105 protein-coding genes, 3 tRNA genes and 2 pseudogenes (2 of these 110 cut by a window edge) are annotated in these 113540 nt (G+C 69.0%); 67 read left to right on the top strand and 43 right to left on the bottom strand.

Annotation, left to right across the window (positions count from 1 at the left end; genetic code table 11):
• The 4 genes in view from Q0863_RS13265 to Q0863_RS13250 are tightly spaced (at most 56 nt apart) and all read right to left on the bottom strand, a layout consistent with a single transcriptional unit that may run on beyond the window.
• Window positions 1-1902, bottom strand: the 5' portion of a protein-coding gene (locus tag Q0863_RS13265; protein WP_233737581.1) for a CusA/CzcA family heavy metal efflux RND transporter. 1275 nt of this gene lie to the left of the window's left edge; the window shows 1902 of its 3177 coding nt (coding positions 1-1902); its start codon is at window positions 1900-1902; the stop codon falls past the left edge of the window.
• Window positions 1903-1924: 22 nt separating this feature from the next.
• Window positions 1925-2896 (bottom strand): efflux RND transporter periplasmic adaptor subunit, encoded by a 972-nt coding sequence (locus Q0863_RS13260; RefSeq protein ID WP_298578912.1) that lies wholly within the window; start codon window positions 2894-2896, stop codon window positions 1925-1927.
• Window positions 2893-4173 (bottom strand): TolC family protein, encoded by a 1281-nt coding sequence (locus Q0863_RS13255; RefSeq protein WP_189495809.1) that lies wholly within the window; start codon window positions 4171-4173, stop codon window positions 2893-2895. Before Q0863_RS13255 ends, Q0863_RS13260 begins: the two co-directional genes overlap by 4 nt.
• A 56-nt stretch (window positions 4174-4229) precedes the next feature.
• Window positions 4230-4622 (bottom strand): hypothetical protein, encoded by a 393-nt coding sequence (locus Q0863_RS13250; RefSeq protein WP_298578908.1) that lies wholly within the window; start codon window positions 4620-4622, stop codon window positions 4230-4232.
• A gap of 774 nt (window positions 4623-5396) precedes the next feature.
• On the opposite strand from Q0863_RS13250, the gene Q0863_RS13245 reads away from it, so the two are divergent.
• The 27 genes from Q0863_RS13245 (at window position 5397) to Q0863_RS13115 (ending at window position 37778) form a co-directional block, all read left to right on the top strand.
• Window positions 5397-6317 (top strand): cation diffusion facilitator family transporter, encoded by a 921-nt coding sequence (locus Q0863_RS13245; RefSeq protein WP_298578906.1) that lies wholly within the window; start codon window positions 5397-5399, stop codon window positions 6315-6317.
• A gap of 635 nt (window positions 6318-6952) precedes the next feature.
• Window positions 6953-8839 carry a copper resistance system multicopper oxidase gene (locus tag Q0863_RS13240; protein ID WP_298579066.1) on the top strand — a complete coding sequence of 629 codons (1887 nt, stop codon included), beginning with the start codon at window positions 6953-6955 and terminating at the stop codon, window positions 8837-8839.
• 5 nt (window positions 8840-8844) lie between these two features.
• Window positions 8845-9990 (top strand): copper resistance protein B, encoded by a 1146-nt coding sequence (locus tag Q0863_RS13235; protein ID WP_298578904.1) that lies wholly within the window; start codon window positions 8845-8847, stop codon window positions 9988-9990.
• Window positions 9991-10090: 100 nt separating this feature from the next.
• Complete coding sequence (locus tag Q0863_RS13230; RefSeq protein ID WP_146384955.1) at window positions 10091-10609, top strand: nuclear transport factor 2 family protein; 519 nt, start codon at window positions 10091-10093, stop codon at window positions 10607-10609.
• 172 nt (window positions 10610-10781) lie between these two features.
• Window positions 10782-11147, top strand: a complete 366-nt coding sequence (locus tag Q0863_RS13225; protein ID WP_146385358.1) for a DUF411 domain-containing protein — start codon at window positions 10782-10784, stop codon at window positions 11145-11147.
• A gap of 106 nt (window positions 11148-11253) precedes the next feature.
• Window positions 11254-11568: a four-helix bundle copper-binding protein gene (locus tag Q0863_RS13220; RefSeq protein ID WP_192906668.1), complete on the top strand. Its 315-nt coding sequence runs from the start codon at window positions 11254-11256 to the stop codon at window positions 11566-11568.
• Between the two features lie 172 nt (window positions 11569-11740).
• The gene (copC, locus tag Q0863_RS13215) at window positions 11741-12124 is read left to right on the top strand and encodes a copper homeostasis periplasmic binding protein CopC (protein ID WP_146384950.1); all 384 of its coding nucleotides are present in this window, start codon (window positions 11741-11743) and stop codon (window positions 12122-12124) included.
• 10 nt (window positions 12125-12134) lie between these two features.
• A complete protein-coding gene (gene copD, locus Q0863_RS13210) occupies window positions 12135-13064 on the top strand; it encodes a copper homeostasis membrane protein CopD (RefSeq protein WP_162375426.1) in 930 nt (309 codons plus the stop codon).
• Window positions 13065-13240: 176 nt separating this feature from the next.
• Complete coding sequence (locus Q0863_RS13205; protein ID WP_298578894.1) at window positions 13241-13732, top strand: DUF305 domain-containing protein; 492 nt, start codon at window positions 13241-13243, stop codon at window positions 13730-13732.
• A 374-nt stretch (window positions 13733-14106) separates the two neighbouring features.
• Window positions 14107-16680: a heavy metal translocating P-type ATPase gene (locus Q0863_RS13200; protein WP_232142281.1), complete on the top strand. Its 2574-nt coding sequence runs from the start codon at window positions 14107-14109 to the stop codon at window positions 16678-16680.
• A gap of 108 nt (window positions 16681-16788) precedes the next feature.
• A complete protein-coding gene (gene cueR, locus Q0863_RS13195; protein WP_133321319.1) occupies window positions 16789-17268 on the top strand; it encodes a Cu(I)-responsive transcriptional regulator in 480 nt (159 codons plus the stop codon).
• Between the two features lie 154 nt (window positions 17269-17422).
• Window positions 17423-17623: a heavy-metal-associated domain-containing protein gene (locus Q0863_RS13190; RefSeq protein WP_100322961.1), complete on the top strand. Its 201-nt coding sequence runs from the start codon at window positions 17423-17425 to the stop codon at window positions 17621-17623.
• A 242-nt stretch (window positions 17624-17865) separates the two neighbouring features.
• On the top strand, window positions 17866-18288 hold the full coding sequence (locus Q0863_RS13185) for a hypothetical protein (RefSeq protein ID WP_133321320.1): 423 nt from the start codon (window positions 17866-17868) through the stop codon (window positions 18286-18288).
• 129 nt (window positions 18289-18417) lie between these two features.
• Complete coding sequence (locus Q0863_RS13180; RefSeq protein ID WP_298578856.1) at window positions 18418-19740, top strand: TolC family protein; 1323 nt, start codon at window positions 18418-18420, stop codon at window positions 19738-19740.
• Window positions 19737-21230, top strand: a complete 1494-nt coding sequence (locus Q0863_RS13175) for an efflux RND transporter periplasmic adaptor subunit (protein ID WP_298578854.1) — start codon at window positions 19737-19739, stop codon at window positions 21228-21230. The genes Q0863_RS13180 and Q0863_RS13175 overlap by 4 nt, the downstream gene beginning before the upstream one ends.
• Window position 21231: 1 nt before the next feature.
• On the top strand, window positions 21232-24384 hold the full coding sequence (locus Q0863_RS13170) for a CusA/CzcA family heavy metal efflux RND transporter (protein ID WP_298578852.1): 3153 nt from the start codon (window positions 21232-21234) through the stop codon (window positions 24382-24384).
• 172 nt (window positions 24385-24556) lie between these two features.
• Window positions 24557-25069, top strand: coding sequence for a MerR family transcriptional regulator (locus Q0863_RS13165; protein WP_200911324.1), 513 nt, complete (start codon window positions 24557-24559; stop codon window positions 25067-25069).
• The gene (locus tag Q0863_RS13160) at window positions 25066-25395 is read left to right on the top strand and encodes a DUF2933 domain-containing protein (RefSeq protein ID WP_081759952.1); all 330 of its coding nucleotides are present in this window, start codon (window positions 25066-25068) and stop codon (window positions 25393-25395) included. Before Q0863_RS13165 ends, Q0863_RS13160 begins: the two co-directional genes overlap by 4 nt.
• Window positions 25382-26047, top strand: coding sequence for an isoprenylcysteine carboxylmethyltransferase family protein (locus Q0863_RS13155; protein WP_024889943.1), 666 nt, complete (start codon window positions 25382-25384; stop codon window positions 26045-26047). The genes Q0863_RS13160 and Q0863_RS13155 overlap by 14 nt, the downstream gene beginning before the upstream one ends.
• Before the next feature lie 80 nt (window positions 26048-26127).
• Window positions 26128-26547, top strand: a complete 420-nt coding sequence (locus Q0863_RS13150; protein ID WP_024867875.1) for a hypothetical protein — start codon at window positions 26128-26130, stop codon at window positions 26545-26547.
• A gap of 81 nt (window positions 26548-26628) precedes the next feature.
• The gene (locus tag Q0863_RS13145) at window positions 26629-28014 is read left to right on the top strand and encodes an MBL fold metallo-hydrolase (protein ID WP_298578842.1); all 1386 of its coding nucleotides are present in this window, start codon (window positions 26629-26631) and stop codon (window positions 28012-28014) included.
• Window positions 28011-29528 carry a thymidine phosphorylase family protein gene (locus Q0863_RS13140; protein WP_298578840.1) on the top strand — a complete coding sequence of 506 codons (1518 nt, stop codon included), beginning with the start codon at window positions 28011-28013 and terminating at the stop codon, window positions 29526-29528. Before Q0863_RS13145 ends, Q0863_RS13140 begins: the two co-directional genes overlap by 4 nt.
• Entirely contained in the window at window positions 29525-30439 is a 915-nt protein-coding gene (locus Q0863_RS13135; RefSeq protein WP_096209550.1) for a ribose-phosphate diphosphokinase, read from the top strand. Before Q0863_RS13140 ends, Q0863_RS13135 begins: the two co-directional genes overlap by 4 nt.
• The gene (locus Q0863_RS13130; RefSeq protein WP_229823122.1) at window positions 30436-32898 is read left to right on the top strand and encodes a xylulose 5-phosphate 3-epimerase; all 2463 of its coding nucleotides are present in this window, start codon (window positions 30436-30438) and stop codon (window positions 32896-32898) included. The genes Q0863_RS13135 and Q0863_RS13130 overlap by 4 nt, the downstream gene beginning before the upstream one ends.
• 25 nt (window positions 32899-32923) lie before the next feature.
• Window positions 32924-34516, top strand: coding sequence for an AarF/UbiB family protein (locus Q0863_RS13125; RefSeq protein ID WP_298578820.1), 1593 nt, complete (start codon window positions 32924-32926; stop codon window positions 34514-34516).
• A 63-nt stretch (window positions 34517-34579) separates the two neighbouring features.
• On the top strand, window positions 34580-36655 hold the full coding sequence (locus Q0863_RS13120; RefSeq protein WP_246069695.1) for a heavy metal translocating P-type ATPase: 2076 nt from the start codon (window positions 34580-34582) through the stop codon (window positions 36653-36655).
• A gap of 19 nt (window positions 36656-36674) precedes the next feature.
• The gene (locus Q0863_RS13115) at window positions 36675-37778 is read left to right on the top strand and encodes a hypothetical protein (RefSeq protein ID WP_298578814.1); all 1104 of its coding nucleotides are present in this window, start codon (window positions 36675-36677) and stop codon (window positions 37776-37778) included.
• Between the two features lie 36 nt (window positions 37779-37814).
• On the opposite strand, the gene Q0863_RS13110 is transcribed toward Q0863_RS13115, so the two are convergent.
• From Q0863_RS13110 to Q0863_RS13095, 4 genes are all read right to left on the bottom strand, one after another.
• Window positions 37815-39014, bottom strand: a complete 1200-nt coding sequence (locus Q0863_RS13110) for a hypothetical protein (RefSeq protein WP_298578812.1) — start codon at window positions 39012-39014, stop codon at window positions 37815-37817.
• 94 nt (window positions 39015-39108) lie between these two features.
• Entirely contained in the window at window positions 39109-39321 is a 213-nt protein-coding gene (locus Q0863_RS13105) for a GDCCVxC domain-containing (seleno)protein (RefSeq protein ID WP_080354540.1), read from the bottom strand.
• Complete coding sequence (locus Q0863_RS13100) at window positions 39314-39601, bottom strand: heavy-metal-associated domain-containing protein (RefSeq protein WP_017355169.1); 288 nt, start codon at window positions 39599-39601, stop codon at window positions 39314-39316. Before Q0863_RS13100 ends, Q0863_RS13105 begins: the two co-directional genes overlap by 8 nt.
• Window positions 39602-39609: 8 nt before the next feature.
• Window positions 39610-39966 (bottom strand): mercuric transporter MerT family protein, encoded by a 357-nt coding sequence (locus Q0863_RS13095; protein WP_017355168.1) that lies wholly within the window; start codon window positions 39964-39966, stop codon window positions 39610-39612.
• Between the two features lie 41 nt (window positions 39967-40007).
• On the opposite strand from Q0863_RS13095, the gene Q0863_RS13090 reads away from it, so the two are divergent.
• Window positions 40008-40433, top strand: coding sequence for a MerR family transcriptional regulator (locus Q0863_RS13090; protein WP_043766636.1), 426 nt, complete (start codon window positions 40008-40010; stop codon window positions 40431-40433).
• Between the two features lie 18 nt (window positions 40434-40451).
• Here Q0863_RS13090 and Q0863_RS13085 read toward each other — a convergent pair whose 3' ends face one another.
• Window positions 40452-40583: a hypothetical protein gene (locus Q0863_RS13085; RefSeq protein ID WP_298578774.1), complete on the bottom strand. Its 132-nt coding sequence runs from the start codon at window positions 40581-40583 to the stop codon at window positions 40452-40454.
• Between the two features lie 221 nt (window positions 40584-40804).
• On the opposite strand from Q0863_RS13085, the gene Q0863_RS13080 reads away from it, so the two are divergent.
• Window positions 40805-41302, top strand: a complete 498-nt coding sequence (locus Q0863_RS13080; protein ID WP_298578766.1) for a hypothetical protein — start codon at window positions 40805-40807, stop codon at window positions 41300-41302.
• Between the two features lie 20 nt (window positions 41303-41322).
• On the opposite strand, the gene cydB is transcribed toward Q0863_RS13080, so the two are convergent.
• Genes cydB through Q0863_RS13060 form a run of 4 tightly spaced genes read right to left on the bottom strand, consistent with a single transcriptional unit; the run spans window position 41323 to window position 45519 of the window.
• Entirely contained in the window at window positions 41323-42336 is a 1014-nt protein-coding gene (cydB, locus tag Q0863_RS13075; RefSeq protein WP_298578765.1) for a cytochrome d ubiquinol oxidase subunit II, read from the bottom strand.
• Window positions 42336-43739 (bottom strand): cytochrome ubiquinol oxidase subunit I, encoded by a 1404-nt coding sequence (locus Q0863_RS13070; protein WP_298578762.1) that lies wholly within the window; start codon window positions 43737-43739, stop codon window positions 42336-42338. Before Q0863_RS13070 ends, cydB begins: the two co-directional genes overlap by 1 nt.
• A 47-nt stretch (window positions 43740-43786) precedes the next feature.
• Window positions 43787-44263, bottom strand: coding sequence for a DUF2269 domain-containing protein (locus Q0863_RS13065; protein ID WP_298578760.1), 477 nt, complete (start codon window positions 44261-44263; stop codon window positions 43787-43789).
• Entirely contained in the window at window positions 44254-45519 is a 1266-nt protein-coding gene (locus tag Q0863_RS13060; protein WP_298578751.1) for an SDR family oxidoreductase, read from the bottom strand. The genes Q0863_RS13065 and Q0863_RS13060 overlap by 10 nt, the downstream gene beginning before the upstream one ends.
• On the opposite strand from Q0863_RS13060, the gene Q0863_RS13055 reads away from it, so the two are divergent.
• On the top strand, window positions 45454-46071 hold the full coding sequence (locus Q0863_RS13055; protein WP_298578742.1) for a hypothetical protein: 618 nt from the start codon (window positions 45454-45456) through the stop codon (window positions 46069-46071). The two genes, Q0863_RS13060 and Q0863_RS13055, sit on opposite strands and share 66 nt — an antisense overlap.
• Here the strand turns inward: Q0863_RS13055 and Q0863_RS13050 are convergent.
• The 3 genes and pseudogenes from Q0863_RS13050 to Q0863_RS13040 all read right to left on the bottom strand — a co-directional run bounded on the left by Q0863_RS13050 (window position 46001) and on the right by Q0863_RS13040 (window position 49632).
• The gene (locus Q0863_RS13050) at window positions 46001-47545 is read right to left on the bottom strand and encodes an FAD-dependent oxidoreductase (RefSeq protein WP_298578733.1); all 1545 of its coding nucleotides are present in this window, start codon (window positions 47543-47545) and stop codon (window positions 46001-46003) included. The genes Q0863_RS13055 and Q0863_RS13050 overlap by 71 nt on opposite strands.
• A gap of 209 nt (window positions 47546-47754) precedes the next feature.
• Complete coding sequence (locus tag Q0863_RS13045; protein ID WP_298578726.1) at window positions 47755-48780, bottom strand: BON domain-containing protein; 1026 nt, start codon at window positions 48778-48780, stop codon at window positions 47755-47757.
• A 58-nt stretch (window positions 48781-48838) separates the two neighbouring features.
• Window positions 48839-49632 (bottom strand): annotated as a pseudogene (locus Q0863_RS13040) (glucose 1-dehydrogenase).
• 223 nt (window positions 49633-49855) lie between these two features.
• Between Q0863_RS13040 and Q0863_RS13035 the strand changes: the two are divergent.
• A complete protein-coding gene (locus Q0863_RS13035) occupies window positions 49856-50146 on the top strand; it encodes a hypothetical protein (RefSeq protein WP_298578718.1) in 291 nt (96 codons plus the stop codon).
• On the top strand, window positions 50147-50797 hold the full coding sequence (locus Q0863_RS13030; RefSeq protein WP_298578709.1) for a UdgX family uracil-DNA binding protein: 651 nt from the start codon (window positions 50147-50149) through the stop codon (window positions 50795-50797).
• A 76-nt stretch (window positions 50798-50873) separates the two neighbouring features.
• On the opposite strand, the gene Q0863_RS13025 is transcribed toward Q0863_RS13030, so the two are convergent.
• Window positions 50874-51176 carry a DUF3247 family protein gene (locus Q0863_RS13025; protein WP_298578699.1) on the bottom strand — a complete coding sequence of 101 codons (303 nt, stop codon included), beginning with the start codon at window positions 51174-51176 and terminating at the stop codon, window positions 50874-50876.
• Window positions 51177-51401: 225 nt separating this feature from the next.
• Between Q0863_RS13025 and Q0863_RS13020 the strand changes: the two genes are divergently transcribed.
• From Q0863_RS13020 to Q0863_RS13010, 3 genes are all read left to right on the top strand, one after another.
• On the top strand, window positions 51402-51575 hold the full coding sequence (locus Q0863_RS13020; protein ID WP_298578689.1) for a hypothetical protein: 174 nt from the start codon (window positions 51402-51404) through the stop codon (window positions 51573-51575).
• Between the two features lie 2 nt (window positions 51576-51577).
• Window positions 51578-52141 carry an isochorismatase family cysteine hydrolase gene (locus tag Q0863_RS13015; RefSeq protein WP_298578681.1) on the top strand — a complete coding sequence of 188 codons (564 nt, stop codon included), beginning with the start codon at window positions 51578-51580 and terminating at the stop codon, window positions 52139-52141.
• Between the two features lie 174 nt (window positions 52142-52315).
• Window positions 52316-52486 (top strand): hypothetical protein, encoded by a 171-nt coding sequence (locus tag Q0863_RS13010; RefSeq protein ID WP_298578673.1) that lies wholly within the window; start codon window positions 52316-52318, stop codon window positions 52484-52486.
• A gap of 16 nt (window positions 52487-52502) precedes the next feature.
• Here Q0863_RS13010 and Q0863_RS13005 read toward each other — a convergent pair whose 3' ends face one another.
• The 5 genes from Q0863_RS13005 to Q0863_RS12985 all read right to left on the bottom strand — a co-directional run bounded on the left by Q0863_RS13005 (window position 52503) and on the right by Q0863_RS12985 (window position 62480).
• Window positions 52503-53234: a M15 family metallopeptidase gene (locus Q0863_RS13005; protein WP_298578664.1), complete on the bottom strand. Its 732-nt coding sequence runs from the start codon at window positions 53232-53234 to the stop codon at window positions 52503-52505.
• Window positions 53224-54741, bottom strand: a complete 1518-nt coding sequence (locus Q0863_RS13000; protein WP_298578657.1) for a serine hydrolase — start codon at window positions 54739-54741, stop codon at window positions 53224-53226. The genes Q0863_RS13005 and Q0863_RS13000 overlap by 11 nt, the downstream gene beginning before the upstream one ends.
• A gap of 122 nt (window positions 54742-54863) precedes the next feature.
• Window positions 54864-57761 carry a TonB-dependent receptor gene (locus Q0863_RS12995; protein WP_298578650.1) on the bottom strand — a complete coding sequence of 966 codons (2898 nt, stop codon included), beginning with the start codon at window positions 57759-57761 and terminating at the stop codon, window positions 54864-54866.
• A gap of 256 nt (window positions 57762-58017) precedes the next feature.
• Complete coding sequence (locus tag Q0863_RS12990; protein WP_298578645.1) at window positions 58018-61023, bottom strand: TonB-dependent receptor; 3006 nt, start codon at window positions 61021-61023, stop codon at window positions 58018-58020.
• Between the two features lie 38 nt (window positions 61024-61061).
• Window positions 61062-62480: a transglutaminase-like domain-containing protein gene (locus tag Q0863_RS12985; RefSeq protein WP_298579037.1), complete on the bottom strand. Its 1419-nt coding sequence runs from the start codon at window positions 62478-62480 to the stop codon at window positions 61062-61064.
• Between the two features lie 257 nt (window positions 62481-62737).
• Here Q0863_RS12985 and Q0863_RS12980 point away from each other — a divergent pair, with 257 nt between their 5' ends.
• The 5 genes from Q0863_RS12980 (at window position 62738) to Q0863_RS12960 (ending at window position 68665) form a co-directional block, all read left to right on the top strand.
• Window positions 62738-64141 (top strand): SH3 domain-containing protein, encoded by a 1404-nt coding sequence (locus Q0863_RS12980; RefSeq protein ID WP_298578636.1) that lies wholly within the window; start codon window positions 62738-62740, stop codon window positions 64139-64141.
• A gap of 43 nt (window positions 64142-64184) precedes the next feature.
• Window positions 64185-65279, top strand: coding sequence for a dipeptide epimerase (locus tag Q0863_RS12975; RefSeq protein ID WP_298578630.1), 1095 nt, complete (start codon window positions 64185-64187; stop codon window positions 65277-65279).
• Between the two features lies 1 nt (window position 65280).
• Complete coding sequence (locus tag Q0863_RS12970; protein WP_298578624.1) at window positions 65281-66123, top strand: MurR/RpiR family transcriptional regulator; 843 nt, start codon at window positions 65281-65283, stop codon at window positions 66121-66123.
• A gap of 204 nt (window positions 66124-66327) precedes the next feature.
• Window positions 66328-67614: a cation:dicarboxylase symporter family transporter gene (locus Q0863_RS12965; RefSeq protein WP_298578615.1), complete on the top strand. Its 1287-nt coding sequence runs from the start codon at window positions 66328-66330 to the stop codon at window positions 67612-67614.
• 118 nt (window positions 67615-67732) lie between these two features.
• A complete protein-coding gene (locus Q0863_RS12960; protein ID WP_298578608.1) occupies window positions 67733-68665 on the top strand; it encodes an amidohydrolase family protein in 933 nt (310 codons plus the stop codon).
• Between the two features lie 33 nt (window positions 68666-68698).
• Here Q0863_RS12960 and Q0863_RS12955 read toward each other — a convergent pair whose 3' ends face one another.
• The 13 genes and pseudogenes from Q0863_RS12955 to Q0863_RS12895 all read right to left on the bottom strand — a co-directional run bounded on the left by Q0863_RS12955 (window position 68699) and on the right by Q0863_RS12895 (window position 82784).
• Window positions 68699-70327, bottom strand: coding sequence for an FMN-binding glutamate synthase family protein (locus Q0863_RS12955; RefSeq protein WP_298578599.1), 1629 nt, complete (start codon window positions 70325-70327; stop codon window positions 68699-68701).
• Window positions 70328-70785: 458 nt separating this feature from the next.
• A tRNA-Cys gene (locus tag Q0863_RS12950) sits at window positions 70786-70859 on the bottom strand.
• An 81-nt stretch (window positions 70860-70940) separates the two neighbouring features.
• A tRNA-Gly gene (locus tag Q0863_RS12945) sits at window positions 70941-71016 on the bottom strand.
• The gene (gene pgsA / locus Q0863_RS12940) at window positions 71007-71657 is read right to left on the bottom strand and encodes a CDP-diacylglycerol--glycerol-3-phosphate 3-phosphatidyltransferase (RefSeq protein ID WP_298578593.1); all 651 of its coding nucleotides are present in this window, start codon (window positions 71655-71657) and stop codon (window positions 71007-71009) included. The genes Q0863_RS12945 and pgsA overlap by 10 nt, the downstream gene beginning before the upstream one ends.
• A complete protein-coding gene (gene uvrC, locus Q0863_RS12935; RefSeq protein ID WP_298578585.1) occupies window positions 71654-73669 on the bottom strand; it encodes an excinuclease ABC subunit UvrC in 2016 nt (671 codons plus the stop codon). The genes pgsA and uvrC overlap by 4 nt, the downstream gene beginning before the upstream one ends.
• The gene (locus Q0863_RS12930; protein ID WP_298578578.1) at window positions 73666-75090 is read right to left on the bottom strand and encodes a thioredoxin-like domain-containing protein; all 1425 of its coding nucleotides are present in this window, start codon (window positions 75088-75090) and stop codon (window positions 73666-73668) included. Before Q0863_RS12930 ends, uvrC begins: the two co-directional genes overlap by 4 nt.
• Before the next feature lie 9 nt (window positions 75091-75099).
• Complete coding sequence (locus tag Q0863_RS12925; RefSeq protein ID WP_298579029.1) at window positions 75100-75582, bottom strand: low molecular weight protein-tyrosine-phosphatase; 483 nt, start codon at window positions 75580-75582, stop codon at window positions 75100-75102.
• 4 nt (window positions 75583-75586) lie between these two features.
• Window positions 75587-76357, bottom strand: coding sequence for a 3-deoxy-manno-octulosonate cytidylyltransferase (kdsB, locus tag Q0863_RS12920; protein WP_298578571.1), 771 nt, complete (start codon window positions 76355-76357; stop codon window positions 75587-75589).
• On the bottom strand, window positions 76354-77379 hold the full coding sequence (lpxK, locus tag Q0863_RS12915; RefSeq protein ID WP_298578565.1) for a tetraacyldisaccharide 4'-kinase: 1026 nt from the start codon (window positions 77377-77379) through the stop codon (window positions 76354-76356). Before lpxK ends, kdsB begins: the two co-directional genes overlap by 4 nt.
• Window positions 77376-79145 carry a lipid A export permease/ATP-binding protein MsbA gene (msbA, locus tag Q0863_RS12910; RefSeq protein ID WP_298578558.1) on the bottom strand — a complete coding sequence of 590 codons (1770 nt, stop codon included), beginning with the start codon at window positions 79143-79145 and terminating at the stop codon, window positions 77376-77378. The genes lpxK and msbA overlap by 4 nt, the downstream gene beginning before the upstream one ends.
• 7 nt (window positions 79146-79152) lie before the next feature.
• Window positions 79153-79581 carry a biopolymer transporter ExbD gene (locus Q0863_RS12905; protein WP_298578548.1) on the bottom strand — a complete coding sequence of 143 codons (429 nt, stop codon included), beginning with the start codon at window positions 79579-79581 and terminating at the stop codon, window positions 79153-79155.
• Between the two features lie 9 nt (window positions 79582-79590).
• A complete protein-coding gene (locus Q0863_RS12900; protein ID WP_298578539.1) occupies window positions 79591-80268 on the bottom strand; it encodes a MotA/TolQ/ExbB proton channel family protein in 678 nt (225 codons plus the stop codon).
• Window positions 80261-82784 (bottom strand): annotated as a pseudogene (locus Q0863_RS12895) (DNA internalization-related competence protein ComEC/Rec2). Before Q0863_RS12895 ends, Q0863_RS12900 begins: the two are co-directional and overlap by 8 nt.
• A gap of 638 nt (window positions 82785-83422) precedes the next feature.
• On the opposite strand from Q0863_RS12895, the gene Q0863_RS12890 reads away from it, so the two are divergent.
• Window positions 83423-84523, top strand: coding sequence for an NAD(P)/FAD-dependent oxidoreductase (locus Q0863_RS12890; protein ID WP_298578534.1), 1101 nt, complete (start codon window positions 83423-83425; stop codon window positions 84521-84523).
• On the top strand, window positions 84520-85134 hold the full coding sequence (locus tag Q0863_RS12885) for a hypothetical protein (protein ID WP_298578526.1): 615 nt from the start codon (window positions 84520-84522) through the stop codon (window positions 85132-85134). Before Q0863_RS12890 ends, Q0863_RS12885 begins: the two co-directional genes overlap by 4 nt.
• Before the next feature lie 12 nt (window positions 85135-85146).
• Here the strand turns inward: Q0863_RS12885 and Q0863_RS12880 are convergent, their stop codons facing one another.
• Together Q0863_RS12880 and Q0863_RS12875 are read right to left on the bottom strand one after the other, a co-directional pair.
• Window positions 85147-85944: an amidohydrolase gene (locus Q0863_RS12880; protein WP_298579020.1), complete on the bottom strand. Its 798-nt coding sequence runs from the start codon at window positions 85942-85944 to the stop codon at window positions 85147-85149.
• Between the two features lie 171 nt (window positions 85945-86115).
• Window positions 86116-87261, bottom strand: coding sequence for a pyridoxal phosphate-dependent aminotransferase (locus Q0863_RS12875; protein WP_298578518.1), 1146 nt, complete (start codon window positions 87259-87261; stop codon window positions 86116-86118).
• 74 nt (window positions 87262-87335) lie between these two features.
• Between Q0863_RS12875 and Q0863_RS12870 the strand changes: the two genes are divergently transcribed.
• From Q0863_RS12870 to Q0863_RS12795, 16 genes are all read left to right on the top strand, one after another.
• Window positions 87336-87824, top strand: coding sequence for a DUF3293 domain-containing protein (locus Q0863_RS12870; protein WP_298578511.1), 489 nt, complete (start codon window positions 87336-87338; stop codon window positions 87822-87824).
• A 34-nt stretch (window positions 87825-87858) separates the two neighbouring features.
• Window positions 87859-88509 carry a heme ABC exporter ATP-binding protein CcmA gene (gene ccmA / locus Q0863_RS12865; protein ID WP_298578503.1) on the top strand — a complete coding sequence of 217 codons (651 nt, stop codon included), beginning with the start codon at window positions 87859-87861 and terminating at the stop codon, window positions 88507-88509.
• Window positions 88506-89201 (top strand): heme exporter protein CcmB, encoded by a 696-nt coding sequence (gene ccmB / locus Q0863_RS12860; protein WP_298578501.1) that lies wholly within the window; start codon window positions 88506-88508, stop codon window positions 89199-89201. The genes ccmA and ccmB overlap by 4 nt, the downstream gene beginning before the upstream one ends.
• Before the next feature lie 203 nt (window positions 89202-89404).
• Entirely contained in the window at window positions 89405-90154 is a 750-nt protein-coding gene (ccmC, locus tag Q0863_RS12855; RefSeq protein ID WP_298579014.1) for a heme ABC transporter permease CcmC, read from the top strand.
• Window positions 90151-90321 carry a heme exporter protein CcmD gene (ccmD, locus tag Q0863_RS12850; RefSeq protein WP_298578499.1) on the top strand — a complete coding sequence of 57 codons (171 nt, stop codon included), beginning with the start codon at window positions 90151-90153 and terminating at the stop codon, window positions 90319-90321. The genes ccmC and ccmD overlap by 4 nt, the downstream gene beginning before the upstream one ends.
• Window positions 90318-90800, top strand: a complete 483-nt coding sequence (gene ccmE, locus Q0863_RS12845) for a cytochrome c maturation protein CcmE (RefSeq protein WP_298578497.1) — start codon at window positions 90318-90320, stop codon at window positions 90798-90800. The genes ccmD and ccmE overlap by 4 nt, the downstream gene beginning before the upstream one ends.
• Before the next feature lie 73 nt (window positions 90801-90873).
• Window positions 90874-92883 carry a heme lyase CcmF/NrfE family subunit gene (locus Q0863_RS12840; protein WP_298578495.1) on the top strand — a complete coding sequence of 670 codons (2010 nt, stop codon included), beginning with the start codon at window positions 90874-90876 and terminating at the stop codon, window positions 92881-92883.
• On the top strand, window positions 92883-93437 hold the full coding sequence (locus tag Q0863_RS12835) for a DsbE family thiol:disulfide interchange protein (RefSeq protein ID WP_298578493.1): 555 nt from the start codon (window positions 92883-92885) through the stop codon (window positions 93435-93437). The genes Q0863_RS12840 and Q0863_RS12835 overlap by 1 nt, the downstream gene beginning before the upstream one ends.
• Entirely contained in the window at window positions 93434-93898 is a 465-nt protein-coding gene (locus Q0863_RS12830; RefSeq protein ID WP_298578491.1) for a cytochrome c-type biogenesis protein, read from the top strand. Before Q0863_RS12835 ends, Q0863_RS12830 begins: the two co-directional genes overlap by 4 nt.
• On the top strand, window positions 93895-94962 hold the full coding sequence (locus Q0863_RS12825; RefSeq protein WP_298578489.1) for a tetratricopeptide repeat protein: 1068 nt from the start codon (window positions 93895-93897) through the stop codon (window positions 94960-94962). Before Q0863_RS12830 ends, Q0863_RS12825 begins: the two co-directional genes overlap by 4 nt.
• A 256-nt stretch (window positions 94963-95218) precedes the next feature.
• Window positions 95219-96331: a homoserine O-acetyltransferase gene (locus tag Q0863_RS12820; RefSeq protein ID WP_298578487.1), complete on the top strand. Its 1113-nt coding sequence runs from the start codon at window positions 95219-95221 to the stop codon at window positions 96329-96331.
• Between the two features lie 69 nt (window positions 96332-96400).
• Window positions 96401-96994, top strand: coding sequence for a cysteine dioxygenase family protein (locus Q0863_RS12815; protein WP_298578485.1), 594 nt, complete (start codon window positions 96401-96403; stop codon window positions 96992-96994).
• A 49-nt stretch (window positions 96995-97043) separates the two neighbouring features.
• A complete protein-coding gene (locus tag Q0863_RS12810) occupies window positions 97044-97502 on the top strand; it encodes a DUF2214 family protein (protein WP_298578483.1) in 459 nt (152 codons plus the stop codon).
• 40 nt (window positions 97503-97542) lie between these two features.
• Window positions 97543-97629: transfer RNA gene (locus Q0863_RS12805), tRNA-Leu, on the top strand.
• A gap of 379 nt (window positions 97630-98008) precedes the next feature.
• Complete coding sequence (locus Q0863_RS12800; protein ID WP_298578481.1) at window positions 98009-98410, top strand: hypothetical protein; 402 nt, start codon at window positions 98009-98011, stop codon at window positions 98408-98410.
• Between the two features lie 535 nt (window positions 98411-98945).
• Window positions 98946-99302 carry a hypothetical protein gene (locus Q0863_RS12795; RefSeq protein WP_298578479.1) on the top strand — a complete coding sequence of 119 codons (357 nt, stop codon included), beginning with the start codon at window positions 98946-98948 and terminating at the stop codon, window positions 99300-99302.
• Window positions 99303-99333: 31 nt separating this feature from the next.
• Here the strand turns inward: Q0863_RS12795 and Q0863_RS12790 are convergent, their stop codons facing one another.
• Window positions 99334-99864, bottom strand: a complete 531-nt coding sequence (locus Q0863_RS12790) for a hypothetical protein (protein ID WP_298578477.1) — start codon at window positions 99862-99864, stop codon at window positions 99334-99336.
• A gap of 138 nt (window positions 99865-100002) precedes the next feature.
• Between Q0863_RS12790 and Q0863_RS12785 the strand changes: the two genes are divergently transcribed.
• From Q0863_RS12785 to Q0863_RS12760, 6 genes are all read left to right on the top strand, one after another.
• On the top strand, window positions 100003-100935 hold the full coding sequence (locus tag Q0863_RS12785; protein WP_298578475.1) for an SOS response-associated peptidase family protein: 933 nt from the start codon (window positions 100003-100005) through the stop codon (window positions 100933-100935).
• Entirely contained in the window at window positions 100932-101153 is a 222-nt protein-coding gene (locus Q0863_RS12780) for a hypothetical protein (RefSeq protein WP_298578473.1), read from the top strand. Before Q0863_RS12785 ends, Q0863_RS12780 begins: the two co-directional genes overlap by 4 nt.
• The gene (locus Q0863_RS12775) at window positions 101143-101430 is read left to right on the top strand and encodes a hypothetical protein (protein WP_298578471.1); all 288 of its coding nucleotides are present in this window, start codon (window positions 101143-101145) and stop codon (window positions 101428-101430) included. Before Q0863_RS12780 ends, Q0863_RS12775 begins: the two co-directional genes overlap by 11 nt.
• Before the next feature lie 99 nt (window positions 101431-101529).
• A complete protein-coding gene (locus tag Q0863_RS12770; protein WP_298578469.1) occupies window positions 101530-102939 on the top strand; it encodes an AAA family ATPase in 1410 nt (469 codons plus the stop codon).
• Window positions 102940-103181: 242 nt separating this feature from the next.
• Window positions 103182-104495, top strand: coding sequence for a PQQ-dependent sugar dehydrogenase (locus Q0863_RS12765; protein ID WP_298578467.1), 1314 nt, complete (start codon window positions 103182-103184; stop codon window positions 104493-104495).
• Between the two features lie 109 nt (window positions 104496-104604).
• Window positions 104605-105255: a glutathione S-transferase family protein gene (locus tag Q0863_RS12760; RefSeq protein ID WP_298578466.1), complete on the top strand. Its 651-nt coding sequence runs from the start codon at window positions 104605-104607 to the stop codon at window positions 105253-105255.
• 68 nt (window positions 105256-105323) lie between these two features.
• Here the strand turns inward: Q0863_RS12760 and Q0863_RS12755 are convergent, their stop codons facing one another.
• The gene (locus Q0863_RS12755) at window positions 105324-106070 is read right to left on the bottom strand and encodes an extensin family protein (RefSeq protein WP_298578464.1); all 747 of its coding nucleotides are present in this window, start codon (window positions 106068-106070) and stop codon (window positions 105324-105326) included.
• A gap of 155 nt (window positions 106071-106225) precedes the next feature.
• On the opposite strand from Q0863_RS12755, the gene Q0863_RS12750 reads away from it, so the two are divergent.
• Window positions 106226-106588, top strand: coding sequence for a glycine zipper 2TM domain-containing protein (locus Q0863_RS12750; RefSeq protein WP_298578462.1), 363 nt, complete (start codon window positions 106226-106228; stop codon window positions 106586-106588).
• Window positions 106589-106771: 183 nt separating this feature from the next.
• Here the strand turns inward: Q0863_RS12750 and Q0863_RS12745 are convergent, their stop codons facing one another.
• Window positions 106772-107914 carry an NAD-dependent epimerase/dehydratase family protein gene (locus Q0863_RS12745; RefSeq protein ID WP_298578460.1) on the bottom strand — a complete coding sequence of 381 codons (1143 nt, stop codon included), beginning with the start codon at window positions 107912-107914 and terminating at the stop codon, window positions 106772-106774.
• A gap of 154 nt (window positions 107915-108068) precedes the next feature.
• Window positions 108069-108416 (bottom strand): RidA family protein, encoded by a 348-nt coding sequence (locus Q0863_RS12740; protein ID WP_298578458.1) that lies wholly within the window; start codon window positions 108414-108416, stop codon window positions 108069-108071.
• 221 nt (window positions 108417-108637) lie between these two features.
• Here Q0863_RS12740 and Q0863_RS12735 point away from each other — a divergent pair, with 221 nt between their 5' ends.
• Window positions 108638-109537, top strand: a complete 900-nt coding sequence (locus Q0863_RS12735; protein WP_298578456.1) for a BON domain-containing protein — start codon at window positions 108638-108640, stop codon at window positions 109535-109537.
• Window positions 109538-109615: 78 nt separating this feature from the next.
• On the opposite strand, the gene Q0863_RS12730 is transcribed toward Q0863_RS12735, so the two are convergent.
• Window positions 109616-111730, bottom strand: a complete 2115-nt coding sequence (locus Q0863_RS12730; protein WP_298578454.1) for a M13-type metalloendopeptidase — start codon at window positions 111728-111730, stop codon at window positions 109616-109618.
• 588 nt (window positions 111731-112318) lie between these two features.
• Window positions 112319-112786, bottom strand: a complete 468-nt coding sequence (locus Q0863_RS12725; RefSeq protein ID WP_298578452.1) for a peptidylprolyl isomerase — start codon at window positions 112784-112786, stop codon at window positions 112319-112321.
• A 249-nt stretch (window positions 112787-113035) separates the two neighbouring features.
• Between Q0863_RS12725 and Q0863_RS12720 the strand changes: the two genes are divergently transcribed.
• Window positions 113036-113540, top strand: partial view of a sensor domain-containing diguanylate cyclase gene (locus Q0863_RS12720; RefSeq protein ID WP_298578451.1) — the start only. It continues 545 nt past the right edge of the window; 505 of the gene's 1050 nt are visible here — the first part of the coding sequence; it begins with the start codon at window positions 113036-113038; the stop codon falls past the right edge of the window.

The raw sequence follows: 113540 nt of genomic DNA, 5'->3' as shown, positions 1-113540 counted from the left end.
GCGTGGCTTCACCATCAGGTAGGAGTCCGCCACGTTCGGTGGCATCGGGTCGGTGGCCACCTCAGCCGTGCCGACCCTGCTGAAGACCCGCTCCACTTCCGGAACCTGCACCAGCCGTTCCTCCACGGCCACTTGCATCTTCACCGACTGCTCCAAGCCCGTTCCGGGTATGCGGATCGCTTGCATGGCGAGGTCGCCCTCGTCCAGGCTGGGAATGAACTCGCTGCCCAGGCGCGTGGCGACCAGCAGGGACACGACGACCAGTATCAGTGCCCCGCCAAGGACCCAGTTCTGACGACGGAGTGACCACGCAAGCAAGGGCTCATAGCGTCGGCGCGTCCACTGGACCAGCCGGTTCTCCTTCTCCTCGACGCGGTTGCCCATGAAGATCGCGATGGATGCGGGAACGAAGGTCAGCGACAGCACCATCGCGCCGGTGAGGGCCAGCACCACGGTGATCGCCATGGGATGGAACATCTTTCCCTCGATCCCGGTCAGCGCGAAGATCGGCAGGTACACCGCGGCGATGACGAACATGCCGAACAGGCTGGGCCGGATGACTTCGACCGTGGCGGTGGCGGTCAGTTCATTGCGCTCGTCGCGTGTGAGCGCCCGGCCAAGCCGATGCTGCATCTCGCCGAACCGGCGCAGGACGTTCTCGATGATGATGACCGCGCCATCGACGATCAGGCCGAAGTCGAGTGCACCCAGGCTCATCAGGTTGCCGGAGACGCCGCCGCGCACCATTCCGGTGATGGTGAACAGCATCGCCAGGGGGATGACGGCGGCGGTGATGAGTGCGGCGCGGACATTCCCCAGCAGCAGGAACAGGACCACGATGACCAGCAGGGCGCCCTCGATCAGGTTCTTCGAGATGGTCTGCATGGTGCGTTCGACCAGCACGGTGCGGTCGTAGACCGCCGTCGCGGTCACGCCTTCCGGCAGGCTCGCGTTCGCGTCCTGCAGCTTCGCCGCCGCGGCCTGCGCGACGCTGCGGCTGTTGGAGCCCACCAGCATCGACACGGTGCCCAGCACGACCTCTTCGCCGTTCTGGGTGGCCGCGCCGGTACGAAGCTCCGGGCCTTCACCCACCTGCGCCACGTCGGCCACCCGGATCGGCAGGCCCTCGCGCCGGTCCAGCACGATGTTCCGGATCTCGTCGACGCCGCCGACCTGGCCGGGCACGCGCACCAGGTACTGCTGGCCGTTGCGCTCGATGTAGCCGGCACCCATGTTCTGGTTGTTGGCGGCGACCGCGTCGACGATGTCCTGCAGCGTGAAGCCGAGTGCGACCAGCTTGGACGGGTCCGGCGTGATGTGGATCTGCCGCTCGAAGCCGCCGATCGTGTTGACCTCGGTCACTCCCGGTGTGTTGCGCATCTGCGGCCGGATGACCCAGTCCTGCAGGGTGCGCAGGTCGGTGGCGGTCCACGGCGTACCGTCCGGCTTGGCCGCGTCGGGTGCAGCGTCGACGGTGTACAGGAAGATCTCGCCCAACCCGGTCGAGATCGGCCCCATTTCGGGCTCCAGTCCCTCGGGAATCTGCGAGCGGATCTGCTGCAGCCGCTCGGCCACCTGCTGCCGGGCGAAGTACAGGTCGGTGCCGTCCTCGAACACCACGGTGATCTGCGACAAGCCGTAGCGTGACAGCGAGCGCGTGTAGTCGAGCCGCGGCAGGCCGGCGAGTGCCGTCTCGATCGGATACGTGACCCGCTGTTCGGACTCCAGCGGCGAGTAGCCGGGCGCTTCGGTGTTGATCTGCACCTGGACGTTCGTGATGTCCGGTGTTGCATCGATCGGGAGCCGGGTGAAGCTCCAGATGCCTACTCCGATCAAGCCCAGGGTCAGCACCAGCATCATCCAGCGATGCCGGATCGAGAACCGGACGATCCGCTCCAGCAGGCCGGACTGGTGGGCTGCGGCGTCAGTCGTCATCCGACGCCCCCGCCTTGCCGATGTCCGCCTTGATCAGGTAGCTCTCCGCGACCACAACATCCTCGCCCACGCTCAGGCCCGCGCGGATCTGCACCTGCGTGGTATCGCGGGCGCCGGTTTCGACGTGTCGGGTCAGGTAGGTCTCGCCCTCACGTACGAACACGGCCTCCCGGCCATCCATCGACTGCAGCGCCGTCAACGGCACCATCAGGTCCACCGGCTCCTGCGCGACCGTGATCCGCGCCTTGACCGCCGTACCCGGCCGCCATTGGTTGTCGGCGTTGTCGATCGTTGCGCGGGCGACAGTGCTCTGGCTGGCCGTGGCCATGCCGGGGAGCACACGTTCGAGCGTGGTGTGGACCAGCTCGCCATCGCTCATGCGGGTGACCGCCACCGGCACGCCCGGCTGGATGTGCTGGGCGTCGGCGCCAAAGATGTGGAGGTCGACCCAGAGCTGCGAGAGATCGGCGATCTCGAACAGCGGCGCGCCCTCACCGGCCAGGCCGCCGACCGAGGCACTGCGGTCGACGACGACACCGGAGATCGGCGCGGCGACGCTGTAGGTGCTCAGGCTCAGGTTGCTCTCGATCGTCGCCAGTGTCTGGCCGGCGCGAACCTGGTCTCCGACATTGGCGCGCAGTGAGCGGATCGGGCCTGGGAAGCGGGCGGTGACCTGCGCAACACGGCCCTCTACCGGGGTCAGCAGGCCTTGTACCTCATGCTCGTCGGCGATCACGCCGGGGCCGACGGGCCGCGTCTTGATACCGGACTTTTCAGCGACTTCCGCAGCGATGACCGTGCTGGCGACTTCATCCGCCTCATGGCCGTGTTCGTCGGCCTCCGTTCCGTGGTCGGCGGCGTCGTTCGCATGTGCGTCCTTGGCCGGCTGGTCCGGCTCGCCACCGCAGGCTGCGAGGACCAAGGCCAGCGCCAGTGCCGGGATCAGGTGGACAGGCTTCATGGGGTTGCTCCTTGGTTGTGTTGCAGGCCCGGGCCGGCGACGAATGCCTGGCCGGTCAGCCGCTGGATCTCGATCAGGGCGCGCTGGGCTTCCAGCGCCGCCGCCAGCTGTTGCTGCCGTGCGGCGGCGTGCTCCGCCTGCAGGCTCGACCACTCCAGATAACTGGCGGCGCCTGCGCGGTACGCGGTGGCGGCCGCGGCTTCGGCCTTGGCCAGACGTGGAAGCACGTCCTCACCTAGCCGCTGTGCTTCCAGGCGGGCCACTCCGAAGCGGCCATGCGCCTCAGCGAGGGTGGAGTAGAGCGACAGCCCCATGGCCTCCCGTTCGATTTCCAGCGCTGTCAACTCGGCGCGTGCGGCACGGATGCCCGGCTGTGCCCGGCGAGTGGTGCCCAGCGGGATAGAGACACTGCCGACCAAGCCGAAGTCATCGCCCTCCGCCATCCGTCGCACGCCCACCTGCCAGTCGAAGTCGGGGGTCGCTTCGCTGCGTGCCAGCTGCAGGCGCGCCTCGCCAATGCGCTGCTGGTCGACGAACTGCGCCAGCTCGGGAGTGCGTTGCAACCAATCGGCGAGTACCGCGAAGTCCGCGACCTGTGGCACATCCAGCGGATCGCCGCCGACGATCTCAAATGCGGGATTTCGCTCGCCCCACAGGGCCGCGAGGTGCTGGCGGGCGGCCGCCTCACGTTGCCGGGCACGGGCGCTATCCAGTTCGGCCCGCGCAAAGGCCGCCTGGGCGGTGAGTACGACCGACTCGGGCGAAGCGCCAGCCTCGTGACGCCGGCGCGCCGCAGCAACGGTGCGATCGCGCTGGTCGACGCCCAACTGCGCAAGCTCGCCTTCGCGTTGCGCACCGACGACTGCTAGGTAGCGGCGGGCCACTTCGGCCAGGAGATCCAACCGCCGCGCCTCGCGCCCGATGGCCAGCGCATCGATCCGGCTTTGCGCGAGCGTGCGGCGGGCATCGAGCTTGCCGCCGCGCTCCAGCACGGAGGCGAGGCTCAGCGTGATCTCGGCGCCATCCAGGCCGCTGGCCGGGCCGGTACCGAGCACGTTCTCGACCTCGGCTCCAGCGACCAGCGCCGGGCGCAACGAGGAGCGATCCAGTTCGGCTTTCAGGGCCTCATGGCGGGCGCCAAACAGGCGCAGATCGGGGTGTGTATCGGCAACGCGGAGGAAAGCGTCGTCCAGGGTGAGGGGGTCGGCGGCGTGCGTGGGGAATGCCACGGCACACACGGCGACGAACGCGGCCAGGGCCGCTGATCGCAAACGCATGGGGGTTGCTCCGATGAATCGAATTGACGGGAGTCGGCATCAGGCCGACGGCGCGGTCATCCGAAGATCGGAGGCTTGAATGGGCTCGGCAGACGCAAGGCGGCCGCGGGCGACGCTTTTTCGACCCCCATTCGACCGGCGACCGGTTGAGTGGAAAATGAATCCAGAACCGGCAACACGGCCGCGGCTGAACCACAGCAATGGGCGAAATCCAGCAACAGGTGCAACGTCTCCGATCCGTCCTGATCGTGCGCGTCCGCCGCGGCGAACTCCGGGTCCAGATCGTTGGCATGCGGGCCGTGGCTGTGCGCGCCAGACGGATCGTGCGCGAGCTCATGCATCTCGCCGGCGGCTGTCATCACCGGTTGGAACGCCAGCCCCAACGCAAGCACACCCAGCACGACGACGCGCAGGAGCGGCAACAAGAAGCGGGGATGCAGGCGGGTCATGGCCGCGCAGGGTACCTGCGGATGATGGGGTTATACAATTCCGCTGAATGCGTCGAGAGGGCTACAGGGAAAAGGCGCGTTCCAGTTGTCGGCCATGGCACCGCTTGTACTTGTTTCCGCTGCCGCACTGGCACGGCTGGTGATCGCGCAGCCCCGACGACAGTGCGTGTCCAGGAACTGGTGCGCCTGCTGCAGCGGTTCGATTTCATGCGCGGGGACACTGACCTCGCCGGGAGCCGCCGGGATGCCCCGGCTCAGTCTCTTCCTGGGGGCTCTTGCCGTTGCATGGGCTGCTAGCCCTTCGATGGCAGACAGCAATACCCGGACTGCGCTCTACGAGGTCATGCGGTCGGGCTTGGCTGCCTGAGTGATCCGTGGGACGAAGTGGTGCGCGATGTTCCAACGAGACGTCCGCTTTGGGTCGGAAGCCGCACTTCCCTACCCCCGATAAACATCCCTAATCCCCTGCCCTATCGATGTTCGCTTCCGGCCAAAGCGGCCTACGATCACGGCGCCGGTATCGTTTACTCGGCGCCCCAACGGCTAGCTGTTGCTGAGCGATTTCAGGTCAGCGACGAACTGCTCGGGATGCGGTGGGGTGTGGTAGACCATGACCAACGGGGGCATCCTCCGCCGCGCGAGGAAATCGCCCGGCGCGCGCCGCAATGACAACGTGTACGTACGGGCCACGTGGAGATTCCGGGCGACCCTGGTGATCGTGAGGCGACAGGCTTCGGCTGGCCGGACCCGCGAGCACAGCAGACAATGGTCGCCATGAAACCCCGCGACAGACCGGCCGAAGCCACGCCGGACCTGAGGAAATACGCCTGGCTGGCCATCGTGACCGCGGTGCTGACGGTGCTGCTCAAGGGCAGCGCCTGGGCGATCACCGGCTCGGTGGGCCTGCTGTCGGACGCCGCCGAATCGATGGTCAACCTGGTGGCCGCCATCGTCGCCCTGGTCTCGCTGACCATCGCCGCCCGGCCGGCCGACGACGACCACCACTTCGGCCACAGCAAGGCGGAGTATTTCTCCGCCGCGCTGGAAGGGATCATGATCTTCGTCGCCGCGGCCTCGATCATCTACCTGGGCATCGATCGCCTGCTCAACCCCCGGCCGCTGGGATCGCTCGGCATCGGCCTCGCCGTTTCGATCATGGCCGCCGTCCTCAACGGCATCGTCGGGCGGATCCTGATCAAGGTCGGCACGCGCCACCGCTCCATCACCCTGCGCGCCGACGGCAAGCACCTGATGGCCGACGTGTACACCTCGGTCGGGGTCGTGGTGGGCCTGGGGTTGGCGTGGCTGACAGGCTGGAACTGGCTGGATCCGGTGATCGCGATCCTGGTGGGCGTGAACATCCTGGTTGTCGGCTACCGGCTGATGTCCGAATCCGCCTCCGGCCTGATGGACGCGACCCTGTCCCCCGAGGACAACGCCCGGATCCAGGCCATCCTGGACGCGCACGCCGAACCGGGCCGGATCGAATTCCACGCCGTGCGCACGCGCGAGTCCGGGGCCCGCCAGTTCATGGAGATGCACATGCTGGTGCCCGGCGACTGGACGGTGCTGCGCGGGCATGACGCCATGGAAGACCTGGTGAAGAAGATCGTGGCGGAGTTTCCCGCCATGCGCGTGACCGGGCACCTGGAACCGGTCTCCGATCCCCGCAGCTACGAAGACATGGCCCTGTAGCCGAAAAGCGGGAGGCGACGTTGGGTCAGGCAGGCGACGAAGACCCGCGGCTCGATCCCCCGTGCGTTGTCACTGTATTCATCCGGAGTTTATATCCGCACGTATACTAAGGCGCATGCCTTTCCGCGCGCTCCTGATGCGGTTGTTCCTGGTCGTTGCCTTGCTCGCCAACGGTCCGGGCATCGCTGGCGCGTCCATGCACATGGAGCACGTGCGCGACTCCGCCGGTGACGTCACCTCGGCACCGACAGCAGCCGAGGCCATGGCGGCCTGCCATGGAGGAGCAGCGGCTGCTACGGGGGCCAATGAACACCATCACCCCCAGGCCACTGACGAGGCTGGAGCGGTATCGCCGTGGGACGACTGCTGTGAGACGGACAGTTGCTGTGCGTGCATGCACCATTGCTTCGCGGCCTTCGCAGGGTCGGCGTCTCCCGGTGTGGAAGTTCTTTACCGGCAGATCGCCGAACCGTTTTTGTCGGTGCACGCGTCCGCAGCCCTGACCAATCTCTTCCGACCTCCGATCGGCTAAGTGTCGCTGAGCGCCTTTGAGGCGCCGATGGACCCTGTCCGCGTTGTCCGCACCGACAGGGTCACGCTCGCTTCGCGAGCCCTCGACCTTTCCCGGAGTTCCCATGTCATCCGATTCTTTCGGCCGTGCCGGAGGGCTGTCTGCCCCGTCGCGCCGCCTCTTTGTTCAAGGACTTGCCGCCGGAGGCGCCGCCGCGGCGCTTGGCCTCTGGCCGCGCACCAGCTGGGCCGTCAAGGCTGAAGGCGTGCCCAACGTACTTTCTGGCACCGAGTTCGACCTGACCATCGGCGAGACGCCGATGAACTTCACCGGCGCCACGCGTCCTGCCATCACGGTCAACGGCTCGATTCCTGCACCGCTGCTGCGCTGGCGCGAGGGCACTACCGTCAACCTGCGGGTCCGCAATGCCTTGCCGCCAGGCTCCATCCATGGCCACCAGGCATCGATCCACTGGCACGGCATCCTGCTGCCAGCCAACATGGACGGCGTGCCGGGACTCAGCTTCGACGGCATCGACCGCGGCGAGACTTACCAGTACCGCTTCAACGTCGTACAGGGCGGCACCTACTGGTACCACAGCCACTCCGGTTTCCAGGAGCAGGCCGGCCTCTACGGGCCGCTGGTGATCGAGCCACTCGAGCCCGAGCCCTTCGCCTATGACCGCGATTACGTGGTCATGCTCAGCGACTGGACCGACCTGGATCCGCAGCGTCTGTTCGCCCGGCTCAAGAAGCGGTCGGATTTCGACAACTTCTCCAAGCAGACCGTGGGCGACTTCTTCGCCGACGTGAAGCAGCACGGCCTGGCCGCGACGGTCGAAGATCGCAAGATGTGGGGCCAGATGCGGATGACACCGACCGACCTGTCGGACGTCAACGCCAACACCTATACCTACCTGTTGAACGGCACGACCTCGCTCGGCAACTGGACCGGCCTGTTCCGGTCCGGCGAGAAGGTGCGCCTGCGCTTCATCAACGGGTCCGCGATGACCTACTTCGACGTGCGCATCCCGGGCCTGAAGATGACCGTGGTCGCAGCCGATGGCCAGTACGTGCATCCGGTCACGGTCGACGAATTCCGCATCGCCACCGCCGAGACCTTCGACGTCATTGTCGAACCGACCGGGCAGGATGCGTTCACCATCTTTGCCCAGGACAGTGGCCGTACCGGCTACATCAGCGGCACGCTCGCCGTCAGGCAAGGGCTGCGGGCTCCCGTGCCCAACGTCGATCCCAAGCCGATTCTCACCATGGACGACATGGGCCACGGCGGAATGGGTGGCGGCGGCCATGACATGTCTTCGATGTCTCACAGCGCAATGGCCGGTGGTGCAACCGGCGGCATGGATCACAGCGGTCACGACATGTCGGCGATGGCTGGAGGCGCAATGGCCGGCGGAAGCATGGCCGGCATGGATCATGGCACCGGCGGGAGCATGGCCGGGATGGACCACGGTGCCGGCGGCATGCAGGAACACCCTGCCACCGAAACCGGCAACCCCCTGGTCGACATGCAGACGATGGCGCCCGCGCCCAGGCTGGATGACCCGGGCATCGGCTTACGCGACAACGGCCGCCGCGTGCTGACCTACTCCGACCTGCGCAGCACGTTCAGCGACCCGGACGGGCGTGAGCCCGCTCGCACGGTCGAGCTGCACCTGACCGGGCACATGGAGCGTTTCGCCTGGTCGTTCAACGGAGTGAAGTTCGCTGATGCCGAACCGCTGCGCCTGAACTACGGCGAGCGCATGCGGATCGTGCTGGTCAACGACACGATGATGTCGCACCCGATCCACCTCCACGGCCTGTGGAGTGACCTCGAGGACGAATCGGGCAACTTCATGGTGCGCAAGCACACCATCGACATGCCGCCCGGTACCCGACGCAGCTACCGGGTGCGCGCCGATGCCCTTGGCCGCTGGGCCTACCACTGTCACCTGCTTTACCACATGGAAGCCGGCATGTTCCGCGAAGTGCGGGTGGAGGAATGAACGCCATGAACCTTTCCAGTCACCACCCCCTTGCCGTCGGCCTGGCCTCTGCACTGTCTCTCGCAGCTGGTTTCGCGCCGGCATGGGCGCAGCAGACGGACCACGGTGCGCACCACTCAGCAGAGAAGCCAGCTCCGACCCAGCCGCTCGCCAAGCCTGCGGACCCGCACGCGGGTCACCGGCAGACGCCGCCAGCCAAGGATTCCGGAGACCACGCCACCATGGGCCACGGCGCCATGAAGCAAGGGACTGCAGGCACGGCCGGCGACGAACACTCCGCGGTGGATCACTCCACGATGGATCACTCCAAGATGGATCCCTCCACGACGGACCACTCCAACCTGGACAGCTCCGGGATGGACCACTCGGAAATGGACCACGCGTCCATGGGCCATCAGCCTGGTGGTAACCAGGATCTTCCGCCGACGGCCGAACCGCACGAGCCCATCCCTGTGATTACGCCGGCTGACCGAGCCGCAGCGTTCCAAGACCTGGACGAGCACGTGATGCACGGCGAATCGATCAACTCCTACTGGGCGCTTGATCGGCTTGAAGTGTGGGATGCGGACGAGGGCACGGGCATGGCCTGGGAAGCGCAAGGCTGGGTCGGTTCGGACTTGAACCGGCTCTGGCTGCGCAGCGAAGGCGAGCGTGAAGGCGGGTCCACCGAGTCGGCGGATGTGGAAGTGCTGTACGGCCGTGCGATCGCGCGATGGTGGGACGCTGTCGCTGGTGTGCGCCATGACTTCGGTTTCGAAGGTGGCCCTTCGCGAACCTATGCGGGGGTCGGTGTGATCGGGCTTGCCCCGTACAAATTCGAAGTCTCTGCCACGGCCTACGTGGGCGAGTCCGGTCAGGTCGGCCTCGGCGCGGAAGCCGAGTACGAAATGCTGTTCACCAACCGGCTGATCGGCCAGTGGCTGGTCGAAGGCGAAGCCTGGAGCAAGGACGATCCAGCGGTTGGAATCGGCAGCGGGTTGAGCAAGGTCGAAGCCGGATTCCGGCTGCGTTACGAGTTCCATCGGCAGTTCGCGCCCTATGTCGGTGTGGTCTGGGAGCGTGCCTACGGTGGAACCGCGGACCTCCGCCGCGCTCGGTCCGGGGATATCGACGACACCCGGGTCGTGGCCGGCGTCCGGATCTGGTTCTGACCAGAACCAGGATGCTGGAACCTCGCCACCCGAAGCACGCCTGATTTTGTAGACGCCCTCGCGGCCTCACAGACCACCACTGATTTCCCGGAGTCCACGTATGAACGCAGTAGCAACCACCCTCACGCTCGCGCTGGCGCTGGCACTGGCCGTCGTATCCCCCGCAATGGCGCAGGCGACACAGTCGCATGCACAGCATCACCCCGCGGCTGCGGCATCCGCGGACGTCGACGTTCCAGCCGCTGCGGAAGCCGCCGTCGCTGTGGCGGAACGGTTCAACGCTTCCCTGGCCAACGGCGATCTCACCACGGTCGAAGCGCTGCTCGCAGCCGACGTCCTCATCCTGGAGTCCGGCGGTGCCGAGCGCAGCCGGGAGGAGTACATGGGTCACCACGCCGCCAGCGATGCAGCATTCCTCAAGGGTGCCCATCGCCAGCTGCTGCGTCAGCGCGCACGAGCCGCCGGCGAGTTTGCATGGGTGGGAACCGAAAGCGAGCTGCACGCTCAGAAGGACGGGAAGCCCCTGACCGTCCAGAGCACCGAGACAATGGTGCTGAAGCAGATCGCGGACGGCTGGCGGATCGTCCACATCCACTGGTCCTCGCGGACCCAACGCTGAGCAGGGACCCGCGATGACAGTTTGCAAACTCAATCGCCTGACGTGGGTGGCTCTTGCCATGGGCGGCCTGGTCGGCTGTACCCAGCCCGCGCTTCCCGCCCAGTCAGCCGTCGCGCCCGCTGCGCAGGTCATCCAGGCGACGCCAGACGCAACCCCGGTCGCCCTGCCACGCATGGCCGTCCACAAGACTCCGAGCTGTGGCTGCTGCAGTGTCTGGATCGAGCACATGAAGGATGCGGGCTTCGAGGTGGATGTGCACGACATGGTCGACATGGGCCCGGTCAAGGAGCGGCTCGGCGTGCCCTATACCAAAGGCTCATGCCACACAGCCGAGGTCGGCGGATACCTGATCGAAGGCCACATTCCGGCTGCGGACATCAAGCGTCTTCTCGAGGAAAGACCGGACGCGCGCGGCCTGGTCCTGCCGGGAATGCCGCTGGGCTCTCCTGGCATGGAAGTCCCCGAAGGGCAGCAGCAGCCTTACACAGTCGAGCTGGTCCGGCGCGACGGAACCACGGAACCGTTCGCGCAGCACTGATCGATCAGAGCCAAAGGGGGCGGTGTTGCGGGCGCGCCGATTCTCGCCCGCGAGGAAGAAGGAGAACCACGTGACTCACCATTCCGCAGCCCACCGGTCCCAGGCCATGAACGAATGCATTGACAACTGCACGCAATGCCATGCGATCTGCCTGGAAACCATCAACCATTGCCTGACCAAAGGAGGTGCCCACGCGGCGCCGCAACACATTGCACTACTGGCGACGTGCGCCGATATCTGTGCAACCAGTGCCGATGCAATGCTGCGAGGCGCAAGCGTTCACAACGTGGTGTGCGGTGCCTGCGCGGAGATCTGCCGCCAGTGCGCCGATGCATGCGATGCCATGAACGACCCTGAGATGGCGCGCTGCGCCGAAGTTTGTCGCCGATGCGCGGAAAGCTGCAGCGCCATGGCGGCTTGATACGTCGAGGATCCCGCCTGGGCCGGCGGGATCCTCATCTCGCGAAGGCACGAATACCGAAAGCGACCACTCCTGGCTTCGCTGACATCCCGACATCCGACCGCATCGAATCCAACACGATACGGTCCCATGAGTGGGGCTTTCCATCACATTCTCAATGAGGATCATCCCTATGAAATCGTCAAACGTCATCCGCTCGTTCGCGCTCGTCATCGCACTGGCAGCAGGACAGTTCTCGCTGCAGGTCGCGCACGCCCACGCCGCGCTGCAGCAGTCAACACCGGCCGCAGATGCGGTGGTGGCTTCGCCAAGCCAGATCGATCTCGTCTTCAACGAAACGCTGATTCCGCGAGCGTCGCGGCTCAAGCTGGTCATGAAGCACGGCAGCTCCACCATGCCGATCGAGAATTTCACGACCGAGATCGTCAACAACGGCAAGACCCTGCGTGCCAAGTTGCCCCAGCCGCTGGCTCCAGGCGTCTATACGGTGGAATACCGCGCCGTCGGTGGTGACAATCACCCCATGCCGGGCAGCTTCAGCTTCACGGTGCGCTGAGGAGTCGCGAATGTTCGACCTGTCGGCTTACGCACTGAGATTCCTGGAGTACCTGGTTCTCATGCTTCTTTTCGGCGTCCCACTGTTCGGTTGGTACGGTTTGCGTCGACCGGCACTCGCCCACGCCCTGGCCGGGTGGCCATTCATGGGCGTTCTGTTGGTGAGTGCCGCCGTCGGTCTCGTGCTCACCGGGGCCGATGTCGTCTTCAAGACCGCGGGCATCATGGGAATGCCGATTGCCGACGTTGATCGCGAATCGCTCGGCTGGTATCTGTTTGATACGTCCGCAGGCCGCGCAGCCATGGCGAGAGGCGCGCTGCTGATCGCCATGGTGTTTGTACTCGGATGGCATCGTCGTCGCGGGAAGGTGGAGGCCGCCTTCCCGTTCGCGGCGACGCTGGCGGGCGGCGCCCTCGCCTCGCTGGCATGGAACGGCCACGCCGCCGCTGGCGAGGGCGTGGCAGGCGCGGTCCGGCTCTCTGCGGGCCTCGTCCATCTTCTCGCTGCAGGCGGCTGGATCGCAGCGGTCCTGATGTTCCTGGGAATGCTCCTGCGCGGCAAGGGCGCTGCGGGCAACGGGCGTCTGCGATCAACGCATGACTTCCTGCGTGGATTCTCGACGCTTGGAACGATTTTCGTTGCTGCGCTCATTGTGTCCGGCATCGCGCATTACGGTGATCTCACCGCGTGGTCATTGTCGACGCTGGTCCAGAGCACCTACGGAAACCTGTTGCTGTTCAAACTTGCCCTGTTCGGCGGAATGCTGGGCCTGGGAGCAATGCACCGATGGACGCTGGTGCCGCGCCTTGAACGGGCGCTGGCCGGCGGAGATCCCTCGCAGGAGGTGCGAGCCTTGCGGCAGAGCGTTGCGGCCGAGGCTGCGCTGGCGATCCTGATCCTCATTGTCGTTTCAGTGCTCGGGACGCTCAGCCCCGCTTGACCATACCTTTCAACGACACACACGCTGGCAGGCCTAACTGGTGCCGCCTGTACGTCTCCGACGCACCCGAGAACCAGGTGCGACCGCACACGTTGCCGTAACTGTCGCGGTGCAACGCTTTCCAGGATGGTTGACGTCGGGTGGGACACTGTTCCGGAAACACTAGGAGAAGCAACATGGCACACGCTGTTCAAGGGGCAGATCACAAGCACGCCGAGGGCAGCGGGCGTCCCTATCTGCTGTTCTGGATCAACATGGTGCTCGGTCTCGCGGTGATGTACATCGTCATGTTTTCGATGATCGATGGTGTCCGCGACTTCCGGAACAACCTGAACATGTTCTACATGGCACTGACCATGTGGGCTCCGATGGGGATCTTCATGCTCGCCACAATGCCTGGCATGTTCCCCAAGAAGGGCCTGAACATGGCGCTTTACGCAATCTTCGCCGCAGTGACGCTCGGCTCGTTCGGCGCCACGCGCGCGCAGGTGCTTGTAGATGACCGTCAGTTCATCGACTCGATGATCCCCCATCACTCAGGTGCGATCCTCATGTGCCGGGAAGCCAGACTGCGTGACGCCGAACTGCTCGCGCTGTGTGACGACATCACCAAAGCGCAGCGCTCCGAGATCGACCAGATGGAGAGCATCAGATCCCGTCTCGACTAGGCCGAGGATCTGCCTCCATCTGCTGCCCGGTGTCCGAGAAAAATGCCGCCCGGCCTCGCTCCAGAACTCGCCAAACTCCGGCGCCGAGACCGGCAGCCGCATGATGGCACTCGACAATGTGCCGCCGGCGCTGTCCAACTTCGAAACGCGCGGTCCATGACGTTGATCACCGGAGCCGGTTTCGGTCGACCGATCGTCTTACAGACAGCGGTCCAGAGGCCAGCGAGCTGATTCAACAGCCGCAATCGCCATCCGCACGATGGCAGTGCATGAGCTGGCTGCGCGGTAGCGACCTGCCGAGCTGCCGGGCCTTGACCTTGCCATCGTGGGAATCTTTAAGCTGGGCTTCCCGCGCATATTCCAGGGATAGTTCCATGACTTTCGTCGCCACCCGACCGGTCGCCAATCCACCCAGCTCCGCCGTCTCCCGCCTGAGCCTGCCAGTCGAGGGCATGACCTGTGCCTCCTGCGTTGGCCGCGTCGAGCGGGCGCTGAACGCGGTCCCCGGAGTGCAGGCGGCCGCGGTCAATCTCGCCACCGAACGTGCCGACCTCACCTTCTTTGGCCTGGCCGATCCGCGGGCTGCGGTTCGCGCCATCGAGAGTGCCGGCTACACGGTGCGCGAAGAGACCACCGAGCTCGCGATCGAGGACATGACCTGCGCGTCGTGCGTGGGCCGGGTCGAAAAGGCGCTCGCACAGATCCCGGGCGTGCTCGAAGCCAACGTCAACCTGGCGACCGAGCGCGCGCGGGTGCGCCACCTTGCCGGGGTCGTTTCCACGGCGGACCTTGAAGCGGCGGTCGAACAGGCGGGTTACAAGTCCCGCCGCTTGTCCGTCGATACGGCAAGTGCAGGCGATCATGACGCCGAGCGTCGTGAGAGCGAGGCACGGGGGCTGCGGCGGGCTTTGACCATTGCCGCCGTCCTCACCTTGCCAGTCTTCATCCTCGAGATGGGGTCCCACCTGATTCCCGCCATGCATCATTGGGTGATGGGGGTCCTGGGTCAGCAGACGAACTGGTATATCCAGTTCGCGCTCGCCACCCTCGTGCTGTTTGGTCCGGGGCTACGCTTCTTCCGCAAGGGCGTACCAGCGTTGTTGCGCGCTGCCCCCGACATGAATTCACTGGTCGCGGTTGGCACGGCGGCCGCGTACGGCTATTCAGTCGTCGCGACCTTCGTCCCCGACGTGCTGCCCCCGGGCACCGCCAACGTCTATTTCGAGGCCGCCGTGGTCATCGTGACCCTGATCCTGCTCGGGCGCTCGCTGGAGGCGCGCGCCAAGGGGCGAACCTCACAGGCGATCAAGCGCTTGGTCGGACTCCAGGCCAAGACCGCGCGCGTCGAGCGCAACGGCGATACGGTCGAAATTCCGCTCGATCAGGTGGCGACCGGTGACGTCGTGCTGGTTCGTCCGGGCGAGAAGATTCCGGTGGACGGCGAGGTCGTCGAGGGCGCCTCCTATGTCGACGAGAGCATGATCACCGGCGAGCCGGTCCCCGTATCGAAGGGGGTGGGCGCCGATGTCGTCGGAGGCACGATCAACAAGACCGGCGCTTTCAGTTTCCGCGTGACGAGGATCGGCGCGAACACGGTGCTCGCGCAGATCATCCGCCTGGTCGAGGAAGCGCAGGGTTCCAAGCTGCCGATCCAGGCGCTGGTCGACAAGGTCACCATGTGGTTCGTCCCGGCAGTGATGGCCGGGGCCGCGCTGACCTTCCTTGTTTGGCTGGCCTTCGGACCGGAGCCCGCGCTGTCCTTCGCGCTCGTCAATGCGGTCGCGGTGCTCATCATCGCCTGTCCCTGTGCCATGGGGCTGGCCACGCCGACCTCGATCATGGTCGGGACGGGCCGCGCGGCCGAGCTCGGCGTTCTCTTCCGCAAGGGCGAGGCCTTGCAGGCGCTGCGCGATGTGAGTGTCATCGCGCTCGACAAGACCGGCACGCTGACCAAGGGGCGCCCGGAGCTGACCGACCTGGTGCCTGCCGAAGGCTTCGAATACAACGAAGTCCTGGCGTTTGTCGCCGCGGTCGAGACCCGCTCCGAGCACCCGATCGCAGAAGCGATCGTCGACGCCTCCAAGCAGCGGGACATCACGCTCGCACCCGTCGGGGGCTTCGAGGCCACGCCGGGTTTCGGCGTGTCGGCCAAGGTCGCCGGTCGCACCGTCGCCGTCGGCGCGGACCGATTCATGACGCAGATCGGTATCGATGTGTCGGACTTCCTGCCTGTCGCCCAGCGTCTCGGCGACCAAGGCAAGAGTCCGCTCTATGCCGCGATCGACGGCCGGCTGGCGGCGGTGATCGCGGTGGCCGACCCGATCAGGGAGACCACGCCCGAGGCGATCAAGGCGTTGCATGCGCTGGGACTCAAGGTCGCGATGATCACCGGCGACAATGCCGCGACGGCCGCGGCGATCGCCAGGCAGCTCGGCATCGATGAAGTCGCGGCCGAGGTCTTGCCCGACGGCAAGGTCGCGGCGCTGAAGAAGTTCCGGACCAATGGCGCGCGGGTCGCCTTCGTGGGCGACGGCATCAACGACGCGCCGGCGCTGGCCGAAGCGGACGTCGGGCTCGCCATCGGCACGGGAACCGATGTGGCGATCGAGGCCGCCGACGTGGTGCTGATGTCGGGCGACCTGCGCGGCGTGACGAATGCCATCGCGCTCAGCCGAGCGACGATCCGCAACATCAAGCAGAACCTGTTCTGGGCTTTTGCCTATAACGCCCTGCTGATCCCGGTCGCGGCGGGTGCGCTTTACCCGGTGAACGGCATGTTGCTTTCACCGATCTTCGCTGCGGCCGCGATGGCCCTCTCCAGTGTCTTCGTGCTCGGCAACGCGCTCCGGCTCAAGCGCTTCCAGGCTCCCATAACGATCGAAACCCGTACGGGGATGCCCCAGAGCGGGGCGGCATTGCCCAATCCGCGCCAGGCAATCGAACATTGATCCCAAGACACGGTGCCGCCTGACTGAACACCAAGACAGGATCGATGTGGCGGACGCCGGCCTAGCGTGTCGAACCAAGCATCCTTGGGTGACCAGGAAAAGAGAATGATGAATATCGGTGAAGCAGCCAAGTTTTCAGGCGTGTCGGCGAAGATGATCCGCTACTACGAACAGATCGGCTTGATCCCCAAAGCTGCGCGCTCTGAGGCCGGCTACCGACACTACAGCACGCCTGACGCTTATAGCCTTCGCTTTATCCGTCGCGCACGAGACCTTGGCTTCTCTGTCGAACAGATCGCAGAACTGCTGGTCTTGTGGCGCGACCGTGACCGCGCAAGCGCCGACGTCAAGGCGATGGCGCTTTCCCATGCCGCCGGACTGAAGACGAGAATCGCCGAGCTGCAGGCGATGGTGCAAACGCTCGAGCATCTGGCCGACCACTGCCACGGGGATGACCGACCGGAATGCCCGATCCTTGCGGATCTGGCCGAGCCAACAGCGGCGGAGTCGCGTTCGCAGGGTCCACATAGGACGCCTCGGTTTGGGGCCGACACGCCCGCCTCCTCGCGTAACCGCGGCGTCAGATGACTCATTCGTGGTCGGACGTGCATTCGCAAGAGTTCTCGGCGCCGTTGTCGGCCAGCCGTGAGCAGCTTGCAAACATTCTGCTGATAGCCGATTGACCTTGCCACGCTGTCAAACCCCATATTGATCCGACACCACAGTCGATCAGGAGATCAAGATGCTTCGTTTCCACATTCCAAACATGACATGCGGCGGCTGCGCCAAGTCCGTCAAGAAGGCACTGCTCAGTGTGGACCCCCAAGCCCGCATCGAAACCGACCCACCGACGCGTCAGGTGAGGGTCGATAGCGACATGGACGGGGGCGCGTTCCTCTCAGCGCTCAGTGAGGCTGGGTACCCGGACGAGCGATCAGCCTGAAGCTGGTTCCGGCCGCCGCCGGCGCGCGCTACTCGCGCTCGGGGATCCCGCTGAGCCCGATGGTTGCGGCGCTCGCCATGAGACTGAGCTAGGTGTCGGTTGTGGCCCGCGCGCTTCGCCTGGCCGGGTCGGCTCCGGTTTCGGCGACACCGAAAGCGGCCATACCGGTCCAGTCACCCGATCTGCCCGGGGGATTGATCTGGATCAGTTGCATCTGACCGAGCAAAAGGTAACCTCAAGCCATGATCCGCCGTCGTCACCGTAGCTGGTTCCAGCGCACCGCCCTCCTCGCGATGGCGGCATTGCTCTGGTCTCAGCTCGCGCTGGCCAGCCATGGCGGCTGCCTGGATCTTCCGGGCACACCCGCCGCCGCAGTCGCGGCCGGCGCGGATACCCCCCACGACCACGGCCACGGCTGCGACGCGGAGCTTCCCTCGGCGGACAGGGCGGTGTGTGCCGCGCACTGCAGCGAGGGGGGTATTTCGGCCGACAGTGGGCGCATCCCACCGGTCCCGCCGCTGTTTGTCGGAGCGTGGGTCTCCTGGTTCGTCGTGGCCGAGGTCGCCGATGCCGGCCCAGGGGTCACGCCCAGCTGGGTGGAATCGCCCCCCAGGGCCGCCTGGCACCGGCCCACCGCCCATCCCGCGGCTCTCCTGCTGATCTGATGCCCGAACGCTGACCCGCCCGCACAACTGTGCGGCGCGGTCCTGTGCGTTCGCGCCGTGGCTGCGTCACGGCATGTGTTCCTGCCCTCGTCCGAGCGACCTGCGTCGCGTCGGCCCAAGGACACTGATATGGCATCCCTGTTCGACCCGATGCAGGCCAGGCGCCTGCACCCTTACCCGCTGTTCCGCCGTCGGCCACTGCTCCGGCACCTGCTTGCCTGCGTGTTCGCCGGCGGCTTGTGGACGCTGGCGCTGCCCGCGACCGCCACCGAACCCATCCCGGGGCACAGCCTCGAGTCGATCCGCACCTGGGTTCTGGAACACAACCCCGAGCTGCGGGCCATGGACTTCGAAACCCAGGCCGCCGAAGCGAGGATCCTTCCCGCAGGTGCCCTGCCCGATCCGATGGCCTCGGTTGGATTCCGCGGCCTCGATCCGGACAAGCCCTGGCGCACCGCCGGTGCCGAGCGCGAGGTGAACTACGCGCTGCGCCAGCGCTTCCCGCTCTGGGGCAAGCGCGGCCTGGCGCGGACCTCGGCCAGCCAGGATGCGATCGCGGCCGGACTCGACCGCATCGCCACGGCGCGCGACCTGCTGTCCGATGCCGAGGCGGCCTACGCACGCTACTGGCACGCCGACCAGGCCGTGGCCGTGCTCGATCGCCGCATCGCCCTGCTCCGCCAGGTCGAAGAAATGGCCGGCGTGCGCTACGCGCTGGGCCGCGCCGCGCAGCAGGATGCCATCCGCGCCCAGGTTGAGCAGACCAGCCTGCAGCGCGAGCGGATCGAACGCATCGCGACCAAGCAGGAGGCAGCCGCCATGTTGAACGCGGTGCTGGGACGCCGTTCCGATGCACCGCTGGCGACTCCCGATGAGGCGCCGCGCCTCGTCGTCCACAGCGCCTCGCTCACCGAGGCACTGGATGACGCAAATGCGCACCCCGCGGTGCGCTCGCAGCAGGCCCGCGCCGAGGCCGCGCGCACGAACGTGGTACTGCAGCGTCGCAACCGCTTTCCCGACATCACCGTGGGCGTGGGTGCGATGCAGTACGGCAACGGCATCGAAAGCACCGAGCTGATGCTCGAGGTCGAGATCCCGTTCCAGCAGCGCGCGCGTCGCGAACGCGAGCGCGAATCGCGCCTGCTCGAAGACGCGGCGCTGGCCCGCCGGGACGCCACGCTGCGGGCCGTCGAGGAACGCGGCGCCGCCGCCTGGTCGCAGTGGACCAGCGCACGCGAGCGCCGCGCGCTGGTCGAGAACACGCTGATGCCGCAGGCCGACGCCACCTGGCAGTCCGCACTGGCCAGCTACCAGGTCGGCGAAGTCGACTTCGGGACGCTGCTGGAAGCACTCAATGAATGGCAGGGCGCCGACCTCGCACGGGTCGATGCACTGCGTGACGAACTGTTGGGCGCCGCCGCCGTGCGCGCCATCGAAGGAGAGATCCGATGACCCGTGTCCAGACCCTGTCGCTCGCCATCGGCGTCGCACTCGCCGCACTCGCCGTCGGCTGGATGGCGGGCCGCGCCACGAACGATTCGCCCACCGCAGCCACGTCCGCCGAGGCAGCGGCCGCGGAACGCAAGGTGCTCTATTACCGCAATCCGATGGGCCTGGCGGACACGTCGCCGGTGCCGAAGAAGGATTCGATGGGCATGGACTACGTCCCGGTCTATGCCGACGACGCCCCGCCGGCGGCGCCGGGTACGGTGGTGCTGCCCCCGGACAAGGTGCAGGCGCTGGGCGTGCGCACCGAGGCGGTCAAGCGAGGAGCCATGTCCGCCACCGTGCGCACCAGCGGCACGGTCGAGGTCGACGAGACCCGGCAGTACGCGATCGCGCCCCGCTTTGAAGGCTGGGTGGAGCGGCTGTACGCGAACCAGACCGGCATGCGCGTCCGCGCCGGGCAGCCGCTGCTCTCCGTCTACAGCCCACAGTTGGCGGCGGCGCAGCAGGAATACCGGCTGGCCGACGAGACCGCCCGCAGGTTGGCCGGGTCCGATCCCGCGAGCGCGGCATCGATGACCCGCCTGCGCGATGCCGCACGCACCCGCCTGCGCAACTGGGAAATCAGCGACGCGCAACTCGGCAAGACGGGGCTGGTGCTCACCGCGCCCGCGGACGGGGTCGTGATCGAGAAGCCGGTGGTCCAGGGCGCACGCTTCGAGCCCGGCGAAACCATCCTGCGCCTGGCGGACCTGTCGACGGTGTGGGTGATCGCGAAGGTCCCGGCGGCGCAGGCCGCGGGCATCCAGCCCGGCCAGCCCGCACGCTTTGAAACCGTGGCCCTGCCGGGCCAGGTGGCCGAGGGCGAGGTCACCTTCGTGCAGCCCGTCATCGATGCGATGACGCGCACCGTGGATGTGCGCATCGCCCTGCCCAACCCCGACGGCGACCTCCGGCCGGGGCTCTACGGGACGGTGGTGCTGGAGGAGCCGGGTGCTGGACCGGTCCTGACCGTTCCGCGCTCGGCCGTGCTCGACAGCGGCACGCGCCAGGTGGTGCTGGTCGAGACCGGCCCCGGCCGGTTCGCACCGCGCGACGTCACCCTGGGTCGCCGTGGCGGCGATCGCATCGAAGTGCTCGACGGGATCGCCGAAGGCGAACAGGTCGTGGTCTCCGCCAACTTCCTGATCGACGCCGAAAGCAACCTGCAGTCGGCACTCCAGGGGCTTGAGGGTCATGCAGGACACGGCGCGCCTTCGGGCACCACTGAGGATCCACACGCCGGGCACGGTGAGGACGCCGTCGATCCGCACGCAGGTCATGTTGACGAGGTCGCTGATCCCCACGCAGGCCATGCCATACCGGCGACATCGGGAGATCCACCGGCTGCCGCCAGCGATCCTGGCGCGTCCGACGGCCATGACAGCCATGGCGACCATGGAACGATGAACGACCACGGCACACCTGCTCCCGCCACCAGCCACGAGGGGCACTGACATGCTTGGCCGTCTCATTGAATGGTCGGTGCGCAACGTCTTCCTGGTGCTGGTGATGGCGCTGGCGATTGTCGCCGGTGGCATCTACGCACTGATGAACACGCCGCTGGACGCACAACCGGATCTGTCGGACGTGCAGGTGATCGTGTTCACGGAGTACCCGGGGCAGGCGCCCCAGGTGGTCGAGGACCAGGTCACCTATCCGCTGACCAGCGCCCTGCTCGCGACGCCGAAGTCGAAGGACGTCCGCGGCTTCTCGTTCTTCGGCGCCTCCTTCATCTACGTCATCTTCGAAGAAGGCACGGACCTGTACTGGGCGCGCTCGCGCGTGCTCGAGAACCTCAACGTCGCGTCGAAAAACCTGCCGGCTGGCGTGGCACCGGCACTGGGACCCGACGCGTCCGGCGTGGGCTGGGTCTACCAGTACGTGCTGCAGAGCGACCGCCACTCGCTGGACGAGCTGCGCGCGATGCAGGACTGGTACCTGCGTTACCAGCTCACCACCGCGCCCGGCGTGGCCGAGGTCGCCAGCGTCGGCGGCTTCGTGCGCCAGTACTCGATCACCGTCGATCCGGTCCGGCTGCGCGAGTTCGACATCCCGATTTCACGCGTGTCCGAGGTGATCGCCGAGAGCAACCGCGACGTCGGCGGCCGCGTGATCGAGATGGCCGAGACCGAGTACATGGTGCGGGGCCGCGGCTACCTGCGCGGTATCGAGGATATCGAGAGCCTGGTTCTGCGCGCCGAAGGGGGCGCACCGGTGCTGATCGGCGACGTCGCCCGGGTCGAACTGGTACCCGATGAGCGCCGTGGCATCGCCGACCTGGACGGCGAAGGCGACGTTGTGGGCGGGATCGTCATTGCGCGCTTCGGCGAAAACGCCCTGGCCGTGATCGGCGGGGTGAAGGACAAGATCGCGGAACTTGCGCGAGGCCTGCCCGAAGGCGTCAGCGTCCAGGCGGTCTACGACCGCTCCGACCTCATCGTGCGTGCGATCAAGACGCTGCGCACGACGCTGCTCGAGGAGAGCCTGATCGTCGCGCTGGTGTGCCTGGTGTTCCTGTTCCATGCGCGCAGCGCGCTGGTGGCGATCGTCATGCTGCCCGTGGGCGTGCTGATCGCGGTGATCGCGATGCGCATGCTGGGCATGAACTCGAACATCATGAGCCTGGGCGGCATCGCGATCTCGATCGGCGTGATGGTCGACGCGGCGATCGTGATGATCGAGAACGCGCACAAGCACATCGAGCGCGACGATGGCTCCCGCAGCCGGACCCAGCTGATCATCGACGCCTGCCGCGAGGTCGGGCCGGCGCTGTTCTTCAGCCTGATGATCATCACCGTCTCGTTCCTGCCCGTGTTCGCCCTGGAGGCTCAGGAAGGTCGCCTGTTCAAGCCGCTGGCATTCACCAAGACCTTCGCGATGGCCGGTGGCGCGCTGTTGTCGATCACGCTGGTACCGGTACTCATGCTGCTGTTCGTGCGCGGCAAGATCGTGCCCGAGCACAAGAATCCGGTGAACCGGTTCCTGGTTGCGGCCTATCGGCCGGTGATCAACGTCGTTCTGCGGCACCGCATGGCCACAGTCATGTTCGCGCTGGTCGCCCTGTTTGCCAGCCTGTGGCCTGCATCGCGCCTGGGCAGCGAGTTCATGCCCACGCTCAACGAAGGCACGCTGCTGTACATGCCCGCGTCGCTTCCCGGCATGTCGGTGACCAAGGCATCGGAGCTGCTGCAGCAGCAGGACCGGATCATCAAGGGCTTCCCGGAAGTGGAGTCGGTGTTCGGCAAGGCGGGTCGCGCCCTGACCGCCACCGACCCGGCGCCGCTGGAGATGTTCGAGACCGTCATCAACCTCAAGCCCGAGGACGAGTGGCGTGAGGGCATGACCACCGACAAGCTCATCGCCGAGATGGACGAGGCGCTGAAGTTCCCGGGCGTCGCCAACTCCTGGACGATGCCGATCAAGGCCCGCACCGACATGCTGGCCACCGGCATCCGCACGCCCGTGGGCATCAAGCTCTTCGGCAGCAACCTGGAGCAACTGGACGCGCTGGCCACCGAGATCGAAGCGGTGGTGCGTGAGGTGCCGGGGACGACCAGCGCGTTCGCCGAGCGCCTGACCGGCGCCTACTACCTCGACATCACCCCCGACCTGGGGCGCCTGGCCCAGTACGGCGTGACCCTGGGCGAGGTGCAGGACGTGGTGGCGGCCGCGCTTGGCGGCGAGATCGTCACCACCATCCTCCAGGGCCGCGAGCGCTTCAGCGCGATCGTGCGCTACCCGCGCGAGCTGCGCGACGATCCGCACCGGATCGGCAGCCAGGTCCTGGTGCCGGTCCCCGGCGGCGCCCAGGTGCCGCTCGGCGAACTGGCGCAGATCGAGGTCAGGAAGGGGGCGCCGAGCATCCGCACCGAGAACGCGATGCTGGCGGCTTACATCTACGTCGATACCCGCGAGAGCGATCTCGGCCGCTACGTGAAGGCTGCGCAGGAAGCGGTCACCGAGCAGGTGCAGTTCCCGCCTGGCTACTACGTGACCTGGAGTGGACAGTACGAATACATGCAACGTGCCGCGGAGAAGATGCGTGTCGTCGTTCCGGTGACGCTGGCGCTGATTTTCCTGCTGCTGTACCTCAACTTCCGCCGTGTCACCGAGTCGCTGATCGTGATGCTGTCGGTGCCCTTCGCACTGGTCGGTGGCATCTGGCTGATGTGGATGCTCGACTACAACACCAGCGTCGCGGTGATCGTGGGCTTCATCGCGCTGGCCGGCGTCGCCGCGGAAACCGGCGTGGTGATGCTGATCTACCTCGACCACGCACTTGAAGCGCGTGCCACGCAGAGGCAGGCCGAAGGCCGGGCGTTGGATGCACGGGACCTGCGCGAGGCCATCATCGAAGGCGCGGTCGACCGCGTACGCCCGAAGATGATGACCGTGGTCGCGATCATGGCGGGCCTGCTGCCGATCATGTGGAGCAGCGGCACCGGCTCCGAGGTCATGCGCCGCATCGCCGCGCCGATGGTGGGCGGAATGGTGTCGTCCACGGTGCTGACCCTGGTCGTGATCCCGGCGCTGTACTCGTTGATCAAGCAGCGGCAGCTGGCCAGGAAGGCGCCGGCATCCGCCGCGCTGACCGTTGAAGTGCCGTGATGTGGCGCACGTTCAACGCAAGTAAGAACGGATTGTCCGCGCACGTACGGACGAGAACATCCGTCCGTTCGCGGCGAGGTCACGCGTTACTGGCTCCGTCCGCCCCAGGGCGGCTTGACCTGCGTGCGAGACACAGGTCTAGCCTGATCAACACCTTGCCGGGAGTACGCCAATGACGGCCAAAGACGAAGTCGCGCCGCCGCTGATGACGGTCCGCCAGCTGGCCCGACAGGGCGACGTCACGGTGCATGTGGTGCGCAACTATCTGCGGCGCGGCCTGCTGCAGGCGGCGAGGCACACCGAGAGCGGCTACCAGCTGTTCTCGGCTTCGGAGCTCCAGCGCCTGCGCTTCATTCGCACCGCCCAACAGCTCGGCTTCACGCTGGCGGAGATCGAGGAAATCGTCCGCCACAGTGTTCTGCGAAGGAGTCCCTGCCCGCTGGTGCGCGACATCATCCGACGCAGACTCGAAGACACCCGCCAGCAACTGGACAACCTGCTGGCCATGCACGGGCGGATGGAGCATGCCGTCCACGCCTGGACTTCGCTGCCGGACTCCATCCCGACTGGCGACGATGTCTGCGCATTGATCGAATCCGTTGCCGCCGCTGAGGGCGGCGGATTCGTCAGGTCCACCCCGGGGCGACTCCTTGGACGCCGCCCCACTCAGGAGAACTTGCCATGACTGTTCCTGGTCCTGCCACCTCAGGGTCCCGACGTTGGGTCTTCTGGATCTTCCTGGCGCTGGCCCTGTTCTATCTCGGCGTCGAGCACCGCGCCCACCTTGCGGGGACGCTCCGCTGGCTGCCGCTGGCCATCTTGCTGCTGTGTCCCTTGATGCATGTGTTCATGCACAAAGGGCATGGCGGTCATGGAGGCGACGGAAGTCATGGGCGCGACGGCAATGCCGACGACCCACCCCATGGCCACCATCAGAGCCGTCGGAACCGGGCATGGAACGACGAAACGTCCGACACCTCGAACGAAGGACACCGACATGCACGCACCTGACTCCGGCTACGGTCTTTGGCTCCTCGCCGCCATCAACGCCGCGTTCTTCATCTTCTTCGCCTGGAGCTTCTACAAACCGCTGACCCGTTGGGACTGGCGTGGGTTCGGTATGTTCTCCGCCTTCGTCGTGGCCCTGTTCGCGGAAATGTATGGCTTCCCGCTGACGCTGTACGTCTTGGGCGGGTGGCTCAGCGCCAACTATCCGCAGGTCAACTGGCTCAGCCACGACGCCGGCCATCTGCTGGAGATGTGGTTCGGCTGGCGCGCCAATCCGCATTTCGGTCCATTCCACCTGGCGAGTTTCATCCTGATCGGCGGCGGGTTCTGGCTCCTGTCGGCAGCCTGGCCCGTGCTGTATCGGGCACAGCGTGAGGGTCGGCTTGCCCGGGAGGGCGTGTATGCACGCATGCGTCACCCGCAGTACGTCGCCTTCGTACTCGTACTGACTGGTTTCCTCCTGCAGTGGCCCACGCTGCTCACGCTCGCCAGCTATCCGGTGCTGGTGTGGGCCTATGCCCGCCTCGCGCGTCGTGAGGAGAGAGATTGCCTGAGCCGCTTCGGCGAGGACTACGTGAGCTACATGCAGGAGGTGCCGGCCTTCATACCGCGACGCCGGCGCGGTCCTGTCCGATCGGCGGGGGAAGTCCGATGAAGGCCGACCGTCGTGTTCCATCCCTTTGTGCTCTCGCAGTCTCGCTGTTTCGCCTCACATCCATTCAAGGAGTCCACACAATGAACAACGTCACACATGCCGCCTGTTTTGCTGGCCCACGCACCAATCCCAATCGCTGGTTCGCCGCGCTGGCGCTGGCGGGCGCCTTTGCCTTCTCCTTCGCACTGCCGGGGGCTGCTTCCGCGAGCGAAGGCGGGTTCCGCCACAACGTGTTGATGCGCGGCCAGGTTCTGGAGACGCAGGACGACACACTGGTGGTCTGCGTCGGCAAGGCCGACGGAGCCCAGGTCGACCAGGTGCTGGATGTGATCCGGCACAAGCGCCGTAACCGCGGTCCCCGGGATATCGGGCCGCGCTTTCGCCGGGAAGCCGTCGGTCAGGTGCGCATCACCGGGCTGTTCGACGACCACTACGCAGAGGCTGAAGTGATCTCCGGAAAGCCCAAGGTCAATGACATCGTCGAGCTGATTCGACCGTGAGCAAGCCACGCGTCCGGCGCGATCTGCGTCGGACGTGTGCCCGCTGTCCGCCATCACTTCCTGCCAGAACCGGAGCTCATCATGACCTCGACTTCCCGCCCGACGCTGCAGTTCCTCGGTGCCGCCGGTACCGTCACCGGATCGCGCTACCTGGTCGAGGCCAATGGCCAGCGCGTGCTGGTCGACTGCGGTCTCTTCCAGGGCTACAAGCAGCTGCGCGACCGCAACCGGGCACCGTTCCCAGTCGATCCGGCGTCCATCGACGCGGTGGTCCTGACCCACGCCCATCTGGATCATTCGGGCTACCTGCCCGCGCTGGTCAAACAGGGATTCCGCGGCTGGATCCACTGCACCCACGCCAGCGTGTCCCTGTGTGGCCTGCTGCTTCCCGACAGCGGGCACCTGCTTGAAGAAGAGGCGAAATACGCAGCCCGCAAGGGGTACTCCAAGCACAAGGAACCTCGACCGCTTTACACCGAGGAGGACGCCCGCCGCAGCCTGAAGCAGCTCAAGGGGCATGACTACGAGCGCGACATCGAGGTCGCGTCGGGCTTCAAGGTCCGCTTCCATCCCGCCGGCCACATCCTGGGCGCCGCACACCTCAGCTTGGACGTCCAGGGCCAGCGTCTGCACTTCAGTGGCGATCTGGGGCGTCAGCAGGAATCGCTGATGAATCCGCCCACGCCGCTGCCCGCCTGTGACGTGCTGGTCTGCGAGTCCACGTATGGCGACCGCGAACACATTCCCATCGACCAGGAAGCGGAACTGGCGCCCATCATCCGCCGCGTTGCCGCCCGCGGGGGCGTGATCGTCATCCCCGCCTTTGCCATCGGCCGCGCCCAGGCGCTCATGCTGCATATCTCCCGGCTGCGCGAGCGCAAGGAGATTCCCCGCGTGCCGGTCTACCTCAACAGCCCGATGGCGATCAACGCGACCCGGCATTACCACGCCCACCATTCCGAACACCACGTGTCCGAAGAGGACTGCCAGCGGATGTTCGACGTGGCCACCTTCGTCAACACGGTGGAAGAGTCGAAGGCGCTCAACCGCCAGCGCGGGCCGATGATCATCATCTCCGCCAGCGGCATGATCACCGGTGGACGCGTGCTTCACCACATCGAGGCGTTCGGCCCCGATGACCGCAACGCGATCCTGCTCGCCGGCTACCAGGCCGGTGGAACACGCGGTGCCGCGCTCGCGGCGGGCAAGCCCAGCTTGCGCATGTTCGGTCGCGAGGTGCCCATCCGCGCCGAGGTGGTGCAGTTGCAAGGCTTTTCCGGCCACGCCGACGCCGGGGAGCTGCTGGACTGGATGCGCACCGCGCCATCCGCGCCGCGCGTCGTCTATCTCACCCATGGCGAGCCCGATGCAGCCGACACGTTGCACGGGCGCGTGCAGCGCGAGCTGGGCTGGCGGGCGCGCGTGCCCGAGCACCTGGAGCGCGTGGGACTGGAGGATGCGCAATGACCGGGCAGGCCGCAGGCCATACCCGCCTGCGCGTCACCCGTGCCGGCATCGACACCTACCAGCAGCCGGTGGTCTACATGCATCGCGACTGCGAAGTCTGCCGCTCGGAGGGCTTTGCCGCGATGACACGCGTGAGGCTGGACGTGGACGCCCGCACGTTGGTGGCGACGCTGAACGTGGTTGTCGACGATCGGCTTGGCCTGGATGAGATAGCCCTGTCGGAGGCCGCGTGGACGCTGCTGGATCCCATGCCCGATGCCTTGGCCTGGGTCGGGCATGCGGAACCCGCGTCGTCGGCAGGCGCGCTCCGGGCCAAGGTATTCGGCGCGCGGCTGGACGACGCGCAGTACCTTGCCCTGGTGCAAGACGTGATGGAAAGCAGGTTGTCGGACCTGGAGCTTGCCGCGTTCGTCACAGCCAGCGCCGGCGACCGCCTGGACCACGCGGAGACGACCGCGCTGACGCGCGCCATGATCGCCGTCGGCCAGCGCCTGGACTGGGGCGAAGGGCCGGTGCTGGACAAGCACTGCGTGGGCGGCCTGCCGGGCAATCGCACCACCCCGATCGTGGTGGCCATCGTGGCCGCGCTGGGCTACCGCATTCCGAAGACCTCGTCGCGCGCGATCACGTCTCCGGCAGGCACCGCCGACACCATGGAAGTGATGGCGCCGGTGGCGCTCGACCTGGCGGCGATGCGGCGGGTGGTGGAGCGCGAGGGCGGCTGCATCGTCTGGGGCGGCAACGTGCGCCTGAGCCCGGCCGACGACATCCTGATCCGGGTGCAGCGGCCGCTGGACTTCGACAGCGACGGCCAACTGGTCGCCAGCGTGCTGTCGAAGAAGATCGCCGCCGGCTCCACCCACGTGCTGATCGACATGCCCGTGGGTCCAACCGCCAAGGTGCGCAGCGAGGCTGCGGCCCACAGTCTGGGCTCACGGCTTGCGCACACCGCGGCTGCGCTTGGATTGCAGCTGGGCATCCATCGCTCCGACGGCACCCAGCCGGTGGGCCGGGGCATCGGCCCGGCGCTCGAGGCGCACGATGTGCTCAAGGTGCTGCGCAACGCCGCCGATGCACCCGCCGACCTGCGCGAACGCGCGCTTGCGCTGTCCGCGGCGCTGCTGGACATGGAAGCGGGCAGCAACGCCGGCACCGGACTGGAGCGCGCGCGCGGCGTGCTGGATTCCGGGGCGGCGCTGGCCAAGTTCCTGGCGATCTGCGAGGCCCAGGGAGGCTTCCGCGAACCGCGGCGGGCAGCATTCACCGCCGACGTCCCTGCAACCGCATCGGGTCGGATCGCGGTGATCGACAACCGCAGGCTGGCCAAACTGGCCAAGCTGGCCGGCGCACCGACATCCCCCACCGCCGGCCTCGAAACCGGTCTGCGGATCGGCGATACGGTCGAGCGGGGACAACCTCTGCTCACCCTGCATGCGGAGTCGCCGGGAGAACTGGCCTACGCCCTGGAGCACGCCGTGACGCTGCAACCTTTTGTGCTTGGAGAGGTTCCATGACCCGTGTGCTGATGCCATTCCCGGCCGATGCAGTGTTGGCCGGCAACATCAACCAGCCCCTGCAGGCGCGCATTGCACCCGTGGCTTGGCGGCACTTCCCAGATGGCGAGTCGCTGGTCACCCTGGACGACGCACTGGCCGGAGCCGATGTGGCGCTCCTGGCCAGCCTGCGCAACGCCGATGCCACGGCCCTCCCGTTGCGCTTCGCCGCCCGGACCGCGCGCGAGTTCGGGGCTCGTTCGGTCGGCCTCATCGCACCCTACCTGGGGTATATGCGCCAGGACACCCGCTTCCATCGCGGCGAGGCGGTCAGTACACCGCTGTTTGCGCAATTCCTCGAAGAGGCTTTCGACTGGCTGGTGACCGTGGACCCGCACCTGCACCGCGTCGAGCGCCTGCAGTCGCTCTACCGCATTCCGACGGTCCACGTATCGGCGACGCCGGCCGTGGCCCGCTGGATCGCTGAGACCGTCCCCGACGCTGTGCTGATCGGCCCTGACAGCGAGAGCGAGCAGTGGGTAGCGGACATCGCCGCCCTGTCCAGCATGCCCTACCAGGTGCTGGCCAAGGAGCGGCACGGCGACTACGACGTGCGCGTCAGCCTGCCCGACCCGGCAGCCGTGGCTGGTCGGACTCCGGTGCTGATCGACGACATCGTGTCGTCCGGCCACACGATCCTGGAGACCCTCGCACACCTGCGCCGGTTGTCGTTGCCGTCGCCGTTGCTGGTCGCCATCCATCCGGTGTTCGCAGGCGACGCCTATGCCCGCCTGCAGGAGGCGGGCCTGGCCCGCATCGTCAGCACTGACACCATTTCCCACCCCTCCAACGCCATCGCGCTGGGTGCGGACCTCGCCGCCGCGGCATCGACCCTGATGACCGCTTCGACCGATTCCCCGGAGGACCCATGAACCTGCATCTCAACTGCTGCACCGCCGACCAGCTGTCGGCCGCCGAGCGCCAGCGGATCCTTGAACTCGCCGACGCCCACCGGCAGGCCGATCCCGCGTTCGCCCACTGGGCGGCCGGCTACGGGGTGATCCGACATGACCCGCTTACCCAGCTCCGGGTCCGCCAGATGGTGCACGAGCTGGTCGCCCTGGGCCGCACGCCGGATGCCGGCACCGCATGGCAGCGGCTCGCCGCGGCCGACCGCGTCACCAGCGCCGGCATGTGGCTGGTGGCGCACATGACCTACAGCCAGCGCGTTCGTACCGACGGCGCGGCCCTGGAGGTCGATGATTTCAAGACCACGCCTGAAGGCCACACCGGCGGGTCCCTCAACATGGTGCCCGCCTACGCCGGCTACCTGCTGATGGATTCCCTGGATGGCGTCACCCGCGCGTGGATGATGGGCCAGGGGCACTGCGTGGCCGCCATCGACGCGCTGAACGTGCTGGTTGGCAACATGACCGACCGGCACGCCGAACGTTACGACCGCACCGGCGAAGGGCTGAGCCGGTTCGTAAGCGACTTCTATGCCTACACCCTCAATCCGGACGGAACGCCGGCGTCGCCCCTCGGCTCCCACGTCAATGCGCACACCGCCGGGGGCGTGATGGAAGGCGGCTATCTCGGCTTTGCCGAGCTGCAGTACGTGCATGCGCCGCTCAAGGATGAACGCCTGGTCGCCTTCCTCAGCGACGGTGCGTTCGAGGAACAGCGTGGCAGCGACTGGGCGCCACGCTGGTGGCGCGCCGAGGACAGCGGACTGGTCAGCCCGATCATCATCCTCAACGGGCGCCGCATCGAACAGCGCAGCCAGATCACCCAGCAGGGCGGCGAGCGGTGGCTGGACCGGCACCTGCGATTGAACGGCTTTGATCCGATCGCGCTGGACGGGCGCGATCCGGCCAGCATCGCGTGGGGCATCCACGTGATGGAGTCGCGCCTGCAAGCGGGCGCCGCTGTTCCCGCCGACGTGCGGCTGCCCTATGGCATCGCCGAAACCGTCAAGGGCTTCGGCTTCCCCGGCGCCGGGACCAACGCCTCGCACAACTTGCCGCTGCCGGGGAATCCGGCGAAGGATGCCGCGGCGCGCACGCTCTTCAATGAAGGCGCAGCGGCGCTGTTCGTGGCCGCGTCGGAGCTCGAGCAGGCCGTTGCCGCACTCAACAGCCACGATCTCCAGCAGCGGGTGCGCGAGCGCGACCATGCGCTGGCCGATCGCCAGGTGGAACCGCCCCGCGTCCCGGCGATCGCCGACCGCGGCGCCGGCGGTGAGAGCTCGCCAATGACCGCACTCGACGAGCAGTTCGTCGCCATCGCCGAGGCGAATCCGGGACTGCGGGTGCGCGTGGGCAATCCCGATGAGCTGCGCAGCAACAAGCTCGACCGGACCCTGGACGCGATGAAGCACCGGGTGCACGAGCCCGAGCCCGGCGTCGCCGAATCGCCAACCGGCGCGGTCATCACTGCGCTCAACGAAGAAGCCGTGGTCTGCGCGGCGCTCGGCAACAAGGGCGGGCTAAACCTGGTGGTCACCTACGAGGCGTTTGCACCGAAGATGCTCGGCGCCGTACGTCAGGAACTGATCTTCGCCCGCCACCAAGCCCAGGCCGGGCGCCCACCCGGCTGGCTGGGCGTGCCCCTGGTGCTGACCTCACACACGTGGGAGAACGCGAAGAACGAACAGTCCCACCAGGATCCGACCATGGCCGAGGCACTCATGGGCGAAATGGCCGACATTTCGCGCGTGGTGTTCCCGCCGGACGCCAATGGCGCTGCCGCCGCCCTCGCCCGCGCCTACGCGCAACGGGGCACGGTCACCACACTGGTCGTTCCCAAGCGTCCGGTGCCTCATGAGCTGACCCCGCAGCAGGCCCAGGCACTGGCCGAGACCGGCGCAACATGCCTCGCCGGCGATCCGGAGACGGCGGCGATCCTGCTGGTGGCCACCGGCGCGTACCAGCTGCAGGAAGTGCGCCGCGCACAGGCGCGTCTGGCCGCACGCGGAATGTCGGCCGCGATCGTCTATCTCGCCGAACCCGGCCGATTTCGCGCCCCGCGCGATCCGGAGGAGGCAAGGTACGTGCACTCCGACAGTGCGGTCCAAGCGCTGTTTCCGGTGGGCCGGCCGCGCGTATTCGTTACCCACACCCGTCCGGAGCCCTTCCTCGGTGCGCTGCGCCGACTCGACACCGGCCCCACCACCACCGCGGCGCTGGGCTTCGTCAACCGGGGCGGCACACTGGACGTGCCGGGCCTGCTGTTCGCCAACCGCAGCACCTGGGCGCACGTAGTTGACGCGGCTGCGGGCGTCCTCGGCGAGTCCCGCGACAACCTGCTGTCCGAAGCGGAGCTGGCGGCCGTGGATGGTCGCGGCGATCCGACCGCCATCCTGCGCGCGGAAGCGGGGCCGGCATCGTGAGCCGGCCGGCCAGGACCCCGCGCTGATGGCGGGCACGGTGCGCCGCGGAGGCCAGATCGCCTGGGCCGGACTGACTCTCGGGGTCGCGGTGTTGCGCCTGCGCCGACGCAGACCCGAACGGCTTCCCGCGTACGTCAGCGCCACCCTGGTGGGGCTGGGTACCACCTTCGTCAAGCTGGGCCAGGGTTTGAGCCTGCGCTGGGACCTGCTGCCGGCGCCCTATCGCGAGGCATTGTCGCGGTTGCACAGCGACGTGCCGGCATTTCCTGCTGACCAGGCCAGACACATGGTCGAGCAGGCGTTCGGCGCCTCCGTCGAAGAGCTTTTCGCCAGCTTCGATGACCATCCGCTGGCCGCCGCGTCGGTGGCTCAGATCCATCCGGCACGCATGCATGACGGTCGCGACGTGGTCGTCAAGGTCACCCGGCCCGGCATCCACGCTCAAGTGCAGGCTGACCTGCGGCTGCTTCGACGCACGCTGCGCGTAGCCCAGTGGATCTGGCCGCCTCTGAAGCGACACCGCCCCCTCGAACTGGTGGACGAGCTGGGCGCATTCCTGCGCGATGAAATCGACATGCGTCACGAGGCGCAGAACATGCGCCGCATGGCGAAGGTGCTCGATGCCCTGCCCGGCATCACACAGCCACATGTCGTTGAGCCCTACGCCACCCGCGACGTGCTGGTCCAGGATCGTAGCCACGGCACCCGCCTGGAAGCCGCTTATGGAACGGCGGCGGCTCCCGCACTGGCAAGGGCGCTGCTCGGTGCCTACGTGCATCAGCTCTTCGGCGCCGGCGTCTTCCATGCCGACCCGCACCCGGGGAATCTGTTCTTCTTTGACGACGGTCGCCTGTGCCTGCATGACTTTGGCTCGATCGGCGTGCTCGACCCTGCATCCCGGCTCGCGCTCGGCGGCATGGTCGAGGCCATTGCGGCCGACGACGCCGAGGGCGTGCTGGATGCAGCGATCGCCATGGGCTTCTTCCCGCCGCAGGTCGACCGCCGCTCGCATGTGCGCGAGATCCACCTGATCCTGGCCGAGATGGCCAGCCGTCCGCTGGCGCAGTGGTCCATTGCCGAGGCAATCTGGCGCGTGGCACGCATTGGGCAGGGCGCTGGCTTCCGGCTTCCGGCCCACCTGCTGTCCCTGATCCGGACGCTGTTCCTGGTCGAGAACACGCTGCGGGCGCTGGATCCGGATCTGGACCTGCTGGGGACGCTGTCCGCGCAGGCGGCCGCGATCGCCGACATTGCCGAAGCCAGCCGCCCCAGCGGCAACAGGCCGCTTGCCATGCGGCTGGCCCGCACTGCGCGCCAATTGCCACAGATCGCCACCGACCTGTTGCGGCAGGCGCAACTGAGCGACGGACGACCCGCCTTCTCCGTACACCACCATGGCCTGAGTTCCACGCAGGAGGCAATCGCGCGCACGGGCAACCGGCTGGCGTTGGCCCTGGTCACCTTGGGCCTGTACGTAAGCGGTGCGCTGTTGAGCCTGCATTCCGACGGCCCGCAAGTGTTCGGTCACATGCCTTTCCTGGCTATGGTGGCTTTCGCTGCTGCGGGATTGCTCTCACTGCGGCTGGTGATGGCCATCGCCAGATCGGGACACTTGTAACAGAACACTGATCTATCTCCCCGCTGGTGCCCGGCGCATCAGTGCATCCAGGAAGGCAGACCCATGACGCAACACAATCATCATCATCAAGATCATCAGGCGCACGGCGAGCAACCGCCGCATCCCCGCACGGGTGCTGAAGGTGACGTCCATGCCGGGCACGACAAGCACGCCGGCCACAGCGTGGCGAGCTTCCGCGACAAGTTCTGGCTCACGCTGCTGCTGACCATCCCCACTCTGATCTGGAGCGGGATGATCCAGCATTGGTTCGACTACACCGCACCACAGTTCCCGGGGTCGGCGTACATCCCGGCGGTGTTCGGCACGATCGTGTACTTCTACGGCGGCTCGCCGTTCGTCCGCGGCGGATACCACGAGCTGAGAAATCGCCTGCCGGGCATGATGACGCTGATCTCGCTTGCGATCACCGTCGCCTTCCTTTACAGCGCGTTGGTCACGCTCGGCGTTGTCGAGGGCTTGGACCTGTGGTGGGAGCTGGCGACGCTGGTGGCGATCATGTTGCTCGGCCACTGGATCGAGATGCGTTCGATCAACCAGGCACAGGGCGCTCTCAAGGAACTCGCGAAGCTGCTGCCTGATATGGCGGTGCGGTTGGATGAGGCCGGTACCGCGAAGGAAGTCCCTGTCGCGGAACTGAAGCGCGGCGACCTGCTGCTCATCAGGCCCGGCGCGAGCATTCCCGCCGACGGCGTCGTGAAGGAAGGGACCAGCGCCGTCAACGAAGCGATGATCACCGGCGAGTCCAAGCCGATGGACAAGTCGACGGGCGACCGGGTGATCGCCGGCACCGTCAACGGACAGGGCTCGTTGCGTGTCGAGGTGACGGGAACCGGCGACGAGACCGCGCTCGCGGGTATCATGCGGCTCGTCGAGCAGGCCCAGACGTCGCGCTCGCGCGCCCAGGCCCTGGCGGACCGGGCGGCGTTCTACCTCACGATCATCGCCATCGTCTCCGCCGCGGTTACCGCCATTGTCTGGCCACTCCTCGGTCGACCGTGGAGCTTCACGATCGAGCGCGTAGTGACCGTGCTCGTGATCGCCTGTCCCCATGCGCTGGGTTTGGCCATCCCGCTGGTGACCGCCATCTCGACCACGATTGGCGCACGGAACGGCCTGCTCGTGCGCGATCGACGCGGCCTGGAAGAGGCCCGTTTGCTGAACACGGTCGTGTTCGACAAGACAGGCACGCTCACGCTCGGTTCGCACCGCGTCGTGAAGACCACTGCCGCCGATGGACTCACCGACGACGAGGTGCTTCGCGTGGCCGCGTCGGTCCAGCGCGACGCTGAACATCCGATCGCGCAGGCGCTGATGACCAGCGCCAAGGAACATGGCATCGACGTTCCGATGTCGCAGGACTTCGAGTCCATGCCGGGACGCGGCGTGCGCGCAGTCGTCGAGGAGCGCTCGCTTCACGTTGGCGGGCCGGGTCTGTTGAGAATGCTCGCGGTCGAACCGCCGGAGACGCTTCGGCGGGCTGCCGAATCAGCGGCAGCCGATGGTCAATCTGCAACCTACCTGGTGGAAGGCGACCGGGTGCTCGCCGTATTTGCGATCGCGGATGCCATCCGTCCCGAATCGTTCGACGCGGTCAAGCGGCTGCACGACGAAGGACTGGAGGTTGTCCTGCTGACGGGTGATTCCACGGCGGTCGCAAACGCGGTCGCGAAGGAACTCAACATCGACACCGTCTTCGCCGAGGTATTGCCCGAGGACAAGGTGGCAAAGATCGAGGAGCTGCAGGCCCAGGGCAAGCGCGTCGCGATGGTGGGTGACGGTGTCAATGACGCTCCGGCGCTGCTCACGTCCGACGTCGGCATCGCCATCGGCACAGGGACGGACGTCGCGGTCGAGGCCGGCGACGTCGTACTCGTGCGCAGCGACCCGCGCGATGTGCCAGCGATCATCGAATTGAGCAAGGCCACCTATCGCAAGATGATCCAGAACCTGTGGTGGGCTGCCGGCTACAACATCGTCGCCATCCCTCTCGCCGCTGGCGTTCTCGCCGCATGGGGGATCCTGCTGCAACCTGCGCTTGGGGCAGTGCTCATGTCGCTGAGCACCGTCGTTGTGGCAATCAATGCGCAGTTGTTGCGCCGGGCGGTGCGGTCCCCATGAGCATGATTTGGCGACACCTGTGACCACGCGCCGGCTTCTCGCACTCAACGTTGGCTCGTCCACCCTCAAGGGCGCGTTCTATCTGTTCAACGCTGAGGGACCCGGCGCGCAGTCTCGCCTGGTCGAGCGCTCCCGGGCCGAGATTCCAGTCGGCGTGGATGCGCAGGAGCGCCTTGCCACCCTGCTCGAGGCATTGTCGGAGCCGTGGCCCGGCCCCGACGTGGTGGTGCACCGGATCGTACATGGCGGTGACCTGCACGATGCCCGCGAGCTCGACGAAACCGTGCTCGCGAAATTGGATGAATTGGTGCCGTTTGCGCCCTTGCACCAGCCGGTAGCCCTCGCGTTCGCGCGTGCCGCCCGCCTGCGTTGGCCGCACGCGCGTCAAGGCGTGGCCTTCGACACCGACTTCCACGCGTCGCTCGCGCCCTGGAGCCGGCGCTTGCCTGTCCCTGAAGCATGGGATGCGCTGGGCATCCGCCGCTACGGTTTCCATGGACTCGCCTTCGCCTCCGCGCTCCGCATAGTGGCCAGCCACGACGCTGGAATCCTGAAGGGCCGCGCCGTCTTCGCGCATCTGGGGGGCGGCTGTAGCGTCAGCACCGTCGAGGGCGGCCGCAGCCGCGACACCACCATGGCGCTCACTCCGCTGGGTGGAATCCCGAGCCCTACCCGCTCCGGAGATCTCGATCCCGGCGCATTGCTGTATTTGCTACGGCACGAGCGTCTGAATGCGCAGGCACTTGAAGATGGCCTTTATCGCAGTGCAGGCCTTGCCGGAATCGCCGGGCATGGCGACATGCGCGTGTTGCTCGCGGCCCCCGGTCCGCAAGCCGAGCTTGCCGTCGAGCTCTTCGCAGTCCGCATTGCGCAGTCCATCGCGGCCATGGCCACGGGAATCAGCGGACTCGACCATGTCGTCTTTTCCGGCGGTATCGGCCATCGCGCGCCCGGTTTGCGGGCTCGCATCGTCGGGCGCTTGGGGTGGCTCGGCTTGGCGCTGGCCCCTAACGAGAACGATGCAGGAGCTACGCGGATCGATCGCGGAATCGGGCCGGCCATATGGAACGTCGCGATCGATGAGGAACGCGAGCTGGCCGAATCGGCTCTGGCCTGGCTGTAGCCCCGACACAACCCCAAGGGCCGGCTCCGGCGGGGATCACTCCTCGATCAGTGGCGTCGTGAGCACCGCTGCGAATCCACCACCGGGAGTGCGCATGTTCGTGGTCTGGCCCTGGTACAGCCTGGCCGCGAACAACAGCACACCCCCCTCGGACGCGAAGCAGCGCACATCCGCCTTGAGCGACTGGCCCCCGTGCACGATCCGCATGCTCGGTGGGGCGAAGGCCTGTGCGATGTAGGTCGCCGGCGCCATGGACTCCCACGTCCGCCGGGTGAGCTTGTCGCCCCGATAGCTGCCGCGGCTACCAAACCCTGCTGCAGGTTTGAAGAAGTAACCGTTGCGAGCTGCCCACAGAGCATCCCGGTTCCCGGGCACGACTTCAACCGTGGGCGGAATCACCTGGGACAGCAGGGTCGCAGAACCCGCATCGACCCCGAACCCGCCGAGCAGAGCCGGGTCCCCGAGCACCGCAAGGTTGCGCTTGTCGGCAAACAGCGCGTGTGCTCGGGGATGCGGCATCAGCGCGACGTCCCCTGCCAGGTAAGCCTCACGAATGTCTGCATGCGAGGCATCCTCGAGCGCGAAATCGGTCAACCGGTTGTAGACAGTGTCGATTCGACCGTGGGCATCCTCAAGCCCGTCCGAACCAAACGACAAATCCTCGGGAGCGCTGATCACGCAGTCCACGCCATGGTCCCGAAACGCGTTCGCGTACAGCTCAAACTCGGGGTAAAGGAACTGCGCTCGCGGAGTGCTGTCCACGATGGCCAGGCGCGACGGCGTGCGCCCGGATTGCTGCCGAGCATCCTCCATCCAGGCCGTGACGGCCGCATCACGCGCTTGGGCCGCGTTGGTCCAGGTGGCCCATGCTGGCGGCGCGCAAGACCGCACGGCATCGAGCAACAAGGCATTGAGGAGCAGACCGCCTGGATTGGTGTTGACCTCGATCAGCCGCGGCCCATCGACCGTCAGGTGAAAGTCCAGACCCAGGACGCCCCCCGCCGAACCCGGATCATGGGTTGCAATGTCAGGGGCCCATTGCAGGACCCGTTGGCTATATCCCGGGTTTCCTGCGACGTCGAAGACCGCCGCCGCGACTCGTCCCATGGCCTCCAACGCGGGCCGATCAACGAACAAGGCATAGGGTGAAAATAAGTGCGCGTGTACGGCGGGATCAGTCGTGAACTCCGGAAAGGCACCCCGGATCGACTCGTGCAGACGGAGGATGTCGACCACTTCGCATGCACACCGCTGGTTGAGCGGCGCGCTTTCCAGGGTGGCACAGTCGATCTCGCAGCCTGTCTGTCCAACTATTATCGGAGTCCGCGGTTCAACCACAACAGGGATTGTTCTGTTGGATCGGTGGACATGGCACTGTTCCGAACGAGCAGAACACACAGCAGTCGCCTTGATGCGGACGCAAAACCGCTCCACAGCCCGTGCACTCATAGAAGAATTGACACGCTGTGATGGGCATTGTCTCGGTCGCCCGATGGCCGCACTCCGGGCAGGTCAAGATGCTTTCCAGCTTGACGTCACTCACCGCCAGTCCGCACCTTGGCCGGGAAGCCTGCTTCCGTGACTGCACGCGCGATTCCGGCTGCATCCGTCTGGCTCGATTCGAACGTCACCGTGACTGTTTCAGCCCGGGTGTCCACCTTCACATCGGCCACGCCCGGCACCTTCTCCAGCGCCTTCCTGATGGTGATGCCGCAGGCGGGACAGGTCATGTTCTCAGCATCGAGCATCACTACGGTTGCGGGCGTCGCAAGAGCGGCACCGACCGACAGAGCAGCCACCAGGGCCAGTATCCACTTGTGCATCGCGCCTCCTACAGAATCCAGACGATGTAATAGGGAAACAGCAGCAACAGGACGATGAGGGCTGTCGCCAACCAGAGCCAACGTCGCCTGCGTCGCAGAGCGTCCGGGGCGATGCAACTGCCATCCACACCGCACCGTGCCGCCGGTCGATACAGCATCCAAAACGCCACGGCCAAGGACAGTACGGCGGCGGCGCTGAACCAGGGCCTCAAGGGATCGAGAGCTGTCAGGGTGCCGATCCAGGCGCCACTGATGCCCAGCAGGACCAGCACCAGCGGCACGACGCAGCAGACCGATGCGCCAATGGCGGCGATGCTCGCGCCAACGATGGCTGGAACAGACGATTTGGCCGGGGTTGTTTGCATCAGAGCATACTAGCCTCTGTACCTAGGTACGGAGTCAAGCCGTGCGTCCGAACACGTTTACGATCAGCCGGCTGGCGGCGGCGGCCGATGTGCACGTCGAAACCGTGCGCTACTACCAGCGACGTAGGCTGCTGCGTCAACCCGAGCGACCCATAGGAGGCGTGCGTCGTTACGACGAAAACGATGTCAATCGGCTTCAGTTCATCCGGCGCGCTCAGATGATGGGATTCAGCCTCGACGAGATCGCTGGCCTGCTAGAGATCACAGGCGAACGTTCTTGCGAGCAGACCCGTCAGCTGACCGAGCGAAAGCTCGTCGATGTCCGTCTACGAATCCGCGAGCTGCGACAGCTGGAGAGGGATCTCGAACAGAAAATAGCGCGGTGCGCCCAAGTGCCGGCGGGAGAGTGCTGCCCAACCCTCGATTTTCTGGAGCGGCCAAGAAAGCCAGCTGCGACAGGCAGTTAGCTCACTTTCGGCCCGTTTTTACACGAATCCCTGCCGACCCTCGAGATGGTGGATGGCGCATTCGAAGGAGTCGTACACGCCTTCGGTATCGCCCTTGCGGATGGTGAAGGTCTTGTCGTACTGGTTGCCGCACACGACGCAGGTGGGCACGGCGATCTCCTCCTGGTCGGATCGCGTTGCCCGGGGTGCCTGGAAGCGCAACGGGCAGGCCGTCCGGGGCCAGGCGTGAGTGCGCAACATACGCCTGGGGCCGTCCAGCCCCGTTGAACGAGCCGCTTCTGGCGCTTGCCCGTGGCGTTTACATGCGCCGCACATCCGCCTGACTAGACTGCGATGGCTCTGTTCCATGCCGCAGAGGCAATGGAGGACACATGTCCCTCAAGCATCGCCACGTATTCAGAACGCGCAGCGTCGACGACGCAAACCGGGCGGTCCAACTGGCCGTGGCCGGCGGAATTCCCGACGAGGATGTCCATATCGTCGCCCGGCCCGAGGTCGAGATGGAGCGGGTCAGCGACCGTCGCAAGATGGCCGACAGCGACCTCGTGCCGGCGGCCCTGCGCGGCATGCTGATCGGCGCCGCCATCGGGCTGGTGCTCGCGCTGGTGCTGATGGCGGTCTGGAAGGTGCCCGCGTACGCACTGCTGATCGCGATTCCGGTGGGCGCGGTGCTTGGTGGCCTCGCGTCGTCGCTGGCTGGCGCCTCGATCCAGGATCCGCTGCGGCGCCAGTTCCGGTCGGAACTCGAGTCGGGCAGCGTGCTGGTGGTGGTCGACGCCGAGCCGGAGGCCATGCCGGCCGTGCACCAGGTCATGGAGATCGCGGGCGCGACGCCGCTTTCCTACGATGCGCCTTCGGCCATGACCTGAGGTCACGGCGCGGGGACCCCTCAGTGGTAGCCCTGCCCCGCCAGGATCTTGCCGCGGAAGACCCGGTACGACCACGCCGTGTAACCCAGGATCACCGGCAGCAGCACCGCGACCCCCGCCAGCATGAAGCCCTGTGACGAAGGCGGAGCCGCCGCCTCCCACAGCGTGAGCGACGGCGGCACCAGGTACGGCCACATGCCCAGCACCAGCCCGGCGAAGCCCAGGCCGAAGAAACACAGGGTCAGGACGAACGGGCGCGCATCGCGCCCCTGCGCCATGGCCGCGCGCCACAGCGCGAATGCGGTGAGCAGCGTGAGCGCGGGGACCGGCGAGAGCCACCAGAAGTTGCCGCTCTCGAACCAGCGCGCCATCACGCGCGAATCCAGGAACGGCAGCCAGGCGCTGACCAGTCCCATGAACACCGCGACCACCAGCACCAGCGGGCGGGTCAGTACGCGCGCCATGCGCTGCAGATCACCTTCGGTCTTGAGGATCAGCCAGGTGCTGCCCAGCAAGGCATAGCCGAAGACCACCGCCGCGCCGGTCAGCATCGAGAACGGGCTGAACCAGGACAGCAGCCCGCCGATGTAGCGCCCCTCCTCCACCGGCATGCCCTCGACCAGCGCGCCCAGGATCACGCCCTGCCAGAACGCGGCGCAAAGCGAGCCCAGCGCGAACGCCCAGCCCCAGAGCCATCTGGTGCTCCCGGCCTTGAAGCGGAATTCGAACGCGACGCCACGGAATACCAGCGCGATCAGCATCAGCAGCACCGGCAGGTACAGCGCCGACAGCACCAGCGCATAGGCGGCCGGGAACGCGGCCAGCAGCCCTGCCCCGCCCAGCACCAGCCAGGTCTCGTTGCCGTCCCAGATCGGGGCGGCGGTATTCATCATGTGGTCGAGCTGGTCGCCGTCCTCGGCGAACGGCGCGAGGATGCCGAGCCCGAGCACGAAGCCGTCGAGCACGACGTACATCAGTACGCCGAACCCGATCACGCAGAACCAGACGACCGGCAGCCAGGTTTCCATCGGCATCAGCGCGCTCCTTCTTCCAGCGTCGCGTCCGCGGCGCTCAGCGGCCGGGCCGGCGTGCGTTCGCCGCCCTCCGTGTCAGGCTCGGGTTCATGCGGCAGCGGGCCGCGACGCAGCATCTGCAGGATGTAGGCGGCGCCGAAGCCGAACACCACCGCGTAGGCGAGCACGTAGATCCCCAGCGAAATCGCCACGCTGGAGGCATCGATCCGGCTGACCGCGTCGGCGGTGCGGAGCTGCCCGTAGACCACCCAGGGCTGGCGCCCCATTTCGGTGACGAACCAGCCGGCGAGGATGGCCACGAAGCCCGCAGGCAGCATCAGGTTCCAGCCCAGGTGCAGGCCACGCGCGGTGGCCAGCCTTCCCTGCCGCCAGCGCACGCCGGACGCAACGGCCAGCAGCAGCATCGCGATGCCGAGTCCGACCATCACCCGGAATGCGTAGAACACCGGCGCCACCGGCGGCCGGTCCTCGGCGGGTGCCGAATCCAGTGCCTCGATCTGGCCATCCCAGCTGTGGGTGAGGATCACCCCGCCCAGGCGCGGAATCGCGACCTCCTGCCGGTTCGTTCCGGCCTCCTGGTCGGGAACCGCCCACAGCACCAGCGGCATGCCCTCCCCTTCCGGCCGCCGTTCCCAGTGACCCTCCATGGCGGCGACCTTGAGCGGCTGGTGCTCGGCGGTATTGAGGCCGTGCAGGTCGCCGGCCAGGATCTGCAGTGGCACCACGATCAGGGCGAACGCGGTGGAGAGCCGCAGCATGCGCAGGGCCGCTTCGCGGTGTACGCCCTTGCGCAGGTACCAGCCGGACACCCCGCCGATCACGAAACAGGTGGTCAGGAAGGCCGCCAGCGTCATGTGGACCAGGCGATAGGGGAACGAGGGATTGAAGATCACCTCCCGCCACGAAGTGACATGGAACATGCCATCGACCAGTTCGTAGCCCTGCGGGGTCTGCATCCAGCTGTTGGCCGAGAGGATCCAGAAGGTCGAGATCAGCGTGCCCAGCGCGACCATGCAGGTCGACAGGAAATGCAGCCGCTCCGGCACCCGCTTCCAGCCGAACAGCATCACGCCGAGGAACGTGGCTTCCAGGAAGAAGGCCGTCAGCACCTCGAAGCCCAGCAGCGGCCCCAGAACCGCCCCGGCGCGCTCGGCGAACACCGACCAGTTGGTGCCAAACTGGAAGCTCATCACGATGCCGCTGACCACGCCCATGCCGAACGAGACCGCGAAGATCTTCAGCCAGAAGAAGTACAGGTCCTTCCACACCGCATCGCGCGTGCGCAGCCAGCGGTATTCCAGGAAGGCCAGCCAGCTCGAAAGCCCGATCGTGAACGCAGGGAACAGGACATGGAAGCTGATGACGAAGCCGAACTGGATCCGGGAGAGGAGCAAGGCATCCATCCGCTCCTGATACCACGGACGGCGCTAAATGCCGGTGAATCGGGCGCTCAGTCCAGGAACGGTACGCGCCGCGAGACCATCATGTAGAAGATGGCGAGGAACGAGACCAGCGCCGGCACGCCCAGCGCGGCCCAGCTGCCCAGGTACCTGGCATAGCCGGGCGGCAGCCCGCGCCCGGCCGCCGCGGCCTCCACCGCGATGTCGCGCAGGCGCATCTGCAGCCACACCACCGGCAGCCAGCACAGTGCCGCGATCACGAACAGCACCGTCGACCAGTAGACCCACGGCGTGGTCCAGTGGATGCCCATGCGGTGGGCCAGGTAGAACCCGCTCAGGGGCTGGAACACGATGGTGGTGGCGGTGAAGATCCAGTCCGCGATCACCACGTGGCGGGCCACGACGGCGACCACCCGCGCATCCCCGGTCCGGCTGACGAAGAACAGGTAGAAGGCAGTGCCGATGCCGGTACCGAACAGCAGGGTCGAGGACAGCACGTGCAGGTACTTCGCGAAGATCAGGTCCATGGCCTGCGGTCCAGTGCGAACAGCGTGAGGATCATTGCCAGCAGCGGCAGGTTCTTGAGCAAGGGCCCGAACGGGTGGAGCCATTGCTCCGGCAGGCAGGCGGTGATGATGAGTGTGTATCCGAGCACCAGCGCCAGCTGCGCCAGGTAGACCCACGGCCGCCATCGCGCCACCAGCAGTGCGGCGCCCAGGGCGAGGTCGAGCAGCCCCGCCGACCACAGCGCGACTTCGGCCAGGCCACCCTGCAGGCCGACGCGTGCCAGCATCTCCAGGCTCAACTCGCGCGGATACAGCCACAGCGAGATGACGCCGGTCGCCAGCCACATGAGGGCCAGCGTCCAGCGCATCGCCGGCACGGCCCAGCCCAGCGTCGCCTGCCAGCGCATCGTGCCGGCGACGGTTGGGGACAGGAACGTCTCCAGCGGCCGCAGCTCGCGGCCGAGCCACCGCGCGAACGGGCCTGCGTCGGCGGTGCTTCCGGCATCGAGCATGGCCAGGGCGTCCCGGTCCAGCGGCAGGCGCGGCGACAGCGCGGCGGCCGCGCCCGCCACGACGCGCGCCACGCTCCCCGGGATGGCGATCGTCCATCCCTTGGAGCCCATGGCGCGACGGAACAGGCCGAGGTATTCGCGCAGCGACAGTGCACGCGGCCCGACGACGTCCAGCGCCGGAGGGATCTGCGGCGCCTCGACCAGGCGCAACAGCGCATCGACCAGGTCGTCCAGATGCACCGGCTGCACCGGCTGCGCACCGCCGTCGGGCAAGGCCAGCAGCGGCAGGCTGGCCAGTTGCGCGAACCAGCGCGTGCTGGCTCCGTCCGGCGAGAACACCAGCGACGGCCGCACGAGCGCCTGTTCGACCGGCAGCGCCCGCAGCAGCGCTTCGGCGCGTCCCTTGCTGGCGAAATACGGCAACGGTGACGTGCTGTCCGCACCGAGCGCCGAGAGCTGCACGATGCGTCGTACGCCCGCCGCGCAGGCGGCCTCGAAGATCCGCAGTGGGCCTTTCACATGCACTGCATCGAAGCCCTGCTGTGCTGTCTGCCGGAAGATACCGACCGTATTGACCAGCACGTCCACGCCGGCCAGCGCATCGGCCAGGGCAGGTTTGCCGGGTAGCGCGTTGAAATCGAGCGCGAGCGCTTCCACCCCCGTCCGCGCCCGGCCCCCGCGCGTTGCCAGGAGGACCCGATGACCGCAGGCCAGCAGCGCGTCGCACAGCGCCCCGCCGATCAGCCCGCCACCGAGGACCAGCACGCACAGCCGCGGCTCGCGCCGCTGCTCGTCCGCGCCTGGCGTTCCGGCAGCGTGGCGAGCGTGCTGAGTACCTTCGCCGTGTCGGTGTGCAGCCGTTGCCGCAGCGGACGGGCCGCCGCGGGTACCAATGCCGCCAGCCAGTGGATCTGGTATCCCGAGGCGCGCGCCGCCGCGCGCGTATCGCTGAAGTTCACGGCGGTCGGATATGCCATCCACCACGCCAGTTCGGTGTTCTGGGCAACCGGTTACGAGGCCCTGCGTCCGCAGCATGCGCGCCTGCCCGGCCGCGTCGCGCGCGCTGCCGGGATTGCCGCCCTGGCCTATGTTGTGGACTACCACGTCGTCCCCCGCCGCCTGAGCCCCGGCTTCGAACACAGTATCGGTGCGGTTGGCCTGTGGTCGGCATACGCCGCGTTCGCGATCGGCCTGCTGGCCGCGACCCGTCCGGCGACGCGCACCACGTCCGTGCCCGCGTCGCGGCTCATCGCCCGTCCGGTGCGTCTGCGGCATCCAGGGCGCACGGCGACAACGGTTCGCTCGCCGGGCCATTGAGCACCGCGCCGGTCATCACGTCGAAGCGCGATCCGTGGCAGGGGCAGTCCCAGGATTTCTCTTCGCTGCTCCATCGCACCACGCAGCCCATGTGCGTGCAGCGGGCGTCATGGGCATGCAGGTTGCCCTCGCCATCGCGATAGACCGCGATACGCCGCAGCCCGCGCCGGATCACCGCGCCGTTGCCGGCGGTGAGTTCCGCCGGATCGTCGAGGTCCGCCGGACCGACCCAGTCGCGGTACTGCGAGCCGGAATTGAGGTTCTCGCGCAGCCACGGTCCGGCGCTGGCCCAGCGACGGCGCGCGGGGTCGTAGAGTTCGGCCCAGTCGTTCGCGCGGCCCTGGATCAGGTCGCACAGCAGCAAGGCGGCAAGCGTGCCGTGGGTCAGGCCGTTGCCGGAGTCGCCGGTGACCAGGTAGACGTTGTCCTGGCCGGGATCGGCGCCGGCGAATGCCAGTCCGTCGGCCGGTTCAAGGACCTGGCCCGACCAGGCGGCGGTAAAGCGGTCGATGGACGGAAAGCGTTCGCGCGCCCAGGCCTGCAGGCGGACATAGGCTTCGGGATCGTCGTCCTGGCCGACCTTGTGGTCCTCGCCACCGATGAGGACCAGCACCTCGCCTTCGTCGCCGCCCTCGAGCAGGCGGACGTAGTGGTAGGGATCCCCGTCGTCCCAGTACAGCGCGTCGGGGATCGAACCCCGCGGCGCATGCCCGGCCACGACATAGGTGCGGTACGCGGCCTGTTTGAGCCAGGCCACGCCGGTCTGGTGGAACGGCACGTTGGCGGCGGACACGACCGCGCGTGCGCGCAGGCGCGCGCCGCTGCGCAGTTCCACGATGGGCGCATCGCCGCCGGCCATGGCGGTGGCCTCGGCGCGCAGGAAGCGACCGCCGGCTTCGCGGACGGCGCGCGCCAGATGCAGGACGTAGGCGGCGATGTCGATCCGCGCCTGGCCGGCGAAACGCAGAACCGGTCCCAATGCCTGCAGCGTGGGCAGGCCTTCGCGCTGCAGCTCGACCTCGAGGCCGGCGCGGGCCGCGGCCTCGGCCTCCCGCTCAAGCGTCGCGGGATCGTCATTGCAGGGAAACAGGTATCCGGGAATGCGGCGGAAGCCGCAGCCCGTCGCGTCCTGACCGGCCTGCGCTTCGATCCAGTCGATGGCCGCGGCGTGGCTGGCGGCGGCCAGCCGTGCGCCGTCGTGCCCGTGGTAGCGGGCGAGTACGCTGAAACGGTCGTCCAGCGCCGACGCCAGGTGCGCACTGGTGCGCAGGGTTTCGCCGGCGCCAATGCCGCCGCGATCGACCAGCACCACCTGCCGGCCCTCGCGCAGCAGGCATAGCGCCGTCGTGAGGCCGGCGATGCCCGCGCCGACCACGATCACGTCGCAATCGATCTGCTCGGTCTTGTCGTCCCACCAGTCCGCCGTCTGCGCGGCGATGTCGTCCCATACCGGGATGGTGCGTGCGGTACCCATGCCCACTCCGTCGTGGCCAGCCGTCTGCCGGCCAGCTTGCTGGCCACTCGGTGAAGGAGTGGTGCAGCACGGACATCAGGCCGGTGCGGGCAGGCACCTTGCGTCCGGAATCGTTCGGAAGCTGCGCTGCGCGGTAGTCATCCCGACGTGACTTCCGTGCCCGGAAGCCACGTCGGTTCGGGACTGCAGTGTCCTGGTCCGCGCTGTCCCTAATGCGGCGCCTGCGGCTGCGTACCGGCCGTGGTCGCGTCGTCGGTGGGAGCCTGGCGCTGCTTGCCGGTACCGGTTTTCGCCGGGGACTCCGACGACGCCGTCGACGCGCCCGTGCCGGTCGCTGCCGAATTGCTGGGACGGCTCGTGTCGAAATCGCCCTGCGATGCGGGCTCTTCGGCGACCACGCGGATCCGGTTCTCGACATCCTTGACCCCCGACGCCGAGTCGGCGATGTCCTCGGCGCGATGCTTCATCCATCGCGTCGGCACCTTGCCCTCCAGTACCACGCAGCCCTGCGTGCAGCGCACCTCGATGTCGGTGGCATCGACGATCGGGTCGTCGCACAGACGCTCGTTCACGTCCTCCAGGATGCGCTCGTCGGACCGGGCATAGCCACGGGGGCCGCGTCCACGATGGCTGCCCTGCCCCTGCGCGGTGTACGCCCGCTCCCAGCGCCCGGATGCCTGCGCGAAGCCGCTGCTCCCGTGCGCATGGTGATGATCGCCACGGGCAGATGCCTCGGCGCCGCTCTGCATCCGGCCTTCGCCGCCGTAGCCGTAGCTCCCGGGCAGATAGGCCTCCGCGTCGAGCGCGCCGCGCCAGCCCGGATGGCGGCGGCCGGTGCCGGCATCGAAGTCCCGGCCGCGGTGCCGGGCGAGATCCTCGGCGCGTGCGTCGAACTCGCGGCTGCGGTGATCGTCGTAGTCGTAGCCGGCGCGGTGGCGCGCTTCGGGTGAGCCGCCGGTCGCGGAGAACGAATATTCGTCGGGCGCGTACGGACCGCGCTCGCGCGAGGATTGGCCTTGGGCGGACCAGTCGTCCGCGTCCGGCCCGTCGTGCTCCGGACGGAACGCCGCTCGCGGCCCGTAGCCGCCGGCGCCTGGACCATACGGTTCCTCGCGGCGGTCGTCCTGCTCCCTGCGGGTTGCCGCATGCAGCCAGGCGCGTCCCTGCTCCAGGTAATGCGTACCGGTTTCCAGTAGGCGTTCGGCCACTGCCCTGAGCTCGCCGACGCCGGCCACGTTGCCGGCGTCGCGATGGTCGCCGGCCGGTCCGGACCTGCGCTGTGATCGATTGGAATTACGCACTGATGTGCCCTCCTCCGTTGATGTGGATGGTCTGGCCGGTGATGAAGGACGCCTCTTCGCTGGCGAGGAACACGTAGGCGGGGGCCACTTCGGATGGCTGCCCCGGGCGCTTGAGCAGGGTCGAGGCGCCGAACTCGGCCACCTCCTCGGCGCTGAAGCTGGCCGGGATCAGCGGCGTCCAGATCGGTCCCGGCGCCACGGCATTGACGCGGATGCCGCGGTCGGCGACGGCCTGGGCCAGCGAGAAGGTCAGCGCATGGATCGCGCCCTTCGTCGAGGCATAGTCGATGAGTTTTTCATGGCCCCGGACACCGGTGACCGAACCGGTGTTGATGATCGCGCCGCCCTTGCCCAGGTGCTCGAGCGCCGAGGTGGCGAATTGATGTAGGCGAACACATTGGTGCGGAAGGTGCGTTCGACCTGTTCGGCGGTCAGCTCCTCGGGCTTCTCGACGGTGTGCTGCTCGGCGGCGTTGTTGACCAGGATGTCGAGACGGCCATGTTCGTCGACGGCGCGCTGTACCAGTTCGCGGCAGAACTCCGGGTCGCCCACGTCGCCCGCGACGGTGGTGCATTCGCTGCCCTCTTCGCGTACCAGGCGCGCGGTTTCCGCGGCGTCCTTGTTCTCCTCCAGGTAGCCGATCACCACCTTGGCGCCCTCGCGCGCGAAGTGGACGGCGACTGCACGGCCGATGCCGCTGTCGCCGCCGGTGATCAGCGCCACCTTCCCGTCCAGGCGCCCGGACCCGCGATAGCTGTCGCGGATGCTCTCGGGCTGCGGATGCATTTCCGACTGCCGGCCGGGCTGGTGTTCCTGCTCCTGCGGTGGCAGTTGCTGTTTCGCCTCCTCGTTCATCTCGTCCTCCGTCCGGGCTGGACGTGCACGATGGCACGCGGTCCGTGCAGCCCACGTCGCGGCGGTCTTACGGAATCGGTAAGGCGCGCAGCGCTTCACCCGTGCTTGGCGCAGGCGGTGAAAAGCTGCCGCCACGCGCGCGCAGGAGACCAGAATGAATCCGACGCTGAATCCGCTTCGCCACCCGTCCATCGCCGCCCCCTGCCTGGTGCTGGTGACAGCCTGCGCGCAACACCGGGTGCCACCGGGCACCGTGTCCGCGACCGACGTACCCGCTGTGCCCACGAACGATGCCGCCACGCCAGACGCCAATCCCCATGCCTTGGCCTGCGGACGCGTGACCGGCGCCGAACGCGAAGCGTGCCTGCGTCAGTACCCGCCGCGGACGACCATGCCGGTCGAACCGCAAAAGAGCCCGCCGCCGCAGTCGCAGCCGGCGCGCTGAATGGGCGCGGCGCGTCGCACGGGCGTTCCGCCGCTGGCCAAGCCGGTGGACGAGATCCCGGCCGGCAGTCTGGCCAAGCTGCGGCGCGAGGCACAGGCCTGTCGCCGCTGTCCGCTGTGGCGGTTCGGCACGCAGACCGTGTTCGGCAAGGGCAGCAGCAGCGCTGCGATGATGCTGATCGGCGAGCAGCCCGGATCGCAGGAGGACCTGCAGGGCGAACCGTTCGTCGGCCCCGCCGGGCGGCTGCTGCGCGAGGCCATGCAGGACGCCGGCATCGATGTGGGCCGGGTCTACCTGACCAATACCGTCAAGCACTTCAAGTACGAGCAGCGCGGCAAGGCGCGCCTGCACAAGCGGGCCAACGCAGGCGAACAGGCCGCGTGCCGCCCGTGGCTCGCCGCGGAGCTGGCGCGGGTGCGGCCCGGGGTCATCGTGGCGCTGGGCGCGATGGCCGCGCAGACCCTGTTCGGCACCGGCTTCCGGCTCACGCGCGAACGCGGCCAGTGGCACGATCTCGGCCAGGGCAGCTGCGCGCTGGCGACATGGCATCCCTCCGCGATCCTGCGCATGCGTGGGACCGTTCGCGAAGGCGCCCGGACGCAGCTGGTGGGGGATCTCGAGATGGCCGCGAGCCGGCTCCCTGATCGTTAGGACGCCACCTCCACGCAGGCGCCCGCGACTTGCGAAAGGCTGCGGGGCGCACCCCCGCTCAGAGCCCAGGAGCCTCTCAGTGCCCCGGAGCCTCGTCGGAAGGTTGCCGGGAGACGTCGACCACGTCGTCCAGCCAGAAGTAGCGCATCACGCCCATGCCGCCGATGTTGTCGAGTTTGAGGATGGCGTTGACGCCCTCGTTGCCACTGTGGTCGAGGAAGGTCTGCAGTCCGGGCTTGGCCAGGACCACGCCGGACAGGGTGGAGCCGTTGGCCAGTGTGACCCTGACCCGCGCTTCCTCGTCCAGTGCGTCGCATAGCGACGAGAGTCTTTCGATGTCTTCGTGGCGGGTGTGGACCCGTTCCGCGTGCTGCGCCATGACGTTCTGCCGTGGGAGGTATTGCCAACCGATCCTACGCGGCGGCATGTCAAGCCGATGCCTGCATGCCGCGGGCATCCGGTCGCGGCTGCGCGCCCGATGCCTCGCGTTCAGCAGTGCGCGCGGCGCGCCCTTGGACGAGCTTCGGCTGGCGGCGCGAGGGGGTCACGCCGGCGCAACGCGGCCTGCGCTATCAATCGCCTCCCCCGAACGCGAGACACGCCCATGAGCCGCGACCGCAAGGATCCCCCGAAGTCCCCGCCCGACCGCGACGAGTCGCCGACCGAACGCGCCGTGCGCAAGGATCACGAAAGCGAGAACCAGGACGAGGCGCTGGAAGAGACGTTCCCGGCCAGCGATCCGGTGTCGCCCTTCATTCCGGCGAAGAGGCCCGACTGAGCATGGCCGGTGGGGACGCCCCCGCCGCGCTGCTGGTCATCGACATGATCAGCCTGCTGGACTTCCCGCAGGCGGAGCGGATGACACCGCGCGCCGTGGCGGCCGCCAGGAAGATCCAGCGGCTGCGGCGCGGCTTCCACGACCGCGACTGGCCGGTCGTGTTCGCCAACGACAACTTCGCCCGCTGGCGTTCGGACTTCCACGAGCAGGTGGCGATGGCAGTCCACGAAGGCGGCGCGCCGGCCGAAATTGCCAGCCGCCTCGATCCGGGTCCGCGCGACCACTTCGTGCTCAAGCCCAAGCGCTCGGCCTTCCTGGCCACGCCGCTGGGGGTGTTGCTGGCCAAGCTGGGAGTGCGCCGCCTGCTGCTGACCGGCATGGCGCTGGAGGGTTGCGTGCTGGCTACTGCGATCGACGCCCATTCGCGGGAGTTCGAGGTGGCCGTGGTGCGCGATGCGGTGGCCGGGCTGCCGGAACTCGCCGCCCCTTCGCTGAAGGTGCTGGAGGGTTCGGGCGTGGCGCGGCTGGTCGCAAGCCGCGCGGCCCTGGGCTGGGCTGCGGGCTGAGGCGCCCTGCAAGATCCTGCCGGCGCACCTTCATGGGACGAACGGACTCAATAACGACAGTTTGGCAAAAGATCCGCGCAAATCCTGCCGTTTTCAGCGACGTCCGGAGCCAATTGACAAAATTTTACAGCGTTCACGCTATGGTGACGCACCCATCCGCAACTGAAGACCCTGATGGCGCCCAAGACCAACAACACCGTTCTCCGCAAGTCCGGCAAGTCCGGCGGCAAGCAGACTGCCTCCCTCACCCGCGAGCAGATCGAGGACCACATGGCCGCGTTCCGCAAGGCCGGTGGCAAGATCGAGAAGCTCGGCAATACCAATACGTTCAAGAAGATCGGCTGAGTCCGGTCGGCCGGTCCTAGCGGATCGGCACATCGTGGAAGATCGCCGGTGGCGGCTCCATCCGGAAGCTGTAGTGCCACCACTCCAAGGGATAGTTCTCGAAGCCGTGCCGCGCCATGGCGTCGCGTAACCGCGTGCGGTTTTCACGCTGCGCGGGCGTGATGCCGGGGTGGTCGGTATTGGCACGAGGATCGAAGAAGTCGAAGGCCGTGCCCATGTCGAGCGGCGCGCAGTGCCCGCTGCGGCAGTCCAGCACGGTCAGGTCCACCGTCGCGCCCTTGCTGTGGCCGGAGCGGTCGGCAATGTAGCCCGGCACCAGGCTGGCCTTGTCGAGTGCCGGGTAGTACTCGGACTTGGTGGACTGGTCGCTGGAATCCGCGGCCCAGCGCACGAACTGCCGCACGGCGCGCGCCGGCCGGTAGCAGTCGAAGATCCGCAGGCGCAGCCCCTGCGGGCGCAGTTCCCGTTCGACGTCGCGCAAGGCCTCGGCCGCGGCGCGCAGCAGGTAGCACTTCGGCGCGTCGTAGCCTTCCACCGGCCTGCCGGTGAAATTGCGCGGACCGGCGTAGCGGATGTCGAGGTCGATGTCCGGTACCAGGCCTGCGATGTCCACCAGGCCGGCGGCCTCGAGTGTCGAGTCGGAAGGATCCGGCGGCGGCTGGCCGGCCCCGCTGCGCGGCGATGAGCCGCAGGCCGTGCACAGCAGCGCGGCGAGCAGCGCGAGCGCGAACCACCGATCAGGGCGCAACGCAGTCGCCGATGCGCTGGAAGGCCAGATCCTCGTAGTCGTAGCTGAAGTCCGCATCCGGGTCCACCTTGGCCATCGTCATCCGGGTCGAGTCGCCGCTGCCGTGGAACGACAGCCACGCCTCCGCATCCACGTCCGGATCATGCCAGTCCACGAGCAGCCGGTCGCCGCTGCGCAGCACCGCGCCGCGCAGGCTGGGCGACTTGAGCGCGCGGAATTCGACGCCCTCCCCTGCCGCGCACAGCGCGACCTCGCCGAACCAGGGATCGACGTAGCGCCCCGTCGTCATCGACCGGTCGTCGGGCCCGACCGCGACGCGCCGCGTCGCGCCGGCGTCGTTCGCCGCCGCGGCGTCCGCGCTCCCGCGCGCCGCCAGCAGTCCGGCGTAATGCGCGACCGTCAGCGAGGCGTCCTGTGGCCGGGTGAAGCGCTTGACCAGGACCTGGCCCAGGACCGTGCGCAGCTCCTCCATGTTGCCGTTGGCCAGGATCACGATGCCCACGCCCTTCTGCGGCAGCAGCGTCAGCGCCGAATACATCCCCGACAGCGTGCCGGTGTGCGAGACCTTCCAGGTGCCGTCGACGTCGGTCAGCCGCCAGCCGTAGCCGTAAGCGGAGAAATGGCTGTCGTCCCACTCGCGCATGCGCTTCGACAGCGGCATGGGCATGTGGTTCTTCCACACTTCCTCGCGCTGCGCCGGAGACAGGTAAGAGAGCGCGGTGCCGTCGGTGCCGGCGTTGCCCGGCTGCAACCACATCGTGGCCCAGCGCAGCATGTCGTCCAGGCTGCAGCGGATGCCGCCGGCCGCCAGCATCGGCACGTCCTCGACGAGCTCGCCGTCGCCGCCCGCCACCACCTGGCGCCCGTCCGCCTCGCGCCGGTGCGGTTGCGCGACGTTGCCGACCGCATCGCGCCGCCATTGGCCGGCCTGGCAGCGGCGCATGCCGAGCGGTTCGAACAGTTCGCGGCGCAGGAGCTCGTCGAACGGCGCCCCGCCCGCCGCGGCCGCCACCTCGCCGGCGACGATGTAGAGCGTGTTGTCGTAGGCATAGCGCGAACGGAAACTGTAGGCCGGCTTGAGGTACCGCAGGCCGTGGATCACGTCCGCGCGGGTGAACAGGTTGGGCTCGGGCCACAGCATCAGGTCCCCTGCCCCCGCGCCGAGTCCGCTGTTGTGGATCAGCAGGTCGCGCACCTGCATCTCGCGGCTCACCCAGTCGTCGTACATGCGGAACTCCGGCAGGTGCTTCACCACCGGATCGGTCCAGTCCAGCTTGTCCTGGTCCACCAGCCGCGCGAGCACCGCGGCGGTCATCGCCTTGCTGTTGGAGGCGATCTTGAACAGCGTGTCGCGATCGACCTGCTGCCCGCTGCCTGCGGCCAGCTCGCCGCGGGTCCGCGCGAACACCACGTCGCCGTCCACCACCACGCCCACGGCCAGGCCCGGCGGGCGGTAGCGCGCGAAGGCGTCGTCGAAGGCGGCTTCGAGCGCCGCCGTGTCGGGCACGGCCGTTGCGGGTGGGTTTGCGTCCGCATGCGCGGTTGCTGCGCACAGGCCGAGCAGGCAGCAAAGGAAGCGGCCTGCCGCGTGCAGGCCGCTTCCCCGCTTGCTGGTTGCGTTGCGCGCGCTCACCAGAAGTCGTACTGGACCATCAGCGTGTACGCACGCCCACGCGGGTCGGCGATGCGCGGCTCCCAGCCGGCGCCGCTGGCCCAGTCGTTCTTGTGTGCGGTGAACGGCGGATCCTCGTCCAGCAGGTTCTTGACCCCGAAGGTCAGGCGCAGGCCCTCGAATCCGCTGTAGGTGGTGCTGTAGTTGTAGCTGATGTAGCGGTCGACGTCCGGATTCCACTGCGACGGAATGTAGTGGCCGCTCGAGACGCTGGTCGGTTCCTCGTCCTTGTAGCCGTGGCGGTAGAGCTGGGTCAGGCTGTGCGACCAGTCGCCACGCGACCAGGCGAAGCCCAGCGTGTGCTTCCAGCGCAGCGGCAGGCTCCAGTAGCGGATGTACTCGCCGACCTTGTTGTCGGAGTACGGCATGAACTCGAGCAGCTTGTCCTGGTAGTTGTCCAGGTAGCTGCCGTTGAGGTTGACGTTCCAGTTGCCGCCGGCCAGCTCGCCTCGGAAGTTGAGGTCCACCTCGACGCCGCTCATCAGCGTGCCGCCGGAGTTCACGAAGCGACGGTCGACCAGGACCACCGTGCCAGACGCGTCGCGGATCCAGTTGTCGCTGTAGAGGTCGTAATACTCGCGCAGGATGTCGAGGTCGGGGCCGGTGCGGATCGTGTTGATGCGTTCGATCTGCCACCAGTCCATGCTCATGTTGAACCAGTCGACCGGTGCCAGCACGAAGCCCAGGCTCTTCTGGCGGGATTCCTCCGGCGCGAGATCGGGATTGCCGCCGGTGAGGATGTCGGGATCGATCTGCTCGCAGCCGGCCACCGTCTCGTCGACCACACCGCCCGGACAGGTGGCCGGGTCGGCCAGGTCCAGCGCGTTGTTCTGGCTCTCGGTCATGCCGCTGAAGAGCTTGCTGAACTCGGGCACCTTGAAGCCGGTGCTGTAGGCGCCGCGGATGGCCAGCGCGTCGAGCGGCTGCCACTTGAACGACACCTTCGGATTGGCGGTGCCGCCGAAGCCGGAGTAGTGATCGTAGCGGCCGGCCAGGGTGGCCTCGAAGCGCTCGAAGAACGGCAGGTGGATCTCGGTGAACACCGCCTTGACGTCGCGGGTGGCCTCCGGCAGCGCGTTCGCATCGTCGAACGGCGCATTGAAGACCGCCGGACGCGACTCTGCGGCGCGCGGGTCGCCATTGAACTCGAAGGCCTCGCGGCGCAGGTCGGCCCCGAACGCCACCTGCAGGTCGCCGCCGGGCAGTTGCCCGATGCTGCCCGAGAACACCGCGTCGAAGTTGGTCACGGTCGACTTGCCGCCGTACAGCACCACGCCCTGCGCCGATGCGGCCTGCAGCGCCGCGAGCGCCTCGGGGCTCTGCTGCTGGCCGGGCATCAGGAAGGGATTGAGCAGCCCGCGCGCGAACGCGGCCTGCAGGCCCTCGACATAGTGGTAGCCGGTGCCCAGTTCGGATTCGGATTCGCTCGACGCACGCGACAGGCCGAGGCTGTAGTCCCACCCGCCGACCGTACCGTCGATCCCCGTCATGAAGCGGAAGGCCTTGGTCGTGGTCTGGATCTCGCGAGGGCCGCACTCCATGCAGCGCCAGCGGTAGGCGATGGGCGCTCCATAGGCCAGCGCGTCGGCGCCGAACTGCCCCGAGAGCGCGTCGTAGACCATGTCGTAGGTCTCGCGCGTGCGGTCGTTGAGCGGATACCAGGTGCTGGGGTTGAACACGGCCGTCTCGGTGGCCGACGAGGAGATCTGGTTGGGTTCGAAGATCCGGTTGGCCTTGGCGTTGGATCCCATGAACTCGACGTAGGCCTGGTGGGCATCGTTGAGCCGGAAGGTCGCCCGGCCGATCGCCTGCAGGGTTTCCAGCGGCTGCAGCATGACCGCCGCGGCCGGATAGTCCCAGGCGCAGCCGTACTGCGAGGCCACGTTGGTGGCGGTGGTGGACCACAGGCGATGGTCGTACGGCCCCATCATGTCGCCGCCCGCCTCGCAGCCCGGCCCGCCGGGCAGGTCGAGGATGTTCACGCCATTCACGGTGGCGCCGTCCGGTGCGCTCAGGCCCGCGGCCGTGAGGCTGCCGGCGAGGTTGAAGATGGTGGCGAACGGCGTGCCGCGGGTGTCGGGCGAGAGGCCGCGTTCGGGCTGGAAACCGTTGGAGAAGTCCCGGGCGTTGCCGCGCAGGATGTCGTTTTTCTTCGCGCCCACGCTGAGGAAGGCGTTCCAGCGGTCGCGGTCGAGGTCGCCGCCGCCCACCAGGAAATCGGTGCGGTAGATGTTGCCGCCGCCCTCCTCGGGCATGTCGACGAAGGCCGAGACCTGCGCGCCCTGGTAGTCGGTGCGGGTGATGAAGTTGATCACGCCGCCGATGGCATCGGTGCCGTAGACCGCCGAGGCGCCATCGCGCAGCACCTCGACCCGGTCGATCGCCGCGAACGGGATCGAATTCAGGTCGACCGCGGTACCGCGCAGGCCGTGGGTGGCGACGCGGCGGCCGTTGAGCAGCACCAGCGTGGCGTCGGCACCCTGCCCGCGCAGGTTCGCACCGGACACGCCGTTGTTGCCGCGCAGGTCGGCCGGCGCAATGCCAGCGTTGGCCGACAGGTTGTCCGAACCGTTGCCGGCGACGTTCATGTACATCAGCAGCTGTTCGGCCGACGAGATGCCCTGCGCCTCGATCTCCTCCTTCTGGATCACGGTGACCGGCAGCGCGGCCTCGATGTCGGTGCGCTTGATGCGCGAACCGGTCACGCTGATGCGGTCGAGCGTGCGCGTGGTTTCGCTACCCGTCTCCGCGGGCGCGGTGTCCTGTGCGGCGGCAGTCCCTGCCAGTGCGAGCGCGATGGCGAGCGTAAGTGCCGACGCCGGCGCGGTGGTGATGCGGCTGAGGACTGCTGACATTGGTTCCCCCGAAATTGAGCAATGGCACGCGCGATGCGGCCCCGGCCCCTGGCCGGCGGCTTTCGTCGCTGCTTGTTCCCCCCGATCTGCTGCTTAACATGCGTGCAAGAAACATGTCAATTTCGAAAGCGGCCCGGACACGTGTGGGTCGAAGCTGCCACGGGCCTGACCCCGCGTCACGGGATCGGGCCGGATCTGCGGCGTGTCGAAGTCCCGGGAAAAAAAGCGGCCACCCTGGAGGTGGCCGCAAGGGGGGTCAGAAGTTCCAGGTCACGACCAGCTGCGCGTAGCGCGGGGATTGCCAGACGGTCCCTTCGCCGAAGTACGGCATCTCGTTGCCCGGCGTGCTCTCGTAGCGCGAATGCACGTTGATGACCGTCTGCCTGTTGAGCAGGTTGTACACCGACAGGCGGGCCTTGAGGTCGATGCCGTCCACCGGCAACGTCCAGGTGGCACTGGCGCCGAGGTCGTAGACCCACGGCATGCGCCCGAACGCGCCCCGTTCGGTGTACACCAGTTCGCGCGTGGTCCAGTCGCTGCAGCCGGAGACGCAGAGCCAGCCACTGCCGCCGCCACTGTATTCGCCTGGACCGCCGGCGCTGCGGTTGTCGTCCGGCCAGCGGACCCCGAACGCCGTGATGGGGCCGCCAGAGCGCGCCGAGAACGTCGCACCGAAGCTCCACATCTCGTTGAGCTTGAAGCTGCCGCGCAGCTTGACCTGGTGGCGGAAGTCGTTGAACAGGACGCCGTAGCGTTCGTTGACCGCCGGGTGGTCGTAGTACTGCACCAGGTTGGTGTCGTTGTAGCCCGTATCCGAGTTGACCGGACCTTCGATGTTGCCCTCCGATTTCGACCAGAGATAGCTGGCGTTGAAGGCCCACTTGTCGTTCCAGGCGCGGTCGAGCTGGAACTCCAGCGCCTTGTAGGTGCGCTTGGGTTTCTTGTAGCCCATCACCAGGTTGCTGCCGAGCGCGATGTAACCGTCCCGGGAGCTGTCGAAGGTCACCCAGTCCTGCGTGTCCGGGCACCAGAGCGTGGTGGTTTCGCCGGGATTGATGATCGGCCAGTCACCCGAATACCAGGGACAACCGTCGACGTGGTTGATGCGCGCATCTTCCACCGCCCGCGTCACTTCGCGATAGGTGGCGTTCACGCCCCAGGACCATGCGGGATTGAGCGCCTGCTGGAAGCCCAGGATGAACTCGTCCTGGAACACCTGCTTGAGGTTGTTCGCCACCGCTGTGCGCATGTCGGTGGGCGCGGGCGCGTTGCCGTCGGTGTTGACCGGGCCAAGCTGCTCACCGATCACGGGGAACAGGTAGGGAGTGCCGGTGACCGGGTCGGTCCGCTGGTCCCAGCCCTCGAGCACGTAGTAGGTATGTTCGTCGGTGGTGCCGCCGCCGAAGTAGTCGGTGAGCTTGTTGGTGATCGGGATGTAGTAACGGCCCGCGTTGCCGAACAGCTTGGTGGTGCCGTCGCCCCGCATGTCCCAGCTGAAGCCCAGGCGCGGCGAGATCATGTCGCCGAAGTCCGCGCGCGCGAACGTGGCGCCGGAAGCCAGCTTGTTGTGGAACTTGTCGGCACGGACGCCGAGGTTGAGCAGCAGGTCCGGGGTGACGTTCCAGTTGTCTTCGATATAGACGGCGTGGGCCTCGGTGGTGACAGGCGCGCCGGTGATGTAGTGGCGGGCGTCCACGTAGGCCATCGCCCCATCCGGAACCCGTGCGCCGTTGGGTAGATCGCGGTCGTCCTCATCCTCGATGCCCAGCACCGTGTAGCTCCTGCCGTCGCCGGGATAGACCCTTGAACTGGTCGAATCCATGACTTCCTGGTCGAAGCCGAAGCGCAGCAGGTGGTTGCCCAGCGTCCACTCGAAGTCCAGGCGCGCGGCTTCGCGCTTGTCGAAGCGGTTGCTGATGCTGCTGTTGCTCGGATGGCAGCCCTCACGAACGGAGACCGGTGGGAACAGCGCATCGTAGCTGCTGTCACGGCCCACGATGCTGCAGCTGGGGTCCCACGGACTGCCGGCGGTGGCGCTGCGTTCGTTGACGCCGTACATCGCCTTCGCGACGAAGGTGTCGGAGAAATGGCCGGTGTAGGTGACCGACCAGTTGTCGCCGCCGGAACCGGCATGGCTTTCGCCGGTCTTCGCGCCCAGCCCCGTGGTGTCCCAGCCGTACTCGTAGGCGTTGGTGGCCGAATCCGACTTGTCCGAGAACGCGAGCAGCTCCAGCAGATGGTCGTCGTTGATCTGCCAGTCCAGCTTCGCACCCCAGAAGTCGTTGCTGCTGTCGGTGTACCAGGCCTCGACCGTGTCGATGTCGCGCGGGTTGCTTTCCCGCTTCTCGTACATCGCGAAGAAGAACAGGCGGTCGCGGATGATGGGTCCGGATGCCCACACGTTGGCCTTGTAGAGAGACGCGCCATCGCGGCTCCTGCGGTCGCGCTCGTCGATCGTCCCGTCCGAATGGAACTGGTCCTTGCGATCCCATGTCCAGGCCCGCGGTTCCATGGTGACCTGCGCCCCGGATTTGAACTCGTTGGTGCCCGACCGTGTGACCGCATTGATGACGCCACCCGTGGTGCGGCCGAACTCGGCCGAGTAGCCGCCGGTCTTGACCTGGAACTCCTCGTAGAAGCCGAACGGGACGCTGGAGAAGCCCTGGCGCCGGTAGGGATCGGTGACGTTGAGCCCGTTGATGTAGGCGGCGTTCTCCGCCACCGACGAGCCGCCGAAGGTGAGGCCGCCGAACGTGGCGCCCGAGGCCACCACGCCGGGGGCGAGCAATGCGACCGACGCGAGGCTCTGGTCGACCGGGAGCCGGGCCAGTTCCTCGCGGCGGATATTCGTGGCCGACTCGGTGGACCGCACGTCGACGCGATTGATCACGCGCGAGCCGACCACCTGGACCGCGTCCAGGTTTACCAGTGCGCCGTCGCCGCCCACGTTGACCGTGGTCGTGCCGCCGAGGCCGACGTTCACCCGGATCGGGGCGCCCACCGGCTGTCCGTTGCGCGACACCACGAGCGTGTAGTCGCCGACCGGCAGCTGGGCAAGGCGGTACGCGCCCTCCGAGCCGGCCGAGATCGTCCGGGTGAGGCCCGTGTCGGCGCTGGTCACGGTGATCTGGTCGCCGGCCGTGGCGCGACCGGCGACCGCGCCGGTCGCGCTCTGGGCGAACACCGCTGGCGAAGTGGCGGCGATGCATGCGCCGAGCGCGACCCAGAGGGCGGCGCGGCGGAACTTGGTGTGTCTTGGCATTGCGGTCTCTCCCCGGTGCGATGGTAAGGATGCGTCGGTCAGCTGCGCTGGTCGTGCGGGAGCGGCAGCAGCTCCCATTCGAAGTCGTAGTCCCACTGGTCGAAGTACAGGTTGCCGCCGTCCCACTCGGCTTCGCCGCGCTGGAGGTCGACGGTTTCGGACCGGAAATGGGTCTTGGCCGGAACGAACTCGCGGCCGTAGTCGTCGTTGAAGGCGACGCGGTAGGCGTCCATGCCGCCCAGGTAGAAGTGTTCGAGCGCGGGGTCGGCACCCCGCAGGCGGCCGAAGGTGACGTCCATCGGCATCCAGCCGTAGGGGGCCAGGTACAGCCAGCCCCAGTCGTGCATGTTGTTGTAGCTGCCGTCGGAGAAGATCCATCCGGACTGCCAGCGCGCCGGGATGCCGTTGAGCCGCAGCAGGGCGATCAGCAGCAGGGTCTGCTGGCCGCAGTCGGCGTGACCGGCCCTGAGTGCGTATTCGCCGAGGTTGGAGATGGTCGAATATTCGCGCGCGCCGGCCCAGGGAATGCGGTCGACCGCGTCGAACAGCCGGCGCGCGATGCGGTAGGGGTTGGTCTCGTCGCCCACCACCTGCGCCGAGAACAGGCGCAGCGCGTCGGTGAACAGCACGTGCGGCGCACGCTCGGACAGGTAGGGCGCCAGGTCCTGCGTCGGCACGACGGGGACCACCCGGTCCGGATCGACCGGAACGTGCTGGCCGAAGATGGTGAGCTCGTAGCTGACCGAGAAACGCGCCGGCTCCCCTGCCCTTGCCGTCCGTTCGAAGTAGGCGGTGCGCTGGGCAGCGGACTCCGGCGCCAGCCGCGGGTCGGCGGGATCGCCGCCCAGAAGGCGGATGTCCTCCTGCTGGCCGGGAATGTCGCGCGGATACGGAATCCACGCGCGGATGGTCTCGCCGGCCGGTACCGCGTCGGGTTCGACGGTGAGCGATTGCGTGATGCGGACGCGGCGCGGCGTTGCGGCCCGGCTGCCCGACGCCAGTGCGCCAGCCCGGACCTCGGCGTGGTGCGGGTGCTGCACCGCTTCCAGCGGACTGTCGTTGAATGGCCTGGGCTCGGCCCGGCGTTCGCGCGCCTGTTCGCTGAGCCGGAACAGGTTGTGCGGCGCGCGCGCGAAATAGCGCACCTGTCCGTCGATCTCCATCGACTCGAACAGCCCGGCGCGTCGCCAGTGCTGGAACTCGCTTTCGCGCAGGTCGGGGATCTGCCGCTGGACGGCGGAGCGCAGCGCGGCCTCGTCGAGACTGAAGTCGAGCAGGATCCGCCGCATCCGCTCGCGCTGGAAGGCGATCCCGCCGGGAATCGCGCCGTCCGCCGTCGCCTCGGCCTGGGCGATCAGGCCGTCGGCCGCGCGGAAATGCCCCCCGTCCACGTGTTCGATGATCCGCTGCAGCAGCTCGTCTTCCTGCGTGGGCGGCGGGCCTGCGGCATGGGCGATCGCGAGACAGGCGCCGGCAAGCAGGACCGCCAGCGTCCGCGAAGACACGACGCGCCACGGCCTGCGGGACGGGCCCCGTCTCTGGCTTTCGCGACTGCAGGTCGGCATCTGGCGCGGCTCCGCTCGCCCCCGGGTGGCGGTCGCCGGCTGTGTAACATGGCTGCAAAGCAGCGTCAATAAATTATTCTTGACAGGTAGTCAAAATGAATGATGTATTCTTCGGCGCCGCAGCTGTCGCGCACCGCAGGAGCACTGTCTTGCACAAGCGTCTTTCGCGGGCCGGAGCACTTCTGCTGGCCTGCTTGCTGATCGCCTCGTCCTGGCCTGCGCTGGCGCAGGTGCTGGAGGACCCAAAAGCCGAAGTGTTGCCGGGCGTCGTCCAGGCGCAGCTGGACCCCGACTACTGGATCGAGCGCCTGCGCGATGCCGACCACGTCGTCCTGGACGCGGAGGCCATCGCCGCCCACAACGCCCGGATGCGCGAGCGCGAGCCGTCGCTGCACGACATCGAGCAGTTGCCGGTCACGCTCGAAGCCGAACAGGTCCGCGCCTGGATCGAAGCCGCCTCGCCGCGGCCGGAGCGGACGCTCTACGACGAAGCCGGCAAGGAAGGCAGTGCGCGCGCCCTCGACCGGCTGGTCGATGCGCTCGACCTCAAGGCGGTCCCGCAGACCCAGGTCACCCGTTACGGCATGGTGGTCAGGCGCGCGGACCTGCGCACTTTTCCCACCCACCTGCGCGTGTTCAGCACGCCCGACGACCGCGACATCGACCGCTTCCAGGAAAGCGCGCTGTTCCCGGGCACGCCGGTGGCGGTGGTGCACCGCAGCCGCGACCGGCGCTGGCTGTTCGTTCTCAGCGAAACCTACGCGGCCTGGATCGAGGCCGACGCGGTGGCGTTCGGCGACAAGGCCGAGATCTTCGCCCATACGCGACGCATCCCCTTCCTGGTGGTCACCGGCGCGCAGGTGCGGACCGTGCACACGCGCGAACGACCGCAGGTGTCGGACGTGGTGCTCGACATGGGCGTGCGCCTGCCGCTGGCGCCCTGGCCCGCGGACGAGCCGCTCAACGGCCAGCATCCCGGATTCGGCCATGTGGTCGAACTGCCGGTGCGCAATGACGATGGCACGCTTGCGTTCGCGCCTGCGCTGATCCCGCGATCTGCGGACGTGGCGGGCGATTACCTGCCCCTGACCCGCACCAACCTGATCGACCAGGCCTTCAAGTTCCTCGGCGAACGCTACGGTTGGGGGCATCGCTACAACGCGCGCGACTGCAGCGGGTACGTGTCCGAGATCTACCGCAGCTTCGGCCTGCTGTTGCCGCGCAACACCAGCGCCCAGTCGCGAAGCCCGGGCCTGGAGGGCGTCGTGCTGGACAGCTCAACCGGCCACGACGAACGCCTGCGCCTGCTGCGCGAGAGCCGTGTCGGCGACCTGGTGTACATCCCCGGCCACGTGATGATGGTGCTCGGCCATGTCGACGGGGAGACGTACGTGATCCACGACACCAGCGGCATGTCGCTGCTCGGCGAGGATGGCCAGCTGCGCAGGTACCATCTCAACGGCGTGGTGGTCACGCCGCTGCTGCCGCTGATGTCGAACGCCACGACGGCCACCGTGGACCGCATCACCAGCATCCAGCGGATCCGGCCATGAACGACGGGGAGATTGCGGCCGCGGCTGCAGGGGAAGACAGGGAATGAAGATCACCGAGGTGCGCCTGGGCATGGTCCGGGTGCCGTTGAAGACGCCGTTCAAGACCGCGCTGCGCACCGTGGACACGGTCGAGGACCTGATCGTGTCGATCCACACCGACAGCGGCCACGTCGGCTACGGCGAGGCGGCGGCGACCGCCGTGATCACCGGCGATACGCACGGCTCCATGATCGAGGCGATCAGCCGCGTCATCGCGCCGCGGATCGTCGGCGAGGACATCGCCAACCTCAACCGCATCGTGCGCCTGGTGCAGACCGCGCTGGAGCGCAACACCAGCGCCAAGGCGGCGGTGGAGATCGCGGTCTACGACCTGTGGGGCCAGCTGTACGAGGCGCCGCTGTACCGCATGCTCGGCGGCGGCGAGCCGGTGATCACCACCGACATCACCATCAGCGTCGACCACATCGACAAGATGGTGTCGGACTCGCTGTCGGCGGTCGATCGCGGTTTCGAGTCGCTCAAGATCAAGGTCGGCAAGGACATCGGCCTGGACGTGGAACGGGTCAAGGCGATCCATGCCGCGGTCGAGGGCCGTGCCCTGCTCCGCCTCGATGCCAACCAGGGCTGGACGGCCAAGCAGGCGGTGCACGCCATGCACGAACTCGAGGGCGCGGGCGTGCGCATGGAGCTGCTGGAGCAGCCGGTACGGGCGCCGGACATCGCCGGGCTCAAGTACGTCAGCGACCGGATCAAGACGCCGGTGATGGCGGACGAAAGCGTGTTCGGACCGCTGGAGGTGATCAACCTGATCGAGCAGCGCGCCGCCGACATCATCAACATCAAGCTGATGAAGACCGGCGGCATCTCCAACGCGATCCGCATCGCCGACATCGCCGCCCTTTACGGCGTGGAGTGCATGATCGGCTGCATGATCGAGACCAGCATCAGCGTGGCCGCCGCGGTGCACCTGGCCATCGCCAAGTCGGACGTGATCACCAAGGTCGACCTCGACGGCCCGTCGCTGTGCGCGTTCGACCCGGTCGACGGCGGCGTGACCTTCAACGAGTCCGAGATCTCGGTGTCCGACGCCCCAGGCCTGGGCATCCGGGCGATCCGCGGCTACAAGCCGATTGGCTGAGATGCAGCCGCTGCTGCTGATCCGCGCCGGGCGCGGGCAGATGTCGGCGATCGAACGCCGCATCGCCGACTTCATCCTCGACAACGCCCAGCTGCTGCGCGACTACTCCTCGCAGCAGCTGGCCAACGCGCTGGGCATCAGCCAGTCGAGCGTGGTCAAGTTCAGCCAGAAGCTGGGCTTCAAGGGCTATCCGGACCTGAAGTACTCGATCGGCGAGGCGATCGCGCGCAACGGCGAGAGCGGCGAGCCGGAAGGCGCGACCGGTGCCGACGATGCGCAGGACCTGCTCGCGCGCAGCCTGTGGCAGGCCAAGTCGCGCGCCGAGGAGGAAACGCGCCTGCTCAATCCGCCCGAACACCTGCAGGCGCTGGCCGCCATGGTGCTGGAGGCGGACCGCATCTTCGTGGTCGGGATCGGCGAGGACAGCGTGATGGCGCGCGCGTTCGCCATCCGCCTGTCGCTGCTGGGCCTGCTGGCGATCCACCATTTCGATCCGGTGCTGGTGCCGGCCGAGGTGTCGAACACCGATTCGCGGGGTCTGCTGCTGGTGTTCTCCGAGCGCGGCGAGGTGGCGGCGCTGGCGCGGCTGGCACGGCTGTTCCGCGCGCGCGGCGGCAAGGTGGTGTCGGTCACCCGGCACACGGCCAACGCGCTGCGCGCGCACGCCGACCTTGGCCTGCTGGTCTCGGCCCACGACGAGGCGCGGCACGTGGAGCCCCTGCTCTACCAGGCGGCGCTGCAGCAGTTGCTCGACCTGGTGTTCCTGCGGCTGTGCAGCGACGAATCGCGCCGGCGCCGGCTCGACGATTACCGCGAGCACGTGCGTTCCCTGCTCGATGACTGAGCGGCCGCCACATGCGCGGGCCGCCGGCGCGGCGCCAGGGGCGGAATTGCATGCCCGCCGCGATGCATCCATCCCGGTCCGGCAGCTGCCGCCCCGGAGGCAGGGTCGCGATTCCATGGCTCGGCCCGTCCGGTCGAGCGCGACCGGCCGGTTCGTGATATCCAGTCTGCCGCCGCATCCACGACCAGCACTCCCAGGATCCCCATGACCGAAGCTGCGCCACGCGTCCGCACCCGCCTGTCCACGCCCGCCCGCGTGCTGATCGCCCTGCTGCTCGGCGCGGCCGTCGGCCTGCTGCTGGCCGCGTTCGATCCGGTCCAGGCGACCCGGGTGGCCGATGCAGTGCAGCCGATCGGCCGGCTCTGGCTCAACGCGCTGCAGATGACGGTGGTGCCGCTGGTCGCGGCGCTGGTGGTGGTGGGCATCAACTCCGCCGCGGACGCGGCGGCGTCGGGCCGCACCGCGCGCACCGCGATCGTGGTGTTCCTGGCGCTGCTGGCGCTGTCGGGCGCGTTCGCCGCGATCGCCGCGCCGACCTTCCTGTCGCTGGTGCCGCGCGACGAAGCGCTCATCGCCACCTTCCGTGCCGCGATCCAGGCCCCGGAAAACCTGCCCGATGCGCCGGGCATCGGCGCCTGGCTGGCCAACATCATTCCCAGCAATGCGATCGCCGCCGCGGCCAACAGCGCGATGCTGCCGCTGGTGGTTTTCGCCATGTTCTTCGGCTTCGGCCTGACCCGGATCGAGCCCGACCGCCGCGTGCGCATGCTCGAACTGGTGCGCACCATCGGCGACACGATGATCGTGGTGGTGCGCTGGGTGCTGTGGGCGGCGCCGGTCGGGGTGTTCGCGCTGGTGCTGGCGGTATGCGCCCGGGTCGGCCTGGACATGCTCAGCGCGCTGGGCTACTACATCCTCACCCAGTGCGTGCTCTACATCGCGATCACCCTGCTGCTGTACGTGGTCGCGGTGGTCGCCGCCGGCGAGCGCCCTGCCCGTTTCGCGCGCGCCCTGCTGCCGGTGCAGGCGATCGCGGCCAGCACGCAGTCTTCGCTGGCCTCGCTGCCGGTGATGATCGAAAGCGCGCGCATGCGCCTGGGCTATCCGCTGGCGGTGACCTCGCTGGTGCTGCCGATGGCGGTGTCGCTGTTCCGCATCGCCAGCCCGCCGCAGTACATCGTGGTGGCCTGCTTCATCGCCTGGATGTACGGCGTGGACCTGACCGCCGTGCAGCTGGGCACCGCGGTGGCGCTGAGCATCGTGGTCAGCATGGGATCGGTCGGCCTGCCAGGGCAGGTCAGCTTCATGACCACCAACATGCCGGTCACCCAGTCGATGGGCCTGCCGATCGAGCCGCTGGGCGTGCTGCTGGCGGTGGACACCATCCCCGACGTGTTCGCGACGGTCGCCAACACCTCGGCCGACGTGACCGCGACCGCGATCGTGGCCAGGCGCAGCGGCCAGGACGGCGCGGTCGACATGGATGCCTGAGGCGAATGCGCCGGGACGTCCTGTTCCCGGCCGTTGCGGGCGCATCGCCCGGTCCGGAACGCCGGATGACGGCCGGGCGTTCGCGCACGGAAGTGCTGAACAATCGGAGGAAAACACCATGTCGCGCTTTTCGCTGCTGCCGGAGAACCGGCCCGATCGACCCGGATCCGGGACGGCGCGCGTGGTCCGCTCCCTGGCCCTGCTCGGACTGCTGATCCAGCTGCTCACCCTGCCCGTCCTGGCCGCGGTGCCCGTGTTCGACGTCCATGTGCACCTGCGCGAAGGCGAGGAGTCGCTGCAGGCCTACCAGGCCGACGTGCGCGACGCCGGGATCGAACTGGCCGGCATCGGCGCGATGTGGTTCGGTGGCCCGCACCAGGCGCGGGCCGGCGATCCTGAGGCGGTCCGCGCCGGCAACGACGGCATCATCGCCCTGGGTGCCGGACATCCCTCGGTGCTGCCGGTCGCGACCGTCCATCCCTACGACGGGCAGGCGGCCCTCGACGAACTGGCGCGGGTGGCGGCGGCCGGGGTGAAGGTGCTCAAGCTGCATGCTCACACCCAGCGCTTCGACGTCGACGATGCGCGGGTCGAGGCGCTGGTGCGCAGGGCCGGCGAACTCGGCCTGGTCGTGCTGATGGACAACGCCGGCATCCTGCCGGGCGACAGCGAGAAGCTCTTCAACCTGGTGGTCCGCGTGCCGGGCACGAAGTTCATCCTCGCGCACATGGGCGGGATGGACTTCCGGTTCTGGAACATCCTGATGCTCGCCCGCACCGCCGACGGCTTCGCGATGGACAACCTCTACTTCGACATTTCCGGCGTGGTGCTGCTGGCCGATTCTCCGCTGGAGGAAGAGCTGGTGTGGACCCTGCGCAACGTCGGCATCGGCCAGGTGCTGCTGGGCTCGGACTACCCGCAGGTGGGCCTGGCGGCCGCGGTGGACGCGCTGGAACGGCTCGCGCTGACGGCCGAGGAGAAGGCGAAGATCCGTTCGCACAACGCGCTGGCGCTGTTCGGACGCCACGACGACACGCCTGTCCGGCCGTAGCGGCGTGCCGGCCGGCGGCACCCGGCCGCGCGCTCAGGTCAGCTTGCTGCGGCGCATCTCCAGCGTGCGCTCGGGCGGCAGGAACGAATCGGCGCGGGCGCTCGCCCAGAAGCTGCGGAACACGGCATGTTCGGGCACGTGGTCGAGCAGTTCGCCGGGCGCCAGGAACCGGTAGAGCGCCGACAGCGAACGCACCTCGGTCGGCGACACCCGGCGCAGGATGTGCTCGGGCCCGAGCTGCGAAGGATGCTCCAGCCCCGCCGCGCCCAGCATGTCGCGCAGGGCCCGCAGCGTGTTCTGGTGGAAGTTGCACACCCGTGCCGCCTTGTCCTCGACGTCGAGCGCGCGCCAGCGCGCCGGATTCTGGGTGGCCACGCCGGTCGGGCACAGGTCGTTGTGGCAGCTGCGGGCCTGGATGCAGCCCAGCGCGAACATGAAGCCGCGGCCGGCATTGCACCAGTCCGCCCCCATCGCCACGGTGCGGGCGATGTCGAAGGCGCTGGCGATCCGCCCCGCCGCGGCAACCTTCACCCGGTCGCGCAGGCCGATGCCGACCAGGGTGTTGTGGACCAGCATCAGCGCCTCGTGCATCGGCACGCCGACGTGGTTGATGAACTCCAGCGGCGATGCGCCGGTACCGCCCTCGGCGCCGTCGACGATGATGAAGTCCGGGGTGATGCCGGTGTCCAGCATCGCCTTGGCCACGCCGAACCACTCCCAGGGATGGCCGATGGCCAGCTTGAAGCCGGTGGGCTTGCCGCCCGAGAGCGTGCGCAGCCGGGCGACGAATTCGAGCAGGCCCACGGGCGTCGAGAACTCCGAATGCGAGGCGGGCGAGATGCAGTCCACCCCGGCCGGCACGCCGCGCGCCGCGGCGATCTCGGCGGTCACCTTCGCCGCCGGCAGCATGCCGCCATGGCCTGGCTTGGCGCCCTGCGAGAGCTTGATCTCGATCATCCGCACCTGCGGGTCGCGCGCGTTGGCCGCGAAGCGTTCCTCGCTGAAGCGCCCGGCGCCGTCGCGGCAGCCGAAGTAGCCCGAGCCGATTTCCCAGACCAGGTCGCCGCCGCGCTCGCGGTGGTAGGCCGAGATCGAGCCCTCGCCGGTGTCGTGGTAGAAGCGCCCGCGCCGGGCGCCTTCGTTGAGCGCGCGGATCGCGTTGGCCGACAGCGAGCCGAAACTCATCGCCGAGATGTTGAACACGCTCGCCTCGTACGGCGTCGACTGCGCACCACCGACCAGAACGCGGAAGTCGTGCGACTCGGCGTGCGCGGGCACCAGCGAGTGGTTGATCCACTCGTAGCTGACGTCGTAGGGGTCGTGCTCGCTGCCGAAGGGCACGGTGTCGCGCTCGTTCTTGGCGCGCTGGTAGACGAGCGCGCGCTTCTCGCGCGAGAACGGCACCTCGGCCAGGTCGTCCTCGATGAAGTACTGGCGGATCTCCGGCCGGATCGACTCGAACGCGTAGCGGAAATGCGCGATCACCGGATACAGGCGCCGCAGGGTCGAACGCTTCTGCAGCACGTCCACCAGTCCGAGCGCGGCCGGCGCGGCGGCAATGGCGGCCATCCACCACCAGGCCGGGGATACGGTGAGCGCCAGTGCGATCCCGAGCAGCACGAGCGCGATGCAGGCGAGCCAGGCGGCTTTGCGATGGAACATGGGCACCGGGGGTGGCGCGCCGGAACTGGCGCCGGCCCATGATCACACAGGGGACGTGGCGCAGCCGTCAGTGCCGCGACCGCGCCTGCGGCGCTGCAGTCCAGGGTGGCGAGGTGGTGCCCGAGGCCGGACTCGAACCGGCATGACCGCGAGGTCGAGGGATTTTCGTACCACTTCGGCTTTCGCCGCCGGCCGTGGCCGTTCGTGGTCTGGAGCACGCCTTCACCGTGGCGCCTTCGCGCTGTAGGTGCCCGCCGTCTGCTCTCTACACCTTCCTCCCGCATGCGGAAGGCTTGGCTCGGCGTTGGCGCGGACCGGAGTCCAGGGCGTTCGCCGACTTTGACGGGTGCCACCCCCGCGGTTTCCCGCGGAGGGCTCAAATCTTCAAGTCCCTTGTGTCTACCGATTCCACCACTCGGGCGTGGCCGGCGATCGCGTCACGCTCCCCGTGTGGGAAATGGAGGCCTGGGTCGGAATTGAACCGGCGTACGCGGATTTGCAGTCCGCTGCATAACCACTCTGCCACCAGGCCGGTGACGCGCGCCACGGCGAACGATACACGCTCGTGGCGCCGATAAACAAAACCCCGGCGGTGCCGGGGCATGCTTGAAACTGGAGCGGGAAACGAGACTCGAACTCGCGACCTCAACCTTGGCAAGGTTGCGCTCTACCAACTGAGCTATTCCCGCGTTGAGCCGCGCATTTTACCGGGTGTCCGCGTGGTGTCAACAGCCGATTTCTCCGCCGCGCGCAGGACCGGCCAGGCCGCGCGCAGATAGGCGAATCCGGACCACAGGGTGAGCAGCGCGGCGGCGCCCAGGAGCCAGTCGCCGATGTGGAAAACCGGCACGCCCATCCAGATGTCGGTGCCCGGCTGCAGCGGGTAGCGCGGGTTGATCGAGTACAGCAGGCACGACAGCGCCACCATCTGCGCGATGGTCTTGATCTTGCCGATCGTGGCGACCTTGACCGTGGCCCGCTGGCCCAGTTCGGCCATCCATTCGCGCAGCGCCGAGACCGCGATCTCGCGGCCGACGATCACCGCCGCCCACATCGCCATCCACGGCGTCGGGTGGCCCTGCACGATCAGGAACAGCGCCACCGCGACCATCAGCTTGTCGGCGACCGGGTCGAGGAAGGCGCCGAACGCGGAATACTGGTGGTAGCGGCGCGCGATCCAGCCGTCCAGCCAGTCGGTGACCGCGGCCAGGATGAACACGACGGCGGACGCGAAGTTGGTCCACTGGGAAGGCAGGTAGAACACGGCGACCAGGACCGGGATCAGCACGATCCTCAGCAGGGTCAGCCAGGTGGGGACGGTCAGCTTCATTTCGGGGGATTGGGTGCGCCGGCGCTGCCGGCTTCCTGCAGGCCGTGCAGGGTCGCATAGATTCGCGCGGCCAGCGCCGCGTTGACCCCCTCGACCCGCGCGATCTCCTCGATGCCCGCGGCCTTGAGCCCTGGCAGTCCGCCGAAATGCTTGAGCAGGCTGGCACGCCGGCGCGGACCGATGCCGGGGATGTCCTCGAGCCGGCTGATGCTGCGCGCCTTCTGGCGGCGGCCGCGGTGCCCGGTGATGGCGAAGCGGTGGGCTTCGTCGCGGACCTGCTGGATCAGCTGCAGGCCGGGGGAATCCGCGCCCGGTCGCAGTTCGCGGCCGTCCGGCAGCAGCAGCCGTTCGTGGCCGGCGCGCCGCTCCTCGCCCTTGGCCACGCCGACGATGATGACCCCGTCGCTGCCGGCGCCGGTGGCGGTGCGGATGCCCAGCGCATCGAGCACGCCGCGCGCCTGCGCGACCTGCCCTGCTCCGCCGTCGATCAGCAGCAGGTCGGGCAGCACGCCGGCCGGCCCGGCCGCGCGTGAGGGGGCAGCGACCGCGTGGGGGTCGCCGGGCGCTGGCGGTGCGGAAGCCGGGTCCGGTGCTGTCGGCGGTGCCGGATCGCGCGGCTCGACGGCGCGACGGAAGCGGCGGGTCAAGGCCTGCTGCATGGCCGCGTAGTCGTCGCCCGGCTCGATGCCGGCGATGTTGTAGCGGCGGTACTGGCTGCGCACCGCGCCTTCGGCGTCGAACACCACGCACGAGGCGACGGTCGCCTCGCCCATGGTGTGGCTGATGTCGAAGCATTCGATCCGCGCCGGCACCCGCTCCAGGCCCAGCAGCTGGCACAGCGAATCGATCCGCGCCTGTTGCGCGGCGCGGCTGCCCAGTTCGGTGGCCAGCGACAGTTCGGCGTTGCGGCGCGCCAGGTCGACGTAGCCGGCGCGCTCGCCGCGCACGCTGTGGCGCAGCTGGACCTTGCGCCCGGTGGCGGCCGACAGGGCGTCCTCCAGCAGCGGCACGTCCTCGATCGGGCGGTCGAGCACGATCTCGCGCGGCGCCGGCTGCTCGCCGTAGTACTGCGAGACGAAGGCGGCCAGGACCTCGGCCGGGTTGTCGCTGCCGTTGGTCCTGGGGAAGAACGCGCGCGTGCCGAGGTTGCGGCCGTCGCGGAAGGCCAGCAGCAGCACGCAGGCGTGGGTGCCCTGCATCGCAACGGCCAGCACGTCGAGTTCGGCGGCGCGTCCGTCCACGTACTGGCGCGCCTGCAGCGAGCGCACGTTGGCGAGGAGATCACGCAGCCGCGCGGCTTCCTCGAAGTCGAGCCGGGCGCTGGCCGCCTCCATGGCCTCGCCCAGTTCGCGGGTCAGCTCGTCGCTGCGGCCCTCGAGGAACAGCGTGGCGCGGCGCACCGCGTCGGCGTATTCGCGCGCCGGCACCAGGCCCACGCAGGGCGCGGTGCAGCGGCCGATCTGGTGCTGCAGGCAGGGCCGCGAGCGGTTGCGGAACACGCTGTCCTCGCAGCTGCGCAGCTTGAACAGTTTGTGCATCATGTTCAGCGTCTCGCGCACCGCGGTGACGCCGGGATAGGGGCCGAAATAGCGGCCGGGCACGTTGCGAGGACCGCGATGCAGGGCCAGTCGCGGCCACGGCTCCTGGGTGACCAGCACGTAGGGGTAGCTCTTGTCGTCGCGCAGCAGCACGTTGTAGCGCGGGCGCAGCGACTTGATCAGCTGGTTCTCCAGCAGCAGCGCCTCGCCTTCGGTGCGGGTGACCGTCACCTCCATGCGCGCCACCTGCGCCAGCATCGCGACGGTGCGCGAGGGCTTGGGCACGTTGCTGAAGTAGCTGGCCACGCGCTTCTTCAGCGCCCCGGCCTTGCCGACGTAGAGCACGGCGCCGTCGGCGGCGATCATCCGGTACACGCCGGGCGCGGTACTCAGGCCGCGGGCGAAGGCCTTGCCATCGAAGGGAACGCCGTCGGCCTGGCCGCCGCTGCCGGGGTCGGATGGCCCTGCGGTCATTCGCCGATGGGCACGTGGCGCAGGGCGCCGGTGCGGGGGTCGAAGCGGAGCACCGCATGGGCGTCGGTGTCGGCGATCCAGATCGCACCGCCGCCGACCGCCAGCCCGGACGAGCCGTGCAGGCGCTGCGGCAGTTCGATCGTCGACAGCTCGCCGCCGCCCAGGCGCAGGCAGCGCAGCGCGTCGTTGCCGCCGTCGGCGATCCACAGCAGCGGCGAATCGGGATCCAGCGCGATCGCCAGCGGCTGCTGCAGGCGCGCCTCGCTGCGGGCGCCGTCGGCGTGGCCGAACTGCCACTGGTCCTGCCCCACCAGGGTCGAGACGGCGCCGGTGCGCACGTTCACGCTGCGGATCGCGGACCCGGCCGCGTCGCAGACGTACAGCACCTGCTGCACGGCCGCCAGCGCGACGGGTTCGGCGAACGAGGCGCCGACGCTGCTGCCGTCGGCCACCGCCAGCCGCCCGGAGCCGGCCACCAGGCCGATGCCCGGCGCGCCCAGGTCGTATTTCCAGATGCGGTTGTCGCCGGCGGTGGCGATGAACAGGGCACTGCCGCTGATGGCGACCGCGCGCGGCTGGTCCAGCGCGACCGCGCGCGGATCGGCGATCGCGCCCTCGGCGGGGGTGCCGGAGCGGCCGGCGCCGCACAGGGTGTCGATGTCGCCGCCGCGCAGCTCGATGCGGCGCACGGCGTGGTTGCCGCTGTCGGCCACGTACAGCACGTCGCGCCACAGGCACATGCCGTGCGGGCGGTTGAACGCGGCCAGCTCCATCGGCCCGTCGATGAACCCCGGGTCGCCGCTGCCGAACTGGCGCAGCACGCGCCCGGCCTGGTCGCACTCGAGCACCCGGTGGTGCTCGCAGTCGGCCACGTACAGATAGTTGCCCGAGACCACCAGCCCGGTCGGGAAGCGCAGCGGCAGCGGCGGTTCGCCGCCCCGGCGCATCTCGATGGGATCGGCATTGGGCAGGGCCGGCACCAGCTCGCCGGCCAGTTCGCTGACCCGGGCATCGAGTTCGCGGATCGGGCCGTCGCCGACGATGCGGTCGCGGATCCGGCCTTCGCCGTCGATCAGCACCACCGTCGGCCAGGCCTCGATGCCGTAGTGCTGCCACAGGGTCCAGTCCGGGTCATGCCCGATCGGGAAGCCGTAGCGCTGGCGGTTCAGCCGCTTGCCGATGCGCCGCGCGTCGCGCTCGCCGTCGAAACGCGGCACGTGCACGGCCACCACGTTGAGCCGGTCGCCATGGCGCGCGCGCAGGCGCGACAGGTCCGCCAGCCGCTGCTGGCACCAGGCCGAGCCGGAGTTGACGAAGGCCAGCGCGCAGACCTTGCCGCGCAGCTGCGCCATGCGCAGCGGCGCCATCAGGTTCAGCCATTCGATGCCGGGCGGAAACTCGGGGGCGGTGGTCGCGTCCATCGCGGACGATTATGCGTCAATCCGCGCGGTGCGGTCGGCCAGTCGCGCGACGATGGCGCGCGCGGCGTCGTCGACCAGGGTCCACACCCGTTCGAACGCTTCGGCGCCGCCCGTGTAGGGATCGGGCACCTCGGCGCCCTGCCCCATCCCGGCCCATTCGAGCAGCAGCGCGCTGCGCGCGGTGGCGTCGTCGGGCGCGCGGGCGCGCACGTCGGCCAGGTTGCTGCGGTCGGCGCACAGCAGCCAGTCGAAATGGTGGTAGTCGGCCGCGTGCAGCTGGCGCGCGCGCAGCAGGGTCAGGTCCACGCCGTGGCGCGCGGCATTGGCAATCGTGCGCGGATCGGGCGGCTGGCCGACGTGCCAGCGGCCGGTGCCGGCCGAATCGAGTTCGACGCGGTGGTCCAGCCCGGCATCCTGCAGGCGCTGGCGCAGCACGCCCTCGGCCAGCGGCGAGCGGCAGATGTTGCCCAGGCAGACGACGAGCAGGCGCAAGGGCTCAGCCACGGGCGGCCGCCAGGATCGCTTCGGCCCGCGCGAGGTCCTCGGGCGTATCCACGCCCTGCGGGAACGGCTCGGGCGCCAGCGCGACCGCGATCGGCCAGCCTGCCTGCAGTACCCGCAGCTGCTCCAGCGACTCGATCCGCTCCAGCCGACCGGGCGGCATCTTCGAGAAGCGCCGCAGGAAGCCGGCGTGGTAGGCGTAGATGCCGATGTGGCGCAGCCATTCACCGGCCACGGTGACGTCGCCCTCGCGCGAGAACGCGTCGCGATGCCACGGCACCGGTGCGCGGCTGAAATACAGCGCGTGGCCGGTGTCGGCGACCACCACCTTGACCGTGTTGGGATCGAACAGGACCGCGGGCTCGGTGATGGGCTCGGCCAGCGTGGCCATGGCGGCGTGGCCGTCGGCCAGCAGCTCGGCCACCCGGCGGATGCCGGCTGCCGGCGCGAAAGGCTCGTCGCCCTGCAGGTTGACCACGAGGGTGTTGTCGTCCCAGCCGGCGATGTCGGCGCATTCGGCCAGGCGGTCGGTGCCCGACTGGTGGTCGGTCCGGGTCATCGCCACCCGCACGCCGCTGCCCTCGAGCGCGTGGGCGATGCGCGCGTCGTCGGCGGCCACCCACACCTCGCGCGCGCCGGCGGCCAGGGCGCGCCGCGCCACGTGCAGCACCAGGGGTTCGCCCCCCAGCAGGCGCAGCGGCTTGCCGGGCAGGCGCGTGGCCGCGTGGCGCGCCGGAATGGCGACGACGAAGTCCGGTGGGGTCATGGCGCCTGCCTGGGTTCTTCGGGGTTCGGAAGCGGAAGCCGGCCGAGCAGCGCGATCCAGAACGCCTCGGGCAGGCGCGCGTCGATGCCGACGCTGAACCACTGCTCGCCAGCGAAGGGCGCGCACTTCACCGCGTCCTTCTCGGTCAGCAGCACCGGCAGGTCGCTGCCGAAGCGCAGGTCGTCGGCGGAATAGCGGTGATGGTCGGGGAAGGCGTGCGGGACGACCGCGATGCCGTGGTCGCGCAGCATCGAGAAGAACCGCTCCGGGTCCCCGATGCCGGCGATCGCGTGCACGCGCTGCCCGGCGAAGGCCGCCAGCGGCCGCGGCCGCCCGCCGGCCATCGGCCTTGCGTCGCCCGGCTCCAGCCACATCGGCCACTCGCCGAAGCCGGCGGCCAGGTCGGGATCGCTGCCGGCGTTGAGCACGCGGAACTGGCAGTCCTCGCCGCGCGCCGGCGGTTCGCGCAGCGGGCCGGCCGGCAGCAGCCGGCCGTTGCCGTAGCGGCGGCGACCGTCGATGACCTCGATCTCGAGGTCGCGCGCCAGCCGGTAGTGCTGCAGGCCGTCGTCGCAGACCACGATGTCGCAGCCCTCGGCGACCAGCGCACGCGCCGCGGCGAACCGGTCGGCGTCGACCCGCACCCGCGCGCCGGTGCGCGCGGCGATCAGCACCGGCTCGTCGCCGCCCAGCGCCGGATCGGTGTCGGCCTGCACCCAGGCCGGCTTGCCCGCCTCGCTGCGGCCGTAGCCGCGGCTGGCCACGCCGGGGGTCCAGCCGGCCGCGCGCAACCGTTCGACCAGGGCGATGGTCAGCGGCGTCTTGCCGCTGCCGCCGGCGACGAGGTTGCCGACCACCACCACCGGGCAGCCCGGATGCCGCGCCCGCAGCAGCCCGCGCCGGTACAGGTCGCGGCGCAGGCCGGTGGCCGCGGCGTACGCGCCCGCGAGCAGCCGCGCATGCGGCGGTACCGTCGCATCGGCGTACCAGTACGCCGGCACCTTGCGCCCGCCCCGGCTCACGCGTCGCCGCCCTCGCGGAACTGCATCCGGTGCAGGTGCGCATACAGGCCGCCCTGCGCCAGCAGCCCGGCGTGCGTGCCCTGCTCCACCAGCCGGCCCTGGTCGAGCACCAGCACCTGGTCGGCGTGCTCGATGGTCGACAGCCGGTGGGCGATGACCAGGGTGGTGCGGTCGGGCATGAGCCGGGTCAGCGCTTCCTGCACCAGGCGTTCGGATTCGGTGTCGAGCGCGGCGGTGGCTTCGTCGAGGATCAATACCGGCGCATCGCGCAGGATCGCGCGGGCGATCGCCAGGCGCTGGCGCTGGCCGCCCGACAGCATCGAACCGTTCTCGCCGATCGGCGTGTCCATGCCCTGCGGCAGGCGCTCGATGAACTCCCAGGCGTTGGCCGCCTCCGCCGCGGCGCGCAGGGCCTCGGGCGTCGCCTCCGCCGCGTAGGCGATGTTGGCCGCCACGCTGTCGTCGAACAGCATCACCCGCTGCCCCACCAGGGCGATCTGGCGGCGCAGGTCGGACAGGCGGTAGTCCTGCAGCGGCACGCCGTCGAGCGTGATCGAGCCGGAACTGGGTTCGTAGAAACGCGGTACCAGCCGCACCAGGCTGGTCTTGCCGCTGCCCGAGCGGCCGACGATCGCGGTCACCGTGCCCGGCGCCGCGGTGAAGCTGATTCCCTCCAGCGCGTGGCGCGTCTCATCGCGGTCGTAGCGCAGGCTGACGTTGTCGAACACGAGCTCGCCGCGCGCGCGCGCCAGCGGCACGCTGCCCACGTCCTTCTCCTCTTCCGAGTCGAGCACGCCGAACAGGCGCTCGGCGGCGGCCACGCCACGGCCGATCACGCTCTGCACGTTGGTGATCCGGCGCAGCGACGGAATGATGCCCATCATCGCGGTCATCAGCTGCACGAACTCGCCCGGGTTGAGGCGTCCTTCCAGGGCCTCGTGCACCGACACCCACACGATCGCCGCCAGCGCCAGCGCGGCCAGGATCTGGACCAGCGCCGAGGACATCGCGCGCGTGGTCTCGACCTTCATGTTCAGGTGCAGGATGCGGTTGGCGAACCCCGAGTAGCGGCTGCGCTCGAACGCCTGCGCGCCGTACACCTTCACGTCCTGCTGGGCGGCCAGCGACTGCTCGGCGCTGGCCGCGAGCGCGCCCATGCCGTCCTGGATGCCGCGGCTGATCCGGCGGTAGCGCCCGCCCACATACCAGACCAGCACGCCGATCAGCGGCGCGATGACGATCATCGCCAGGGTCACCTTGACGCTGGTGTAGAGCATCAGCCCGAACAGGAAGACGATGGTCAGGCCGTCGGTGAGGATCGCCTTGAGCGCGTCCGAACTGGCCTGGGTGACCTGCTCGGTGTCGAAGTTCAGGCGGCTGACCATGGCCGGCACCGCCTCGGTGTCGAAGCGCGTGCTGGGCAGGCGCAGGTACTTGCCCAGCACCAGCTCGCGCAGGTCGCGCACCACGCTGCGGCCGACCCGCGCCATGCCGTAGTCGGTGGCGAAGGTGGCCAGGCCGCGCAGCAGGAACAGGCCGATGATCGCCAGCGGCAGGACGATGGCCATCTCCGGCTTGGGATCGACGAAGCCGTCGTTGGTCAGTGGCTCCATCAGCCACACGAAGCCGGCGCCGGCCAGGGCCTCGACGATCATCGCCGCCATGGCCACCAGCAGGAACGGCCAGTAGACCCAGGCGTGGCCGAGCAGGCGCCGGTAGATCGGCCAGGCGCCCGGCGCCGCCGGTTCGCTGGAGGGACCGGTCATCGCGGGCTCATGGCGCGGCGGGCGCCTGTTCGGGCGCGGTGGCGTTGGCGATGCGGGTGAAGCCGAGCTGGCCGAGCGCGTCGTAGGCCGTCACCACCGCCTGCCAGGGCGTGCGCGCGTCCGCGCGCAGCAGCACGGTGCGGTCGCGGTCGTCGCCGGCGACTTCCACGATGGTGCGCTTGAGCGACTCGACGTCGGTGCGCAGCGCCTCGCGGTCGCCGACGAAGTAGCGGCCGTCGGCGTTGATCAGCAGGCTCAGCGAATCGGTCTGGGTGTTGGCCTCGCCGCCGGCGCGCGGCAGCTCCAGCTTGATCACCGAGCGCGCGTCGAAGGTGGTGGTGATCACGAAGAAGATGATCAGCACCAGGATCACATCGATCAGTGGCACCAGGTTGATCTCGGGCACGTCTTCCGCCCGCCGGTCGCGGATGCGCATCGTCAGGCCCTAGCCCTGCGCCGGCTGCGCGTCGGGCTGGCCGTCGCCCTGCGGGTAGGCGGCCAGGGCCGCCGCCGCGGCGCGGGCGCGCGGGTCGATCACGTCCATCAGCTGGATCGCCTCGTGCTCCATGTCGACGATATAGCCGTCGATGCGGGCGCGGAACCAGCGGTGGAAGATCAGCGCGGGCACCGCCACGACCATGCCCGCGGCGGCGCATACCAGCGCCTTGCCGATGCCGCCGGCGAGCTGGTTGACGTCGCCCACGCCGTGGTCCATCACCCCCAGGAACATCTGGATCATGCCGACCACGGTGCCGAACAGGCCCAGCAGCGGGCCGGCGCCCGCAATCGTGCCGAGCGCGTTGAGGAAGCGCTCCATGCGATGGGCGATGTGGCGGCCGACGTCTTCCACCCGCTCGCGGATTTCCTCGCGCGGGCGATGGCGCACGTCCAGCGCGGCCGCCATCAGCTCGCCCAGCGGCGAGTTGCGGCGCAGCGAGTCGATATGGCTGGGGTCGAGGCGGCCGCGCGCCGCCCAGGTGCGGACTTCCTGCCCCAGCCCCGGCGGCAGCACCGCACTGCGGCGCAGCGCCCAGAATCGTTCGACGATGATCGCCAGGCCCACTGCCGAGAGCAGCAGCAGTGGCAGCATCGGCCAGCCGCCGGCCTTTACCAGTTCAAGCACGCTCTCTTCCTCCGGCCCGCAGGCCTGCCCCGGGCAACGGCCGATAGGATAGCCGGTCAGCGCGCCGCGTCTGCCCTCCGGACCGCGTCCCAGAGGCGGGGATGGTGGCTGCGACGGCGTTCGATGTGCGTTGCGTCACTGATACGGATGCGTACCGCGCCGTCGCGGGCGGTGTCGGCGGTCGCTGCGCCGGCATCGCGCCAGCGCTGCATGACCCGCGGGTGCGGGTGGCCGAAGCGGTTGCCGTGGCCGGTCGAGGCGATGGCCAGGCGCGCCCCAGTGGCGGCGACGAAAGCCGGGTCGGAGGACTTGTCGCTGCCATGGTGGGCGACCAGCACCACGTCGCTGCGCAGCGCGGCCGCCCGGTCGTGGACCAGCATGCGTTCGACCACCTCGCCGATGTCGCCGGCCAGCAGTGCCGAGCCCTGCGCCGAGGCGATCTTCAGCACGCAGCTCGATTCGTTGCGCATCGCCGGGAAGTGCAGGCCCGGATGCAGGAATTCGAAGCGCACGCCATCCATGTCCCAGCGCGACCCGCCCAGGCAGGGGGCGGCGCCCGCGACCCCGGCGTCGCGCGCGGCGAACACCGGCCCGCTGCGGAAGCGCCGCAGCACCGCCGCCAGGCCGCCGGCATGGTCGGCGTCGCCGTGGCTGACCACCACCGCATCGAGCCTGCGCACGCCCAGCGCGTGCAGCGCCGGCGCCACCACCCGCTCGCCGGCGTCGAAGCCCTCGGGCAGCGCAGGCCCGGCGTCGTACAGCACCGCGTGGCGCGCGGTGCGGACGAGTACCGAGGTGCCCTGCCCCACGTCCAGCGCCACCAGTTCGAACGCGCCGTGCGCGGGCAGCCCGCGGTCCGGCCACAGCAGCGGCAGGAACAGCAGCAGCGCCAGCGGCTTGCCCGGCAGCCCGCGCGGCAGCAGCAGCCAGAAGGCGCCCAGCAGGGCCAGCGGCAGCGCCCACCAGGGCGCCTCGGGCAGCCACCACAGCGCCAGGCGGCCGTCCGCCAGCCACTGGAACAGGGGCCAGGACAGGTCGAAGCACCAGGCCGCCAGCCGCCAGGCCGGGCCGCCCCAGCCTGCGTGCAGCGCCTCCAGCCCGGTTCCGGCCAGCGCCAGCGGCACCACCACCAGGCTCCACCACGGGATGGCCAGCTGGTTGGCCAGCGGTCCGGCCAGCGAGGCCTGGCCGAACAGGATCGCGGTCAGCGGCAGCAGGCCGAGCGTGGCCACCCATTGCGCCGACAGGAAACCGCGCAGCAGCGGCTGCGCATGCGCCCGCGGCAGGCACCACACCAGCCAGGCGACGCCGGCGAAGCTGAGCCAGAAGCCTGCCGCCAGCACCGACAGCGGGTCGACCAGCAGCAGTGCGATCGCAGCCAGCGCCAGCGAATCGGCCACGCCCATCGGCCGCCGCCACAGCCGCGCCAGCACCACCACGCCGATCATCAGCACCGTGCGCACGGTCGGCAGGGCGAAGCCCGCCACCGCGGCGTAGCCGGCCGCGCCCAGCAGCGCGCCGCAGGCCGCCGCCTGCGGGCGCGGCAGCCGCCGGCCCAGCCCCGGCAGCAGCCACCAGACGCCGGCCACGAGCAGCGCGAAGAAACCGGCGACCAGGCCGATATGGAAACCTGAAATCGCGATCAGGTGGGTCAGCCCGGTCGCGCGCAGGATCTCCCAGTCGACATCGCCCAGGCCGCGCGTGTCGCCGAGCGCGAGCGCGCGCACGAAGCGCGAGGACCGTGGCGTCGTCTGTCCGGGAGCCCCGGCATGGTCCGTGGGAGCGCGCTCGCGCGCGAAGGCATCCGCGACCGGGATAGCGCCCACGGGCTGGGGACCGGCGATGCCTTCCTGTCCCAGCGAAGCCTCGATGCGGGCCGCAATGTGGTCGCGCCAGCCGTCGATGCCGGCCGCCGCACGCGTCCGTTCCCACGCATCGGCCGATCGCACGTAGCCGGTGGCGGCGATCCGGCCGGCCAGCGCATGGCGTTCGCCGTCGTACCAGCCGGGGTTGCGCAGGCCGCGTGGCGCGCGCAGCCGCGCGGTGAAGCGCCAGCGGCTGCCGGGCGCCAGGTCCAGGCGCGGGGAGTCGGCGCCGTCGCGGTCGTCGTACCAGGACAGCCGCAGCAGCTTGCCGCGCAGCGCCTCGGGCTGGCTGGCGCCGCGATCGACCCGGAACAGGAAGCGCGTGCGCCGCGGCTCGTGTTCCGGCAACTGCACCACCCTCCCCTGGATGGCGAAGTCGCCGCGCTCGAGCTCCGGCGGAAGCTGCCGCGCGAGCACCCAGGCAGCATGCAGTCCGAACAGGGCGAATCCAAGGGCCAGCGCGCCGGCAGCGCGACGCCAGTCGCCAAAGCGCCACCAGGCCCAGGCGCCCAGCAGGGCCATGGGCACCAGCAGCAGGATTGGCGGCAGCGCGGGCAGGCGCGAGCATGCAAGAACGCCCAGCACCAGCATCGCGGCAACGGCCGGGCCCAGCGGCGCCAGCGCGGGGTGAGGAATTGCTCGACCGTCCATGGCCTGTTCCGCATCGATCAGGCCGGCAGTGTGGCGGGCCTCGACGGGCCGTGGCATCGGCGGGGATGGTGAAGGCTCGTGGGATTAATCCCACGGCATCGACGTGTGTGGCGTCGGCCTGCCCCCACCCCAGCCCTTTCCCGCAAGCGGGGGAGGGAGCAGGAAAGCAGGCGCATCGATCCACCCTGCCCCTACCTGCGATGGGAAAAGCGCAGGGCATGGCTGTGCCCCGCCCTCCGTCTGCGCCCGATCTGCTCCCTCCCCCGATTGCGGGAGGCGGAGCAGGAAAGCAGGTGCATCGATCCACCCTGCACATGCCTGCAATAGGAAAAGCGGATAGCTGTGCCCGGCCCTCCGCCTGCGCCCTGATCCGCTCCCTCCCCCGCTTGCGGGGGAGGGAGCAGGAAAGCAGGTGCATCGATCCACCCTGCCCCTACCTGCAATGGGAAAAGCGGATGGCTGTGCCCTGCCCTCCGCCTGCGCCCTGATCTGCTCCCTCCCCCGCTTGCGGGGGAGGGCCGGGGTGGGGGCCACCGCCGCCGCGATCCCGACTTCACCGCCACTTCATCGTCCTCCCATCGCCGCCACACGCGGCCGCGGCACGCTGGGTCCCATCGCAACGGGCACTAGGCGGGAGCATGGGCGCAGCGGCGCAGTGGGATGTGGTGGTGGTCGGCGCCAGCTTCGCCGGTGCGGCCTGCGCACTGGCCGCGCGCCGCGCGGGATTGCGGGTGTGCGTGCTCGAACGCAAGCGCGACCCGGGCATCCGCCTGCACACCACCGGCATCATCGTGCGCGAGGCGGCCGAGGGCACGGCGCTGGCCAGGATTCCGGCATCGCTGGTGCGTCGCATCGACGGCGTGCGCCTGTACGCGCCGGGCCTGCGCAGCATGGCGCTGCAGCGGCGCGACTACTACTTCCTCGCCACCGACACGCCCGCGGTGATGCGCTGGCTGGCGGGCGAACTGGAACGCGCCGGGATCGAGCTGCGGCTGATGCAGTCGTTCACCGACGCGCAGCGCGCGGGCGGCGGCTGGCAGGTGGCCGGCCTGGGCCGTTGTCGCTGGCTGGTCGGCGCCGATGGCGCGAAGTCGCGGGTGGCGATGCGCGCCGGCCTGGGCCGCGTGCGCGATTTCCTGTACGGCGTCGAGCACGAGTTCGACGGCGCCACGCTGGCCGAGCCGGATCGCCTGCACTGCTTCATCGACCGCCGGCTGGCGCCCGGCTACATCGGCTGGGCGGCGCAGAACCCGCGCGGCGTGCAGTTGGGCCTCGCCTTCCGCCATCGCGATGACCGCGCCGGCGTGCCGGACATCGACGCCTTGCGCCGTCGCGTCGGCGAGCGGCTCGGCCTCGATCCGGGCACGGCGGCGACCGCCACCCGCGCCGGCCTGATCCCCTGCGGCGGACCGGTGCGCCCGCTCGCCGCACCGGGCGTGATCCTGACCGGCGACGCCGCCGGCATCGTCTCGCCGGTCACGGCGGGCGGCATCCACTCGGCGTGGCGCCATGGCGAGGCGGTCGGTGCGGCGATCGCGGCCCACCTGCTCGATGGTGGCCCGGACCCGGCTGCGGTGGCGGCACGCGCGGCGCCACGCTTCCGCAGCAAGCGCGTGCTGCGCTGGGCCTTCGACCACCTGCAGCGGGACTGGCCGTTCGATGCGCTGCTCGGGACGCCGCCGCTGCGGTGGGCCGCGCAACGGATCTACTTCCACGCGCGTCCCGGCGGCGCGGCATGACCGCGCTGCTGGTGCTGGGGCTGGGGCTGGCGATACTCGCGGCACTGGCCATCGGCGTGGTCGTCGCGTTCGTGAAGGCGCCGCGCACGATGCTGGCTCTGTCCGCGGTGCTCGCGCTGGGCATGGTGTCCGCATGGGAGCTGATGTTGCTCGCCCACCACCTGGGTCACCCGCCGGGTGCGCTCGACGTGACCCGGCGGCTGTACGTCAGCGAGGAGTCATGGGGATTCGGGCCGGGCGGCAACGAGGCAGGCTTCCTCGCCTACGCGCTGCCGGAGTCCACCGCCAGGCAGATCGACGTCGAAGGCCTGGCCTGGTTCGATCGCCTGCGGGACGGGCGTCGCGGCGAAGGCTGGCGGGGGCGCTTCGGCGACTGGCAGCGCACGCCTGTCGTGGCGGACAGGCGATGGCAGCCCGATCCGTCCAGCGGACGCATGGAGGTACTCGACTACGTATGCGCCTACGGATTCTGCATCGACATCGACCAGGGACAGCTGCGCGCGGCCGAGGATGCGGTCAACAGTCCGGGAAGCTACTACGCACATGGCCGCATCGGCCTGATCTTGATCGTGCCGCGCACGCGGCGCGTGTACTTCCTCTACAACGGTTGAGCCGGCGCGGCGTCAGCGCAGCTCGAACGCGTCCGCGTCCAGCATCGCCGGGAACCGCTCGCGGTGGGCGGCCAGTTCCTGCGCCAGCAGCGTCGTGGTGACCACCACTTCGGCATCGGTGCATTCGCTGGCCGGATGGCCGAGGAAGTCGATCACCGCGCTGTCGCCCGAGTAGTGCAGGCCGCCGCCGTCGGTACCGACCCGGTTGAGCCCGGCGACGTAGCACAGGTTCTCGATCGCGCGCGCCCGCAGCAGGGTCTTCCAGGCATGCGCGCGCGCCGACGGCCAGTTGGCGATGTAGACGAGCAGGTCGTAGTCCGGCGCGCCCGGCCGCTCGACGTCATGGCGGTTGCGCGAAAACACCGGGAAGCGCAGGTCGTAGCAGACCAGCGGGCAGATCCGCCAGCCCTTCCACTCCACCGTGAGCCGGTCGCGGCCCGCCGCGTAGCGCTCGTGCTCGCCCGCGTAGCGGAACAGGTGGCGCTTGTCGTAGTGCGACAGCGCGCCGTCGGGCGTGGCCCACAGCAGCCGGTTGAACACCGCGCCCTCCACGCGCAGCTGCACGCTGCCGCAGACCGCGGCACCCAGCCGCGCGGCCTGCGCGCGCATCCACTCCACCGTGGGGCCGTCCATGGTCTCGGCGTTGCCGATGGCCTCGTTGGAGAAGCCACTGGTGAAGGTCTCGGGCAGCAGCACCAAGTCGGTGGTGCCGCGCAGCGGCCCGACCAGCTCGCCGTAGTACGCGCGGTTGCCGGCCGGGTCGTGCCACAGGGTCGCGCCCTGGACCAGTGAGATGCGCAGGTTGTCCATCGCGCCAGCGTAGCCCAACTGGCGAATGCTGGGGATGGGTGCCGGCCGATGCCGACCGCCTGTGGGAGCGCCTTCAGGCGCGAAGGTCCCGAGCCGCGCGGGAATGATCGCGACGATGTTCGCGGCTGAAGCCGCTCCCACGAACGCGCGTGTTCGCGATTGAAGCCGCTCCTACAGGTGCTGCAGGCGCTCGATGGCGGCGTCGAGCGTGGCCTGGTTCTTGGCGAAGCACAGGCGCGCCAGCCGCTGGCCCTGCGGCGGGGTCTCGTAGAACGGAGACAGCGGGATCGCGGCCACGCCCTTCTCCATCGTCAGCCAGCGGCAGAAGGCGGCGTCGTCCAGGTCGCTGACCGCCGAATAGTCGACCAGCTGGAAGTAGCCGCCCGGCACCGGCAGCGGCACCAGGCGGGTGGTCCCGATCTGCGCGCGGAAGCGGTCGCGCTTGGCCTGGTAGAAGGCGCCGAGCTGCTCGTAGTGCTCCGGCTCGGCGTCCAGCATCGCGGCGAAGGCGTGCTGGGCCGGCGAGAAGGTGCAGAACACGTTGTACTGGTGGACCTTGCGGAACTCCGCGCCCAGTGCCGGCGGCGCGATGCAGTAGCCGACCTTCCAGCCGGTGCAGTGGTAGGTCTTGCCGAAGCTCGAGACCACGAAGGCGCGTTCGCGCAGCGCCGGCCAGCGCAGCACCGACTCGTGGCGGGCGCCGTCGAAGACGATGTGCTCGTAGACCTCGTCCGAGAGCAGGAAGATGCCGGTGCCGGCCAGGATCGCCTCCAGCTCGCGCATGTCGTCCGCCGACAACATCGCCCCTGACGGGTTGTGCGGGCTGTTGATCATCAGCATCCGCGTGCGCGGGGTGATCGCGTCGCGCACGCGCTGCCAGTCGGGCGCGAACGTGGCCGGATCCAGCGGCACGTGCACGGCGCGGGCGCCGGCCAGGTCGATCGCCGGTTCATAGCAGTCGTAGCAGGGATCGAGCACCACCACCTCGTCGCCCGCGCGCACCACTGCGTGGATCGCGTTGAAGATCGCCTCGGTCGCGCCGCTGGTCACGGTGACCTCGGTGTCCGCATCCGGCAGGTGGCCGTACACCCGAAGCGTCTTGGCGGCGATGGCCTGGCGCAGCGGGGGCACGCCGGTCATCGGCGCGTACTGGTTGTGGCCGGCGCGCATCGCCCGGTCCAGTTCCTCGACCAGGCGCGCCGGCACCTCGAAATCGGGAAAGCCCTGGCCGAGGTTGACCGCGGCGTGTTCCTGGGCCAGTTGCGACATCACGGTGAAGATGGTGGTGCCGACCTTCGGCAGCTTGCTCTGCAACATCGACCTCATCCATACCGCAACCGGGAAGGACGGCAGTTTACGGTCCGGCCCCGATCGGTTAAACCTTGCGACCGATGTCGACGCTGCCAGCCCCCGATGACGCGCGTCTTGCCACGCTGCTGCGCGCCTACCTGGCCGCGGAGTACCGCTGGCAGCGCGAGGGCGACTGGCACGACCTCGTGATCGGCCTGCCGGCCCCGGGGCTGGAGATGGCGTATCCGCGGGCGCGCTCGTTCGGCCTGATCTCGGCCTGGAACCCGTCCTCGAACGAACGCAGCGTGGCGGAGAACCGGGAGGCCGACGAGATGCTCTGCGACGCGCTCGATGCCGGCGGCCATTTCTACCTGGCCGCGTTCTCGTCGGCGCGCAACCGCAGCTGGCGCGAACCGGGCTGGCTGGTGATGGACATGGACGCGGCCGGCTACGACGCGCTGTCGCGGCGCTTCGGCCAGCTCGGCGCGCTGTGGTGGCCGGTGGGCGCGCCGGTGCGGCTGCGCATGGACGCACGCCGTCCGCGCGAACTGGACGAGGACGACCGCTTCGTCGACTGGCTAGTAGAATGAGCGCGATGGCCGGTCCGCGGCCGAAGCGCGCCTGATGCCCCAGACCCCTTCCGCCGCCGCGCCGCTGATCGACGTGCGCGGCCTGAGCTTCGCCCGCAACGACCTGCCCGTGTTCGGACCGCTGGACTTCCATGTCGAGCGTGGCGAGGCGCTGCTGGTCCAGGGCGGCAACGGCGCCGGCAAGACCACCCTGCTGCGGCTGCTGGCCGGCCTGCTCGACGGCGAGCGCGGCGAGATCCACCTGGGCGGCAGCCCCGCCGGCCCCGCCGCGCGTGCGGGCAGCCTCGCCTATCTCGGCCACCTCCCCGGCCTCAAGGCCGACCTCTCGGCGCTGGAGAACCTGGGCTACCTGTGCGGGCTGCTCGGCCGCCGCCCGTCGCTGGAGCTTGAGGAGGCGCTGGCGATCGTCGGCCTGGGCGGCTTCGAGGATGCGGCCGCGCGCACGCTTTCGGCCGGCCAGCGCAAGCGCCTGTCGCTGGCGCGGCTGTGGCTGTCGCCGGCGCCGCTGTGGCTGCTCGACGAACCCTACGCCAACCTCGACCTGCCCGGCATCGAACTGGTCAACCGCATGGTCCGCGCGCACCTGGACGAAGGCGGCGGCGCGCTGGTCACCACCCACGGCGCCTACGCCGCGCCACCGGTGCGCACGCGCCTGCTGGCGCTGGGCACGGCGGTGCCGGCATGACGCCCTCGCCCGCCACGCCGACCCTGGCCTCGGCCGCGCGCGCGCTGGTGCTGCGCGACCTGCGCCTGCTCTGGCGCCGCCGCGGCGACGCGCTGCAGCCGGCGCTGTTCGCGATCCTGGTGGTGGTGCTGTTCGCGCTGGCGATGGGCAGCGAGCGCGAACTGCTCTCGCGCGCCGCGCCGGGCGTGCTGTGGGTGGCGGTGCTGCTGTCCGGCCTGCTGGCGCTGGACACGCTGTTCCGCGGCGATGCCGAGGACGGTTCGCTCGAACAGTGGCGGCTGGCGCCGGTGCCGCTGGCCTGGCTGGTGCTGGTGCGCACCCTGATGCACTGGCTGACCACTGCCGCGCCGCTGCTGCTGGCGGTGCCGCTGCTGGCCGAACTGCTCTACCTGCCGCGCTCGCTGTGGCCGGTGCTGCTGCTGGCGCTGGGGCTGGGCACGCCGCTGCTGAGCCTGCTGGGCGCCGTGGTCTCGGCGCTGACGGTCGGCATGCGCCGCGCCGGCGTGCTGCTGGCGCTGCTGGCGCTGCCGCTGTACGTGCCGGTGCTGGTGTTCGGCGCCGGCAGCGTGGCGGCCGCGGCGCAGGGGCACGACCCGTCCGGCGGCCTGCTCCTGCTCGCGGCCGGCCTGCTGCTGGCGCTGGTGCTGGCGCCGGTCGCCGCCGCCACCGCGATCCGGATCGCGTCGCAGTGATGCGCATGGCGGGCCGTCGCGGGCGCGCCGGCGCACCAGCTGTCGCGTGCGCCCGCGGTGGGGCATCCTGTCCACCCCCAAGGCTTGGCCGCACCGGTCGAGTCTGAAAAAATAGACACTTAGCCATGGATGCCGGCGGCCAGCCCCGGCCTCCGGCCGCCTGGCGGCCCTTCCCCCAGCGAGCAGACAGCCCGATGTCCAACATGAACCCGGTGGTGCGATGGTTCCACCAGCTCGGGTCGCCGCCCTACTTCGACCGCTTCGCCGTGCGCTGGGCGCCGTGGGCGTTCGGCCTGGGCCTGGCGATGATGGCCGTCGGCGCCTACCTGGGTCTGTTCGTGGTGCCGGCCGACTACCAGCAGGGCGACAGCTTCCGCATCCTCTACATCCACGTGCCCAGCGCCTGGATGAGCATGGCCATGTTCGGCCTGATGGCGATCTACGGCGCGATCGCCCTGGTGTGGCGGATCAAGCTGTGCGAGATCCTGGCCATGGCCTGCGCGCCGATCGGCGCGGCCTTCACCGTCATCACCCTGGCCACCGGCAGCATCTGGGGCAAGCCGATGTGGGGCACCTGGTGGGACTGGGACCCGCGCCTGACCTCGCAGCTGGTGCTGCTGTTCCTGTATTTCGGGGTGATCGGCCTGTACTCGGCGATCGAGGACCGCCGCGCCGCCGCGCGCGCGGCCTCGCTGCTGGCGATCGTGGGCGTGGTGATGCTGCCGATCATCCGCTACTCGGTGGTGTGGTGGAACTCGCTGCACCAGGGCCAGACCATCCGCGTGTTCGGCGAATCCTCGATGGACGCGAGCATGCTGCCGCCGCTGCTGTGGATGGTGATCGGCACCAAGTTCTGGGCGATCGGTTCGCTGCTGGTGCGCGCCCGCGCCGACAACCTGCAGCGCGAGGCCGGCAAGGACTGGGTGCGCCGCGCCGCGGGAGTGGCGCGATGAGCTACGCCGGATACGTCACCGCGGCCTATGCCGTGTTCGCCGCGGTGCTGCTGTGGGACTTCGTCGCCCCGCGCATCCGCATCGCCCAGGTACTCCGCGCGGTCCGCCTGCTGGCGCGGCGCGATGCCGCCCGCGCGCAGCCCGTTGCGCAGGAGCTGAAAAGATGAACCCCACCCGCCGCCGCCGCATCTGGTTCGTGGTCGCGCTGCTGGCCGCCGCCGGCCTGGCCGCGACCCTGGTCGCCGTTGCCCTCCAGCGCAACATCGCCTACCTGTACACGCCGGCCGAGGTGCTGTCGGGCACGGCGGGCGCGAACGTCTCGTCGGGCGAGGCGCGTTTCCGCCTCGGCGGCATGGTCGAGACCGGCTCGTTCCGGCGCGACGAAGGCTCGCTGCGCAGCCACTTCCGCGTGACCGATGGCGACGCGCAGCTGGACGTGGTGTACGACAAGATCCTGCCCGACCTGTTCCGCGAGGGCCAGGCGGTGGTCGCCACCGGGCGCATGGAAGGCGGCCGCTTCGTGGCGGAGGACGTGCTGGCCAAGCACGACGAGACCTACGTGCCCAAGGAAGTGGCCGACAAGATGGGCCTGGCGCACAGCAAGCACAACGTCGACACGCCGACCCCGCCCCGGGCGCAGCCGTGACCGGCTCTCGCGGGCGGACCGGCCGTCCTTCCAGCCGCCATCGCGCAACGCAGCCCCCCAAGGTGTCCGTCTAGTGCTCCCCGAACTCGGCCAGATCGCGCTCCTCCTCGCCCTGCTCGCGGCGCTGCTGCAGGCGGCGCTGCCGCTGGCCGGCGCGGCCGGCAACCGGCCCGCCTGGATGGCGGTCGCGCGTCCCGCCGCGCTGGCGCAGCTGCTGCTGCTCGCCTTCGCCTACGCGGTGCTCACGCTGGCGTTCGTGCGCCAGGACTTCTCCGTCACCTACGTGGCCAACAACTCCAACACGCTGCTGCCGCTGGTGTACCGCTACACCGCGGTCTGGGGCTCGCACGAGGGCTCGCTGCTGCTGTGGGTGCTGATGCTGGGCGTCTGGAACGCGGCGGTGGCGCTGTGGTCGCGCGCGCTGCCGCAGGTGGTGGCGGCGCGGGTGCTGGGCGTGATCGGGCTGGTCGCGATCGGCTTCCTGTCCTTCATGATCTTCACCTCCAACCCGTTCGAGCGCCTGCTGCCTGCGCCGCTGGAAGGCCACGACCTCAACCCGTTGCTGCAGGACCCGGGGATGATCATCCATCCCCCGATGCTCTACATCGGCTACATCGGCTTCGTGGTGCCGTTCGCGTTCGCGATCGCGGCCCTGCTCGAGGGCAAGGTCGATGCGCGCTGGCAGCGCTGGACGCGGCCCTGGACCAACGTGGCCTGGGGCTTCCTCACCATCGGCATCGCGCTGGGTTCGTGGTGGGCCTACTACGAACTGGGCTGGGGCGGCTGGTGGTTCTGGGATCCGGTCGAGAACGCCAGCTTCATGCCGTGGCTGGCCGGCGCGGCGCTGATCCACTCGCAGGCGGTGACCGAGAAGCGCGGCAGCTTCGGCGGCTGGACCCTGCTGCTCGCGATCGCCACGTTCTCGCTGTCGCTGCTGGGCGCGTTCCTGGTGCGCTCGGGCGTGCTGACCAGCGTGCATTCGTTCGCCGCCGATCCCTCGCGCGGCCTGTTCATCCTCGCCTTCCTGGCCGCGGTGATCGGCGGCGCGCTGGTGCTGTACGTGCTGCGCGCGCCTCGCCTGCCCGAGGGCCGGCCGTTTGCGCCCGCCTCGCGCGAGACCCTGCTCCTGGTCAACAACCTGCTGCTCACCGCGGCCTGCGCGATGGTGCTGCTGGGCACGCTGTATCCGCTGCTGGCCGATGCGCTGGACCTGGGCAAGGTGTCGGTCGGTCCGCCCTACTTCGGCACGCTGTTCCTGCTGCTGATGGCGCCGCTGGTGCTGCTGGTCCCGTTCGGCCCGCTCACGCGCTGGCAGCAGGAGCAGGCCTCGAAACCCGTGGCGATGCTGATGCCGTGGCTGGGGCTGGCGCTGGCGCTGGCGGCGATCGCCTGGTTCATGGCGCCGCAGGGCGCACCCAAGACCGCAGCGGCCGTCTTCGCCTCGGCCTGGATCGCGCTGGGCACCCTGCGCTTCGTGTGGACGCGGGTGCGTGCCGCGGGCCGCACGTTCACGCCCGAGATGCTGGGCATGGTGCTCGGCCATCTCGGCCTCGCGGTGTTCGTGGCCGGCGCGCTGATGGTCGAAGCGCAGGACGTGCAGACCGAGGTGGCCATGTCGCCCGGGCAGACGGTGGAGATCGGCCGCTACGCCTTCCGCTTCGATGGCGTGGAGCGGCTGCCCGGCCCCAACTACGTCGCCGACCGCGGCCTGGTGCAGGTCTCGCGCCGCGACAGGCCGCTCGAACTGCTGCATCCGGAAAAGCGCTCCTATGCCTCCGGCGGCCAGGTGATGACCGACGCCGGCATCCATGCCGGCCTGTTCGCCGACGTGTTCGTGGCGCTGGGCGAGCCGCTGGGCGGGGACGCCTGGGCGGTGCGGCTGCAGATCAAGCCGCTGCTGCGCTGGATCTGGGCAGGCGCGTTCCTGATGGCGCTGGGCGGTTTCGTCACGGCCGTCGACAGGCGTTTCCGCAGGGTCGGCGGCCGCGGCAGCGACGCATCCGCGAACACTCCGGTCGAAGGTCCGGGCCATGATCCAGGCCAGGCGCCGGGGCTTGCGCCCGCGCGCGGAGGAGAAGGCTGATGGCACCGCGCACCCTGTCCGCCGTGGTCATCGGCGTGGTGTTCCTCGGGCTGGTGGGCCTGCTGCTCTACGGCGTGCTGGTGTCCGACCGCGCCGACCGCGAAGCCCTGCCCTCGCCGCTGATCGGCAAGCCCGCGCCCGAGTTCGAGCTGCCGATCCTGCACCAGCCCGGCAAGCTGTTCTCCTCGGCCGACCTGCGCGGCCAGCCCTACCTGCTCAACGTCTGGGGCAGCTGGTGCCCGGGCTGCCGCGTCGAGCATCCGGTGATCACCCGCTTCGCCGAAACCAAGCGCGTGCGCGTGGTCGGCTACAACTGGAAGGACGAGCACGCCGACGCGATGCGCTGGCTCGAGCAGTTCGGCAATCCCTACTGGTTGGTGCTGGTGGACTACGAAGGCCGCAAGGCGATCGACTGGGGCATCTATGGCGCGCCGGAGACCTTCCTGGTCGATGCGCAGGGCATCGTGCGGTGGAAGCACGTCGGTCCGGTGGACGACACGGTGATCGCCGAAAGCCTCGGCCCGGCGCTGGACAGGCTCGGAGTCGCGCCATGAACGCGGGCCTGATGCGCCGCTGTCGTGCGCCGCTGGCCTGGCTGCTGGCGGCGCTGCTGCTGGCGCCCGGCCTGGCCGCCGCGCAGGCCGTGCGCGATGCCGCGCCGCTGGAGTTCCAGGATGCCGCCGAGGAGCGCCGCTTCCACGCGCTGGTGGCGGAACTGCGCTGCGTGATGTGCCAGAACCAGTCGCTGGCCGATTCCAATGCCCAGATCGCCCACGACCTGCGCCGCGAGGTCTTCGACCTGATGCGCAGCGGGCGCAGCGACGAGGAGATCCGCAGCTTCCTGGTCGATCGCTACGGCGAGTTCGTGCTGTACCGCCCGCGCTTCAGCGGGCACACCGGCCTGCTGTGGCTGGCGCCGGGACTGCTGCTGCTGGTCGGCGGCGTGGTGGTGGTGCGCATCGTGCGTGCGCGCGGCAAGCGGCCGCTGCCGGTCGAAGAGGAGCAGGAGTGGTGAGCGTGGCGATGCTGTACGTGGGACTGGGCCTGGCCGCGCTGGCCATGGCGGCCCTGGTGGCTGCACCGCTCCGGCGCGGCGCGCCGCGGCTGTTCGGCGGCATCGTGCTGCTGGTGCCCGTGCTCGCCTTCGCGCTGTACCGGATCGTCGGCACGCCGGCGGCGCTGGATCCGGAAGCGGCCGCCGCGGCCGCCGAACGCGCCGCGCCCACCATGGAAGAAGCCATCGCCGAACTCGAGGCCGCGCTGCAGCGCGATCCCGCCCAGCCGGAGGGCTGGCGGCTGCTGGCCCGCGCCCATGCCGCGCAGGGCAACCGCGCCAAGGCGCGCGACGCCTACATGTCGGCGCTGGAACAGATCCCGGACGATCCGGACCTGCTGATCGAAACCGCACAGGCCCGCGCCCAGGCCACGCCGGGCAACCTGTTCGATGACGAGGCGCTGGCCCAGCTGCGGCGTGCGCTGGCGCTGGATCCAGGCAACCAGCGCGCGCAGTGGTTCATCGGCGTGGTGCAGCGCCAGCGCGGCGAGGATGCACAGGCGGTCGCGACCTGGGAGGCGCTGCTTCCCGCGCTCGATGCCGAGACCGCGACCGCGCTGCGCGCGCAGATCGACCAGGCGCGTGAAGCGGCGGGCATGCCGCCGGCGCCGCCGATGGCACCGCCCAGCGAAGCGACCGGCCAGACCGCGGCAGCCGGCGCGACGACCGCCACGCCCGGGCTGCGCGTCCGCGTCGCGCTCGATCCGGAGTTCGCCGCCCGCGTGCGCCTGCGCGGCGATGCCGTCGTCTTCGTCATCGCCCGCGCTGCCGGCGGCCCGCCGATGCCGGTCGCGGTCGAGCGCCACACCCTGCAGGACCTGCCGCTGGACATCGTGCTGGACGATGCCGACAGCCTGATGCCCACGATGAAGCTGTCCTCGTTGACCGACATCGAACTGGTCGCGCGCATCTCCGCCACCGGCAGCGCCAACCGTGCCGAGGGCGATATCGAATCGACGCCGGTGCAGGTCAAGCGGCCGGCGGAAGCGCCGGTCGAACTGGTGATCGGCGCACAGGCCCGCTGAGTTCGGATCGACTCGTCGCTCGAGCGCGGGATGACCTTCCGCAGAAGACGGCGGCGGTGCAACGCTTTTCGCCGGACCGCGGATCGCCCGCCATCGGCTGCTGCAGAACGCTTCGTCCTCCAGCCGGACCGAAAGATGGTGCGTGCTCCGCACGCGCTAACGGGCGGTGATCCCGGGATTCCCTTGGCAAAACCCCGCAGCCTGCCACCCCGCCCCGCAAACCTCGGCCGCCGGACGATCCCGTTAGAATTCCCGGATGACCGAGTTCATCCCCCCCGCCAGCCGCTGGATCGACCTGCCCTCGCCCTTCGCCATGAAGCGCGGCGGCACGCTGCACGGCGCGCGCATCGCCTACGAAACCTGGGGCACGCTCAACGCGGCGCGCGACAACGCGGTCCTGATCGTCACCGGCCTGTCGCCCGATGCGCATGCCGCCTCCTGCGAAGCCGATCCCACGCCCGGCTGGTGGGAAGCCATGCTCGGCCCGGGCAAGCCGATCGACACGGATCGCTGGTTCGTGGTCTGCGTCAACTCGCTGGGCAGTTGCAAGGGCTCGACCGGGCCGGCCTCGCTCAACCCGGCCACCGGCCAGCTCTACCGGCTCGATTTCCCCGACGTGTCGATCGAGGACATCGCCGATGGCGCCGCCCACGTGGTGCGCGCACTGGGCATCGAGCGGCTGGTCTGCGTGATCGGCAACTCGATGGGCGGCATGACCGCGCTCTCGCTGCTGCAGCGCCATCCCGGGCTCGCCCGCGCCCACGTCAACGTCTCGGGCAGTGCGCGGGCGCTGCCGTTCTCGATCGCCGTGCGCTCGCTGCAGCGCGAGGCGATCCGGCTGGACCCGAACTGGAACAACGGCGAGTACGACGAAGCCACCTATCCCGAATCGGGCATGCGCATCGCGCGCAAGCTCGGCGTGATCACCTATCGCTCCGCGCTGGAATGGGACGGCCGCTTCGGCCGCGTGCGGCTCGATTCGGACCGCCTCGACGAGGATCCCTTCGGCCTGGAATTCCAGGTCGAGAGCTATCTCGAAGGCCATGCGCGCCGCTTCGTGCGCCGCTACGACCCCAACAGCTATCTCTACCTCAGCCGCTGCATGGACTGGTTCGACCTGGCCGAGCCCGCCGGCGGCGACGTGATGGCGGCGCTGTCCAGCCTCCGCGTCGAGCGCGCCCTGGCCATCGGCGCCCGCACCGACATCCTGTTCCCGGTCGAGCAGCAGGAGGAGATCGCCGAGGGCCTGGCGCTCGGCGGCGCGGATGCGCAGTTCCTCGGCCTGGAATCGCCGCAGGGCCATGACGCCTTCCTCGTGGATTTCGAGCGCTTCGGCCCGGCGATCGGCGATTTCCTGCGCGCGCTCTGAGCCGGCGCGGGCGTCCCGGCGCGCCCGCGCCGCTTGAATCGTTGCATTCGATACGGTCTAGAATGGGGCATGACCCCTGCCGCCCTGCCCGGCCTGCCCTTCGAAGGGCGCGACCGCTTCATCGCCGCCGTCGACGAGGCGGTGCGCAGCGGCGACAGCCACGCGGTGACCGCGCGCCTGCGCAGCGTGCTGTGCGAGCTGATCCGCGACCCCGCGGTGCGCCTGCCCGACTGCGTGCACGACCGCCTCGAAGACCACTACGCTCGCCGCGAGATCTACCGCAGCCCCGACCTGGGCTACAGCGTGATCGCCATGACCTGGGGCCCCGGCCAGGGCACGCCGGTGCACGACCACTGCGGCCTGTGGTGCGTGGAAGGCGTGTGGCACGGCGAACTGGAAATCACCCAGTTCGAACTGCTCGACGAGGACGGCGACCGCTGCCGCTTCCGCGCCGCCGGCGGCATGCGCGCAGGCCCCGGCAGCGCCGGCAGCCTGATCCCGCCGCACGAGTACCACACCATCCACAACGGCAGCGACGACGCCATCGCGGTGTCGGTGCACATCTACCAGGGCCAGATGGACCATTGCTGCCGCTATGAACCGGAAGACGGCGAGTGGTACCGGCGCACGGCCACGACGCTGTCGGTCGATCGCGCCGCCTAGGCGGCCTGCGATACGCTGCGGGCCGCTCCCGCTGCCCGGATCCCCATCGATGCTGACCGACTTCCTGCTTGCCAGCCTCCATCACCTGCTGCTGTTCGGCCTGGTCGCCATGCTTGCGCTGCAGTCGGCCCTGCTGTCGCGCCCGATCGATGCAGCCGTGATGAAGCGGCTTGCCGGCATCGATCGCGGCTACGGCCTCACCGCCGTCCTGCTGCTGCTTGCCGGCGGCGCGCGCCTGTTCTTCGGCGTCAAGGGCAGCGCGTACTACCTGGGCAACCCCTGGTTCCACGCCAAGATCGGCGTGTTCGTGCTGGTCGCCGCGCTTTCGCTGTGGCCCACCCTCGCCTTCCTGCGCTGGCGCCTGCAGCTGCGCGCGGACGCCGCCTGGTTGCCCGCCCCCGCGCAGGTCGCGCGCCTGCGCACCCTCGTGCGCATCGAGCTCGCCCTGGTCGCCGTGATCCTGGTCCTCGCCGCCGCCATGGCCCGCCACGGCGGACTGTCGCTCTGACGCGGGGCCGGCCGGCCGATTCGCTATACTGCGCCCCCGCGCCGGAGTGGCGGAATCGGTAGACGCAGCGGACTCAAAATCCGCCGCCCTTAAAAGCGTGTGGGTTCGAGTCCCACCTCCGGCACCAGATCCAGGACGAAGGGCTTGACCGTGAGGTCAGGCCCTTTGTGTTTGGGTGGGGGCTCCAAATGGCCGGTGTTTGCTTGCAGCGCGGCGGCCGTGGCTCCGACTGGGACGGGGCAGCACTTCTCCCCATTCGGCTGGCCCCTCGGCGGCTCGCAAGCGCCGACAGAGTCGCCGGTGTAATGGATTGATACCGCTCGCATGCCGAATATTCCGTCCCGCAGTCTCTCGCCGCTGCCGCGCGTGCGGTAAGAACCGAGAATCCACGCAGCTTCCGCTGTTGACGCGACCCGGGTGCTAGTCCAGATTCGGCGCTACGCCCAGTTGCGGGGTCTAAATGGCGTTAGGCGGTCATGACACTTCACGAGCACTACCGAACATCGGTGACCAACGCTCTCGCCGGCTTCCAGCTAATAGAGGAAGGGCTGAAAGACTACTTGGATCTCTACTACCAATCTGTCCGTCACCTACTTAGCAATCGGCTCCACTTCGACTATCACCGCAGCGACATCAACAAAGCGGCTCTTGGGCGCCTCGTCTCAATATTCGCCAAGACGTCAACGAATGCCAGCCTCACCACGAGACTCAGATCACTGGTGGATCAGCGGGACTCGGCAGCTCACACAGCACTTCTTTGCCTATACGACTCTTCTACTACCGATGCTCAGTACTACATCATGATCAAGGCTAACCGTGCCCTGTCTGACGAACTAAGAGAGGTTTTGGTCGCCTTGCTTAATGAGGTCTCCAGCATGCGTGTAGCCACGTTTGGCGCACAGCCCTAGGCTGGCCGCCTAACCATTCATTCAAGCCGACGCCGCTTCGCGGCGCGGCTTAATTCAGATGTTGGACCGCTAGCGAGAGCAATGAAGACCGCACTTCTCATGGCCACGTTGCTGCTTCCGCTCTCGGCTGTCGCGGGTAGCGACATGACCACCGTGCCGGATCGCTTTGTTGGGCATTGGACTGGGAGCCCTGATTCTTGCGGATCGGACGCAGATGATTTGACTCTTCGCATTGCTCCCCATCACATTACGTATTGGGAGAGTGATGGCCCAATCAAGGCCGTTGTGGTTCGCGGAGACACCGACATTGCTCTGATCTCTGAGCTGTCCGGCGAGGGAGAGACATGGCTTTCGACCGCACAGTTCACTCTCTCCAAGGATGGGAGTCAGCTACTCGACAACACGACTGTGCCGGGCAAGGAATTTGTGCGGTACAAGTGCTCAGGCGCGGTCGGTTCGCGGTCTAACAGTTCATTCAAGCCGAACCCGCTTCGCGGGTCGGATTGATTCCGGCGTTAGGCTGCAGGAGCAAGTGATGCGACTGTCGATAGTGCTAAGTCTCGCTCTGTTGCCAATATCTGCTATGGCGCTTGATGCAGAGAATATGTCTCCGCTAGTCAGGACCTACTACCAGTGCATGATGCAGCAGTCCGCAAACTACGGCAAAAGGACCGAACGTGCTGATGAGGCGATAGAAGCAGCACGGTCGGCTTGTCAGCAGCAACGCGAGGACCTGCGTATTGACATTGCCGCAGAGCACGCGGCAGATGAGATCATGAAGGGGCGACAGCCTAGCGAGTATCAAGTGAACCGCTTAGCGTCTTCCGTGCTCAGCAAGATTGATGAGAGGTTTCGGCCAGATCTCACGCGTAGCGCGCTCGACGCAAAATGAGTTCGCACGGTCTGCAGCCTAACAATTTCATTCAAGCCGATGCCGCTTCGCGGCACGGCTTAACCCAAGCGTTAGCACTCATGTCGAGCAACATTGAGTCCCTTCTAGTGAATGCGCAAGAACGGGGCCAGGTGTAGTTAATCAAATGCTGCAAGAACGTGGCCGCCGTTTCGCAGCCGGGCCAATAGGCCAGGTATTTGGGGTCAGGTGACTTCCTCCGAGTGGCCAGCCGTCTGATCCATCGGACGGACGATGGCGGGCCGCGCGCAAACGGTTTTGGCTTGCCCGCAACCGGGATTCGCTCGCACGCGACCGGAAAAGGCTCGTGCGCGACCGGAAACGGCTTGCGCGCGACCCGGATTCGCTTGCGCGCGACTGAAAACGGCTTGCGCGCAACCGAAGTTCGCTTGCGCGCGACCGGAAACGGCTTGCGCGCAACCGGAATTCGCTTGCGCGCGACCGGGAACGGCTTGCACGCAACCCGGATTCGCTTGCGCGCGACCGGAAACGGCTTGCGCGCGACCCGGATTCGCTTGCGCGCAACCGGAAACGGCTTGCGCACCACCCGTATTCGCCCGCGCGCGACCCGAAACGGCTTGCGTACAAGCCGATTCTCCTCGCGCCCAGCGCGCGCGTGGCGAAGGCCTGACGCCACGCTCGCGGCCGACCGGCTAGCCTCGGCCCGTCCGATGGAGGTGCTATGTGCTACTCAGCCCAGGTCCACTCCGAATTCAAGAAGTTCGTCCGGGCCACCGGGTCCGGCATGGATCTGGAGAGCTATGTCCGCGTGTTCTGGTGGGAACAGGGAAAAGACCCGCTCCGGAAGCGGCCCAAGGTGCCCCGCGGCGTGGAACGCGACATCCTGGCGCACGGTCCGCCCGTGCTGGCTGATCTCATCCGCCGGTGGGACACCTGGGAGATCGACCAGCTGACCCGGGAGATCTTCGCCCAACGCCGCCGGGTCGCCGACGCCGAACGCGCCCTGCAGGCCAAGGCCACGAGGAAGGCGGCCGAGGATGTGCGCATCGGCAGCAACAAGGTCGCGGCGGCGCAGCGACGGCTGGACAGCCTGAAGGGCCAGGCGAGCGACCAGGACTGGCGCATCTACCCGGGCGTTTACGCGCCGGTGATCGTGGCCGAGGGTGGGCAGCCGGTGGTCAGGCTCATGCGCTATCAGTGTCGACCCGAAGGCAAGCCTGCCCTGTACGACCGGAAGTTCCCCGGCACCTACAACGCCCGTCGGGACAACCTGGAGGGCTTCTGGCGTGGCCAGTTCGGACGCCATCACGGGCTGCTGGTAGCCGACGTGTTCTTCGAGAACGTGGAAGGGCCGGACGGCAAGAACCGCGTCCTGGCCTTCACGCCCCGCACTGGCGAGCCGATGCTCATTGCGTGCCTCTGGTCGCACTGGTCGGACCCTCAGGGCGGGGAGCCGGAGTTGTACTCGTTTGCCGCCATCACGGACGACCCGGAGCCGGAAGTGGCCGCCGCCGGCCACGACCGCACGGTGATCAATATCCGGCCCGAACACGTGGAGGCCTGGCTCAACCCCGATTCGGGGAAGCTCTCCGACCTCCAGGCGATCCTCGACGACAAACGCCACCCCTACTACGAACACCGCGAGGCGGCATGACTTCACCCGACACATTCGAGCTGGCCCGGCGCGTGCCGCGCATGACCGAGTTGACCCCGCCGGAACACGTCATGGAGGAGTTCGCCTGCTACGCCGATGTGATCCGCGACGCTGCAAAGCCCGAGGACCTGGCGCATGTCGACGCCCGTCTCGACTGCATCCTGCACAAGGCGGGCCTGATCCCTGGCGAGGAAGAGGAAGCCTGCGATGACGCTTGACGAACTGCCAGCATCGCGAGGCCCTATGAAGAAGCCCCCGTCCGAATGGATCCCGGAAGCGCACCGCTTCCTCGAGTCGTACGACAGGAGCAGGACGTTCGAGCAGTTCTGGGATGACTACCTGGCGTTGTTCGGCCATGAGAATCCGGCGATTGCCCAGGTTGGGGACGATCCCGACGACCGGGCCGCGTTCAAAGCGCTGCAGCAGGCGCTGGACCCATTTACGGCCTCGCTCCAGGGCAGGCTGGACACGGACGCCATCGACCCGGAAGCGTGAATGGCCGCCGCGCCGCGGTCCACGAACGAACCCGTCACAGCACGGCCGCGGCACCGCACTGGCTGGCCAGCCCTGGACAGGCGGCGCATCATTCCCCCCATGAGCGTCCTCGACACCCTCAAGTGGCTCGCGCGCGACCTGTCGAAGGTGCAGGACGTGATCGTGCCCGAGCATGGCGAGCGCAAGGCCAAGCGCTATACCTCGACGCCCGACCAGCTGGTGGGCGTGGAGGTGCTGCCGGAGTACGAGTTCATCCTGGAGGCGCTGCAGGCCGGCTGCCCTGCCCTGTTCGTGACCGGCAAGGCCGGAACGGGCAAGTCGACGCTGATCCACTGGCTGCGCAGCCAGCTCGACTCGTGCGCGGTGGTGGCGCCGACGGCGGTCGCGGCCGCGGCGGTCCAGGGCGACACCATCCACTCGTTCTTCGGCCTGCCGCCGCGGCTGATCGATCCGGAAGAGAAGCATCCGGTGAGCGCCAAGGTGCGGCTGGTGCTGGAGAACGTGAAGTGCCTGATCGTCGACGAGGTGTCGATGGTGCTGCCGAACATGGTCGACACCATGAGCAACATCCTGCGCAGCGCCCGCGGCAACGCGCTGCCCTTCGGCGGCGTGCCGGTGATCTTCGTCGGCGACCTGCTACAGCTGCCGCCGGTGGTGGGCACGCCCGAGGAGGTGGTGTACTTCTCGCACCGCTACCAGACGCGCTACTTCTTCTCGGCCGACATCTTCCGCGAGCAGCCGATCGTGCCGGTGGTGCTTGCCAAGGTCCGGCGCCAGGCGGACGAGGCATTCATCGAGGCGCTCAACCGCATCCGCCTGAACGATGACTGCCGCGAGGCGGTCGCGCTGTTCAACCGCACCTGCTATCGCGACCGCGCGACCGATGCGCCGGTGGGCACCTACCTGGTGCCGACCAACCAGGGCGCGCGCAGCATCAACATGCGCGAACTCGACCAGCTGCCCGGCGAGGTGAGGCTGTACGAAGCGCGCGTGGGCGGCACGGTGGCAGCCAACAAGTGGAAGCTGCCGGTGCCCGACCGGCTGGAGCTGAAGGTCGGCGCCAAGGTGATCTTCCTGAAGAACCGCAAGCCCGACTGGATCAACGGCGACCTGGCGACCGTGGTCGGGCTGGAGGACGACCACATCCGCGTGCGCAAGGACGAGACCGAGAACGTGCTGCTGGTCGGGCGCGAGACCTGGCACAAGTACAAGTATTCCTACGACTACCAGACGCGGCGGGTGGAGGCCGAGGTGGTAGGCAGCTTCGAGCAGTTTCCGCTGGCGCTGGGCTGGGCGATGACGATCCACAAGTCGCAGGGGCTGAGCCTGGATGCGATGACGCTCAACCTGGGCGATGGCGGCGCGTTCGCCGAGGGCCAGACCTATGTGGCGCTGTCGCGGGCGCGGACGCTGGAAGGCATCACCCTGGCGCGGCCGATCTCGATGCGCGACGTGCGCACCGATCCGGTGGTGGTGGCGTTCTATCGGGAGCTGGGGATCGACCGGTAGTTGCGTGGGGGGCGGGTGGCCTTGTGCTGGTGAGCGGATCTGCCTTGTTGGCGCGGTGCGTCTTCGCGGCTGAAGCCGCTCCCACAAGGGCCTTGGCCGATCCGTCCTGCGGGCGGAGAGGACGGTCCGCAACTCGGTCACCGCATCCTTGTTCGGCGGAATCACGGCGCGCTAACGCGGGCAACGGTAGTGGAACGCTTCGCGCACGCGGCAGGTGCGCTGGCCCAGCAAGGAGCTCGCCCATGCGCCCGTCCCGGTTGCTCGCCCTCGGTCTTGCCCTGTTCCTCGCCGGCTGCGACGACGTGATCGTCGACACGGCGCCCCGCGAAGACCGCGCGGCCGAGGCGGCGTCACGGCGAACCGGTGCCGCGATGCCCGTGGTCGTCGCCCGCCCCGCCACGAGGCTCGCGACACCCTCCGAAGACGCTGCCCCGGTGCGCACGCCCGCAGTTGCCGCGCCTGCGGCCGTGACCCGCGTCACCGGCGGCAACGGCCCGCGGCGGCGCATCGTCGAGCCCGACCCGCCCTTCCGCAGCACGCCGGTCGCCACCCTCAACGAACCCTGGGCGATGACCTTCCTGCCGGATGGCCGCCTGCTGGTGACGCAGAAGGGCGGCGCGCTGCGGCTCGTCGACCCGTCCAGCGGACAGGCCGGCACGATCAGCGGCGTGCCCGCCGTGGCCTATGGCGGACAGGGCGGCCTGGGCGACGTGATCCTGCATCCGCAGTACACGGGCAACCGCCGCATCTACCTGAGCTACATCGAGCGCAGCGGCGCGATCCATGGCGCGGTTGTGGTGCGCGCGCGGCTCACCCTGGACGCTGCCGGCGGTGGCCACCTCGACAGCATCGAGCGCATCTGGGAACAGTTGCCCAAGGTGAGCGGCCAGGGCCACTTCAGCCACCGCCTGGCCTTCGACGCGGCCGGCAAGCTGTGGATCACGTCCGGCGACCGGCAGAAGTTCGAGCCGGCCCAGGACATGTCGACCAACCTGGGCAAGATCATCCGGCTCAACGACGACGGCAGCATCCCGGCCGACAACCCGTTCGTCAGCCAGGGCGGCGTGGCCGCCCAGGTCTGGTCGCTCGGCCATCGCAATCCGCTGGGCATCAGTTTCGACGCCGAGGGCCGGCTGTGGGCGCACGAGATGGGGCCGGAGGGCGGCGACGAACTGAACCTGATCCTGCGCGGGCGCAACTACGGTTGGCCGCTGGTCTCCAACGGCAACCATTACGGCGGCGCGCCGATTCCCGACCACGACACGCGCCCCGAGCTGGAGGCGCCCAAGGCCTGGTGGACGCCGGTGATCGCGCCGGCCGGCATGGTCATCTATTCGGGCCAGCTGTTCCCGACCTTCCGCGGCGATGCCTTCATCGGCGGCCTCGCCTCGCAGGCGCTGGTGCGGGTGCGCTTCAACGGCACCGCTGCCGCCGAGTACCGGCGCTATCCGATGGGACAGCGCATCCGCGAGGTCGAACAGGGACCCGATGGCGCGATCTGGCTGCTCGAGGATGGCGGCAGCGGGCGCCTGCTCAGGCTCACCCCGCCCGCCTGACCGGCTGCTGCCGTGATGGCGTGGTGCGCCGATCGCGCGACGATCGGCGCGCGTGTCGATCGCCTGCTCCGCGGATCGTCGCAGACGACATTCCGCAGCAGGTGAACCGATGCAACCGATCCTCTACGCACACCCCTTTTCGTCCTACTGCCAGAAGGTGCTGGTCGCGCTCTACGAGAACGGCACGCCGTTCGAATATCGCCACCTGGAAGAGAACGGGCACATGGACGAACTGGCGCGGCGCTGGCCGATCAAGCGCTTCCCACTGCTGGTCGACGGCGCGCACACGGTGATCGAGGCCAGCACCATCGTCGAACACCTGCAGCTGCACCACCCGGGACCGTCGCCGATGATTCCCGCCGAGCCGGAGGCGGCGCTGGAGGTGCGGATGCTGGACCGGTTCTTCGACAACTACGTGTCCACGCCGCAGCAGAAATGCGTGTTCGACGTGCTGCGCCCGGAAGCCGAGCGCGATGCGCGCGGCGTGGCCGAGGCCGGCGCCATGCTCGACACCGCCTACGCCTGGCTCGACGCGCGCATGGCCGGCCGCACCTGGGCGGCGGCCGGGCGTTTCAGCCTGGCCGACTGCGCCGCGGCGCCATTCCTGTTCTACGCGCACTTCACGCGTCCCATTCCGGAGGCGCATGCGCACCTGCATGCCTATCGCAGGCGCCTGCTGGTGCGGCCCTCGTTCGCGCGCGCGGTGGACGAGGCGCGGCCGTACCGGCACTACTTTCCGCTGGGCGCGATCGAGGATTGAGCCAGGCGCCGCCGGCGTCGCCGGCGCAGCCGGATCGCGGGCGCCTGGCTGTGGCCCGACGCCCTGCCCTAGCGGCAGATCCGCGCGCGCCCGCGATCGAAATGGAAGTGATCGGCGTGCGCGGCGTTGTAGTCCGGACCCAGCACCACGTCGAACCAGTCGCAGGCGCCGTCGCGCACGTCGCGCAGGAAGGCGGCCTCGGGATCCGGCTGGCTTTCCCCGTCCACTTCCGCCTCCGCGGCGCGCTCCCAGTCGGCCAGCACCGCGACGCGGCGCCCGTCCTCGAGCACGAAGCCCGCGATGTCGAAGGCGTCGGCCGTGGCGTGCTGGCTGCGGCGTCCAGCTTCACGGCCGTAGAGGTTGCGGCAGGCGTAGGAGCCGAAGTGTTCGATCCGCGAGACCGCGCTGCCCAGGTGTCGCCGCGCGGCCTGCTGCAGCGCGTGGCGTTCCCACATCGCCAGCGACAGCGCGGCGCGGCAGCTCAGCGGGAACGGTTCGCCGACGGCCACGCTGGTGCGCGAGATGCGGAAGGCATTGTCGAAGCCGCAGCCCGGCGCGGTGGTGCGGTCCTCGAGCGGCGACGCCTCCAGCTGCGCCTGCGCCAGGGTTGCGCGGCAGGTGTCGCGGTCGCCGCTGACCCGGTCGAACTTGAAGCGCGTCAGGACGTTGGGCGGATCGTCGATGCGCAGCGGCGCCCAGGGATTCCAGGCGTCGGGCACGCGCAGCGCGCCCGACCACAGCGCCCAGCCGGCGAAGGCGACGAGCAGCAGGAACAGCAGTCCGCCCAGCGGGCGGCGTGGTGGCCTGTCATTCATCGGCCCCATCCTGGCGGCGCGGCGTCGAACGAAGCGTGATGGCGTCCCGCATGGCCGGCGCCTGAACCCGGATGCATGCAGGCGCCGTATTTCACCGGGGATTTTCGCCGCCGCGCACAGCATGCGCGGTACACGTCGAGTAGAAGGAGATCCCCATGAAAACGTTCCATGGCAGCGTGATCCTCGCCTTCGCCCTCGCGGCCACGCCGCTGGCGCAGGCACAGACGTATGGTCCCGAGGACGAGGGCCGACGCTTCAGCGACGGCAGCCGCGTGGTCTGCGAGGACGTGGAGCTGCGCAAGGCCGATGGCGATCCGAACCGCATTGCCGGCACCGCCGCAGGCGCGGTAATCGGCGGCGTGATCGGCAGCCAGGTCGGCAGCGGCACCGGCCGCGACCTGGCCACGGTTGGCGGCGCCATTGCCGGCGGCGCGGTCGGACGCAAGGTGCAGGGCAATTCGCAGGAACAGCGCGGCGACCGCGTGGTGGAACAGCGCTGCACGCGCGTGTGGCGTTGATCGGGCGGGGTTGATCGGGCCGGGTTGATCCGACCGGATCGAGGCGTGCTCGCCGACGCGGCACCCGGCTGCGGCACGCGCCATCCGGCGGGAAACAAACCGCGTACGCGTCCAGGGCAAGGCGGCACCGTATCCGGTGCCGCCTTGCTGCGTTTCGCGGCCGCGCGCGGAATCAGGACGTGGCTACGCCGCCCTGCCCTTCCACGCCGCCAGGATCGCCGCTTCCTGCTCGCGCGTCGGCCCGGCCTGCAGCTTCGCCTGGCGCTCCGCCGGAAGCGAGCGGAACCACGCCAGCAGGTCGGCCACGGTCGTGGCCAGCGGCCGGAAAGTCAGCCCGGCTTCGAGTGCGCGCGCGTTGCTGACCGCGCCGTAGCCGCCGTACTGCGGATGCGTGCGCGAGACCCAGATCGGGAAGCCCGCCTCCTGCGATTCCAGGAACTCCGCCGGCACGTGGGTGAAGGTGGCCGGTCCGCCGGTCACCGCGTGGCAGCCATGCACCATCGCGTCGGTGCTCATCGCGTAGTCCGGGCCGCAGGCGTTGAAGGTGCCGGTGGTGCCGTTCTCGGCGAGCCGGATCATCCACTCGCCGAGGTCGCGACCGTCGATGATCTGCACGGGATCGCGGCCGTCGCCGGGCACCAGCACTTCGCCGCCCTGCGCGATGCGGTGCGGCCAGTAGGTGAAGCGGTCGGTCGCGTCGCGCGGGCCGACGATGTAGCCGGGACGCACGATGGTCGCGCGCGGGCCGAACTGGCGACGGGCTTCGGCCTCGCTCAGGGCTTTGAGCGGCCCGTACAGCGCGGCCATGTCGGCCATCAGCGTCTCGCGGGTTTCGGCCATCGCGTCGCTGCCCCGGTACGGGGCCAGCGGCGCGTCCTCGGTGATGCCGGCCTTCGCGCCGTCGGCATAGACCGAGATCGTCGAGATGAAAAGGTAGTGCCCGACCCGGCCGCGCAGCGCCTGTCCGGCATCGCGCACCCAGAACGGCAGCGTGGTGGGATTGTCGATACACACGTCCCACTCGCGCCCCGCCAGCGCGGACAGGTCGCCGCTGTTGCGGTCGCCGTGCAGTTGTTCGACTTCGCTGCCCCACTCCGGCGACGGACTCCTGCCGCGGTTGAACAGGGTGACCTTGTGTCCGCGCGCGAGCGCGTAGTCCACCTGGAATGGCCCGGTGAAGCCGGTGCCGCCGAGGATCAGGATCCGCAGCGGTCTTGCAGCGCGCGCCACCGGCGGCGCGGTCGCGGCGGCGGCGATCGACGGCAGCGCGGCGGAGGCGGCGGCAAGTGCGCCGAGCTTGAACAGGTCGCGGCGGGTGGTACGCATGGCAAGGACTCCCCGGATGGTGGCGAAGTTCTACCACCGCGCCGGCGCCGCGACCCATGACGAAAGTCGCGGTGGCGGCAGCCGCCAGACCGGGCAAACCGCAGCGAGGCGCGACGGCGCCCGTTTTCCGGACGCGCCGCCGCCTGCGCAAGCGTCAGCCAGCGGCTGCGGTCACCACGATCTCGACCTTCCATTCCGGCCGCGCCAGGCGCGCCTCGACGGTGGCGCGCGACGGCGCCTGCCCCGCCGCCACCCAGGCATCCCAGGCGCGGTTCATGCCGGCGAAATCGCCGATGTCGGCGAGGTAGATCTGCGCGCGCAGGATCCGGGTCTTGTCGCTGCCCGCCTGTGCCAGCAGCGCGTCGATCGCCTGCAGCACTTCGCGGGTCTGCGTTTCGATGTCCGCGCCGTCGGTTTCGGGCACCTGACCGGCGAGATAGACCACGCCGTTGTGGATGCTGGCTTCGGACATGCGGGGGCCGGCGTCGATGCGCTGGATCATGGGCGTTCCATCGGAAAGGAAGGGAGGCGGCACGATATGCCAGCCGCCGCCGCGCGGGAAGCGCGGATGCGTTCCGATGCGCGCCGACGCACCGTCACGGACCTGAACGCGTGCAGTAGATATGCGGCGGCATCGCGCGGCAACGGAATCTCCACGCGATCGATGCGCCGTTCGCACGCGGCGGGCGCGAAGATCGTCGCTCCCCCACACGGAGCGAGCAGATGGCCACATACCGCGATCCAGGCGACACCGGACGCGGGCGCCGCGGCGTCCGGCCCGAAGACGACCGCCGCCCCACCGGCGATGACGACTACACCCGCCAGCTTGCCGACCGCTACGGGCACGGCAACGGCGGCTACGATCGCGATGCCTACCGCCAGGGCGGCTATGGCGAAGTCGGTCCCGACCACGGCGGCCTCGATCGCGACGCCCCCCGTGGCGCGCGTGGCAGCGCCCGCGAGTCGGACAGCATCGGCCGCGAGTTCGCACCGCGGCGTGCGTATCGCGACCGCGGCCATGGCGAAGGCGTGCACGGCGACGAGCGCGTTTCCACCGGCGTGTTCGGCGGCGGTGCCGACCAGGACACGCGTTCGGGCGGCCAGTACCAGGGCGAGAGCGGGCGCGGCGCACAGGGCGGCTACGGCGGCGACTTCAGCGGTGGCGGCTACGTGGGCCGCGGCACGGGCGCGCGGCCGCAACGCGACGCACGCAGCGGCGGCGCCTTCGGCGAGGATCCGCGCGGCTGGTACGGCCCCGAGGGCAGCAGCCGGGCCGGCGGCGACGAGGACCGCAGCCGCGCGTTCGCCCAACCCGGCGGCGGATTCCGCGGCCGCGGGCCGAGGAACTACACCCGTTCCGACCAGCGCATCACCGAAGACCTGTGCGAACGGCTGACCGAGGCCGACGACATCGACGCCAGCGGCATCAAGGTGCAGGTCAGCCAGGGCGTGGTCACGCTGTCGGGCACGGTCGGCGAGCGGTGGATGAAGCATCGCGCCGAGGACATGGCCGAAGCCTGCGGCGGCGTGCGCGACGTGGAGAACCTCATCCGGGTGCAGCGCGACGAAGGCCGGACGGGTTCCGGCGCTGCTGCGGGTCGGGCCGATCCGTCTTCGCGATGAGAGGCGGCGCAGCCGCGTCCGCGCGGCTGGCGCCCCGATGACGAAGGGGGCGGCTGTTCGCCGCCCCCTTCGCTTGCGTCACCAGATGCGGACGCGGTCTTCCGGTGCGATCCACAGCGGATCGCCCTGCTTCACCCCGAACGCCTCGTACCAGGCATCGATGTTGCGCAGCGGCGCGAACGCACGGATGTGCCCGGGCGAATGCGTGCCGTTGACCAGCTGCTGGCGCAGCGCATCGTCGCGCCAGAGCGTGCGCCACACCTGCGCCCAGCCCAGGAACAGGCGCTGCTCGCCGCTGAAGCCGTCGACCACCGGCGCCGGCTTGCCGTCGAGCGAGCGGCGGTAGGCCTCCAGCGCGATGGTCAGGCCACCGAGGTCGCCGATGTTCTCGCCCATCGCGACACGGCTGTTGATGTGCATGCCCGGCAGCTGCGGGAACTCGTAGGCCTCGTACTGCGCGCCCAGCTTGGCCGCCTGCGCCTCGAACTTGGCCGCGTCCTCGGCCGTCCACCAGTCGCGCAGCACGCCGGCACCGTCGGACTTGCGGCCCTGGTCGTCGAAGCCGTGGATGATCTCGTGGCCGATCACGCCGCCGATGGCGCCGTAGTTGACCGCCGGGTCGGCATCGGGATCGAAGAACGGCGGCTGCAGGATGCCGGCCGGGAACACGATCTCGTTCTTCACCGAGTTGTAGTACGCATTGACCGTCTGCGGGGTCATCCCCCACTCGGCCTTGTCGACCGGCTTGCCGATGCGGGCGCGGCGGTAGTCCCACTCGAAGCTGCGCGAACGCAGCGCGTTGCCGAACACGTCGCCGTCGCGCACTTCCAGCGCACTGTAGTCGCGCCACTGGTCGGGATGGCCGATCTTCAGCCCGAAGCCGGCCAGCTTGGCGCGCGCCTCGGCCTTGGTTTCGGGCGACATCCACTCCAACGCATCCAGGCGCGCACCCATCGCCAGCTTCACGTTGGCGACCAGGTCGTCCATCTTGGCCTTGGCATCGGGCGGGAAGTACAGCGCCACGTAGTCGCGGCCGATTGCCTCGCCCATCGCGCCTTCCACGAACGACACCGCGCGCTTCCAGCGCTCGCGCGGCTCCGGCTGGCCGGACATGAACTTCTCGCGGAACTCGTAGTGCGCGTTGACGAAACGTGCGGGCAGCAGCGGCGCCATCGAATCGACGAGGTCGGCGGCCTGCCAGGCCTTGAGCGTGTCGAGGTCGGTTTCGGCGAAGGCCTTGGCCATCTGCGGGATGGCGCTGTCCTGGCGGACCACGGCGCGTTCGGCATGGCCCACGCCGGAGGCTTCGAAGAAGGTTTCCCACGGGAAGCCCGGCGCCTTGGCGTCGAACTCCGACAGCGGCAGCGGGTTGTAGGTCTTGTCGCGGTCGCGGCTCTGCGCGCGGGTCCAGTGCGCCTCGGCGATGCGGGTCTCGAAGGCCAGCACCTTCTTCGCATTGCCTTCCGGGTCGTCCCAGCCGGCCAGGGTCAGCAGTTCGGCGAGGTAGGCCAGGTAGCGCTCGCGTTGCGGCGCGAAGTTCTCGCGCAGGTACATCTCGCGATCGCCCAGGCCCAGGCCCGACTGCGACAGGTAGAGGGTGTAGCGGTCCGGATCGCGCTGGTCGTCGGACACCATCAGCCGGAACAGCCCGCCACCGAAGCCGCGCGCGACGCTGGCGCGCACCAGCGCGTCCTTGTCGCCCGCGTCGCGCAGCTGCGCCAGCAGCGGCTGCAGCGGCGCATCGCCGCGCGCCTCGACGGCGGCCTCGTCCAGGAAGTCCCGGTAGAGCGTGGCGATCTTGGCCGCGTCACCGCCGGTGGCCGGGTCGCCCTCCGGGTAGCCGTCGAGCAGGCTGCGCACGCGCGCCTCGGACAGGTCGCGCAGCACGCGGAAGTTGCCGTAGCTCGACTGGTCGGACGGGATCTGCGTGGTGCGGGCCCACTGCCCGCTGGCATAGGCGAAGAAGTCCTCGCCCGGTGCGACGCTGCGGTCCATGCCGGCCGTGTCGACGCCCCAGGTGCCGTAGCGCTTCGCCTGGATGGCGCCCGCGCCCGCGCCGCCGCCGGCCTCGACCGGGACCAGCGCCTGCAGTGTGCAGGCCTCGTCCAGGCAGCCATGGCCGTCGTGGGTCGCCGCCTGGGCGGACAGGGCCAGTGCCAGCAGCGTTGCCGCCGACAGGATGTTCTTCTTCAAGATCGCTCTCCAATCTATTGATATATAAACGAAGGCGGTCTTGTGCACGCGCCGCCCCGCCGGCCAGCATAGCGACGGCGGCGGCTGCCGACCCGGGCCGAAGGGCATGGTGGGGTTGCCCCGCGCGAGCTGGTTCGCAAAGGCACCCGCGACCGGGGTCGCTTCCACATGGCGGCCCGCCGGGCTTCGCGTGCTCCGGCGCCTGTGGGAGCGCGCTCGCGGGCGAAAGCGTTCGCGACCAAGGTCGCTCCCACAGGGGTGGGGCATCGCTCCCACAGGGATGGGGCGTCGCTTGCACAGGATGGAGCGTCGCTCCCACACCGGTGGCACGTCGCGGCTCCGCATGCGCACCCAGCCTGTGGGAGCGCGCTTGCGCGCGAAAGCGTTCGCGACCAAGGTCGCTCCCACAGGGATGGGGCGTCGCGGCTCCACATGCGCAACCCGCCTGTGGGAGCGCGCTTGCGCGCGAAAGCACGGGATGACCTCGCTTCCCAGGCGACGCCAACGCGACCGCCCAGGCAGCGCACGACAATGCGTGCCGTGCGCCGCATACGCTCCGGCGGGCGATCAGTCCTGTGCGGCCCGCGATCAGTCCTGTGCGGCGCGCCCGGACTGCTTCTCTTCCTCGGTCGATTCGCGCACGTCTAGCACGCGGACGTCGAAGTGCAGGGTCTGCCCGGCCAGCGGATGGTTGCCGTCGATGCGCACGGTATCGCCGGCCACTTCGACCACGGTCACCAGCAGCGGTCCACGCTCGCTGCTCGCCTCGAACTGCATGCCCGGCTCGACCTTGTCCACGCCCTTGAACGCTTCGCGCGGCAGCACCTGGACCATGCCTTCGTTGCGGACGCCATAGGCCTCCTCGGGACGCACGTCGACCTGCAGCGCGTCGCCGGCCTGCTTGCCGGCCAGCGCCTTTTCCAGGCCCGGGATGATGTTGCCGGCGCCGTGGAAATAACGCAGCGGACGGGATTCGGAGGACTGGTCGATGATCCGGCCGTCATCGCCGGTCAGGGTGTAGTGGATGCTCGCAACGCGCGCGGCGGCAATCTCCATGGAGGGTCTCCTTGGACGGTGTGAAGAAATGGGAGGGGTTCGCGAGGGACACCGGAACAGTCACGGTGCAGGGCGAACGCGGTCCACCTTAGCGGCTGGATGCGGTGGGCGCAAACGCGCGCAGCCCGGATCCGGGGCGTTCGCATGCGCCAGGTGAACCGTCGGTTCAGCCGGTCCTCCAGATGCAGGCGATGCGGCCGTTACCGGAATCGACGAGGCGATGAAGATCCCGACGATGTGATTCCGTAGATGGCGCAGCCCCCGACCAGACAGCAGCGCAGCCGCAGCCGGCGGTTCATCCGGCGCATCCACGGCATGCGCATGCTGGGGACGCTGCTGTGCGCGCTGCCGATCGGCTCGGTGCTGGCCGAGCGCGACGCGCATCCACTGTTCTGGGCCCTGCTCGCGCTGAACGCATTCGCCTGGCCGCAGCTCGCCTACTGCCTCAGCCTGCGTGCGCGCGACCCGGTCGCCACGCAGTTCCGCTTCCTGGTCCTGGACTCGGCCGCCTCGGGCCTCTGGATCGCGATGATGGCGGTCAGCGCGGTGCCGACGGTGTTGTTCACCACGGTCGCGACGGCGGACAAGATCGCGGCCGGCGGATGGCCCCTGCTGCGCCGCTCGACGATCGCGCTCGCGCTCGGCTTCCTGCTCGCCTGGAGCCTGCTGGGATTCCCGTTCGAGCCGGCGAGTTCGCTCCGCACCCAGCTGCTGTCGGTGCCGCTGCTGCTGGTCTATCCGGTGGCGTTGAATC

Origin of the sequence: uncultured Luteimonas sp., assembly GCF_947492465.1 — a bacterium.
GTDB lineage: Bacteria > Pseudomonadota > Gammaproteobacteria > Xanthomonadales > Xanthomonadaceae > Luteimonas.
This window is presented reverse-complemented; position numbering and strand designations above follow the sequence as displayed.

Bases quoted from the DNA above. Each gene is read 5' to 3' on its own strand.
- Q0863_RS13260 (WP_298578912.1), bottom strand. From the start codon at position 2,896: ATGAAGCCTGTCCACCTGATCCCGGCACTGGCGCTGGCCTTGGTCCTC.
- Q0863_RS13255 (WP_189495809.1), bottom strand. From the start codon at position 4,173: ATGCGTTTGCGATCAGCGGCCCTGGCCGCGTTCGTCGCCGTGTGTGCC.
- Q0863_RS13250 (WP_298578908.1), bottom strand. From the start codon at position 4,622: ATGACCCGCCTGCATCCCCGCTTCTTGTTGCCGCTCCTGCGCGTCGTC.
- Q0863_RS13245 (WP_298578906.1), top strand. From the start codon at position 5,397: ATGAAACCCCGCGACAGACCGGCCGAAGCCACGCCGGACCTGAGGAAA.
- Q0863_RS13240 (WP_298579066.1), top strand. From the start codon at position 6,953: ATGTCATCCGATTCTTTCGGCCGTGCCGGAGGGCTGTCTGCCCCGTCG.
- Q0863_RS13235 (WP_298578904.1), top strand. From the start codon at position 8,845: ATGAACCTTTCCAGTCACCACCCCCTTGCCGTCGGCCTGGCCTCTGCA.
- Q0863_RS13230 (WP_146384955.1), top strand. From the start codon at position 10,091: ATGAACGCAGTAGCAACCACCCTCACGCTCGCGCTGGCGCTGGCACTG.
- Q0863_RS13225 (WP_146385358.1), top strand. From the start codon at position 10,782: ATGGCCGTCCACAAGACTCCGAGCTGTGGCTGCTGCAGTGTCTGGATC.
- Q0863_RS13220 (WP_192906668.1), top strand. From the start codon at position 11,254: ATGAACGAATGCATTGACAACTGCACGCAATGCCATGCGATCTGCCTG.
- copC (WP_146384950.1), top strand. From the start codon at position 11,741: ATGAAATCGTCAAACGTCATCCGCTCGTTCGCGCTCGTCATCGCACTG.
- copD (WP_162375426.1), top strand. From the start codon at position 12,135: ATGTTCGACCTGTCGGCTTACGCACTGAGATTCCTGGAGTACCTGGTT.
- Q0863_RS13205 (WP_298578894.1), top strand. From the start codon at position 13,241: ATGGCACACGCTGTTCAAGGGGCAGATCACAAGCACGCCGAGGGCAGC.
- Q0863_RS13200 (WP_232142281.1), top strand. From the start codon at position 14,107: ATGACTTTCGTCGCCACCCGACCGGTCGCCAATCCACCCAGCTCCGCC.
- cueR (WP_133321319.1), top strand. From the start codon at position 16,789: ATGAATATCGGTGAAGCAGCCAAGTTTTCAGGCGTGTCGGCGAAGATG.
- Q0863_RS13190 (WP_100322961.1), top strand. From the start codon at position 17,423: ATGCTTCGTTTCCACATTCCAAACATGACATGCGGCGGCTGCGCCAAG.
- Q0863_RS13185 (WP_133321320.1), top strand. From the start codon at position 17,866: ATGATCCGCCGTCGTCACCGTAGCTGGTTCCAGCGCACCGCCCTCCTC.
- Q0863_RS13180 (WP_298578856.1), top strand. From the start codon at position 18,418: ATGGCATCCCTGTTCGACCCGATGCAGGCCAGGCGCCTGCACCCTTAC.
- Q0863_RS13175 (WP_298578854.1), top strand. From the start codon at position 19,737: ATGACCCGTGTCCAGACCCTGTCGCTCGCCATCGGCGTCGCACTCGCC.
- Q0863_RS13170 (WP_298578852.1), top strand. From the start codon at position 21,232: ATGCTTGGCCGTCTCATTGAATGGTCGGTGCGCAACGTCTTCCTGGTG.
- Q0863_RS13165 (WP_200911324.1), top strand. From the start codon at position 24,557: ATGACGGCCAAAGACGAAGTCGCGCCGCCGCTGATGACGGTCCGCCAG.
- Q0863_RS13160 (WP_081759952.1), top strand. From the start codon at position 25,066: ATGACTGTTCCTGGTCCTGCCACCTCAGGGTCCCGACGTTGGGTCTTC.
- Q0863_RS13155 (WP_024889943.1), top strand. From the start codon at position 25,382: ATGCACGCACCTGACTCCGGCTACGGTCTTTGGCTCCTCGCCGCCATC.
- Q0863_RS13150 (WP_024867875.1), top strand. From the start codon at position 26,128: ATGAACAACGTCACACATGCCGCCTGTTTTGCTGGCCCACGCACCAAT.
- Q0863_RS13145 (WP_298578842.1), top strand. From the start codon at position 26,629: ATGACCTCGACTTCCCGCCCGACGCTGCAGTTCCTCGGTGCCGCCGGT.
- Q0863_RS13140 (WP_298578840.1), top strand. From the start codon at position 28,011: ATGACCGGGCAGGCCGCAGGCCATACCCGCCTGCGCGTCACCCGTGCC.
- Q0863_RS13135 (WP_096209550.1), top strand. From the start codon at position 29,525: ATGACCCGTGTGCTGATGCCATTCCCGGCCGATGCAGTGTTGGCCGGC.
- Q0863_RS13130 (WP_229823122.1), top strand. From the start codon at position 30,436: ATGAACCTGCATCTCAACTGCTGCACCGCCGACCAGCTGTCGGCCGCC.
- Q0863_RS13125 (WP_298578820.1), top strand. From the start codon at position 32,924: ATGGCGGGCACGGTGCGCCGCGGAGGCCAGATCGCCTGGGCCGGACTG.
- Q0863_RS13120 (WP_246069695.1), top strand. From the start codon at position 34,580: ATGACGCAACACAATCATCATCATCAAGATCATCAGGCGCACGGCGAG.
- Q0863_RS13100 (WP_017355169.1), bottom strand. From the start codon at position 39,601: ATGCACAAGTGGATACTGGCCCTGGTGGCTGCTCTGTCGGTCGGTGCC.
- Q0863_RS13095 (WP_017355168.1), bottom strand. From the start codon at position 39,966: ATGCAAACAACCCCGGCCAAATCGTCTGTTCCAGCCATCGTTGGCGCG.
- Q0863_RS13080 (WP_298578766.1), top strand. From the start codon at position 40,805: ATGTCCCTCAAGCATCGCCACGTATTCAGAACGCGCAGCGTCGACGAC.
- cydB (WP_298578765.1), bottom strand. From the start codon at position 42,336: ATGCCGATGGAAACCTGGCTGCCGGTCGTCTGGTTCTGCGTGATCGGG.
- Q0863_RS13070 (WP_298578762.1), bottom strand. From the start codon at position 43,739: ATGGATGCCTTGCTCCTCTCCCGGATCCAGTTCGGCTTCGTCATCAGC.
- Q0863_RS13065 (WP_298578760.1), bottom strand. From the start codon at position 44,263: ATGGACCTGATCTTCGCGAAGTACCTGCACGTGCTGTCCTCGACCCTG.
- Q0863_RS13055 (WP_298578742.1), top strand. From the start codon at position 45,454: ATGACCGCAGGCCAGCAGCGCGTCGCACAGCGCCCCGCCGATCAGCCC.
- Q0863_RS13050 (WP_298578733.1), bottom strand. From the start codon at position 47,545: ATGGGTACCGCACGCACCATCCCGGTATGGGACGACATCGCCGCGCAG.
- Q0863_RS13035 (WP_298578718.1), top strand. From the start codon at position 49,856: ATGAATCCGACGCTGAATCCGCTTCGCCACCCGTCCATCGCCGCCCCC.
- Q0863_RS13030 (WP_298578709.1), top strand. From the start codon at position 50,147: ATGGGCGCGGCGCGTCGCACGGGCGTTCCGCCGCTGGCCAAGCCGGTG.
- Q0863_RS13025 (WP_298578699.1), bottom strand. From the start codon at position 51,176: ATGGCGCAGCACGCGGAACGGGTCCACACCCGCCACGAAGACATCGAA.
- Q0863_RS13020 (WP_298578689.1), top strand. From the start codon at position 51,402: ATGAGCCGCGACCGCAAGGATCCCCCGAAGTCCCCGCCCGACCGCGAC.
- Q0863_RS13015 (WP_298578681.1), top strand. From the start codon at position 51,578: ATGGCCGGTGGGGACGCCCCCGCCGCGCTGCTGGTCATCGACATGATC.
- Q0863_RS13010 (WP_298578673.1), top strand. From the start codon at position 52,316: ATGGCGCCCAAGACCAACAACACCGTTCTCCGCAAGTCCGGCAAGTCC.
- Q0863_RS12995 (WP_298578650.1), bottom strand. From the start codon at position 57,761: ATGTCAGCAGTCCTCAGCCGCATCACCACCGCGCCGGCGTCGGCACTT.
- Q0863_RS12990 (WP_298578645.1), bottom strand. From the start codon at position 61,023: ATGCCAAGACACACCAAGTTCCGCCGCGCCGCCCTCTGGGTCGCGCTC.
- Q0863_RS12975 (WP_298578630.1), top strand. From the start codon at position 64,185: ATGAAGATCACCGAGGTGCGCCTGGGCATGGTCCGGGTGCCGTTGAAG.
- Q0863_RS12970 (WP_298578624.1), top strand. From the start codon at position 65,281: ATGCAGCCGCTGCTGCTGATCCGCGCCGGGCGCGGGCAGATGTCGGCG.
- Q0863_RS12965 (WP_298578615.1), top strand. From the start codon at position 66,328: ATGACCGAAGCTGCGCCACGCGTCCGCACCCGCCTGTCCACGCCCGCC.
- Q0863_RS12960 (WP_298578608.1), top strand. From the start codon at position 67,733: ATGTCGCGCTTTTCGCTGCTGCCGGAGAACCGGCCCGATCGACCCGGA.
- Q0863_RS12955 (WP_298578599.1), bottom strand. From the start codon at position 70,327: ATGTTCCATCGCAAAGCCGCCTGGCTCGCCTGCATCGCGCTCGTGCTG.
- pgsA (WP_298578593.1), bottom strand. From the start codon at position 71,657: ATGAAGCTGACCGTCCCCACCTGGCTGACCCTGCTGAGGATCGTGCTG.
- uvrC (WP_298578585.1), bottom strand. From the start codon at position 73,669: ATGACCGCAGGGCCATCCGACCCCGGCAGCGGCGGCCAGGCCGACGGC.
- Q0863_RS12930 (WP_298578578.1), bottom strand. From the start codon at position 75,090: ATGGACGCGACCACCGCCCCCGAGTTTCCGCCCGGCATCGAATGGCTG.
- kdsB (WP_298578571.1), bottom strand. From the start codon at position 76,357: ATGACCCCACCGGACTTCGTCGTCGCCATTCCGGCGCGCCACGCGGCC.
- msbA (WP_298578558.1), bottom strand. From the start codon at position 79,145: ATGACCGGTCCCTCCAGCGAACCGGCGGCGCCGGGCGCCTGGCCGATC.
- Q0863_RS12905 (WP_298578548.1), bottom strand. From the start codon at position 79,581: ATGCGCATCCGCGACCGGCGGGCGGAAGACGTGCCCGAGATCAACCTG.
- Q0863_RS12890 (WP_298578534.1), top strand. From the start codon at position 83,423: ATGGGCGCAGCGGCGCAGTGGGATGTGGTGGTGGTCGGCGCCAGCTTC.
- Q0863_RS12885 (WP_298578526.1), top strand. From the start codon at position 84,520: ATGACCGCGCTGCTGGTGCTGGGGCTGGGGCTGGCGATACTCGCGGCA.
- Q0863_RS12880 (WP_298579020.1), bottom strand. From the start codon at position 85,944: ATGGACAACCTGCGCATCTCACTGGTCCAGGGCGCGACCCTGTGGCAC.
- Q0863_RS12875 (WP_298578518.1), bottom strand. From the start codon at position 87,261: ATGTTGCAGAGCAAGCTGCCGAAGGTCGGCACCACCATCTTCACCGTG.
- Q0863_RS12870 (WP_298578511.1), top strand. From the start codon at position 87,336: ATGTCGACGCTGCCAGCCCCCGATGACGCGCGTCTTGCCACGCTGCTG.
- ccmA (WP_298578503.1), top strand. From the start codon at position 87,859: ATGCCCCAGACCCCTTCCGCCGCCGCGCCGCTGATCGACGTGCGCGGC.
- ccmB (WP_298578501.1), top strand. From the start codon at position 88,506: ATGACGCCCTCGCCCGCCACGCCGACCCTGGCCTCGGCCGCGCGCGCG.
- ccmC (WP_298579014.1), top strand. From the start codon at position 89,405: ATGAACCCGGTGGTGCGATGGTTCCACCAGCTCGGGTCGCCGCCCTAC.
- ccmD (WP_298578499.1), top strand. From the start codon at position 90,151: ATGAGCTACGCCGGATACGTCACCGCGGCCTATGCCGTGTTCGCCGCG.
- ccmE (WP_298578497.1), top strand. From the start codon at position 90,318: ATGAACCCCACCCGCCGCCGCCGCATCTGGTTCGTGGTCGCGCTGCTG.
- Q0863_RS12835 (WP_298578493.1), top strand. From the start codon at position 92,883: ATGGCACCGCGCACCCTGTCCGCCGTGGTCATCGGCGTGGTGTTCCTC.
- Q0863_RS12830 (WP_298578491.1), top strand. From the start codon at position 93,434: ATGAACGCGGGCCTGATGCGCCGCTGTCGTGCGCCGCTGGCCTGGCTG.
- Q0863_RS12820 (WP_298578487.1), top strand. From the start codon at position 95,219: ATGACCGAGTTCATCCCCCCCGCCAGCCGCTGGATCGACCTGCCCTCG.
- Q0863_RS12815 (WP_298578485.1), top strand. From the start codon at position 96,401: ATGACCCCTGCCGCCCTGCCCGGCCTGCCCTTCGAAGGGCGCGACCGC.
- Q0863_RS12810 (WP_298578483.1), top strand. From the start codon at position 97,044: ATGCTGACCGACTTCCTGCTTGCCAGCCTCCATCACCTGCTGCTGTTC.
- Q0863_RS12795 (WP_298578479.1), top strand. From the start codon at position 98,946: ATGCGACTGTCGATAGTGCTAAGTCTCGCTCTGTTGCCAATATCTGCT.
- Q0863_RS12785 (WP_298578475.1), top strand. From the start codon at position 100,003: ATGTGCTACTCAGCCCAGGTCCACTCCGAATTCAAGAAGTTCGTCCGG.
- Q0863_RS12780 (WP_298578473.1), top strand. From the start codon at position 100,932: ATGACTTCACCCGACACATTCGAGCTGGCCCGGCGCGTGCCGCGCATG.
- Q0863_RS12775 (WP_298578471.1), top strand. From the start codon at position 101,143: ATGACGCTTGACGAACTGCCAGCATCGCGAGGCCCTATGAAGAAGCCC.
- Q0863_RS12770 (WP_298578469.1), top strand. From the start codon at position 101,530: ATGAGCGTCCTCGACACCCTCAAGTGGCTCGCGCGCGACCTGTCGAAG.
- Q0863_RS12765 (WP_298578467.1), top strand. From the start codon at position 103,182: ATGCGCCCGTCCCGGTTGCTCGCCCTCGGTCTTGCCCTGTTCCTCGCC.
- Q0863_RS12760 (WP_298578466.1), top strand. From the start codon at position 104,605: ATGCAACCGATCCTCTACGCACACCCCTTTTCGTCCTACTGCCAGAAG.
- Q0863_RS12755 (WP_298578464.1), bottom strand. From the start codon at position 106,070: ATGAATGACAGGCCACCACGCCGCCCGCTGGGCGGACTGCTGTTCCTG.
- Q0863_RS12750 (WP_298578462.1), top strand. From the start codon at position 106,226: ATGAAAACGTTCCATGGCAGCGTGATCCTCGCCTTCGCCCTCGCGGCC.
- Q0863_RS12745 (WP_298578460.1), bottom strand. From the start codon at position 107,914: ATGCGTACCACCCGCCGCGACCTGTTCAAGCTCGGCGCACTTGCCGCC.
- Q0863_RS12740 (WP_298578458.1), bottom strand. From the start codon at position 108,416: ATGATCCAGCGCATCGACGCCGGCCCCCGCATGTCCGAAGCCAGCATC.
- Q0863_RS12735 (WP_298578456.1), top strand. From the start codon at position 108,638: ATGGCCACATACCGCGATCCAGGCGACACCGGACGCGGGCGCCGCGGC.
- Q0863_RS12725 (WP_298578452.1), bottom strand. From the start codon at position 112,786: ATGGAGATTGCCGCCGCGCGCGTTGCGAGCATCCACTACACCCTGACC.